This is a genomic window from Acinetobacter sp. YH12136 (assembly GCF_013418545.1).
Classification (GTDB): Bacteria; Pseudomonadota; Gammaproteobacteria; order Pseudomonadales; family Moraxellaceae; genus Acinetobacter; species Acinetobacter towneri.
The window spans coordinates 57,672-151,362 of sequence record NZ_VPBV01000003.1 but is presented as its reverse complement, the minus strand read 5'-3'; the positions used below and the strand labels follow the sequence as shown (position 1 = coordinate 151,362).

77 protein-coding genes, 4 tRNA genes and 1 pseudogene (1 of these 82 running past the window's edge) are annotated in these 93,691 nt (G+C 42.4%); 40 read left to right on the top strand and 42 right to left on the bottom strand.

What is annotated here, in order from left to right; translation table 11 throughout:
- The 6 genes from FTU71_RS02740 to htpG form a co-directional block, all read left to right on the top strand.
- On the top strand, positions 1-297 hold a 297-nt coding region (locus FTU71_RS02740; RefSeq protein WP_026438422.1), incomplete at its 5' end, for a transposase.
- 121 nt (positions 298-418) lie between these two features.
- Complete coding sequence (locus FTU71_RS02735) at positions 419-1,309, top strand: alpha/beta fold hydrolase (RefSeq protein ID WP_180111262.1); 891 nt, start codon at positions 419-421, stop codon at positions 1,307-1,309.
- Positions 1,310-1,400: 91 nt separating this feature from the next.
- Positions 1,401-2,777 (top strand): Na+/H+ antiporter family protein, encoded by a 1,377-nt coding sequence (locus FTU71_RS02730; RefSeq protein ID WP_180111260.1) that lies wholly within the window; start codon positions 1,401-1,403, stop codon positions 2,775-2,777.
- Between the two features lie 573 nt (positions 2,778-3,350).
- Positions 3,351-3,965: an OmpW family protein gene (locus FTU71_RS02725; protein WP_178865972.1), complete on the top strand. Its 615-nt coding sequence runs from the start codon at positions 3,351-3,353 to the stop codon at positions 3,963-3,965.
- A 172-nt stretch (positions 3,966-4,137) separates the two neighbouring features.
- Positions 4,138-4,482 carry a lysozyme inhibitor LprI family protein gene (locus FTU71_RS02720; RefSeq protein ID WP_178865975.1) on the top strand — a complete coding sequence of 115 codons (345 nt, stop codon included), beginning with the start codon at positions 4,138-4,140 and terminating at the stop codon, positions 4,480-4,482.
- A 94-nt stretch (positions 4,483-4,576) separates the two neighbouring features.
- The gene (gene htpG / locus FTU71_RS02715) at positions 4,577-6,493 is read left to right on the top strand and encodes a molecular chaperone HtpG (protein ID WP_180060567.1); all 1,917 of its coding nucleotides are present in this window, start codon (positions 4,577-4,579) and stop codon (positions 6,491-6,493) included.
- 140 nt (positions 6,494-6,633) lie between these two features.
- Here htpG and FTU71_RS02710 read toward each other — a convergent pair whose 3' ends face one another.
- The 4 genes from FTU71_RS02710 to FTU71_RS02695 all read right to left on the bottom strand — a co-directional run bounded on the left by FTU71_RS02710 (position 6,634) and on the right by FTU71_RS02695 (position 10,052).
- Positions 6,634-7,779, bottom strand: coding sequence for a hypothetical protein (locus FTU71_RS02710; RefSeq protein WP_096902322.1), 1,146 nt, complete (start codon positions 7,777-7,779; stop codon positions 6,634-6,636).
- 94 nt (positions 7,780-7,873) lie between these two features.
- Complete coding sequence (locus tag FTU71_RS02705) at positions 7,874-9,370, bottom strand: hypothetical protein (RefSeq protein ID WP_180111258.1); 1,497 nt, start codon at positions 9,368-9,370, stop codon at positions 7,874-7,876.
- Between the two features lie 10 nt (positions 9,371-9,380).
- Positions 9,381-9,560, bottom strand: coding sequence for a hypothetical protein (locus FTU71_RS02700; protein ID WP_180111256.1), 180 nt, complete (start codon positions 9,558-9,560; stop codon positions 9,381-9,383).
- Positions 9,561-9,887: 327 nt separating this feature from the next.
- On the bottom strand, positions 9,888-10,052 hold the full coding sequence (locus tag FTU71_RS02695; protein WP_019836107.1) for a hypothetical protein: 165 nt from the start codon (positions 10,050-10,052) through the stop codon (positions 9,888-9,890).
- 374 nt (positions 10,053-10,426) lie between these two features.
- On the opposite strand from FTU71_RS02695, the gene FTU71_RS02690 reads away from it, so the two are divergent.
- On the top strand, positions 10,427-10,627 hold the full coding sequence (locus FTU71_RS02690) for a dodecin family protein (protein WP_004975809.1): 201 nt from the start codon (positions 10,427-10,429) through the stop codon (positions 10,625-10,627).
- A 172-nt stretch (positions 10,628-10,799) separates the two neighbouring features.
- Here the strand turns inward: FTU71_RS02690 and FTU71_RS02685 are convergent, their stop codons facing one another.
- The gene (locus FTU71_RS02685; protein ID WP_004975810.1) at positions 10,800-11,501 is read right to left on the bottom strand and encodes a DsbA family protein; all 702 of its coding nucleotides are present in this window, start codon (positions 11,499-11,501) and stop codon (positions 10,800-10,802) included.
- Positions 11,502-11,754: 253 nt separating this feature from the next.
- Here FTU71_RS02685 and FTU71_RS02680 point away from each other — a divergent pair, with 253 nt between their 5' ends.
- A complete protein-coding gene (locus tag FTU71_RS02680) occupies positions 11,755-12,504 on the top strand; it encodes a hypothetical protein (protein ID WP_180111253.1) in 750 nt (249 codons plus the stop codon).
- Between the two features lie 108 nt (positions 12,505-12,612).
- On the top strand, positions 12,613-12,885 hold the full coding sequence (locus FTU71_RS02675) for a hypothetical protein (protein WP_070155466.1): 273 nt from the start codon (positions 12,613-12,615) through the stop codon (positions 12,883-12,885).
- A 145-nt stretch (positions 12,886-13,030) separates the two neighbouring features.
- On the opposite strand, the gene fadA is transcribed toward FTU71_RS02675, so the two are convergent.
- Positions 13,031-14,203 (bottom strand): acetyl-CoA C-acyltransferase FadA, encoded by a 1,173-nt coding sequence (gene fadA / locus FTU71_RS02670; RefSeq protein WP_004975824.1) that lies wholly within the window; start codon positions 14,201-14,203, stop codon positions 13,031-13,033.
- Positions 14,204-14,215: 12 nt separating this feature from the next.
- A complete protein-coding gene (gene fadB / locus FTU71_RS02665; protein WP_180111251.1) occupies positions 14,216-16,369 on the bottom strand; it encodes a fatty acid oxidation complex subunit alpha FadB in 2,154 nt (717 codons plus the stop codon).
- Positions 16,370-16,854: 485 nt separating this feature from the next.
- On the opposite strand from fadB, the pseudogene lpxO reads away from it, so the two are divergent.
- Positions 16,855-17,761, top strand: a pseudogene (gene lpxO, locus FTU71_RS02660) (lipid A hydroxylase LpxO).
- Positions 17,762-17,874: 113 nt separating this feature from the next.
- Positions 17,875-18,291: a PH domain-containing protein gene (locus FTU71_RS02655; protein ID WP_131260939.1), complete on the top strand. Its 417-nt coding sequence runs from the start codon at positions 17,875-17,877 to the stop codon at positions 18,289-18,291.
- A gap of 358 nt (positions 18,292-18,649) precedes the next feature.
- On the opposite strand, the gene FTU71_RS02650 is transcribed toward FTU71_RS02655, so the two are convergent.
- Entirely contained in the window at positions 18,650-19,714 is a 1,065-nt protein-coding gene (locus tag FTU71_RS02650; protein ID WP_004975830.1) for an AAA family ATPase, read from the bottom strand.
- Between the two features lie 185 nt (positions 19,715-19,899).
- Here FTU71_RS02650 and uvrC point away from each other — a divergent pair, with 185 nt between their 5' ends.
- The 3 genes from uvrC to pgsA all read left to right on the top strand — a co-directional run bounded on the left by uvrC (position 19,900) and on the right by pgsA (position 23,411).
- The gene (gene uvrC / locus FTU71_RS02645; RefSeq protein ID WP_180111244.1) at positions 19,900-21,699 is read left to right on the top strand and encodes an excinuclease ABC subunit UvrC; all 1,800 of its coding nucleotides are present in this window, start codon (positions 19,900-19,902) and stop codon (positions 21,697-21,699) included.
- A gap of 224 nt (positions 21,700-21,923) precedes the next feature.
- Positions 21,924-22,718 (top strand): thioesterase family protein, encoded by a 795-nt coding sequence (locus FTU71_RS02640; protein ID WP_096901351.1) that lies wholly within the window; start codon positions 21,924-21,926, stop codon positions 22,716-22,718.
- Positions 22,719-22,823: 105 nt separating this feature from the next.
- A complete protein-coding gene (gene pgsA / locus FTU71_RS02635) occupies positions 22,824-23,411 on the top strand; it encodes a CDP-diacylglycerol--glycerol-3-phosphate 3-phosphatidyltransferase (protein WP_004975835.1) in 588 nt (195 codons plus the stop codon).
- 49 nt (positions 23,412-23,460) lie between these two features.
- Here pgsA and FTU71_RS02630 read toward each other — a convergent pair whose 3' ends face one another.
- A complete protein-coding gene (locus FTU71_RS02630) occupies positions 23,461-25,263 on the bottom strand; it encodes an ABC transporter ATP-binding protein (RefSeq protein ID WP_180111242.1) in 1,803 nt (600 codons plus the stop codon).
- Between the two features lie 142 nt (positions 25,264-25,405).
- Between FTU71_RS02630 and FTU71_RS02625 the strand changes: the two genes are divergently transcribed.
- Entirely contained in the window at positions 25,406-26,023 is a 618-nt protein-coding gene (locus FTU71_RS02625) for an alpha-ketoglutarate-dependent dioxygenase AlkB (protein ID WP_004975838.1), read from the top strand.
- A gap of 89 nt (positions 26,024-26,112) precedes the next feature.
- Here the strand turns inward: FTU71_RS02625 and FTU71_RS02620 are convergent, their stop codons facing one another.
- The 4 genes from FTU71_RS02620 to recN all read right to left on the bottom strand — a co-directional run bounded on the left by FTU71_RS02620 (position 26,113) and on the right by recN (position 29,809).
- Positions 26,113-26,895, bottom strand: a complete 783-nt coding sequence (locus FTU71_RS02620) for an IclR family transcriptional regulator (protein WP_004975841.1) — start codon at positions 26,893-26,895, stop codon at positions 26,113-26,115.
- A gap of 150 nt (positions 26,896-27,045) precedes the next feature.
- A complete protein-coding gene (gene ruvX, locus FTU71_RS02615) occupies positions 27,046-27,489 on the bottom strand; it encodes a Holliday junction resolvase RuvX (protein WP_104852952.1) in 444 nt (147 codons plus the stop codon).
- Positions 27,482-28,036 (bottom strand): YqgE/AlgH family protein, encoded by a 555-nt coding sequence (locus FTU71_RS02610; protein WP_004975844.1) that lies wholly within the window; start codon positions 28,034-28,036, stop codon positions 27,482-27,484. The genes ruvX and FTU71_RS02610 overlap by 8 nt, the downstream gene beginning before the upstream one ends.
- Before the next feature lie 111 nt (positions 28,037-28,147).
- Positions 28,148-29,809, bottom strand: coding sequence for a DNA repair protein RecN (gene recN, locus FTU71_RS02605; protein ID WP_180111240.1), 1,662 nt, complete (start codon positions 29,807-29,809; stop codon positions 28,148-28,150).
- Positions 29,810-30,301: 492 nt separating this feature from the next.
- Here recN and FTU71_RS02600 point away from each other — a divergent pair, with 492 nt between their 5' ends.
- The 3 genes from FTU71_RS02600 (at position 30,302) to FTU71_RS02590 (ending at position 32,535) form a co-directional block, all read left to right on the top strand.
- Positions 30,302-30,625, top strand: a complete 324-nt coding sequence (locus FTU71_RS02600) for a pyrimidine/purine nucleoside phosphorylase (protein WP_004975854.1) — start codon at positions 30,302-30,304, stop codon at positions 30,623-30,625.
- A 187-nt stretch (positions 30,626-30,812) separates the two neighbouring features.
- Positions 30,813-31,562 carry a 23S rRNA (guanosine(2251)-2'-O)-methyltransferase RlmB gene (gene rlmB / locus FTU71_RS02595; protein WP_004975856.1) on the top strand — a complete coding sequence of 250 codons (750 nt, stop codon included), beginning with the start codon at positions 30,813-30,815 and terminating at the stop codon, positions 31,560-31,562.
- A gap of 43 nt (positions 31,563-31,605) precedes the next feature.
- Positions 31,606-32,535, top strand: a complete 930-nt coding sequence (locus FTU71_RS02590) for a DMT family transporter (RefSeq protein WP_004975858.1) — start codon at positions 31,606-31,608, stop codon at positions 32,533-32,535.
- Between the two features lie 5 nt (positions 32,536-32,540).
- On the opposite strand, the gene coaE is transcribed toward FTU71_RS02590, so the two are convergent.
- The 4 genes from coaE to pilB are packed head-to-tail and all read right to left on the bottom strand — an operon-like array spanning position 32,541 to position 36,979.
- Complete coding sequence (coaE, locus tag FTU71_RS02585) at positions 32,541-33,140, bottom strand: dephospho-CoA kinase (protein WP_180050042.1); 600 nt, start codon at positions 33,138-33,140, stop codon at positions 32,541-32,543.
- A gap of 9 nt (positions 33,141-33,149) precedes the next feature.
- Complete coding sequence (locus FTU71_RS02580) at positions 33,150-34,010, bottom strand: A24 family peptidase (RefSeq protein WP_180111239.1); 861 nt, start codon at positions 34,008-34,010, stop codon at positions 33,150-33,152.
- The gene (locus FTU71_RS02575; protein ID WP_180111237.1) at positions 34,010-35,236 is read right to left on the bottom strand and encodes a type II secretion system F family protein; all 1,227 of its coding nucleotides are present in this window, start codon (positions 35,234-35,236) and stop codon (positions 34,010-34,012) included. The genes FTU71_RS02580 and FTU71_RS02575 overlap by 1 nt, the downstream gene beginning before the upstream one ends.
- Positions 35,237-35,266: 30 nt before the next feature.
- On the bottom strand, positions 35,267-36,979 hold the full coding sequence (gene pilB, locus FTU71_RS02570) for a type IV-A pilus assembly ATPase PilB (protein ID WP_180111236.1): 1,713 nt from the start codon (positions 36,977-36,979) through the stop codon (positions 35,267-35,269).
- 277 nt (positions 36,980-37,256) lie between these two features.
- On the opposite strand from pilB, the gene tpiA reads away from it, so the two are divergent.
- From tpiA to FTU71_RS02520, 10 genes are all read left to right on the top strand, one after another.
- Entirely contained in the window at positions 37,257-38,048 is a 792-nt protein-coding gene (gene tpiA, locus FTU71_RS02565) for a triose-phosphate isomerase (RefSeq protein WP_019836081.1), read from the top strand.
- Positions 38,049-38,061: 13 nt separating this feature from the next.
- Positions 38,062-38,391, top strand: a complete 330-nt coding sequence (gene secG, locus FTU71_RS02560; protein WP_004975868.1) for a preprotein translocase subunit SecG — start codon at positions 38,062-38,064, stop codon at positions 38,389-38,391.
- 53 nt (positions 38,392-38,444) lie between these two features.
- Positions 38,445-38,529, top strand: a tRNA-Leu gene (locus FTU71_RS02555).
- Positions 38,530-38,578: 49 nt separating this feature from the next.
- A tRNA-Met gene (locus FTU71_RS02550) sits at positions 38,579-38,655 on the top strand.
- Between the two features lie 77 nt (positions 38,656-38,732).
- Positions 38,733-38,809 (top strand) — tRNA-Met (locus FTU71_RS02545).
- Between the two features lie 134 nt (positions 38,810-38,943).
- Positions 38,944-39,020: transfer RNA gene (locus FTU71_RS02540), tRNA-Met, on the top strand.
- 322 nt (positions 39,021-39,342) lie between these two features.
- Positions 39,343-39,867: a ribosome maturation factor RimP gene (gene rimP / locus FTU71_RS02535; RefSeq protein ID WP_004975871.1), complete on the top strand. Its 525-nt coding sequence runs from the start codon at positions 39,343-39,345 to the stop codon at positions 39,865-39,867.
- A gap of 35 nt (positions 39,868-39,902) precedes the next feature.
- Positions 39,903-41,387, top strand: coding sequence for a transcription termination factor NusA (gene nusA / locus FTU71_RS02530; protein WP_131261098.1), 1,485 nt, complete (start codon positions 39,903-39,905; stop codon positions 41,385-41,387).
- Between the two features lie 10 nt (positions 41,388-41,397).
- Entirely contained in the window at positions 41,398-44,124 is a 2,727-nt protein-coding gene (gene infB / locus FTU71_RS02525) for a translation initiation factor IF-2 (protein WP_004975874.1), read from the top strand.
- A complete protein-coding gene (locus tag FTU71_RS02520; RefSeq protein WP_004975876.1) occupies positions 44,124-44,528 on the top strand; it encodes a ribosome-binding factor A in 405 nt (134 codons plus the stop codon). Before infB ends, FTU71_RS02520 begins: the two co-directional genes overlap by 1 nt.
- Before the next feature lie 121 nt (positions 44,529-44,649).
- On the opposite strand, the gene FTU71_RS02515 is transcribed toward FTU71_RS02520, so the two are convergent.
- From FTU71_RS02515 to FTU71_RS02450, 14 genes are all read right to left on the bottom strand, one after another.
- Positions 44,650-45,048: a Na+/H+ antiporter subunit G gene (locus tag FTU71_RS02515; RefSeq protein ID WP_004975877.1), complete on the bottom strand. Its 399-nt coding sequence runs from the start codon at positions 45,046-45,048 to the stop codon at positions 44,650-44,652.
- An 11-nt stretch (positions 45,049-45,059) separates the two neighbouring features.
- On the bottom strand, positions 45,060-45,335 hold the full coding sequence (locus tag FTU71_RS02510; protein ID WP_004975880.1) for a monovalent cation/H+ antiporter subunit F: 276 nt from the start codon (positions 45,333-45,335) through the stop codon (positions 45,060-45,062).
- Positions 45,332-45,865, bottom strand: coding sequence for a Na+/H+ antiporter subunit E (locus FTU71_RS02505; protein WP_179997304.1), 534 nt, complete (start codon positions 45,863-45,865; stop codon positions 45,332-45,334). Before FTU71_RS02505 ends, FTU71_RS02510 begins: the two co-directional genes overlap by 4 nt.
- A 2-nt stretch (positions 45,866-45,867) precedes the next feature.
- Complete coding sequence (locus FTU71_RS02500) at positions 45,868-47,676, bottom strand: monovalent cation/H+ antiporter subunit D (protein ID WP_004975885.1); 1,809 nt, start codon at positions 47,674-47,676, stop codon at positions 45,868-45,870.
- Positions 47,676-48,041, bottom strand: coding sequence for a Na+/H+ antiporter subunit C (locus FTU71_RS02495; RefSeq protein WP_004975886.1), 366 nt, complete (start codon positions 48,039-48,041; stop codon positions 47,676-47,678). Before FTU71_RS02495 ends, FTU71_RS02500 begins: the two co-directional genes overlap by 1 nt.
- Before the next feature lie 4 nt (positions 48,042-48,045).
- A complete protein-coding gene (locus FTU71_RS02490; protein WP_180111234.1) occupies positions 48,046-50,883 on the bottom strand; it encodes a monovalent cation/H+ antiporter subunit A in 2,838 nt (945 codons plus the stop codon).
- A gap of 607 nt (positions 50,884-51,490) precedes the next feature.
- Positions 51,491-52,864: an AAA family ATPase gene (locus tag FTU71_RS02485; protein ID WP_179997305.1), complete on the bottom strand. Its 1,374-nt coding sequence runs from the start codon at positions 52,862-52,864 to the stop codon at positions 51,491-51,493.
- Between the two features lie 16 nt (positions 52,865-52,880).
- Positions 52,881-54,383, bottom strand: a complete 1,503-nt coding sequence (locus tag FTU71_RS02480) for a UvrD-helicase domain-containing protein (protein WP_004975892.1) — start codon at positions 54,381-54,383, stop codon at positions 52,881-52,883.
- A 22-nt stretch (positions 54,384-54,405) separates the two neighbouring features.
- Complete coding sequence (hisIE, locus tag FTU71_RS02475; RefSeq protein WP_004975893.1) at positions 54,406-55,188, bottom strand: bifunctional phosphoribosyl-AMP cyclohydrolase/phosphoribosyl-ATP diphosphatase HisIE; 783 nt, start codon at positions 55,186-55,188, stop codon at positions 54,406-54,408.
- 126 nt (positions 55,189-55,314) lie between these two features.
- Positions 55,315-56,394 (bottom strand): patatin-like phospholipase family protein, encoded by a 1,080-nt coding sequence (locus tag FTU71_RS02470; RefSeq protein ID WP_131261096.1) that lies wholly within the window; start codon positions 56,392-56,394, stop codon positions 55,315-55,317.
- 207 nt (positions 56,395-56,601) lie between these two features.
- Positions 56,602-58,221, bottom strand: coding sequence for an AarF/ABC1/UbiB kinase family protein (locus FTU71_RS02465; protein WP_180005818.1), 1,620 nt, complete (start codon positions 58,219-58,221; stop codon positions 56,602-56,604).
- 13 nt (positions 58,222-58,234) lie between these two features.
- Positions 58,235-58,948 (bottom strand): SCP2 domain-containing protein, encoded by a 714-nt coding sequence (locus FTU71_RS02460; protein ID WP_154321106.1) that lies wholly within the window; start codon positions 58,946-58,948, stop codon positions 58,235-58,237.
- An 11-nt stretch (positions 58,949-58,959) separates the two neighbouring features.
- On the bottom strand, positions 58,960-59,904 hold the full coding sequence (ubiE, locus tag FTU71_RS02455) for a bifunctional demethylmenaquinone methyltransferase/2-methoxy-6-polyprenyl-1,4-benzoquinol methylase UbiE (RefSeq protein WP_004975907.1): 945 nt from the start codon (positions 59,902-59,904) through the stop codon (positions 58,960-58,962).
- Positions 59,905-60,072: 168 nt separating this feature from the next.
- Positions 60,073-60,777, bottom strand: a complete 705-nt coding sequence (locus FTU71_RS02450) for a hypothetical protein (protein WP_004975910.1) — start codon at positions 60,775-60,777, stop codon at positions 60,073-60,075.
- Between the two features lie 246 nt (positions 60,778-61,023).
- Between FTU71_RS02450 and FTU71_RS02445 the strand changes: the two genes are divergently transcribed.
- Positions 61,024-62,442, top strand: coding sequence for a phosphate--AMP phosphotransferase (locus tag FTU71_RS02445; RefSeq protein WP_096901334.1), 1,419 nt, complete (start codon positions 61,024-61,026; stop codon positions 62,440-62,442).
- 50 nt (positions 62,443-62,492) lie between these two features.
- On the opposite strand, the gene FTU71_RS02440 is transcribed toward FTU71_RS02445, so the two are convergent.
- Positions 62,493-63,002: a hypothetical protein gene (locus tag FTU71_RS02440; protein WP_218945596.1), complete on the bottom strand. Its 510-nt coding sequence runs from the start codon at positions 63,000-63,002 to the stop codon at positions 62,493-62,495.
- 236 nt (positions 63,003-63,238) lie between these two features.
- Here FTU71_RS02440 and FTU71_RS02435 point away from each other — a divergent pair, with 236 nt between their 5' ends.
- From FTU71_RS02435 to FTU71_RS02410, 6 genes are all read left to right on the top strand, one after another.
- Positions 63,239-66,979 (top strand): exodeoxyribonuclease V subunit gamma, encoded by a 3,741-nt coding sequence (locus tag FTU71_RS02435; protein ID WP_167845734.1) that lies wholly within the window; start codon positions 63,239-63,241, stop codon positions 66,977-66,979.
- Between the two features lie 44 nt (positions 66,980-67,023).
- Entirely contained in the window at positions 67,024-70,743 is a 3,720-nt protein-coding gene (locus FTU71_RS02430) for a UvrD-helicase domain-containing protein (RefSeq protein WP_179993557.1), read from the top strand.
- Positions 70,744-70,852: 109 nt separating this feature from the next.
- Positions 70,853-72,595: an exodeoxyribonuclease V subunit alpha gene (recD, locus tag FTU71_RS02425; RefSeq protein ID WP_218945598.1), complete on the top strand. Its 1,743-nt coding sequence runs from the start codon at positions 70,853-70,855 to the stop codon at positions 72,593-72,595.
- 821 nt (positions 72,596-73,416) lie between these two features.
- On the top strand, positions 73,417-73,686 hold the full coding sequence (gene rpsO / locus FTU71_RS02420) for a 30S ribosomal protein S15 (protein WP_004975922.1): 270 nt from the start codon (positions 73,417-73,419) through the stop codon (positions 73,684-73,686).
- 260 nt (positions 73,687-73,946) lie between these two features.
- Positions 73,947-76,034, top strand: a complete 2,088-nt coding sequence (pnp, locus tag FTU71_RS02415) for a polyribonucleotide nucleotidyltransferase (protein ID WP_171525211.1) — start codon at positions 73,947-73,949, stop codon at positions 76,032-76,034.
- Between the two features lie 232 nt (positions 76,035-76,266).
- Positions 76,267-77,505, top strand: coding sequence for a magnesium transporter CorA family protein (locus FTU71_RS02410; RefSeq protein WP_179989710.1), 1,239 nt, complete (start codon positions 76,267-76,269; stop codon positions 77,503-77,505).
- A 290-nt stretch (positions 77,506-77,795) separates the two neighbouring features.
- Here FTU71_RS02410 and FTU71_RS02405 read toward each other — a convergent pair whose 3' ends face one another.
- From FTU71_RS02405 to FTU71_RS02375, 7 genes are all read right to left on the bottom strand, one after another.
- On the bottom strand, positions 77,796-78,059 hold the full coding sequence (locus FTU71_RS02405; protein WP_026438326.1) for a YdcH family protein: 264 nt from the start codon (positions 78,057-78,059) through the stop codon (positions 77,796-77,798).
- A gap of 90 nt (positions 78,060-78,149) precedes the next feature.
- Positions 78,150-78,485 carry a chaperone modulator CbpM gene (locus tag FTU71_RS02400; RefSeq protein WP_004975930.1) on the bottom strand — a complete coding sequence of 112 codons (336 nt, stop codon included), beginning with the start codon at positions 78,483-78,485 and terminating at the stop codon, positions 78,150-78,152.
- Between the two features lie 382 nt (positions 78,486-78,867).
- Complete coding sequence (locus FTU71_RS02395; RefSeq protein ID WP_004975935.1) at positions 78,868-79,329, bottom strand: DUF2147 domain-containing protein; 462 nt, start codon at positions 79,327-79,329, stop codon at positions 78,868-78,870.
- A 209-nt stretch (positions 79,330-79,538) separates the two neighbouring features.
- Positions 79,539-80,003 (bottom strand): DUF2147 domain-containing protein, encoded by a 465-nt coding sequence (locus FTU71_RS02390; protein ID WP_004975938.1) that lies wholly within the window; start codon positions 80,001-80,003, stop codon positions 79,539-79,541.
- Between the two features lie 258 nt (positions 80,004-80,261).
- A complete protein-coding gene (hslO, locus tag FTU71_RS02385; RefSeq protein WP_180005821.1) occupies positions 80,262-81,137 on the bottom strand; it encodes an Hsp33 family molecular chaperone HslO in 876 nt (291 codons plus the stop codon).
- Positions 81,138-81,187: 50 nt separating this feature from the next.
- Entirely contained in the window at positions 81,188-83,029 is a 1,842-nt protein-coding gene (locus FTU71_RS02380) for a monovalent cation:proton antiporter-2 (CPA2) family protein (RefSeq protein ID WP_154321101.1), read from the bottom strand.
- 72 nt (positions 83,030-83,101) lie between these two features.
- The gene (locus FTU71_RS02375; RefSeq protein WP_180111232.1) at positions 83,102-85,324 is read right to left on the bottom strand and encodes a primosomal protein N'; all 2,223 of its coding nucleotides are present in this window, start codon (positions 85,322-85,324) and stop codon (positions 83,102-83,104) included.
- Between the two features lie 152 nt (positions 85,325-85,476).
- Here FTU71_RS02375 and gspF point away from each other — a divergent pair, with 152 nt between their 5' ends.
- A complete protein-coding gene (gene gspF, locus FTU71_RS02370; protein WP_004975948.1) occupies positions 85,477-86,682 on the top strand; it encodes a type II secretion system inner membrane protein GspF in 1,206 nt (401 codons plus the stop codon).
- A 76-nt stretch (positions 86,683-86,758) separates the two neighbouring features.
- Positions 86,759-87,193 (top strand): type II secretion system major pseudopilin GspG, encoded by a 435-nt coding sequence (gspG, locus tag FTU71_RS02365; RefSeq protein WP_004975950.1) that lies wholly within the window; start codon positions 86,759-86,761, stop codon positions 87,191-87,193.
- A gap of 111 nt (positions 87,194-87,304) precedes the next feature.
- On the opposite strand, the gene lnt is transcribed toward gspG, so the two are convergent.
- Both lnt and FTU71_RS02355 read right to left on the bottom strand, forming a co-directional pair.
- Complete coding sequence (gene lnt, locus FTU71_RS02360) at positions 87,305-88,861, bottom strand: apolipoprotein N-acyltransferase (RefSeq protein ID WP_004975952.1); 1,557 nt, start codon at positions 88,859-88,861, stop codon at positions 87,305-87,307.
- Complete coding sequence (locus FTU71_RS02355) at positions 88,858-89,697, bottom strand: CBS domain-containing protein (RefSeq protein ID WP_004975954.1); 840 nt, start codon at positions 89,695-89,697, stop codon at positions 88,858-88,860. The genes lnt and FTU71_RS02355 overlap by 4 nt, the downstream gene beginning before the upstream one ends.
- 197 nt (positions 89,698-89,894) lie before the next feature.
- Here FTU71_RS02355 and tusA point away from each other — a divergent pair, with 197 nt between their 5' ends.
- The 3 genes from tusA to FTU71_RS02340 all read left to right on the top strand — a co-directional run bounded on the left by tusA (position 89,895) and on the right by FTU71_RS02340 (position 93,016).
- Positions 89,895-90,152: a sulfurtransferase TusA gene (gene tusA, locus FTU71_RS02350; protein ID WP_004975955.1), complete on the top strand. Its 258-nt coding sequence runs from the start codon at positions 89,895-89,897 to the stop codon at positions 90,150-90,152.
- 726 nt (positions 90,153-90,878) lie between these two features.
- Positions 90,879-91,535, top strand: a complete 657-nt coding sequence (locus FTU71_RS02345) for a hypothetical protein (protein ID WP_154321099.1) — start codon at positions 90,879-90,881, stop codon at positions 91,533-91,535.
- A 20-nt stretch (positions 91,536-91,555) separates the two neighbouring features.
- Positions 91,556-93,016 carry an autotransporter outer membrane beta-barrel domain-containing protein gene (locus tag FTU71_RS02340; protein ID WP_131261087.1) on the top strand — a complete coding sequence of 487 codons (1,461 nt, stop codon included), beginning with the start codon at positions 91,556-91,558 and terminating at the stop codon, positions 93,014-93,016.
- A gap of 137 nt (positions 93,017-93,153) precedes the next feature.
- Here the strand turns inward: FTU71_RS02340 and FTU71_RS02335 are convergent, their stop codons facing one another.
- A protein-coding gene (locus FTU71_RS02335; RefSeq protein ID WP_180005823.1) for a hypothetical protein crosses the window boundary here: on the bottom strand, positions 93,154-93,691 show its final stretch. The gene runs 596 nt beyond the window's last position; only the last 538 of its 1,134 coding nucleotides appear in the window; its start codon lies off the right edge, out of view — the gene reads right to left on this strand; its stop codon occupies positions 93,154-93,156.

The window sequence follows — 93,691 nt, the reverse complement described above, 5'->3', positions numbered from 1 at the left end:
TACATTAGCCAACCATTGAAAGAAACACTTAAAGAGCAAGGCATTGATTTAATTACTTATCCAAGAAAAAATATGAGAGTGACCTTATTGCCATTTTCTGATGAATTTCATCTACGACAACGTAAAAGAATTGAAACATTGATAGGATTATTGAAAGAAAAATATCACTTAGTTACGAGTAAACATCGTTCGATTGCTGGTTTTTTAGCAGGCGTATTTTCTTCACTATGTGCGTATCAACTTTGCCAAAAGAATAAGCCTAAAATTCATGTGATTAAATCTTTGGCTTATCCGTAACTGGGGTTAACTATATCTTTCAAGTCTGGATGCCTTATATTAGTCTAAAATTTAGGCATCAATATGGCATGTTTTGTTATGCTGAGTGCAACAAAGGTGAATAAAAATAAAAAAGATGTATATGCAAGCGCAAACGCAATGGGTTGAAACCTCTGATCGTCAACAGCTTTATGTCAAAACTTGGGGTGAAAAAACAGCACCTGCATTGATTTTGCTGCATGGCTATCCAGATAACCAAGTAGTCTGGAAACGCGTGATTGCCGTGTTGGTACAAGATTTTTATGTGGTGAGTTACGATGTACGTGGTGCGGGACAATCCTCCATTCCCAAATCCATTCGTGCCTATAGCTTGGCTCAATTGGCTGCAGATTTAATGGCTGTTGCTAATGCCGTTTTGGGGCAGCGTGCATTTCACTTGGCAGCTCATGACTGGGGTTCAATTCAGTCTTGGGAAGCTGTAACTGATCCAGATTTAAAAGGACGAATTTTATCTTACAGTACTATTTCAGGCCCATGTTTGGATCATGCAGCGTTTTGGATGCGTAAGCAGTTTTCTGAAAATAAAATTAAATTTTTCAAACAAATGCGTAAATCTTGGTATATTGCCGCCTTTCAACTTCCTGCACTTGCACCTACAGTTTGGCAGTTCTTTCAACCTGAACAATGGCGTCAGGTGGTGATACGTTTAGAACGTGATCAAGATATTCCGGTCAATCCTAATATCCGTAAAGATGGGCGATATGGCGTCAATTTATATCGCGCTAATTTTATGCCACGTTTATTGAAGCCGCGGCAGCGTTACGCAATTTGCCCTGTGCAGGCTATTGTCTTGAAATATGATCAATTTGTAGGTGCTGAATTGATTGATGAAATGTCGCATTGGGTAGATGATTTTCAACGTGTGGAGTTGGCTGCTAATCACTGGGCGATTCTTAGTCAGCCGCAAGCGGTTGCTACTGCCATCCGTGATTTTGCTTTAGGTCATGCAAATTCACATGCTGCAGCAATTTAAATCAGAAACGCTTGTCGGAGTTGAATGTTTGGTCAACTCCAATCTGCATAATCTCTGATAAAATAGCTTCTTTTTTGAATTTTCATCTCTTATGTTCGCAATTCTTGCTGCCATTGCAATCATGTTCGGATTGTCGTTGGCTCGTGTGCCTGTGGTTTTTGCCTTGGTTATTGGTGCAGTCTCAGGTGGTTTACTGGCTGGTTTAGGCTTACAAGGCACTTTAGATGCGTTTAATAATGGTTTAGGTGGTGGCGCTAAAATTGCTCTTGCTTACGGTATTTTAGGTGCATTTGCTTTGGCTTTGGCACGTTCAGGTTTGCCAGACTTATTGGCGTATAAGCTGATTCGCACTTTAACAGGTAGCAGTAATACTAAGGTACAAAACCGCGTTAAATATCTGATTTATTTTACTGTGGCTTTGGCAGCGGTCTTCTCACAAAACTTAATCCCTGTACATATTGCATTTATTCCTGTATTGATTCCACCTTTATTAAGTGTTTTCAATCATTTAAACCTAGACCGTCGTGCAGTGGCTTGTTTGCTGACTTTTGGTTTGGTTGCCACCTATATGTTTGTTCCTGTCGGTTTCGGTGCAATTTTCCTGAATGATATTTTGGCGCACAATATCAACACCTTTGGTGCTCCGTATGGTTTTTCCATTCAAAATGAAGATATTCCTGCTGCCATGTTTATTCCTGTGTTTGGGATGTTTATTGGGCTATTGATCGCGTTATTTGTAAGTTATCGAAAGCCACGACACTATCTAGATGTGCAGGTAGCACGTACTCAAAGCATTTCGAGTGAACTCAATGCAGACACAACAGGGTCAAGCTTACAAGCACCACAAATTGCTAAATTTACGCTGTGGATGGCAGTCTTTGCGATTATTGCAACCTTAGCAGTGCAATTGTATTCAGATTCGATGATTCTGGCAGGTTTGGTGGGTGTTGCCATTTTAAGTTGTGCAGGAATTTTCAAATGGAAAGAAGCGGATGATGTGATTATTACCGGTATGCGGATGATGGCACTCATCGGCTTTATTATGATTGCTGCACAAGGTTTCGCTTCAGTGATTGAAGCGACTAATCAAGTGCCTGCTTTGGTAGAAGCGTCGGTGGAATGGATTGGCAATAGCAAAGCTTTGGCTGCATTTTTAATGTTATTGATTGGTTTGTTAATCACCTTGGGGATTGGCTCATCTTTCTCTACCGTGCCTATTTTAGCGATTATTTATGTGCCTTTATGTTTGCAGTTCGGTTTTAGCCCTGCAGCAACCATTGCGATTATTGGTACAGCAGCAGCCTTAGGAGATGCGGGTTCTCCAGCATCGGATTCAACCTTGGGGCCAACTTCGGGTTTAAATATGGATGGGCAGCACGACCACATGAAAGACAGTGTGGTACCGACTTTTATTCACTTTAATATTCCACTGATTATTTTTGGCTGGATTGCAGCGATGGTGCTGTAAATCATCACCAAAATTTGTAAGCACACGTGTTCAGAATAGGTTGGGCACGTTGCAGCATCGTGCTAAAACGACAAGAAGAATCTTTCTCAAATTCATCCTTGCATCTGCCGATTGAATCTCAATACACGATTTAAAATCTTCAAACAGAATGATTCATTTTCGTTGTAATTAACTTCTAATATTAGAATGAAGATGATTTTAATTCTCTTTATTTAATTTAAATAATTTTTATTGGTTTTTTGTTTTTTGAAAATATAAAACCTGAGTGAATTAATCAATTTAAAATAAATTTGTTTTAATTTTTAAACAAATGTAAGATGTATTTTAAATAAATCTTTTGATGTATTTTTTAAATAAAATTGAGTAATATAGTCGGGAAATAATAATATAAACTTTATTAATTAACTCGGGTTTTAAAACCAAGTAATTTGGTCTATTTAAAATAAATTTATATAATAATGAATAGTTTATAAAGTATTTGAAATATTATGTTTAATATGTGTTGCATATTAATAGTGGTCGTGTTTAATATTAATTAAGCGTTAAGATTTTTATTCTAAAGGTGGTTTTGAAATGTTAAAGCAAGTTGCTCTAATTGCATTAATGGGAATGTCTGCTTCTGCTATGGCAGGTCAATGGCAAGTTAAAGTTGGTGGTTCTGTAATTTCTCCAACACAAGATGCAACAGTAATTCCTGGTGTTGTTGCTGAAGCTGATCATGAATATGCATTTACCCCATCAGTAGAATATTTCTTTAATGATAATATCTCTGCAGAATTATTGTTGGCTACGCCAATTAGTCATGATGTAGGCGTATTTGCTGGTGGTGCTGAAATTGCTAATGCTAAAGTTAAACACTTACCACCTACATTGACAGCAAAATATCACTTTAAAAATTCAACTCGTTTTACACCATACATCGGTGTCGGTGGTACCGCATTTATCGCATGGGATGAAGAAGGCGTTGCTAAAGATGTAAAAGAAGACTTTGGTTTTGCAGGTCAAATTGGTTTTAACTTCCAGCCAGCTGATGCGAAAAACTGGGGTGTGTTCTTTGATGCACGTTATGCACAATTGAGTCCTGAAGTTACGTTAACTGATGATACTGCTGCAGCATTAGGAATTAAAAAGTTTGATCTAGACATCGATCCAATGGTGTACACCATCGGTTATAGCTACAAATTTTAATTATAAAAAGTAGCTCTTTATAATAATAAAAATCAGCGCAACCCCATCTTTATGATGGGGTTTTTTATTGCAAAAAATAACAAATGTATCGAATGAAAAAATTGAGTGCATGTGCCATGTTCATTTACAGTCTGAAAGATAAAGTAAAGAACGATAAAGAAGGAATTAATTCATGTTGATAAAATACGGTTGGCCTATATGTGTTGGTTTAATGCTGAGTGTCGCGGGGCATGCGGCGAGTTTTTCTTGTGAGAAAGCCAGAACACCAACAGAACATGCCATTTGTGAACATCGTGCGGTCAATGATGCCGATGTGAAAATGGCCACCACCTATCGTATCGTCAGCCGTTTGGTCGCTATGGGGACGCGCTCACAAATTCGTGATGAACAATTTCGCTGGTTAGAGTTGCGTGATCGTTGTGGCGCTTCCGTCGATTGTTTAACCCAAGTGTATAATTTGCGTCAGCAGAAATTGGAGGATCATTTAAATCAGGTTTATCAACGTGCACCTTTTTAAATTTTTCTAGGTTTAGGCTTGAAAAATCAGGCAATCACTCCAATTCATTAACACATCCAACAATAACCATGTTTATGAATTTAAGGAGTGATGAATGAGCGAGCAAAGCCAAAAACACAGTTTCCAAGCCGAAGTGGCGCAGTTATTACATTTGGTGACCCATTCTCTTTATTCCAACCCTGAAATTTTCTTGCGTGAACTGATTTCTAACGCATCAGATGCCTGCGACAAATTACGTTTTGAGGGTATCAATCATCCTGAATATTATGAAAATGATCCTGATTTACGTGTGCGTATTCGTTTAGATCAAGATCAAAAAACCATAACCATTTCAGATAACGGCATTGGTTTAAGCCAACAGGAAGCGATTGAACATTTGGGTACCATTGCCAAATCGGGCACCAAAGATTTTATGTCGAAATTGACAGGCGATCAAAAAGCCGATGCGCAATTGATTGGTCAATTTGGTGTGGGTTTTTATTCAGGTTTTATCGTGGCGGATAAAATTACTGTGGAATCACGCCGTGCAGGATTGGCTGCAGATGAAGCCGTGCGTTGGAGCAGCACGGGTACTGGCGAGTTTGATGTTGAGCAAATTCACAAAGCAGAACGGGGTACCGATATTATTCTGCACTTGCGTGAAGATGCACTGGATTATTTAGAAAGCTACAAAGTTAAGCAGATCATCAATAAATACTCTGATCACATCAGTTTGCCAATTCAAATGCAGAAAGAAGTATGGCAGCAAGAAGAAGCAGCTGAAGGTGAAACGCCGAAAGCAGGTCAGTATGTGAAAACTGATGAATGGGAAGCAATTAACTCGGCCAGTGCTTTGTGGACGCGCAATAAAAACGAAATTAGTGAAGAACAGTACATCGAATTTTATAAAAACCTCAGTCATGATTTTGACGCACCATTGGCATGGGCGCATAACCGCGTTGAAGGCAGTACTGAATACACCCAGTTGTTGTATGTGCCAAGTAAAGCACCGCACAACATTTTTACTCGTGAAGCCAAAGCGGGGATTAAATTGTATGTGAAGCGCGTATTTATTATGGATGAGGCAGAGAACCTGATCCCGAACTATCTACGTTTTGTACAAGGTGTGGTGGACAGCGCCGATTTGCCATTGAACGTGAGCCGTGAGTTATTGCAAGAAAGCCGTGATGTGAAAACCATCCGCGAAGGCAATACCCGTCGTGTGTTGACCATGTTGGACAATTTAGCCAAGTCTGAAGATGAAAAAGACCAAGAAAAATTTAAGCAATTCTATCAAGAATTTGGTTCAGTTTTAAAAGAAGGCTTAGGCGAAGACTTTGGCAACCGTGAACGTATCCTGAAATTATTACGCTATGCCACTTCAAGCAATGATGACATCAGTACCTCATTGGCGGACTATAAAGCGCGAATGAAAGAAGGTCAGAAAGCGATTTACTACGTTACGGCAGACAACTTGAACGCAGCAAAGCATTCTCCACAGTTGGAGTTGTTTAAGAAAAAAGGCATTGAAGTGTTGTTGATGGCAGAACGCGTAGACGAGTGGGCGATGAACTTTGTGCAGGAGTTTGATGGCACGCCAATGCAAAACGTATCTAAAGGTGCGGTTGATTTAGGCGATCTACAAGATGCTGAAGAGAAGAAAGCTTTAGACGCGGCTGCAGAACAATTTAAACCTGTGGTTGAGCAATTGTCTGCATCTTTAAGCGGTAAAACCAAAGAAGTGCGTGTGACTACACGTTTGGTTGATTCCCCTGCTTGTTTGGTAACAGGTGAAGGTGAACTGTCACCACAATTGATTCGTATGTTGAAGGATGCAGGGCAAGCTGTACCTGATATGAAGCCAATTTTGGAAATCAACCCAGAGCATCCTTTGGTGAAAAAATTACAGGACTCCAATCAATTTGATGATTTGGCGCATGTGATTTTTGATCAGGCTGTGATTGCTGAAGGTGGCTTGCCTGAAGACCCAGCGGAATATGTGAAACGTATTAATAGCTTACTGTTAAAGTAAGTCTGCTTTCGCATGAACATGATCGATGATGCGTTGTACAAATAATGCATCGTCATCTTGCAAGATCATCTTGCAAAAAAACCAAGTCCTGTTCGCAAGACTTGGTTTTTTAATTTGGCTTGATTGTAGATGTTACCTGTTTAGAAAATGGCTTCTAAACGCACTAAAGCACCGAGATAATGATTACGATCTGCGCGATCATCATTTAAATAATTGACATCGCCCTGAATAAAGAACCATTCACGTAAAAATGGTTGACGCCAGGAGACAAATGGCCCCCAACGATTTAAACGTAAGTCATCATCGTGATAATAACCGCCTGTATAAATACCATAGTTAAAGCGGTTGCCTGCAAAGAATTGATGTTGTCTAAAGGTGTAGTTGTCCCAAACCAAATCATCATCTTGTTCATCGGCATAGGTCAGGCTAAATTGATTAGACAAGAAAGCCTGATTAGGTCGGGCGTGCGTGAGCTCCAAGTTAGTTCTGAGATAATTTTCACTGTCGATGCCATAACGGTAAATTTGTTCGGCATGAAAAGAGAAATCATTTTCCAAAGTCCAGTCTTTAGAGGCTTTTAAACGCAGATAAATATCATCGCCAGAACGTACCCCTAAATCGACATCTGTTTCAAAAGGCAGGCGATCGGCAAAGTTTGACCAACGTAATGCCAAAGAACTGTTGTCTTCACGGCTACGTTTGCTGTCTACGGTTTTGTCTGCGTCATGCGCTGGGTTTTCGTTGGTAATGGCAATGTTATTTTGCAATTCGTTATCGAGCGAGTCATCACCAAATACCACACTGAGTTTATTTTCAAGCGCAGGTAGTTTGATTTTGCCACGAATACGAGGTTTGACTTCATATTCATTATGCTTATCCCAACTGCTATCGACCAAAACCCGCAAAGTGGCTGAGGCAGGCTGTTCAGGACTTGGTTCACCAAACCAGTTATCCAGTTTATGTGCTGTTTTATCTGCCCAATTGCGAATATTTTTTTGACGTTGATCGAACCAAGTTAAATGTTCCGTTTCTGCGGTGGGAGGTACAATGGATTCATTGGATTGTTCGGGTAACACCGTCGGTGTGGCATCAATCCAACGTGGAATCGTGTAATAAAAACCGTTTTTATCTGCTGCACTTGGCGGAGCGACAGGCAATTCATAAGGTGGCAGTGGCGTATGGGCTTGATCCACTGCTTGAGTTGATTCTTGTGCAAAAGTGGTGCCTGCGACCCCACTTAAGAGACAGCTTAATATAAAAGGCGATGTGTGCTTTATTCTTGACATTATTTACTGATCTTTAAGCCATTTTTGTTAGTGTTGAAAATCTATGAGATAAAAGCAAGACTTGGCTACAAAATCATAATATAAACGGCAGTTTTTAGGCAGAAACCTCTTTTTCTTGATACATTTGAAGTGCTTGGCATAACTGCAAAGCATCAATCGGTTGCTGTAATTGGGAGATGACTTTTTGAATCATTTGCCAACTAATACCTTGTTGTCGATCTAATAAAATGTGCGGTACAGCTTGTTCAGTACGGGACAGTTGTAAGCGCTTTTGACCATGAATCACACGAATTTTTTGTCGTTCTTTCAGTAAAATCAAAGGGGTATGACTCTGTGCTTCACTTTCTTCAAACTGAATAAACTTAGTAGTTTGAATGTGCTGTATTGGAATGAAAGGAAAATAATGCTCTTGCTGCCACACGATTTGAGCATCATGACTATAGCATTGAAAAAGCTGATCGAAATCAAATAAATGTTCTTGTAATTTTTCCCAAGAAATTTCACGTATTGCTGCAATTTCATGTTCAAACTGTTGGCAAAAGTTTTGAGTCAAACGAATCGCTTGCATTTGATCTAATGCGCCAAGCAGTACCACATATTTAATAAAGCGTCCTTGCGTATTGGTTTGTTCTGCCAAATATACCGCACGCGCCAACACCTGTTGCTGATCTTCTTCGGGATCAGACAAATGCACCAATACATCGGCATATTGCGTGACTTCTGGCGCTTCAGGCAAAAAGACCCGATACAACTGTGCTGACTCATTTTGGCTAAGATTGAGCGCAGAAATGGGGCAACTATATTGGCTTAACAATAGATTATAAGCTGGGTTGACGCTTGGTTTTTGCGTGCCAGCCGTCATCTGGGCAGTATCTATTGTCGTTGCATCAGGCTGAGTTGTATTCAGTATTGCGTTGGAAATGATCGTTTGGTCTGCTGTCGGTTCAATTGTAAGTTCATCTTTAGCCACGTCCACAACTTGAGTATCAGACGAGGCAACTTCTTCTGTAGCGATGTGGTCTGTAATGAATTCAAATTGAATTGGCGAATCTACAGCTTTATTTTCTTCCAAGTCTGCAGTGACAAAGACTGGCTGAGTTTGCGCAGCTTCTAGAACTGCAGCTTGTTTCAGTTCTGCATCGGTTTGAAGGCAGTGATATTGTTGCTGCTGTTCCAACATCCAGCGATAGACCTGCTCTAAATCTTGAAATTCGCTTAGCAGAGCAGTGCGGTCTGCAGCAGGAATTAACCAAATTTGCCAACCTGCTCTCGGTTGATACAAAATCGCCCAACCTGCTTCAGGCTGTTGATAAAGTGCTGTTTCAAGTGCTTCAAGTTGTGTAAATACGCCACGAAAAGATTGTGCATATAAACTTTGTTCTGCAAAAGTTACCGCAGTTTGAATTGGATTTTGTGAGGCTTTAAATGTGAGCAACTGTTTTTGAAAAATCGGTTTATCGCACAGCATAAAAATTTCTTTAATGCGTGCTTTGGCTTTGGCTGTTTCATACAGACTGAGTCTTTTATGCGTTAAAGCATCAATTAAGTCGCGTAATTCTTTAATCAACAGTGATTTTTCTAGTGTATTCATTGATGCATACTTAAATATGTTGTTGTGCTTTTTCCAAATAATCTGCCAAGACAATATTCAGAGCCAAATCAATCAATTTATATTCTGCCGATTGTGGTTGAGGATAGCGTTTGGCTAATTCGATTAAATGGCTGACCTCAATCGCTTGAGGTGGAATTTTTCTTTGTATAAGTGCTTGAAGTTGTTGCATAGGCATCTGCTATAGCAATGAAAAAAAATCACTTTAATTATATGGATTTAATTAAAAAATACATGCTAAAAATTGTCAGCTTTTGTGCTTTTTTAGACATTGTTGACAAAAAATGCGCTTTTTATATGAAAAATAATCAAAAAAATTTAAATCGCAGTGCCAAAAAAGTATTAGCAATTGGGTAGAACACAGTTTTTAGATGTTGCATGGACGATTTAAAGCAAATTTAGCATTAGAAAAACAAACAGCAGTCTGCTTTAGACTGCTGTTTGGGGAGAGAAATGGGAGAGATTAATACAGCTAAAATTAGTGGATAAAACGCGTAACTTAAGCTGCCTTTTGCGAAGTTGGTTCATTTACAACAGCTTCAGATGCAGCCGATTCTGTATTCACTTTTTGAGTTGGAAAATCAGGTACATGCACAATTTGAGCAGATACATTTGCAGCAATTGCTAAAAGTGAAACCATCAAAACAGATTTAAACATATTCATGGGAATATCCATCCAAAGTGTTAATGTCTAGGCAGAAGAATAGACATCGTAGGGAGATCAAACGAAATAAAAAATTCACATGAATCATAACAAAGTTTAAAATTTACAAAATGATCATTTCGGCAATTATTTTAAAAATAGCAATATAAAACAATATATTAGAGTTTTAGCTCTAGTTTTTTGTGTAGGCTTAAATGGTTGAGATGTCTGCAAAATTTGTATTTAGATAAGTCTGAAATGCGGGTGAATGGTGACAGTTTTTGACAGTGTGAAATCATGTAATGTTTTGGCTGTGATTGGTTAAACAGTCTAAAAATGCGGTTTTTTTAATCTATGATGGAATTCCAATAACGATAAAGGACAGTGAGAAAATTATGGCAATTGCAAAAGTAGTTGAAGTTAATTCAAGCAGTACAAAAAGTTTTGAAGACGCGATTCAGACTGGAATCGCTAAAGTGACAGAAACAATTAAAAATGTCCAAGGGGCGTGGATTAACGAACAAAAAGTGGTGGTTAAAGACAATCAAATCACGGAGTATCGGGTCAATTTAAAAATCAGCTTCTTGGTTGAATAACACCTCGCTTCATTAACGAAGCATAGTAAGATGACAACTAACCGAAGCATGGTTGCGGGGCAAAGCTGGAACTTTGACCCATTTTAAAAGCACAAAAAAATCCCGTAATGGGATTTTTTTGTGCGTCTAATCAGCCGGAAGAACACTATTCAGCCTTGTCTGTATTTCAATCTTAAGCTTTAGGTTCAGATACATCGCATTGTTCTGCATCGCAGCTTGCTGCATCTTCAAGCTCTAGCTCGCTTGCTGTTTCAAGGGCTTTTTGCAGAACTTGCACAAAAACTTCGCGTGGCTGCGCACCTGCTAAAGCAATACGCTGATCAAATACGAAGAACGGTACGCCAGTGACGTTTAATTGTTCACGTGCAACTTCTTGGTCAAATTTTACAAAGTCGGCATATTCGTCAGAATCCAAAACATCATCCACTTCTACAGGGTTCAGCCCAATACGTGATGCAACATCTTCTAGTGTTTCACGCTCGCCAATTGCCAAACCTTGAGTCATATAGCTATAGAAAAAAGCTTCTTTGGCTTCGCTGCCCAAGCCTTTACTTTGCGCCAAATGCACCAAACGATGGGCATTAAAGGTATTGCCAGAGTTGGCATTTTCCCATTGAAAGTCAATGCCTTCAGCTTTTGCCATTTCGGCAATATTACGCTGCATGTCTTCTACTTCGGCAAGGCTGCGCCCATATTTTTGTGCCAAACGCTCTGAATTGGACACTTCCTGACGCGGTGGCGCATCTGGATCAAGTTCAAAACTGTGCCAATGCACTTCTAATTCTACACCTGCTTCTTCAGCAGCAGCCTCTAAACGTTTTTTGCCGATATAGCAAAACGGGCAAACAATATCTGACCAAATATCAACGCGCATGAACAATCTCAAATTCTGTTTTTTACTAAGATGGGGATGTTACATAAAATTTAAAGCATAAAGCGATGCTAAACTTATTTTTGAGCATCTGATCAAATAGCGTCATGGATACAGAATCATATAAAGGCATAAATGAATTGATTTATTTCACTATATTCTAATGGCTGCATTAGAAAATAAGCATAAAATGCTATACAAATGTGACAGGCTTCACGCTAAGATATTGCAAATACTAAAAAATAAGAGGGCACGCATGCGACGTATAGTGCTAATTATAGGATGTGCAACGCTGCTGATTTTTGGCGGGATGTTTTATCAATATCAACAGCAGCAAAAACAAGTCACTCAATTGCATGCTTATCAAAATGTGATTTATGAAAAAGCCGAACAAATTTTTGTACAGGCACAGGATTGGTCTAAGCCGATTCAAATTGACTTAAAAGATAATCGTTTAGATGGAGACTATCAAATTATGGCGAGTTTTGTCTTGAGTCACATGGTGCAAAGTGCCGAAGCGCGCAATAGCTATTTACGTGAATTAAAAGCCTTGAATTGGGATCAGTTTTTAGATCCTCAACGACTTGCTGCAGATAAAAAACAGGACTATGCCGACACCGAAGCCATGCTGGCACAAGTACGTGCTATGGTGGAGTTGTATCAGGAGCATTTAGAACAGCATGAAGCGATGGCTCTAGAGCAAATAGAGAATCTTGAAATCAATCATAATTTGCGCCGTCATTTAGCAGAATCTTTATTGGAAAGCCGCCATAATGACCAAGGTTACACATTATTTGAATTGGAAAAGAAAAATTTGGGTAAGGCGTATGTGTTGTTTGCAATTTTAAAAAACAACAAATGGGAGCTCAAAAACAATACCTTTATGTTTTATGAAGATGCAGCCTTGAAAGAATTTAATACCGTATATCAAGAGATGGTGCAACTCAATACGCAAATGCAAGAGATCAGTCAGCAGCATCAGCGTGCACTGGAAAGCAAGTTATAAGGCCTAGCAAATCCTTACATCAAATTGTCAAAAGAATGTCATCTATCGTTCAAATCTCTTGCCTAAACTGTAGCTGTTGATTTAATGGCTCAGCTAGGCAGGTCCGATATGAACAACATTCAAGTCTTTGATGATATTCAACAACTGTATTTGCAATTTCTAGAAAATAAGAACTACCCGAAACTCGAAAATTTAAATAATTGGGGCAAGAACCGTTACTTCTTTAATCAGCACTTTCGTTTGGTTGAAGATTGGCATCAGACTGAACAAATTGTGATTGAATTTAATCAGCAATATTACTGCTTGGATACAGGCAGCGCCCCAGATTTTATGGACAAAGAACGCTATATGACCTGGTTGATGGGAGAGTTGTTGGTTTAAGTTATATAGGTGAATCACAACCGATCAGTGATTTACATTTCAAGATAACAATGCAAAAGAATAAAATTTAAAAATCAGAACAGTTCAAAACAACAAAATAAAAAATCCCCGCATGATGCGAGGATTTTTTTCTTACGAAGACTTTTTACACACGCTCAATAATTGTCGCGATACCTTGACCAAGACCGATACACATGGTCGCAAGACCGATTTGGGTATCTTGTTGTTCCATCACGTTCAGCAATGTGGTTGTGATACGCGCACCTGAACAACCCAATGGGTGACCGAGTGCAATTGCACCACCGTTCAAGTTCACACGATCTTGCTGATCATAAATGCCTAAGCCTTTAAGAACAGACAAACCTTGTGCAGCAAACGCTTCGTTCAATTCAAAGGTTTGAATGTCTGCAATTGACAAGCCAGCACGTTTAAGCGCTTTTTGTGTTGCAGGTACAGGACCATAACCCATGATTGCTGCATCACAGCCTGCAACGGCCATAGAGCGAATCACCGCACGTGGTTTCAAACCTAATGCTTGTGCACGTTCAGCAGACATAAGCAACATAGCAGAAGCACCATCAGACAATGCTGAAGATGTCGCCGCAGTTACGGTACCGCCTTTCGGATCAAATACAGGACGTAAAGCTTGGAATGCTTCAAGGTTAGCATCTGGACGAATCACTTCGTCGATGTCGCATAGTTGTTTAAAGCCGTTTGCATCATGACCTTCAATGCCAATGATTTCGTTTTTAAAACGGCCTTCTTGCGTTGCAGCCCATGCACGACGGTGTGATTCCACACCAAAGGCATCTTGCTCTTCACGAGAAATACCGTTCATGCGACCCAACATTTCAGCAGTTAAGCCCATCATGTTTGAGGCTTTGGCATAGTGCTTCGATGCAGCAGGGTTGATGTCGATACCGTGCATCATGCCCACGTGGCCCATGTGCTCTACACCACCAATGATGAAAATATCACCCTGATTGGTTGCAATTTGTGCCGCAGCGGTGTGGATCGCTTGCATTGAAGAACCACACAGACGGTTTACAGTTTGACCCGCTACTGTTTTTGGAAGATCAGCCAATAAAGCAATATTACGACCAATGTTCATACCTTGTTCTAGGGTTTGGTTAACACAGCCCCAGATCACATCTTCAACTTCGTTGACATCAAACTGGTTACGAGCAACTAAAGCACGAACCAATTCAGCCGATAGACTGTCAGCACGTACATTGCGGAACATACCGTTTTTGGTTTTACCCATTGCAGAACGTACGCCATCAACGATGACAACGTCACGTGGATTTAAAGTAGCCATTCACGTTGCTCCTTAACCGTAGAATTTTTTGTTGTTAGCAGCCATGTCACGCAACATTTGTGGCGCTTCATAAGCTTTTCCTAAGTGTGCATACTTGTCGCAAAGCGCAACATATTCAGCAACACCTGTTTGGTCGATGTAACGGCATGGACCACCACGGAATGGAGGGAAACCTACGCCCATAATCATCGCCATATCTGCTTCAGATGGTGTCGCCACGATGTTGTCTTCTAAGCAACGTACAGTTTCGTTACAGAACGCAAGCATCATACGGTCAATGATTTCTTGTGCATCAAATTCGCGTTTTTCAGATGTTGCGACAGATGCTACAAGCTCATACGCAGTTGGGTCGACCACTTTGGCTTTTTTGCCTTTACGATCCAATTCATATTTGTAGAAACCAACGTCATTTTTTTGACCTAGACGTTTGTTTTCGTACATGACTTGGATTGAGCCTTTATAGTCTGGCTTCATACGGTCTGGGAAACCTTCTGCCATGACTTCTGCACCGTGAACGCCCGTGTCGATACCGACAACGTCCATCAGGTAAGCAGGGCCCATTGGCCAGCCGAATTTTTCCATGACTTTGTCAACTTGCTGGAAGTCTGCGCCATCTTTCAGTAATAAGTCGAATGCACCAAAGTAAGGGAACAATACGCGGTTCACCAAGAAGCCTGGGCAGTCGTTCACTACGATTGGCGTTTTACCCATTTTCTGAGCAAGCACTACAGTGGTTGCAATCGCTTCAGGTGAAGTTTTTTCACCACGAATCACTTCCACTAACGGCATCATGTGCACTGGGTTAAAGAAGTGCATGCCGACAAAGTTTTCTGGGCGTTGGAGGTTTTCTGCCAAACGTGTAATCGAAATGGTTGATGTGTTTGACGCGATAATGGTGTTTTCACGTACTGATTTTTCAGTTTCAGCCAACACAATACCTTTGACTTTCGGATTTTCAGTCACGGCTTCAATCACGATATCTACTTCTTTAAACTCGTCATAGCTTAAAGTTGGGCGGATACGTGCCAAAGTTTCACCCATTTTGGCAGGTGTCATTTTTTTACGTTCAACTTGCTTGGTCAGCAATTTGTTTGCTTCAGACATCCCCAATGCCAATTGTGGGTTGCCAATGTCTTTCATGATAATTGGTGTGCCTTTGCTTGCCGCTTGGTAAGCAATACCGCCACCCATGATACCCGCGCCGAGTACAGCCGCTTGGTTAACAGGATGCGCACCTTTTTCATATTTTTTCGAGGTTTTTTTCACCACTTGGTCGTTGATGAACAAGCCAATCAACGCGCCTGCTTGTGGCGTTACTGCAGCTTTGGCAAAGCCTTCAGCTTCTGCTTTGAGTGCATCGTTACGTGGCAAGCTTGCACCTGCTTGTAATGAGTCTAGAAGAAGTTTTGGCGCTGGGTATTGAGCAGGATTTGCTTTTGCAAGAACTGCACCTTTCGCTGTATTGAATGCCATCATTTGTTCAAGCATGTTCAATTTAACAGGATCTAATTTTTCTTGACGTTTTGCTTTCCAGTCTACACGGCCAGCAATCGCTTGTTTTACAAGGTCAATTGCAGCGTCTTGTAGTTTGTCTGCAGCAACAACTGCATCAACAGCACCGTCTTTGAGCGCAGCAGCTGGCTTTTTCGGCGCAGCCATTGCCATCCATTCAACCGCATTGTCGATACCAATCACACGGCTTAAACGAACCGTACCACCAAAGCCTGGGAAAATACCGAGTTTGATTTCTGGTAAGCCCACCTGTGCTTGGTCTGACATGACACGGTAGTCACATACCAAACACATTTCAAAGCCGCCGCCCAATGCCATACCATTGATTGCAGCAACTTTAGGAATTTCTAAATCTTCAAAAGCATTGAAGATGTCGTGAACAGGCAATGCCCAATCCACAATGGCTTGTTCGCCTTGAGCGAAGTTTGCGCCAAATTCGGTGATGTCTGCACCCACGATAAAGGTTGATTTCGCAGAAGTGACGATTAAACCTTTCACTTCATTGTTTGCTTTAACAGCCTCAATCGCAGCTTTAAAGTCTTCAATCGTTGCACGGTTAAATTTGTTGACCGACTCACCTTGTAAGTCAAAGCGGAATTCTGCAATTCCGTCCGAAAGCATTTGGACGGTAATGGCATTGCCAGCGTGGATCATGCCTGATCTCCTTTATTTTGGAGGACTTCTAAGTTGATGTTATGAAGCGTGTGCGATAGTCCTGCACACATATATGCCTCGCTAATCTTACGATAACTATATCGAAAAAAAATATAGCAAGTTGTATCAAGCCGTGACGCAAGGGTCATGATTTTTCTCATAGCTCGGAATTGCTTTTTGACCCGATTTTAAAATCCTATGTTTAAAGAAAGATGAAAGTGATTGTTTTCTCTTTTATTTTTAATCAGGTTGTATTGCATTTTCGATTTAGAAAAGCTTGATAAATAGATGTTATCAGTGGGTTGTTTGGGACAGAAAAGTCAATCCCTTGTTTTGATGATAAGTTTTAAAGCATGAAGTCGATAGGTTTGGACAGCGACTTGCAATGCTGTGTTCTATTTTCTGCTATGACCTCATGCGCTGAAATTGAGTAGAATATGCGCCATTTTTGAATTTCAGCTGTTTTCAGCAATTTGGGTTGTTCTATGTTGAAGTGGGTTATTTTGGCGATTTTTATCGCTTCAGCGTTGTATATTCAACAGCGCGGCAAGGTGCGTCATAGTTTTTATCGTCAGTTTTTTGACCATTCTCGCACCGATCAACTATTTAATGTACTTATTTTCTAAAGTGCCGAATCAACCTTATATCGACACCCAGCACTTTCAAGATTTAAAGGTTTTGGATGACAATTGGGAAATGATTCGTGATGAAGCCAAAGCTTTGTATGAACAGGGTGGTATTAAAGCTTCAAGTAGCTACGATGATTTGGGATTTAACTCATTCTTTAAAACAGGCTGGAAGCGTTTTTACTTAAAATGGTATGACTCCGCGCATCCATCTGCCGCAGAATTATGTCCAAAAACCACAGCATTATTAAAAACTTTGCCTAGCATTAAGGCGGCGATGTTTACTGAACTTGCGCCCGACAGTCGTTTAGTGCGTCATCGCGACCCGTACGCAGGTTCATTGCGTTACCACTTGGGATTGATGACACCAAATGATGACCGTTGTTTTATTGATGTCGATGGGGAGCGTTATTCATGGCGTGATGGTGAAAGTGTGGTGTTTGATGAAACCTATATTCACTATGCTGAAAATGGCACTTCTCAAAACCGTATTATTTTCTTTGCCGATGTCGAGCGTCCGTTAAAATCACTCTGGATGCAAAAGTTTAATCACTGGTTTGGCAAAAATGTGATGACCGCAGCAAGCTCTCCGAATGAAGCAGGCGATCAGACGGGTGGCTTAAATAAAGTCTTTGGCTATGTCTATCAAGTGCGTTTAAAAGCCAAGGCTTTAAAAGCTAAAAATAGTCGTGTGTACTATTTCTTAAAATGGTTTTTAATGCTCGGGATTTTCTTCTTAATTTTTATTCGCCCTTATGTGTTTTAAAGTATCGCAACGCCTTTCGGGGCGTTTTTTATGACATTTTTGAGCAATTTCAGCAACGCACTTTAATTCCCGCCTATTTTTATGTATAGAATGAAGCAAATAGGGGAATTTTTATGCAAACGTTTCGTTCTAAAAAAGATTGGTGGGTTTTGGCTTTTGTGATTTGTATGTCTGGTCTATTGATTCAGTTATTGCTGACCATGTACGCCAAAGGCACGATGCCAGCATTTCCTGTGCACACAGGGGTGTATTTCATTACCATTTTTGTGTTGTGGTGGCCTGTGTTCAATACGCGTTATCAGGTTGATGCAGAACGCTTGCAGATCCGTTGCATGTTTTTAAAATGGGATATTCCGCGCGACAGTATTCAAAAAATATCTAAAACCAATAATTCGGTAGCGTCACCTGCTTTGTCGCTGAAGCGTTTAAAAATTGATTATCTTCTAGCGGGGCAGCCAAAATTTGTATTGGTTTCACCTAAAGATCAGACCAAATTTAGTCAAGCCTTGGGAATGGAAATTACCGACTAATCCCTAGGGTCTGTTGACATTTCATAAATGGCTTGCGCTGTAGGCTAAAACTGAGCAGATCAGGCATGAAACGCAGGGAATAGCGAGACTATTGCCAAGTTTCATAACGCAATCTGAGAAAGTTTTAGCCACAGCCTTTCAGGACGAGCATATTTTTTGCTGCTATTGCGTTATGAGTCAGTCATTTAGAATGACTAAATTTCCTGCCTCATGCCTTATATCAGCTAAAAAATATGCATCGTCGCAAACATAGACGAATTGTCAACAGACCCTAGGCTTTTTAAGCAAAAATAAGCATCAAAACTTTGAGGATGAGCAGAGTGGCATTCTCAAGATTCACGCAGCATAAGTCGCGGGCTTATTCTATTTTGAGGTGCAATTGATTTGCACTGCAATCTACACATATTTCCGATTTTTCAGGATACTTTAAAAAATATAAAGCTAAAATGGGTTCAAGTTCAGTACGAATTTTACGCCCCAAATGCCGCGCGCCGTAACGAATATCATGCCCCTGATAAAAATAGGCTTTAGCTGCTGCAGTGAGTTCGACTTGGCGCTGTTGATGCTGCAGGCGATGGTTTAACTTTTCCAATTCAATTTCAACCAATTGCGGCAGGGCATCAGCAGATACCGCTTGATAATGCAAACTACGGTCAATCCGATTTAAAAATTCAGGGTCAAATTTACGCTGCATGACTTTTTCAATGATCCGTTGTGTGGGCATGCGTTTTAAGCACAGTTGTTGTACTTTTTGCGGCAACAGATTCAATTTATCTAAGTATTGTTGTGCGGCTTGAGTACCCACATTGCTGGTCATAAAAATCATGCAATTGCGAAAGTCGATGGTTTTGGTGCCTGCAGTCAGGGTCAGTTTGCCTGTATCTAGCACATTCATTAAGCCACGTATCACTTCGCTTGAGGCTTTTTCCAGTTCATCAAACAGCATAATGCCTGGGCGGGTGTGCGAACCTGCAATCGCAGTTTCATCAAATAAACTATGGCCTTCTTTAGAGCCGACATAGCCAGGAGGCGCGCCTGTGAGTGCAGCCGCATAGTGTTCCTGCGCCAAGGTATTCATATCAATGCGGCAGAAGGCATCGGGGCGACCATAAATGGCTTCGGCAATCAGGCGCACCGTTTCGGTCTTGCCAACACCTGTCGGGCCAAGCATTAAAGTCACTGAAAGTGGTCGCTCTGTGCTGGAGAAATCGGCCTTGACCACATACAGCATTTTTTCGATTTCATTCAGCGCTGCATCTTGTCCAATAATCCGTTGACGTAACAATTGCATGACTTGTGTAGGTTCAAAATGAAAGCGCGGCTTGCCAATCAAACGGTCTTTGGCGGATACATACTGATGTGTACTGATCGGCTGGGACGTTGCGGATTGAATGGTCGGTATGCCGTGTGGTGCGGTCGTCATCCTGCACTTTCCTTCTGCTGACAAGATGCCTGAGCATAGCAAATCTTGTGTTGCCGACTGATCGTTTTTAGCACTGAGCTGATCGTTTTAGTGGATAGATCATGCGATATGCCACAGGATAAAGCTTGAAAAAATCAGACAAAGCAGCACATCATGTAAAGAATGCAGCAACAATAGGATGACTCGTGAACCCAAACGCAAGTGAGCATATCGAGAAAATTTTGGCAAATATGACCCAATTGCCAGGGGTTTACCGTATGTTGGGTAAAGACGGGGAATTATTATATGTCGGCAAAGCAAAAAACTTAAAAAACCGAGTGTCGAGTTATTTTGTCAAAACCATCGAGCATCCTAAAACGCAGGCTTTAGTGGCGCGTATTTATGATATTGAAACTTTGGTGGTGCGTTCCGAAACTGAAGCGTTATTGCTTGAACAAAATCTGATTAAGCTGCATCGTCCACCGTACAATATTATGCTGCGCGATGATAAGTCCTATGTTTATATTTTTGTGTCGGCAGATCAGCCTTATCCGCGTATTGCCAGTGGACGCGGCAAAGGCAAGCATCAGATAGGCAAGTTTTTTGGGCCTTATCCGAGTGCGTACAATGCCCGCGATACTTTGGTGGTGTTACAAAAACTGTTTAATGTGCGGCAGTGTGAAAACAGTTATTTTGCTCAACGGCAGCGTCCGTGTTTGCAATATCAGATCAAACGCTGTTCGGCACCGTGTGTAGGATTGATTTCGCCCGAAGAATATAAAGAAGATGTTAATAATTCGATTCGATTTTTACAGGGCGATAGTAAAGAACTGAATCAGCAATTGATTGCCAAAATGGAAGCTGCAGCCGAAGCGTTGGAATTTGAAAAAGCAGTCTTTTACCGTGACCGTATGGCTTTGTTGCGTGATGTGCAGGCACAGCAAGCCATTTATAAACTCAAAGGCGAAGCCGATATTATCGCAATTGCTTATCAGGCAGGTGTGACCTGTGTGCAAATTATGCATGTGCGCAATGGCAAAATGCTGGGCGGTAAAAGCTATTTTCCTGATATGTTGGGCGATGATTTGGGGCAAATGTTGGCCGATTTTATTGCCAACTTTTACTTTCAGGTGGCCGATGAAATTCCAGCGGAATTGATTGTTAATGTGGAAGTGGTAGATTGCAAAGAGTTGGAACAAGCCTTACAGCAACACTTCGATAAAAAAATTCAAATTAAACATAAAGTGCGTGAAACCCGTGCCGAGTGGCAAGAATTGGCACAAATGAATGTGCAGCATGCCATTAAAGGTAAACTCGCCAATCACTTTGAATTAAATGAGCGTTTTCATCAGTTAGAGCAAGTGGTTGGACGCCCGATTGATCGGATTGAATGTTTTGATATTTCGCACACTATGGGCGAAGACACTGTGGCATCTTGCGTGGTATTTGACAGTGGTGGTATTCGCAAACGTGATTATCGACAATTTTCAATTCAGGATATTCAGGCTGGAGATGACTATGCTGCCATGCGCCAAGCTTTAACGCGCCGTTATAAAAAAGCCATGCTGCCCGATTTATTGCTGATTGATGGCGGTAAAGGGCAGTTGAATATGGCGATGGAGGTCATGCAGGAGTTAGGATTGGATGCCTTTATGATTGGGGTGTCCAAAGGCGAAGGACGCAAACCTGGTCTAGAAACGCTACATTTTACCGATGGCAGCAAAATTCAGCTGCCTGAAGATCATAAGGCGCTGCATTTGATTCAGCAGGTACGTGATGAAGCACACCGATTTGCAATTACCAAGCACCGTGCCAAGCGCGATAAAAAACGTGGCTCATCAATACTTGAAGTGATTCCGGGCTTAGGGCCAAAACGTCGTCGTGATTTACTCACCCATTTTGGTGGCATACAAGGTGTCCTGAAAGCTTCTGAAAAAGAGTTGACTTTAGTACCCGGACTGGGTGAAGTAATGGCGCGTACGATTTATAAAGTGCTGCATGAATGACTAAATTTCCTGCCTCATGCCTTATATTAGCTAAAAATCTTGCGAGATATATCTCTCACGTCGCAAACATAGACGAATTGTCAACAGACCCTATTTACTGCATAAAAAGCAGTATTTTCTACAAAGGTAAATAGCAAAAAAGTGCATTGACTCTGTCGTCATTGAACATTCACATCAGATCGAAACCCTGTAATATCAACCACAACATTGTTTAAGGAAAAGCTATGTCGTTGCTACAGACCTATCAAGCCATTGCCGAGCAAGAATGGATAGACATCCCGCTTGGGTGGTTACAGGGGCGCACTATTTATGGTGGATTGGTGGCAGGTTTGATGATGCAAAAAGCCCAGCTTTGTATTGCCGATCCGAAAAAGCGCTTGCTAAGCAGCAGTGTCACGTTTGTCGGACCTGTGCAACAAGGTCGGGCACGGCTCACGGCGGAAATTCTGCGTGAAGGCAAATCTGTGACCAGTGTCGAAGTTCGTTTATGGCAGGATGATGCAGTACAAAGCATTTTAATTGCCAGTTTTGGTGCGGCACGTGAATCCAGCATTGTGGTGCAACAAGAACGTACTGCGCCCAATTTTCCACCTGCAACGGAATTGCCTGTTACACAGCATCATCCTTTAGCACCTGAATGTTTTCAGCAGATGGATTTGGTTTGGTCTGAAGGACAATATCCGTTTACTGCTAGTCATAAACCTGATTTTGCAGGCTGGATGCGTTTTAACCCAAAACAGCATACGAATCGTGCCATGACCATTGCCGATTTGATGGTGGCTTTTGATATGTGGCCGCCTGGAGTACTGCCGATGTTTGAGCAGCTCGCTCCTGCCAGTTCACTGACTTGGCATGTGACCTATGTCAATCCTTTGCAAAATCAGCTGCAAGATTGGATGAAATATAAAGTTTTTACCGATCATGCTAGCGGTGGTTATGCCACAGAATATGCGCACTTATGGGATGATCAGGATCGGCTAATAGCGATTGCCCGACAGACCATCACCGTGTTTGCCTAGTGACACCTACTAGCATTTCGTATAAAGTGAAGCCTATTCACGATGACAAATCCTCAAAAAACTTGTGAATATGCAGCGTAAAGAGGGGAAACATTGGCGGTGTCTATGACAACAGGTCGTATCCTGAACATTCCAAATATATTAACTTTGGCTCGAATCGCCTTGATTCCTGTTTTTTTGTTGGTGGCGTATTGGCCGCCTGCAATGGGCGTAAATGGTTATGATGGTGGCATGACGCGTCATATTATTTTGACGTCTATTTTTGTGATTGCTGCTGTGACCGACTGGTTTGATGGCTATTTGGCACGTACTTTGAATCAGACCTCTGCATTTGGGCGCTTTTTAGACCCTGTGGCCGATAAACTTATGGTCGCTGCGGCATTGATTGTTTTAGTGCAATGGCAACCGACTATTTCTATGGCTTTTGCCGCGATTGTAATTATTTCCCGTGAAATTACCGTATCTGCCTTACGAGAGTGGATGGCTGAACTCGGCGCACGTACCAGTGTGGCGGTGTCTACAGTGGGGAAATATAAAACAGCATTCCAAATGATTGCGATTTCAGTGTTCTTATTGAACTGGCAACCATTGGAAATGGTGGCTTATTTGTTGCTCTATACTGCTGTAATTCTAACGCTTTGGTCGATGTTTATTTATTTAAAAGCGGCATGGCCATATTTGAAACAACCTTAAATATCGTGATTCTTCATTAAAAAGTGCTTCTGATTGAAGCACTTTTTGATTAACTATGGGTTTCTTCCTCGGCATCATCCTCATAAGTTTTGGCAATTTTTTCAATATTTAAACTTTTTGCCATCGCATCAAAAATTTCTTTATAAACCCCATTTTGATGATAAAGCGCATCATGTTCGCCATGTTCCGCAATCCTGCCATCTTTCATGACATAGGTGTAATCGGCATCAATAATTTGCGATAAGCTATGTGAAATGATGATGACCGTACGCCCTTGTTTAATTTCATCGAGGCTTTGTTTGATTTGTTCGGTTGCAATGGCATCCAGACTAGCAGTCGGTTCATCTAAAAAAATAATAGGTGGATTTTTCAGGAACATACGTGCAAGGGCAATCCGTTGTTGTTGACCGCCTGAAAGCATGAGGGCATCTGCGTCATAAGCCTGAGGCAATTGCAAAATTTGTTCGTGAATAGAGGCTTTTTGGGCTGCCAGAATCACATCTTCCAAGCTTGCATCAGTTTTGCCATAACGAATATTTTCAAAAATAGAGCCTTGGAAAATATGATTTTTTTGCAAAACCAAGCCGATATGGTCACGCAAATATTGAGTGTCGATGTGGTTAATATCAATCCCATCGAGCTGAATTGTTCCCTGTTGTGGTTCATAGAATTTATCTAATAAACTGATCAGGGTAGATTTTCCTGCTCCCGACAATCCCACCAATGCGGTAATTTTATTGGGCTGAATCTGCATTTGAATGTCTTTGAGTGCATGATGTCCATTCGGATAAAAAAAGTTTACCTGTTGCAGATCAAACTGCCCTCGAATAACTGGTTTAAGCGTACCACTTGGCTCAATTTCATGCTCGGCTTCCAAAATTTGAAAGAAGCTTTCTGAATAGATCATTGCATCATTGACTTCATCATAAATACGATGCAATGAGCGAATTGGGGCAGAAACATTGCCAAACAGCAACACGTGATACATGATCATGCCGATGCTCATTTGTCTATCTAACACAAAATAAGCAGTTAAAATAATAATCAGCACCACGCCAATTTGTTCAATAAAGCTTTTTAAACCATCAAATAAAAAACTGGTTTGGCGGGTCTGCATTTGATTGTGGGTCAGTTTTTTCTGCAGGGTGAGTTGTTTTTCTGCTTCGATGCTTTCTCTGTTAAATGATTTAATCACGGTAATTGAGTTGATGATGCTGAGAATCCCTTGGCTTTTTTTCTCACGTCCATCACGTAAATTACGTCGCCAGCTTCCTAGTTTTTGTGCCTGCTGATAGGTCAGCCAAAAATAAATAGGCACAATGAGTGTCGCGATCAAGCCCACATAAAAATTGGCATAATACATTAAGCCCAAAGCCACAATTGCACTGGTAAAGAGTGGCAAAATATCAATAAAGAAAATTTGCACTAAGCGGGTGAGCGAACCAATGCCACGATCTATACGTGTTTGTAATTTACCTGCTTGGTTGTTGTCCTGATTAAAAAAGGCCAGTCGATAACGCAAAAATTTCTCAATAATGCCCTGTGCCAAATCTTGTGACACAAAAATGCGTAGTTTTTCACCATAAAACTTCTGTCCAAACTGCACAAAGGCATTGATGATTTCTTTACCCAGCAAAATGGCTGAAATGGTGATTAAAATGTGCCAGCCTGCAGACAGACCTTGTCCTGCCTCAATTAAGGCGTTAATACGGTCAACAGCGTATTGTAAAGTTAGTGCATTGACTTGAGCTGTTAATGAGCCGATGAGCGTTAAAACTAAGGTAGCAATCACCAAGAGCTGATAAGGTCGAACGAAGGGACGCAATTTTTGAAATAAATGCCATAAATTCATAAGCTATTATTGTTATAAGAACGATGATTTTAAGTCTAAGGATGAACTTCACGACTCACAAGCCAAAAAGCTGTGTCATTTTGTGAGCAGTCCTGATCCTTGTTTTAGATTAAACAATAAGCTATTCAGCATAGGAATGACCATGAATCTAGAATTGTTTGCACCTGAGCGTTGTGACAACGTACTGCCTTATGACGGCATTGTGCAGGACTATGGTTTGGTGCTGAGTGCGGAGCATAGTGAGCGTTATTTGCAGTATTTTCTGCAACATTTGGCATGGCAGCCTGATGAAGGTCTGCTCTTTGGTCAGTATTATCGGACACAGCGCCAAGTGGTATGGTATGGCGATGAGCAGTATCAATATCGTTATTCGGGAGCAGTTAAGCAGGCACTGCTATGGCAGCCTGCTTTGTGGCGATTGAAACAGCAAATTGAACAATGGGTCGGGCATCCCTTTAATTCATGTTTGGCCAATTTATATCAAGATGGTACGCAGGGCTTGGGTTGGCACAGTGATGATGAGCCGAATTTAGGCAGACACGCTGTCATTGCATCTTTGAGTTTGGGGGCAACCCGTAAATTTTGTTTTCAGCATAAACACCGCGCCAACAAGGTTGAGCTACTGTTGCACAGCGGTCAGTTGTTGGTCATGCGTGGCACGACACAACACTATTGGAAACATGCCTTAATGAAGTCCAATAAAATTATACAACCCAGAATTAATCTGACCTTTCGCTATTTTCACACGGCTATTGAATAAAACTTGATTTAGCACTCTAAATCCTTATTCAGGAATAAATTTTAATTGTATTTAAATTCAGTGCTTTAAGGTATCAACAACCTAAATCTTTAAGTGAGTTCTATACTAAAACTGGTATTCAGTACTTCCACCTGTTTTTCAATTTGTTCTGCATTGTCCTGCAAAATTTCAATCAGTTTTTGCAAATTGACAAATTCAAAACGGTTTTTAGATGCCAGCAGCGTCAATGCATAAGGTGCATCTTTAGATGAAAAACGAATCGGTACAGATAAGCCTGCAATTTCTGCATCGAGTTCGCCGTTAGAAAAATAATAGCCTTGTTTTTTGATTTTGCGCATTTGCTGCAAAAAGTCATCTTCATCTTGTGCAAAATTGACTTGTGCCAATTCGTTAGAAAAACGTTGGTAATAGTCTAAAATTTTAGCTTTAGGCAGATGTGCCATAATAATTTTTGGCGATGAGCCGACATAAACAGGACGTGGGCAGCCGCGACCATAAGACAGCAAAGGCGTATCTTTAAAGATTTCGTGATGCACATCAATGCAGGAATCTTGATTGAGTTGGGTCAGCAAACAGCAAAATTCAGTACGTTCCGCAATTTTTTTCATAAACGGAATACTGATGGTGACCAATGGATCGGTCGTGCGAGAGATAAAATCCAATACCGCAATTTTTGGCCCAAGGGTGTAATCTCCCGATGTGCCACTCATGCGCTGCAACAACTCTGCTGAAACCAACTCTTTTAAATAGCGGTAACTGGTAGGCTTAGATAAACCAAGTTCCTCACTAATGGTATCTACATTAATGACAGGACGTGCGGTTGAAAATAAGTCTAAGACTGTGAGAATCTTGCCAAAGCTAGACAGTGCCATGCGGATTTACCCATTCACACCAAAAGGATGGTGTCACTTTATATCAAAAAATCGCCAGACCAATAGACTTTTTAAAGATGATCTTAGGCATTCTAACGATCAATATCCCAATTCTTTCGTTTGTCGTTGTTATCTATTCAGAAACAGGATTTAAGGCTGAATGCCGTGAGGCTCACGATACCAGCTTTCAATCAATAGTGCTGCGGCAAGACTGTCGGCTGCGAGCTTTTTGCCACGCCCTTGGGCTTGATAATGATCAAGCTCATCACGTGCTTCACGTGTGGTTAGGCGTTCATCGACCATTAGGGTGTTGATATTGCTTTGATGGCGTAAGCGTCTGGCAAACTTACGTGCACGGGTAGACAGTTCCGACTCGCTATCATCCATATTTAAAGGTAAGCCCACTAGAAATAATTGTGGCTGATGTTGCTTGATGATTTTCAGCAAGTTTTCCCATTGTGGAATGCCATCTTTCATGGGGAAGAGGGCGAGTGGGGTCGCACTTTCAATTAGTGCCTGCCCCACAGCCATGCCCATTTTTTGCGTACCGAAGTCAAATGCCATAATGGTTTGGGCTTGTGTTGTTTCAGGCATGACCAATCTCGGAAGATAACCATGTTGGATCTACGCCCATTTTACGATAAGCGGCATCCCAACGGTCGTCATAAGGTAAATTGAAAATCAAGTCCATGTCCGATTCACAAATGAGCCAATCGCCACGGGCAATTTCTTGTTCCAGTTGCTGTTTGCCCCAACTGGCATAGCCCAAGGCAATTTGGTAACGTCCAACGCCTTCGTTGTGGGCAATCGCATCTAAAATATCTTTAGAGGTGGTGATACAGACATTTTCACCAACAGCGATAGATGAATGCCAAGTTGGCTGCCCTGTGTGTAAAACAAAACCTGCCTCAGGTCGTAATGGACCACCTTGTAGAACTTCGTGAGGATGCACATTATCTGCGTCTATATCTAAATCATTGAGTAATTCTTTGATTTGGATACCCGATGGACGGTTGATAATAATGCCTTGCGCACCGTCTTCATCATGACGTGCCAAATAGATGACGGTGTTTGCAAAAAACTCATCATTCATATCGGGCGGGGCTATGAGACAGCGATGCGTCAGATATTGTTTAGTCACCTAAGCAATTCTCCTTAAAAACAGTTGCTTCTAGAAAAACCTATTCCTTTAGGATACACGTTACTTGAGCTTTGTGATTTCACCAAGCTCTTTTTGTGACAGCGTTGGTTTTTAAGCCTGTTGAAACTTCAATTGGCGTAATTGTTTGGCGTGTTGCAGGGTGGTGTCATTAATTTCAACGCCGCCTGTCATGCGTGCCAATTCTAAAATACGCGCATCTTCTTCTAATTCAACAATGGTGCTGCTGGCAGGGTCGGTCTGACGCTTTTTCACTAAAAGGTGTTGATCAGACTGTGCTGCCACTTGTGCTTGGTGGGTAATACATAAAATTTGAACGTGTTGCGCCAAACCTGCGAGTAAGCGCCCCACAATTTCTGCGGTACCACCACTAATCCCGACATCAATTTCATCAAAAACCAAGACTTCGGCTTCGGTTTTTTCGGCATTCATGACTTGCATAACCAAGGCAATCCGCGATAATTCACCACCAGAAGCCACGCGTGCCAATGGCTGTGCAGGAATACCTTTGTTGGCGGTAAACAATAATTGAATAAAACTTAACCCTTCCGCAGAAACTTGTTCTAAAGGTTCAAATTTAAATTCAAAATGTGCCTCAGGCAGTGCCAATTGTTTAACTTGCTCGGTTAGTTGTTTAGCGAGCGGTGCAGCTGCTTCACGACGGATATCATCTAAATGTTGTGCTTTGGCTAAGAAGTCCTGATGTGCCACTTCTACTTGTTCTGCCAAAGTTTCAGGATCTTCCAGTTCATGTAAAGCCGTGAGTTCGGCTTGCCAAGTATCGAACTCTTGTTTCAGTAATTCAGGCTGAGTGCGGTATTTACGTGCCAAACGATGAAAAACTTCCAGCTTCTGATTCAGTTCTTCCATGCGCTCTGGATCAAAGCTTTGACGATCAATAAACTGACGTAAATTGGCTGTCGCATCATCTAATTCACTTTGCGCATTTAACAATGAATTATAAATTTCCGATAATTGCTCACTGCGCCCCGCATGCGATTCCAAGCGGCGAATAATCGAAGCAATTTCCTGAGTGATGTTTTGCTCGGCTTCGTCTAAGGCATTTAAGCTATAACTGCAATCCTGCATGATATGTTCATGATGGCTTAGGCGATCAAACTCTTGTTCAATCTCCTTATAATCGATTTGTACCAGTTCTTCGAGTTCTTCGAGCTGTAAGTTTAGAGTTTCGATGCGCTGCTTGCGAGTTGCCTGTGCATCCAGCGCCGCCTGATGCTGTCGGATATTTTTTTGCCAGGTACTATAAGCATCACGTACTGCTTGGGCAGGGGTATAAAAATTATAATAACGATCAAGCCAGTGCTTTGGATAAGGCGGTTCCAACAATTGTTGTTGGCTGTGCTGGCTATATAGCTGTACTAGCAAGCGTCCAATTTCTTTCAGCTCTGACAAACTGCTTGGGCGTCCATTAATCCATGCTTTGCTGCGCCCTGTGGCAAAAATTACCCGACGTAAATGGATTTCACCAGACTCATCATCTAATTCATGTTCTTTTAGCCATTGTGCTTCAGGGCTATTGTTCTGATAACTGAAACTCGCAGTCACATCGGCTTTATCTGAGCCAAAACGTACATAATTGGTATCGGTACGTTCACCTAAACAGGCAGAGAGTGCATCTAATAGTAAGGATTTACCGGCACCTGTTTCCCCTGTTAGAACGTTAAAACCTGTTTCAATATCCAGTGCTAAGTGGTCGGCAAGGGCAAAGTTAATCAGTGTTAAATGAGTCAGCATAAACGCATCCAAGCTGCGAAAAGTGTCAGTGAAAGAGAGTCAAGTTTTGGAAATGCCATAACAAGGCTGTTATTTTCTTCTATTTAATTCTAGCTTAAATTGCAGCGCAAACAACAAAAAATGTACCCGATAAGCATCATATATAAAACACATGATCATTTGATCATTTCATTGGATGGTCATTAAATTGCAGTATATTCACTTGGGGAGTTTTCGGTGCTGCTTGATATGGTGGAACTTAAACGATATAGATACTATTCGTGATCTGTTTCACATTCAGATTTAGCACTTTAGTGGGGAAGAATCTAGAGCAGAGTACTTTGCATGCCTCTGGCATTGGCTTAGACTGTGCTGTCAGCGTGTTGCATGCTGCGTATTGAAACATTGTTCAATTTACGCAAAGCCCACTGTAAACACAGATTGATTAGTTCTGAGGACAGAATTAAACTACATCAGTCAAAAATATAAAAACGCGTTACCTGGAGAATACGCATGTCAGCTCAGTTTGATCATGTATCAGTTGTGAAAAAGTCGAATGTCTATTTTGGTGGGCAATGCATCAGTCACACGGTGCAATTTGAAGACGGTACCAAAAAAACCTTAGGGGTAATTTTACCGACTGAACAAGCCTTGACTTTCGAAACGCATGTACCTGAACGTATGGAAATTATTTCAGGTGAATGTCGTGTCAAAATTGCCGATAGCGAAGAAAGTGAATTATTCCGCGCGGGTCAATCGTTCTATGTGCCTGGCAATAGCCGTTTCAGCATCGAAACCGATGAAGTGCTCGATTACGTGTGCCACTTAGAAGGCTAATCAGCCGATCAATAGGGTATTAACTGAGTTATCAATTTTTCCTGCTTGAGCACTCAATCAAGCGGAATTGAATCAAGAAATTTTCACCCGAATCGGTTAAACTAGATCTTATTGAAATCCTGTAAAGTCAGCTTTGCAGGATTTTTCGTTTTCGCTGGTTTATTGGTGCATTAATTAGAGGTCGTTCATGGCAAAACCTGAATATTATTATGGCGTTCACTCGGTGGAGTCATTATTGGAGCTTGAGCCAGAGCGCGTCTTAACTCTTTTTACCTTAAAAGGGCGTGATGATCAGCGTTTACAAAAGATTTTAGAACTTGCCGAACCATTTGGCATTAGTGTGCAAAAAGCCAGCCGTGACAGCTTGGAAAAACTGGCAGGTTTGCCTTTTCACCAAGGAGTGGTGGCTGCAGTACGCCCACATCCAACTCTGAATGAAAAAGACTTGGATGCCTTGTTGCAGGCTGATAGCAAGCCTTTACTTTTGGCGCTCGACCAAGTCACCGACCCGCATAACTTGGGTGCGTGTATCCGTACTGCCGCTGCGATGGGGGTTACTGCCGTGATTGTGCCGCGTGATCGTTCAGCAAGTTTGACCCCAACTGCACGCAAAGTAGCTGCAGGTGGTGCAGAAAAAGTCAAATTTATCCAAGTGACCAATTTGGCACGTACTTTGGCGCATTTGAAACAAGAGTTTAATGTGCGCGTGGTGGGTACGATGCTGGATGAAAAAGCTTTGCCAATTCAGCAATTTGACTTTACAGGCACAGCAGTATGCGTGGTGATGGGCGCAGAAGATACAGGTTTACGCCCAATTACCCAGTCACAATGTGATCAAACCGTATTTATTCCAATGGCAGGAAATCTGCAAAGTCTGAATGTCAGTGTTGCAACAGGTATGGCCTTGTATGAAGCTTGTCGTCAGCGTCAGGCTTAATTGCTGATTTTGTATTTGCTATTTTATTGATGCTTTCAACACCGTGATTCGTCTATCTCCCCAAAAGCAAGGTTATGCTTTGGTGCTTGTTACCATGTGCATTTGGGGTGGTTTTACCCTAACTGCTCGGCTGAATGCACAATGGCAGATCAGTGCTTGGGATATTACCGCCTTACGCTTTGCTTTGGCTTTTTGTATTTTAATGCCGATTCTTATCTGGAAAAAAGATACGGCATTTTTATGGAAAAAAGAGCCTTTTATTTTGGCAATGATTGGTGGAGTGGGCTATTGCCTGACTGCGTATAGTGCTTTTCATTATGTACCTGCTGCGCACGCTGCCATTTTTTTGAATGGCTGTATTCCTGTTTGTACCGCCATTGCTGCTTGGATGTTATTTCGAGTGCCTTTTGACCGCCATACATGGATCAGTATTGTAATTATGCTGACCGCCATTGCGGGTATGAGTGCGCTGATGTATCAAGAAACAGGTGTTGCCTTTGGACTTGGGGATGGACTGTTTTTTATCAGCGCTATTTGGTGGGGTGTGTTTACGGTTTTATTAAGACAATGGAAGCTTTCCGCTTGGCATGCTATGGCGGGTGTCGCAATTTGGTCGGCAATCGTCTATGTCCCGATTTACGTACTGTTTTTCCCGAAACAACTCAGCACACCTGAACCGATTCATTTATTGCTGCAAACTATTTTTCATGGAGTATTTGTGGTGATCATCGCAACACTTAGCTATGTCGAGGCAATTAAGCGTTTGGGAGCATTCAAAACTGGCAGTATTGTGACCTTGGCGCCGTTTATCGCTGCGATTCTTGCTGTCCCTTTATTGGGTGAACCTTTGAGTTTAGCAATTTTATGTGGCTTGGTGGGTATGGGGATTGGTGCTTTGCAACCTTGGCGTTGGTGGGCCCGACCTGACAGCTTAAAAGCTCAACTTGAACAGCAAAAACAACAGTCAGATTAATTTGCTTACTGCATCGCTCGCTTTAAATACTGCTGATGCAATACTTCAAGTTTGCTATACAAATGATCTAAATGCCCATCATTTAGCACAATGTCATCGGCTAGGTGTTGTTTTTCAGCACGTGGCATTTGTGCTTGAATAATTTTATGAATTTGCTCAACCGTTTGACCATCACGTTGTGAGGCACGGTGAATTTGTAGTGCTTCAGTAGCATCAATCAATAATGTATGTTGGGTCAATTGATGTTGATTGGTTTCAAACAAGAGTGGTGAAACCAAAACCACGTAGGGGCTATTGGCAGCATTTAATTGTTGAATAATCGATTCACGAATTGCAGGGTGGGTGATTTTTTCAAGTGCTTGTCGTGCACTTGGTTCTTTGAAAATGTGTTCACGTAAGGCACGACGATCAAGCTCACCATTCTCAAGTAAAACCCAATCGCCAAAGTGTTGTCGAATTTGCTTTAAGGCAGGCTGTCCTTTTTCGACTACTTCACGTGCAACCACATCTGCATCGACCACAACAATGCCTTGGGTCTCAAACCACGCACTGGCTGCAGACTTGCCACTGCCAATTCCTCCTGTTAGACCCAAAACAAAACGCATGTGCTGTCCTTATTGTCCCAAATATACTTTCATGATTGGCTCGCCCCATAAAAAGGCAATCCAGCCCGCAATGGCGATATACGGACCAAACGCAAAGGGTTGGTTTTCTTTACGCACTTTTAACAGAATAATGCCAATAATAGCCCCAACTAAGGACGATAGCAGCACAATCAGGGGTAACATCATCGGCCCCATCCATGCACCTAAAGCGGCAAGGAGCTTGAAGTCACCATAGCCCATGCCTTCTTTGCCTGTGACGATTTTAAACAGGTAATACACCACCCATAGACATAGGAAGCCAATTACATAACCCCAAATTGCCGATGTCGGTGAGGTATAGATGGCATAGCTGTTGACTGCCAAACCCAGTGCAGCCAAAGGCAGGGTGTAACGGTCTGGCAAGAGTTGTGTATCAAAATCAATGAAGGTGAGTGCAATCAAGGTATAAGTGAGCAGCAAACCAAACAGCATTTGTACAGTTGGGCCAAATACTGCAAGCACAATCAGGGCGCAAACAGCGGTTAATACTTCAATCATTGGATAACGTACGCTGATCAGGTTTTGGCAGTTGCCACATTTACCGCGTAATACCAACCAACTCAGCACAGGAATATTTTGATACCAACGAATTGGGTTGTGACATTTGGGGCAGGTCGATGCAGGTTTGCTCAGGGTGATTTTACTTTCATCAATAATGGCTTGTTCAGGATGTAATAACATTTGGCAGTCATTACGCCACTCCTGTTCCATCATTTTTGGGGTGCGGTAAATCACCACATTCAAAAAACTGCCAATACATAAACTAAAAAGTCCAACTGCGATATAGAGCGCAGTTGGATTTTGGATAAAGTACGCGATTAATTCTTGCATTAAACCACAGAACCCATTTGGAAGATTGGAAGGTACATGGCGACAACTAAACCACCCACTAAAATACCCAAGACAGACATAATCAACGGCTCCATCATTGAGGTTAAGCCATCTACTGCGTTGTCGACTTCGTTTTCATAGTGGGTTGCGACTTTATCTAGCATGGCATCTAGCGCACCTGATTCTTCACCAATGGCTACCATTTGCACTGCCATAGACGGGAATTTATTGGTGACACGCATGGCGAATTGTAGCTGTTGACCTGTCGCAACATCATCACGAATTTTCATCACGGCTTCTTCATAGACCACATTATTGGTTGCCCCAGCGGTAGATTCCAAGGCATCAATTAAGGGTACACCAGCAGCAAAAGTAGTGGCTAAAGTACGGCTATAACGTGCAATAATCGCTTTATAGACCAAGTCACCAAAAATAGGCGCTTTCAGTGCTGCTTTGTCTAAGAAGTCACGGAATTTTTTACTGCGTTTTTTAGTTTCCAAGAAACCTGCAATGATGACCCCAATCACAATAATCAGAATAAACCAGTATTTCTGCATCCATTGTGACATGTTCACCACCATTTTAGTGAAGGCAGGCAAGTCCGCACCAAAAGAGCTAAACAACTCTTCAAACACAGGTACGACTTTCACCATCAAAATAATGGTCACAATCACGGCCACCACAATGACCGTTGCAGGGTATTTCATGGCTTTTTTAATTTTTTGTTTGAGTAACTCACTCTTTTCTTTATAGATCGCGACACGATCTAGCATGGTTTCTAGGGCACCCGATTGTTCACCAGATTCGACCAAAGAACAAAATAGGTTGTCAAAATACTGAGGATATTTACGCAATGCGCCAGCAAAGGTATTCCCGCCTTCCACTTCACCTTTAATGCCTAAAACCACTTCACGCATGGCGGGGTTTTCAAGACCTTCGGCAACAATCTCAAAGCTTTGTACCAAAGGCACACCTGCTTTCATCATAGTGGCAAGCTGACGCGTGAAAATAGTGATGTCTAAGGTCGACACCCGTTTTTTCATTAAGCCTTCAAGAATATTCTTTTTCTTTTGGCGAATCGTCTTGATGGTAATCCCTTGTTTACGCAATGTGACCTTTGCCAAGGCCATATTACGCGCTGGAATTTCCCCTTTTAACTTAACCCCTTTGCGGTCAATCCCTTCATAAACGAAGGTGGGCATCATCTGTGCTTTTTTGACAGCCATGCGTATTTATCCTTATTTTAAATTTTACAACTATTCACTGGTCACACGATTGACTTCTTGCAATGAAGTCACCCCCTGTATGACCTTAAGTAACCCCGAACGACGCAGATTGTTAAACCCCGATTTTGCTGACGCATCAGCAATTTGGATGGCATTACCATCCTCCATAATAATTCTAGAAATTTCTGGTGTGACTTTCATCACTTCATAAACACCAACACGTCCTTTATAACCTTCACGGCATTCAGAACAGCCTACAGGTTGATAGACCTGAAATTCTGGATTGCTCAAATCGGCTTCAGTAAAGCCCATTTCCAATAAGCTTTGTTTTGGAATATCGGAAGGAGCTTTGCAATGCGGGCATAGGCGTCGTGCCAAACGCTGTGCAATGACGAGGTTTACCGAAGTTGCGATGTTAAAGGAAGGAACGCCCATATTGCGTAAACGCGTTAAAGTTTCTGGCGCACTGTTGGTGTGGAGGGTAGATAAAACCATGTGACCTGTTTGGGCTGCTTTAATTGCAATTTCTGCAGTTTCAAGGTCACGAATCTCACCCACCATGACAATATCAGGGTCTTGACGTAAGAAAGATTTCAGAGCGGCAGCGAAGGTTAAGCCCACTTTATTGTTGACGTTAACCTGGTTGATGCCTTCTAAGTTAATTTCCACAGGGTCTTCGGCAGTGGAAATGTTGGTATCTTCTCTGTTTAAGATATTTAAGCCTGTATATAGCGATACCGTTTTACCCGAACCCGTTGGACCTGTAATCAGTAACATGCCTTGCGGTTTTTCTAAGGCTTCCATGAACAATTCTTTTTGTTCTGGTTCATAGCCCAAAGCGTCAATCCCAAGCATCGCGCTAGATGGGTCAAGAATACGCAGTACGATTTTTTCACCGAACAATGTTGGCAACGAGTTCACACGGAAGTCGATGGATTTATTTTTAGATAGTTTTAATTTAATACGACCATCTTGCGGGACACGCTTTTCAGAAATGTCCATTTGGGACATCACTTTTAAACGTGATGCCAAGCGGTTAGCTAACTGTAAGGGTGGGGTGGCAATTTGACGTAATACACCATCGACACGGTAACGCACTCGATAGGTTTTTTCATACGGTTCAAAGTGTAAGTCCGAAGCACCCATGCGAATTGCATCAATCAGTAATTTGTTGATGTATTTAACAATTGGGGATTCATCACCCTGCGGTTCATCTTCTGCAGCTTGTTCTGGTTCGCTGTTACCATCTTCAAAGTTGAGATCGAAGTCATCATCTTCAAATTCAAAAGCAGACTCACTCGCAAAGTTTTGTTCAATCAGTTTTACCAATTTATCGTGTTCGACCACAATGACTTCAATATTCATTTTACTGTTGAAACGAATGGCATCCATTGCTTCGATATTGGTCGGGTTACTGGTTGCAACATAAAGCAGATGATTGCGTTTAAAAATAGGCAATATGCAATATTTGCTGAACAGTTTTTCATCAATGCCTTCACGCACGATGAGCGCAGAGTCATACACGCTTAAATCAAAAATAGGTTCGCCAAACTCATTAGAAATTTTTTCAGCAATGATTAAAGGCGCGATATTTAGGTTTTGAATGAGATAGGGAACAATATCAACATTATCTTTTTGTGCGGCTTTAATGGCAGTTTGCATATTTTCAGCAGAAACGAGCCCATCTTCGACCAAACGTCGAATAAAACCTGTAAATCTAGGTGTAGCTTGTTGTACTGACATTCCCCAACGTCCTCAAAATCAAGATTGTTTATAATTGGTATCTTAAAATTATACTTTTGTTGCACAAAAATACCATATCTGAAAGTGCTGTCACCACCTAAGTATCGCCTAAAAGCATGAACCAGTTACATTAATCTGCTAAAAAAATTGTAAGTCCTGCCATGAAAAGATACTTCATGCAGCAGTTTGATGCAAAGCTTGTACAAAAAACTCAGCAGAAATGTGATTTGCGTGTAGAATGTGCGCGATTAAATGAATTGTTTTTGCAGGTTATTCTATGTCGGCTACGACGATTAAGCCTTGGGTGGTTGGCAATTGGAAGATGAATCCGATACATGCCGATGCTCAGCAACTTATTTCTGAATTTAAAACATTATTACAAGACAGCCCTGTAGAGGCTGAAAAGTGTCATTTGGGGATTGCACCTGTCACTTTGGCTTTAACTCAAATTCAAGCTGCATTGAGCGAAGCAGTACGTCCTGTCTATACCGTTGCACAAGACCTTTCCCGTATTGCGGGTTTGGGTGCATATACAGGCGAAGTCAGTGCAGAATTGCTAAAAGACAGTCAAATTGATTATGTATTGGTTGGGCATTCAGAACGTCGTGAACTTTTTGCAGACACACCAAGCATTTTGAATGAAAAAGTTAAAAATGCCTTGCAGGCAGGTTTGACAGTTATTTATTGTGTGGGTGAAAGTCTGCAACAACGTGAAAGCGGTCAGGCAGAGCAAGTTGTTTTGCAACAAATTTGTGATATTGCTGCTGTGGTTGACGCTGAGCAATGGCAACAGATAGTGATTGCGTATGAACCTATTTGGGCAATTGGTACAGGCAAGACCGCATCACCTGAAGATGCGCAAACCATGCATGCAAAAATCCGTGAAGGTTTAAGCCAAATCACCGCTTATGCGGTGACTCTACCGATTTTATATGGTGGTAGTGTAAAACCAGAAAATGCCGTAGAGTTAGCAGCCTGCCCAGACATTAATGGTGCTTTGGTCGGTGGTGCATCCTTAAATGCGGCATCGTTCCATCAAATTGCGCAAGCCTTTGCAAATACACAATAATGAGGAGTTCAGCATGCAAACATTTGTGCTGGTAGTACATATTATCTTAGCCATTTTAATGATTGGACTAATTTTGGTTCAGCATGGTAAAGGTGCAGATGCAGGCGCTTCTTTTGGTGGCGGTGGTGCGGCAACCGTATTTGGTGCGTCAGGCTCAGGTAACTTTTTAACCCGTTTAACGGCAATTTTAACAGCATTGTTTTTTGCAACCAGTTTAACTTTAGCGGTGTTTGCCAAGAAACAAACCACAGGTGCATATAGTTTGCAGACTGTACAAACGACTGCACCTGCACAGCCAGTATCGCCTGAAACTTCACCAACTGCGCCTAAAAGCGCTGAATAATTTTATTTAGCACTTTCTTTTTTCGCATGATGCGACTAGAATGCGTCACAGCTGCGGTGGTGGTGGAATTGGTAGACACGCTACCTTGAGGTGGTAGTGCTTTCGGGCGTGGGGGTTCAAGTCCCCCCTTCCGCACCAACTTATAATCCAGAAAACATAAGTTGGTGTTAAGCAGCAAATCTGTTGATGCGGGATGGAGCAGTCTGGTAGCTCGTCGGGCTCATAACCCGAAGGTCGTTGGTTCAAATCCAGCTCCCGCTACCAATCAATCCTAAGCTTATCGTGAATTAAGCGTAGGCAACTTAAATTATTTTAGGTTGAGATAAGTATTTACATGTTGTTGCGGGATGGAGCAGTCTGGTAGCTCGTCGGGCTCATAACCCGAAGGTCGTTGGTTCAAATCCAGCTCCCGCTACCAATATTTTAAAAGTGTGATTATGCTCTAATATGAGTTTTACGCTTTATACTGACTAAGGTGCAACTTAAGTCAGGCAAAAATGCTAAGTTTGATTGAAAACTTATTCATATTTGTATATAATTTTTGCACGTTGATGCGGGATGGAGCAGTCTGGTAGCTCGTCGGGCTCATAACCCGAAGGTCGTTGGTTCAAATCCAGCTCCCGCTACCAAGTTTCTAATGGTGTGGTACGTTAGTTTTAGTTGATTGAATTCAGCATAATAAACTAGCAAAGATGGTTAGATTTAGTCTAATCCCCGCAACCAAGTTTCTAAAGAGGCTCACAACTAGGTGGGCCTTTTTGCACAGTGGATATTGGTTTTACTGTGCAAGAATAGGGGCGATTACGCCCTTTTTTATTGGCTATCGTGTAGTGTCGATACAAGCCGTGCGCGGCCTAAAGTCAAAGTGTCATGTTTCACTACTACTATAGTTTGTATGAATGTGTAGTGGTCAAATAAGACCATTGAACCGCAGCAGAATGACGAGAGTAAATGAAGCTATCAAATAAAACTCAAGCACTTCAGGACTTAATTGCGCCAGCAGTGCAAGCATGTGATGTGGATCTTTGGGGAATCGAGTTTATTCCACAAGGTAAGCGTTCTTTGTTACGTATTTATATCGACAAAGCTGTCGATGAAAATGCAGAACCTGTCTTAAATGAAGATGGCGAATTAGAGCAAGGTCGTGGTATTGGTGTGCAAGATTGTGTACGTGTAACCCAGCAAGTTGGTGCAATGCTTGATGTGCATGATCCAATTTCAGGTGAATATGCACTTGAAGTATCCTCTCCGGGTTGGGATCGTCCATTTTTCCAATTAGAGCAATTGCCTGCATATATTGGGCAAACCATTGCGTTACGTTTAATCAGTGCTGTAGAAAACCGTCGTAAATTTCAAGCGAAATTGGTTGCTGTAGATCTGGAAAATGAAACCATTCAGGTCGAAGTGGAAAAACAGCAGGTATTGGAGATTGACAGTCACAATATTGATAAAGCAAACCTGATTTACCAAGATTAATCAAATTAATAAGAATCTGAACGAATAGGTGACTTATGGCACGTGAAATTCTTACCGTCGTTGAAACGGTTAGTAACGAAAAAGGTGTAAGTCGTGAGGCAATTTTTGAGGCGCTTGAACAGGCTCTTGTTGCTGCGACGAAAAAGAAATTCTACGAAGGCACAAACTCAGAAGAAGCACGTTTACGTGTGGAAATTGATCGTAAAACAGGTGACTACAGCACTTTCCGTCAGTGGGAAGTGGTGGCAGATGAAGATCATGAAATGCCTGCATGCCAAGATGCAATTTCTGATGTAGACCCTGCAAAGTGGTCAATTGGCGATATTCGCGAACTTGAAGTTGAGTCAATTGACTTCGGTCGTATTGCTGCGCAAATTGCCAAGCAAGTGATTGTGCAAAAAATTCGTGAAGCAGAACGCGCATTGGTTGCAGATGCTTATGAAGCCAAAGTAGGCGAGCTGATTTACGGTGAAGTGAAAAAGCAAACCAAAGATGGCTTTATTATTGATTTGGGCGACAATGCAGAAGCATATTTGGCGCGTGAAGAAATGATCGCCAAAGAAATTTTGCGTCCTAAGCAGCGTGTGAATGCAATTTTGTACAGCGTGAACCGTGAAGGTCGTGGTGCACAATTGTTGTTGTCACGTGCCAAGCCTGAAATGCTGATTGCATTGATGAAAAAAGAAATTCCAGAAATTTCTGAAGAAATCATCGAAATTAAAGCAGCAGCGCGTCAGCCGGGTGTACGTGCAAAAATTGCAGTAAAAACCAACGACCATCGTATTGACCCTGTAGGTGCATGTATTGGTATGCGTGGTACACGTATCCAAGCGGTACAGCAAGAGTTAAATGGTGAGCGTATTGATGTTGTGGTGTGGTCTGATGATCCAGCACAATATATCGCCAGTGCTTTAGAGCCAGCCGATGTATCGGGTATTGTGATTGATGAAGAAGAACGTACTGCCGACATTATTTTCGCAACCAGCGATCAGTTGGCACGTGCAATTGGTTCACAAGGTCAAAACGTACGTTTAGCCTCTGAACTCACAGGTTATAAGCTGAACATGATGCTTGAAGAAGAGTATCACGCACGTCAGCAAAATGAAGCGCAACAATACTTAGACTTGTTTGTTTCACGTCTAGACATTGCTGAAGATTTGGCGATGGCATTGGTAGAAATGGGCTTCACTTCATTAGAAGAAATTGCGTATGTTCCTGCGGAAACATTTGACGAAATTGATTTAGATGAAGAAATTGTTGAAATGTTACAAGGTCGTGCCAAAGAAGTGGCATTGGCAGACGCATTGCAACAGCAAGAAAATATCCAAGATCCGAGTGCAGAACTTCTAGCAATGGAAGGCATGACACAAGAGATCGCTTATGCGCTTGCCGCTCGTGGTGTCATCACAGTTGATGATTTAGCTGACCAAGCGACTGACGATATCGAAGATATTGAAGGTCTAGGTACAGATAAAGCGGGTCAATTGATTATGAAAGCGCGCGAATCATGGTTTAACTAGGAGGTAACATATGACGGACAAGTCGATTAAAGAGTTAGCGCTCAGTGTAGGTCGTCCAGTTGAGAAACTCCTGGAACAGGTTCGTGACGCAGGTTTACCACAGCGTAAGGCTGACGATATTATTTCCACTGAACAACAAAGTACCCTAGTGAACCATTTAAAAAAGGTTCACGGTCAAGAGGGTAATGCAGGACAAATCACGTTGAAACGTAAAACCACCAGTACCGCTAAAGTGGCAAGTACTTCGGGCAAAGCGAAAACGATTAATGTAGAAGTTCGTAAGAAGCATACATTTGTAAAGCCTGATCCTGAACAGATTAAAGCGGAAGCACTGGCAAAAGCACAGGCGGAAGCAGCTGAAAAAGCGCAAGCAGAACAGCAAGCACGTGACGTGGCAGAAAAGAGCAAAGCGAAAGCAGACGCGCCTCAAGCAGGTGCTGCAAAAGCGAAACAAGCTTTAGATGCAATGCGTGCAGCAGCGAAGCAAGAAACAGCCAAGCAAGAAGTTGCGAAAGCTGCGGTTGTGGTGAAACGTAAGTCAACCAACAAGCCAATTGTGAAGCAAGCAGTGAAGGTCACTGAAACGCCTGAGCAAAAGAAAGCACGTGAAGCGCAAGCAGCTCAGTTGAAAGCGACTGAAGAAGCAGCACGTCGTAAAGCGGCTGAAGAAGCGCAGCAACGTACGCTTGAGCAAATGCGTCAGATGGCATCTAAATACTCAAATGAAGATGCAACAGCTACTATTCGCGTGGTAGATGATTCTCCATTGGCGGCTGGTCTTGTGGGTCAGGCTTATGAAGATTCATTTGCCAAAGAAGACCGCGAAATCAAGCGTGGTACCAGCACCACCAATACACGTTCACCGAAAAAAGGTGGTCGTCGTGGTCAGGAAGAACAGTCTTTCAGCCAAAACTCACATAAACGCGGTTTGAAAACGAGCCAAGCCAACAAGCACGGCTTTGAAAAACCAGTTAAAAAACAAGTTTATGATGTTGAAATTGGTGCAACGATTGTGGTTGCGGACTTGGCTGCAAAAATGGCAGTTAAAGTACGCGAAGTTATTAAATCACTCATGAAAATGGGTGAGTTAGTTACGCAAAACCAAGCGATTGAGCAAGAAGTTGCAGCACTTGTAGTTGAGGAAATGGGCCACAACCCAGTTCTAGTATCTGATACGCAAGCTGAAGATAACTTACTTGAAGCTGCTGAAGAGGCACGTGGTGTTCAAACGACACGTCCACCAGTGGTGACCATCATGGGTCACGTTGACCATGGTAAGACATCATTACTTGACCGTATTCGTCGTGCCAAAGTGGCTGCAGGCGAAGCGGGTGGTATTACCCAGCACATTGGTGCATACCACGTACAAACCGATAAAGGCATTATCACCTTCTTAGATACACCGGGACACGCAGCGTTTACTGCAATGCGTTCACGTGGTGCGAAAGCGACAGATATCGTGGTATTGGTCGTTGCGGCAGATGATGGTGTGATGCCACAAACTGCAGAAGCCATTGACCATGCGCGTGCAGCGGGTACGCCAATTATTGTTGCCATTAACAAAATGGACAAAGAATCGGCTGATCCAGACCGCGTATTGAATGAATTGACCACCAAAGAAATCGTACCTGAACAATGGGGCGGTGACGTACCTGTTGCAATGGTTTCGGCGCATTCAGGTCAAGGTATTGATGAACTTCTTGACTTAATTTCAATTCAAGCAGAAATGATGGAATTGAAAGCATCTGAAGAAGGTGCAGCGCAAGGTGTGGTGATTGAAGCGCGTGTAGATAAAGGTCGCGGTGCAGTGACGTCAATTCTGGTACAAAACGGTACTTTGAATGTAGGTGACTTGGTACTTGCAGGTTCATCTTATGGTCGCGTACGTGCCATGACTGATGAAAACGGTAAGCGTATTAAATCTGCAGGTCCTTCAATTCCAGTTGAAATTTTAGGTTTACCTGAAGCGCCAATGGCAGGTGACGAAGTTCTTGTTGTAAATGACGAGAAGAAAGCACGTGAAGTTGCCGATGCGCGTATGGATCGTGAGCGTCAAAAACGTCTTGAGCGTCAAAGCGCAATGCGTCTTGAAAACATCATGGCATCAATGGGCAAAAAAGACGTTCCATTTGTCAATGTGGTATTGAAGACCGATGTACGAGGTACTTTGGAAGCCTTGATTGTTGCATTGGGCGAGTTGTCTACCGATGAAGTACGTGTACGTGTGATTGGTTCAGGCGTAGGTGCGATCACTGAGTCTGACGTTACGCTTGCAGAATCTTCAGAAGCTGTATTACTAGGCTTTAACGTACGTGCTGACAATACTGCGCGTCAAAAAGCCGATGCCGATGGTATTGACATTCGTTACTACAGCATCATCTATCAATTAATTGATGATGTGAAAGATGCGATGAGCGGTAAGCTTGCACCTGAACACCGTGAAACTATTTTGGGTGTTGCAGAAGTGCGTGAAGTGTTCCACTCAAGTAAGTTCGGTGCAGCTGCAGGTTGTATGGTACTTGAAGGCGTACTTCACCGTAACAAACCAATTCGCGTATTACGTGATGATGTGGTGGTATTCCAAGGTGAGCTTGAGTCACTTCGTCGTTATAAAGACGTGGTGGAAGAAGTTCGCGCAGGTATGGAATGTGGTCTTGCAGTAAAAGGCTATAAAGACATCAAACCACTTGATAAGATTGAAGTGTACGATGTTCAATTGATTAAACGGAGTCTTTAATGGCGGGTAGTCAACGTCTGAAGCGTATGGCGGATACAGTACAGCGTGAGCTGTCAGAACTGATTCGCCAAGAGCTGAAAGATCCACGCTTAGGTGGTCTTGTGACCATCTCTGCAGTGAAGGTGAGCCCAGACTTAGGATATGCGGAAGTGTACGTGACCGTCATGGGACGTGAATTAGGCGATGAGCAAAGCGAAACGGCAAATAAAGAAACCTTGGATGTGTTGAATAAAGCATCAGGCTTCTTGCGCCATGAGTTAAGCCGTCGTATTAAGACACGTATTACCCCGCGTTTGCGTTTTCACTACGATAAAACCAATGCCTATGGTAACTATATGTTTGGTTTGATTGCAGAAGCGGTAAAAGATTTACCTCCTGCAGCACCTAAGCAAGATGAAGAATAAATCAGTGATGATAAAAAATGCCACCTTCGGGTGGCATTTTTTTGTCTATCATGTTTGAGCTTTTGCAATGTAAGCAAGGTTATATCGGATACGATGCTTTTTTTAATGCCTGACTAATATTCTAGACCAAATCATCATGGGACTTTTTTTCATAACGACGTAAATTACGACGTTGGCGTTGCCACGGTAATGGACGGTCTAAGGTTTCAGGCACATTGCCACTCATCGAACGTAAACGTAAGTGCAGTGCTGCCTGTGCCATTAAATTGGCAGAAACAGGCGCGGTAATAAACGCAAATAGGGTGATTAATACTTCTGCAAAGCCAAATCGTCCTTCAAATGCCGCATAAATAATGGCTGCAATTAAGAAACTGCCTAGTCCTAAAGTGCTGGATTTTGTAGGGGCATGCAGTCGCATAAATAAGTCGGGTAGGCGAACCATGCCAATGCCGCCCACCAACATGAAAAATGCGCCAATAATTAAAAAGAATGACACTAAAATTTCCATGAGTAATTGCATGTTCATTCTCCTTAATCAATCACATGACCACTGGTGAAGTAACGCGCCAGTGCTGCAGTAGACACAAAGCCTAGCATCGCCACCAATAACGCACCTTCAAATAATGAGGTACTGGTCCAATAGATACCCAGAACCACCACCAAGCAGGTCGCATTTAAAAACAAGGTATCCAAGGCCAACAGGCGGTCTACAATTGAAGGGCCAATAATCAGGCGATATAGGCACATAAACATGGACAGCGTAATCGCAACCATGCAGATTCCAAGTGCATAAGGCAGAATCATCATTGCTTTTCTCCTGACTGCGCACCAAAAATTTCAATCAGTGGTTTTTCATAACGATTTTTGATGTCTTGAATATCTACACTTTCATCTGTAGTGTTTAAGGCATGTACCAAAATATCACCACGATCTTGGTCGATACCAGCCGTGACAGTACCAGGTGTGGTGGTAATGATCATCGCCAGAATACTGTTGACCTGTTCGTGCTGTGTTTCGAGAGGGACACGGAACCATTTTGGCTGCATGCGATCTGTTGGGCCAAGCACCAGTTTTGCGACACGAATATTACAAATCATAATATCCCAGACCACCACGAAGAATAAGCGAATGGCTGCAGTCCAGTTGATGTCTGGTGTACGCGCAATAAAGGGCTGGATCAGTTTGGGAATCAAGAGCGCCAAGACCAGTGCCATCAACAGATTCCCTGCAGAAACACTATGCGCCAACATCAGCCAACTCAGTGCCACCAAGACAGATACAAACGGGTGTGGCAGCAGGTTATCCCAAAACGAAGTTTTTGGTCTCGTTTTTTGCATGTTTAGGGCTCCGCAGGTTTGAGTTGAGTATCGCTAGGTTGCTGTGCTTCCTCACGATTTTGCTGTTGAATCTGACGTTGTTTATAGTCAGAAATATGCTCGCCTTCCAAGGTGTTTGGATCAATCACATAGGGAATTAAATGTGCATTGGTGTCAATTGCTTCGCCACCGTACTTGGTTTCAGGTAAGTACAATGGATCATAAGGTTGTACGCTAATCACATTTGCAGCACGGTCTTTTTTCAGAATCAGTGCTTCATAGGCCGCATTATGTTGAATCTGCTGTGCAGTCTTCAGCATATATTGTTGAATTGGATTGGCAAATACCACGTACAGCACTAAACCCGTTAGGAGAAAATAAATGACACGGTCATTACGGGGCGGTGCAATCGCAGGTAGTGCCTGATATTCATAATAGGCTTCAGTTTGCGCATCATCTTCAGGTTTGGTCGCGCGCCAAAATAAAATAAAGCCGACACGGGTGAATGCAATAATACTCAGCAAGCTGACCAAGAGAATAATGCCAATAATCCAGCCTTGATGTGCCATATTGGCGGTGGCTTGCAAAATAAAGACCTTGCCCAAAAAGCCACTAAACGGTGGCAAACCTGCCATCATTAAGGCAATCATGAAGTATGTGATTGCCAGTACTTTGTGTTGCTTCATTTGCGGGGCAATATTGAAGTGATCTTTAAATGCGCCACGTTGTGAGGTAATCCAGCCACACAGCAAATAGAAAGCCGCTGCAATTAAGGTACTGTGTACTAAGTAATACAGTGCGGCTGACCATGCCTGTGTGTTCAGCATCGAAATGGCGATCAGGATCGTACCAATCGAAGACAGCACCATAAAACCGACAAAACGACGTAAGCGCTCTGCACCAATTGCGCCAATGACCCCATACAGTGAGGTAATTAGACCAATCGGCAGCAACCAGTCTTGTAGGATTTTATGGCTCAGTGCATCATCAAATACGGTTCCATTGACCCGCAAAATGGCATACACACCCACTTTGGTCATGATGGTGAATAAGGCTGCCACAGGGGTTGTCGCCACGGCATAGGTTTTAGGAAGCCAGAAACCGACAGGAAGCATGGCGGCTTTAATACCAAACACCACAAATAACAGTAAGCCACCTGCCACCGCAATTTTATGTGCATCAGCATCGAGTAGCGGAATCAGACGCGCCACATCGGTCATATTTAAACTGCCGACACTGCCGTAAATCATCCCTAAACCAATTAGGAACAGGGCAGAGGCTAACAGGTTGATGGTGACGTAATGAATCCCGAGTTGAAAACGTGCTTTGCCCTGACCGTGCAATAACAACACATACGAGGCCAGCAACAAGATTTCAAAGAATACGAACAGGTTAAATAAGTCGCCTGTGAGGAATGCACCGCAAAGTCCCATGAGTAGGAAATGCACCATGGTATGAAAATAGCGACCACGTTCATCCCATTTTTTGCTGGAAAACCACAGTAATGGCAAGGCAAGTGAATAAGTCAGTACCAACATGAGGGCAGACAGTTGATCTAGCACTAAAATAATGCCAAACGGGGCGGCCCATTCGCTCAAATTATAAATAATAATTTGCCCACTGCTGACCTGAATTAAATAGCTGATCGCCGTGATTAAACCGAGCGTGGCAGAAAGATAACTAATGCCACGACGCCATGGCTGACGCCAGTCATGCGAGAGTGAACCAAAGCCTGGATTGCCTAATAGCACCAAAATAAATGCGGTAAAGGTGGGAATCAGGATGCTAAAAATAGGTGAATGCTGTAGCCAAAATTGGAGGAAATCAGTCATTATGGCTCATCCTCACGTGGGTCAAGCAGTGGATGTTCTTCTTTGGCATCGACGTGGTCTGTCCCTGTTTCATAACGGCTACGCAGCGCCAATTGCACAATAAATGCAGTGGTGGCAAAGCCAATCACAATTGCGGTTAACACCAAGGCTTGTGGTAATGGGTCGGTGACTTTTGAAGCTTCAGTCAAAATTGCAGGTGCATTGAGCTGAATACGCCCCATGCTGAATAAGAAAATATTGACGGCATAACCAATCATCGCCAAACCTAAAACCACAGGAAAGGTACGGGCACGTAAAATTAAATAAATCCCTGTCGCGACTAACATTCCAATGGCAGACGCAATTAAAAACTCAATACTAATCATTGCATTACTCCTTTGGAAGTGGGCCAGACATGCCTGAGTGACGTGAGTCGCCCAAGACAGAAATCATCAACATTACTGCGCCAACCACTGTGACATACACGCCTACATCAAATATGGCAGCCGAAGCGAGGTGCATTTCACCAATAATCGGAGGATTGACATAAATATGTGCACTGGTGAGGAATGGACGTCCCCAGAACCATGCGGCAAGTCCTGTCAGACCTGCAATACTTAAACCCACACCAATCCAAATTTCGTATAAACGTCCAGATTTGGCTTTGAGCATTTGTTCGGTCTGGTCTTGACCAAGCGCAATGTATTGGATAATCAGCGCCATTGCGGTAATTAAGCCTGCAATAAAGCCACCACCTGGTAAGTTATGACCGCGCAAGAAAATATACAGACTGACCACAAGGGCGATAGGTAAAATCCATGAGGCGGTAATCCGCAGCATCAACGGTGAAGGATTAAAGCGATAGGTTAAACCTTGGGTCATGATAGTGCCGTGCGCACGCATACCATCCATTAAACACAGCGTACCAATCGCAGCAATGCCCAAGACGGTAATTTCACCAAAGGTATCGAAACCACGGAAGTCCACCAAAATGACGTTGACCACGTTGGTTCCGCCACCGAGTGGAATGGATTGCTGATTAAAGAACCATGAAATTGAATTGTGGTCGCGAGTCATAACCAGCCACGCAATCCAGCCGATACCAATGCCGCCACCAATCGCAATGAAGGCATCTCGCCAACGACGTGAACGGCTAGATTCATACGGGGTCAATTGTGGGAGCAGCGATAGACTCATCAGCAATAAAACAGTGGTGACGACATCAACCGTGATTTGAGTTTGTGCCAAGTCGGGAGCAGACAGTCCGACAAACATCATGGTGACGACCAAGCCAACTGCACCGCTGATTAAGACAGCTTTGATGCGCTCATGGTGGAACCACAGCATCATCCAGCAGGCAGAGAACAGCAATAACCATAAAACAATGGCAATCATAGGCGCATGTGTGAGTTCACGTGTGCCAGTTGTTAATCCCTGATTGAATAATGGTAGCGCGACCATGAATACCGTAAAAGCAATGATCCACACCAAATAGCTTTGCAGTGAACCATTTTCGGTTTTACGTTTGATTTTGCGTGAAACTTGTAGCAAATGTTTTAAGAATAATTCAAACAGCAGTTTGCCTTGGAATTGACCTAAATGTGGGTCGAGGTCAATTTCACGGATTTTTCCACCTTTGGCGAGCGAAAAATAGAAAATGATCCCGCCAAGCAGTGCAATAACACTCATCAGCAGGGGAAGATTAAAGCCATGCCAAATTGCCAGATGTGTGCCTTCAAATTGCGACAGTTGGGTACTGGCACGAGTCGTGCTATTGACAATATGCTCGACCAATAAGGCAGGCATCAAGCCGACTAAAATACATAAAACAGCCAATAAAGTTGCGGGTGCACGCATGCCAAACGGAGGTTCGTGAGCTTCTTTGTTTGGGACATCTTTACCAATTGGACCATCAAAGAAAACGCCGTGTACCAAACGTATTGAATAGGCCACTGCAAAAATACCCGCCAGTGTCGCAACAATTGCAGAAACCAACAGTACAGGGCCAGATAAGTTTGCTACCAGTTCAGTGAAGAACATTTCTTTGGACAAAAAGCCGTTGGTCAACGGTACGCCAGCCATAGAGGCCGCGGTAATCATAGTGAGGGTGGCGGTAAAGGGTAATAGTTGCCATAAGCCACTAAGTTTGCGTAAATCACGTGTGCCTGATTCGTGGTCGATAATTCCTGCAATCATAAACAGGGCCGCTTTAAAGGTGGCGTGGTTGATGATGTGGAAAATTGCAGCAGCTACTGCTAACGGTGAACCAATGCCGAGTAAGCACATGATCAGACCTAAATGACTGATGGTGGAATACGCCAATAAGCCTTTTAAATCTTCTTTGAAAATGGCAAAGAATGCTGCCATACACAGGGTAAATAGACCAATAAAGGTGACTAGGTTGTGATATAACGCTGCGCCTGCAAAAATTGGCAATAAGCGCGCCAGCAAGAAAATCCCTGCTTTGACCATCGTTGCCGAATGTAGATAGGCAGAAACAGGCGTGGGTGCAGCCATGGCATTGGGTAGCCAGAAGTGAAACGGAAATTGCGCACTTTTGGTAAATGCACCCAATAAAATCAGCAATAAAGTTGGTACAAATAAATGATGACTTTGAATTTGTTCAGTCATCATTAAGATTTGGTCAATTTGATAGGTGCCTGTGATTTGCGCCAATAACACAAAACCACCGAGCATGGCGAGTCCGCCCATGCCTGTAATGGTCAGTGCCATACGTGAGCCGCGTTGTGCTGCCTCGTAATTGCTCCAATAACCCACCAATAAGAAAGAGGAAATACTGGTCAGTTCCCAAAAAGTCAGCAACAAAATCAGGTTATTGGAGAGCGAAATTCCCAACATGGCAGCCATAAACAGCATGAGGAGAACATAGAGTTTACTGAGCGAGTTTTGTGGACTTAAATAATAATAGGCATAAATAAAAATGAGTGTGCCGATCCCCGTGATCAGCAAGGAGAATAATAAACCAAGCGCATCTAGACGAAAGCTTAAATCAATCCCCAACTGTGGCAGCCAAGACCATGTTTGAATGATCGTTTCGCCATTAAAGACTGCTTTTGCTTGAGTCAGGAGCAGAATAAGACTGCTCAGACTGACGCCAATCGCCCCTAAAGCCGTTACCCCGCGTGAAAATTGTTTCAGCCACGAGACAAGGGTTGTGCCCAGTACTAACGGTAACAATATAATAATCGGTAGCACACTCATATCCATTGTCGTGAATAGGTTGAAAACCTAAAGGATGAATCTTATCTTCCAAGGATTACAGGACAGCAACACACCATCCAAAAGATTCAATCTTGAAAGCCAATCAGTCGTGTCAGTAAACACGTAGTCTATTGTTTTGATGAGCGTATTGTCGCAACTTAAACTCAAAACAAGATCATGCAAAAATAATTTTACATGGCTAGGCGGCTCAAGCAGCAAAAAATATGCTGATCTTTCGCTGACGATGCAGCGAATAAGGTTGTGCTTGGTTTGGTTAAAGCTGTGTTAAAAATATTTAGATGCGTCAATCTACAACCTAGTTGAACTATGGATGAAGTTGATCTGCATCTGCTGCATTTTTACAGCATTCACCGTGTTTGAAAGGTCAATAGACACTATTCAATGTATAAAAAAAGTTGTATTGCGCAACTTTAAAAACTACAGCAAAATCGGATTTTACTATAAAAGTTCAAAATTAATCTGATTTTATTACATGAATAAAACAACATCAATTTTTTTTGCATACAGCAAAGTCATTATATACCGTCTGTTATATGCGGGATAAAGTATTTCCTTGCTTTTTGCCCAAGTATGCGTTGAAAGACTTCGGCAATTAAGATTCAGGCAATTGATCAGGTGTTGGCTCACTATCCAATTGCTGTAAGCGTTGCAGCAATTCCTGTTTTTGTTCGGCAGTTAAATGGTTTTGAATCTGCTGCAAAATTTCAGCCGTGCCTAATTGTGTTGGGTTTTGTTCTTGTAGGCTGACGTCTTCTGTCGTGTGAGTGGTTTCTAGCACATCAGCATAAATTTCTGCAAACTGCGGTTGTAAACTTTGCCATGCGATGGGATGCAGCTGTTGATGTTCCAGTTTTAAACATTGAAAGCGTTCCGCTTGTTCCAAAAGTTCGCTGCGGTTGCCTGTGGCAATAATTTGTAAGCGCGGAAAAGCTTGATGTAAACGGGTCAGTATTTGTGCGGCCTGTTGTTGATCGAGCTGATGATCAATCTGGTCAATCAACAAAATACCATCTCCCTCGCGACACGGATACAAACTGTTTGGGTTTAGCAAACAGAGGCGACGTACAATATCGCCTACCAGAGCAATCCAGTTGCGCTGACTGTTCGACAATTGCTGATACAGCATATCTTTGCCCTGACAGCGCACCATGAGTTGTAATTTAGGCAGATGTTGTAGATATAGGTCTTCAATTTCAGGCAGCACGATTTGTAAGGCATCTTTCAGTGCTTGTAAACTCGGTGCATGCATTTGGGTATAGGCATGCAATAAGGACTGATTCAGGGTTTGTGCGAGTTCGCTTTGTTGTTGCTGATATAGCTTGTGTAAAAGCTGCGCACTTTGGGCATTTTCAATATCGGAAATTTCCCGCAACCATTCAAAAAAACGAGTAAATGTCGTGAATGGAATCGCAGCAATTTCGTAGGCATGTCCAGGTTGTAAAATCAGCGGATTATTTTTATTGAGTAAATTAACTTCATTCACGAAGCGTTCTGCAGGGTAGTAGGCAATCAGCGGTAGACCTTGCATCGGGTCATGTTTAATGGCGTGTTGATAGAGCTGCACCATTTTTTCAAGCTTGGCGGTTTCTGCTTTGCTTACTCCTACGCCGCTACTATTCAGGGTTTTATATAATTGCCAGTCACAATGTTGGGTGCTTTCAATTTGCGTGTTGCTTGATTCTGCCAAACTGCCTATTTCTGCTGGAATTTCCACACAAACATCAATTTTAGCTTGCAAGCGGTTGAACAAAATATCTTGATCTTGCATCACCAAACCCGCAGTGCGTAAGTCTTTATAGCGAGCGGCAAACCAAGTCAGTGCTTGATAACTAAATCGTAACAGCGAGGTTTTACCCGCGCTTTGGTCTCCTAAAATAAGGGTGATGGGAAGATCGTGATAATTGAGTTCGAGTTTTAGGTCTGCAAAATGGGTGATGTGTCTGAAATGAACCGATGTAATTTTCATAGCGCACCTGCTGCAATTACCCCACCGCTTTGCGTAACGATGTCGGCATTTTTATTTTCAGTTGTTGTACCAAATCGTAAATATGATGAATATTTAAACTGACTTTAGCACGTGTGCATGCCACATACAGTAATCTTAATTCTTCATCGCTAATTTTATGCTCTTTGTCGTTCAGTTTAAATTGGTAGTCGTCTTCAATATGTACCCGATTCCATTCTAAACCTTTGGCTTTATGCGCTGTCGAAATAATATAGTCGGCTTGGTCAATTGGGGTGATTTTTGCCAACGCCCGTTTGAGTGGATTAGTACCATGATCATCCACCAGTTTGACCAAAGGTTTAATGTCGCTGCCATCGTTGGTTTCACAATATTCATGTACATCATGCCAAGAGTTAAACCATGCCAGTTCTGGAACGTCGGTCACACGTTTGCCTTGTTTGAGCATCGCGGCAGCATCCACAAAACGGTTTAAGCGCACATGGTCGGCTTGCAGACTGACTTTATCGCCATGCACTAAACCTGCCAGTAGCAGTTCCATGGCACGGGCGTTGGTACGGCATAAAATCGCATCACGCATTTTGGTATGCGGTTTGTTGACCACTTTGGAATGTAATTCTGGATTGCCCAAGAGTGGCACGGTTTCATTCAGCCCACCTAAAATGGCATTGGCGGTCAGGGCAATTTCTTCACCAAAACGGAACGATGTGGTCAGTCGTGATTCAGGCAAAGGTAATTGCTGCATGGCATTGATTGCACCACGCCAAGCATAGATTTGCTGATGCGCATCGCCCACATAAATCACTTGAGTATTACGTTGCTTGAGTAAAATGCCCAGCATGAGCGGGTCGGCATCTTGAGCTTCGTCAAACAGCACATAATCGGCAGGAATGTTGGGTTCAGACAAGGCCCAAAGTTTCAGATAAATATCGTGTCCAATGCCTGCCTGATGATTCGGGTCAATTGACTCCAACCAGCGTCGTTCTACCGCAGGATAAAGATGCTTTTGTAAGGTGTCGATGTCATCTGGATGCAACCAACTGGGTGCTTGTAAATGTCGTGGGGCAGGGTATTGCGAACTGGTCGAGCAGAAATGACTCACAGCATTGGCCACCAAGCTGGCTAAACGACTTGGCATCAACACATATTTTTCATAGCGCCCGCCCATCATACGTCTAAGGGTAATCGGTTCTAAACGATACTCTTTGGCAATAAAACTTGGACTTAAACGGGGTAGGCGTAATTTGTCGGTGACTCCACGTGGAACGCTGCGATAAGCAAGCGAGTGAAAAGTACGACAATCGACCTGACGATGGAATTTACTTTGTGCTTCTGCGGCAATGGCTTTGTTAAATGCCAAGTACATGCCACGCCGTTCTGGCATGGCATCACTGATCATTTGTAAGGTCGTGGTTTTACCTGTACCTGCATAGGCAATCACTTTAAAAGATTTGCCCAGACGTGCATTATCTATAGCAGTGGCTTGCTCATAGGTCGGGCGAGGCTTGGTGATTACAGACACAGATCAGGGTTGGCTTTTCGCGTTAATGGCTACGGTTGGCTTTTTCAACCAAGCCTGATAAACCTTGACGACGAGCCAATTCATTCAGTACCACTTGCGGTTCAATATCGAAATAACCCAACATGACAATGCTGTGGAACCATAAATCGGCCACTTCATAAATCAGGTCATTTTTGTTGTTGGCATTGGCTTCGGTGTTGAAATCTTTGGCGGCAATAATTGCTTCCACGGTTTCTTCACCGACTTTTTCCAAAATTTTATTCAAGCCTTTATGGTATAGCTTGGCTACATAAGATGAGTCAGGATTAGCGGTTTTGCGCTCGCTCATCATTTGCCCTAAATAAGCCAAAACTTCAACCTGTTCAGCTTGTGCCTTTGATTGGCTCATGGCTAAGGTGTGAGCATTGGCGGCTTGTTCACCATAAATTTGATTCGGGTCTTTCAGCTGTGCATCTACAATTTCCCAACCATTGGCGGTGAGTTTGCGATAGAAACAAGATTCACGCCCTGTGTGGCAAGCAATTCCACCATGTTGTTCAATTTGCAGGATAATCACATCGGCATCGCAGTCCAGACGAATCTCGTGCACAGTTTGAAAGTGTCCAGATTCTTCACCCTTGTGCCACAATTTATTGCGTGAACGTGAAAAATACACCGCCTGATTTTTTTCGGCAGTCAGTGCCAAGGCTTCACGGTTCATCCACGCCACCATCAACACACGTCCTGTTTGATGATGCTGTGCAATGGCAGGCACTAATCCTTGTTCGTTAAATTTTACTTCATCGAGCCATTGCAAGTTATTCATGAGTTGTTCACCAAAATTAATTTAAATTGTATGGACGCTATTTTCTGAGCGCACGATTTTGCATCGTCCCTATAGTGTACGTGATTCAAGACAATTTACCTAAATTATCTTGCCAGATTTGTACTGTCAAAGCGTTTGCATAAATTGAGGGAAGTTTTGTTTTTCCACCATTTCCAGAAATTCATCGCCCAAACGCTGACTTTCTGCCACCGATTGTTTCCATAAGCGAATGCGCTGTGCCTGATCTAAACCTTTTAAGGTGAAGTCTTTACGATCGGGCAAACGGCCTAAAGGCAAGCTGCTTAAATATTCTGCCGAAGGTGATAGCAAGAGTGTCCGGGCCTGATTTTCAGGATTGGCTTTACGATGCTTCAACATTTTATCAAACCAGCCAGGGGTAATGCTGTCGGTAAAGTGTGGGTACAGCACAATGCCCTGACTTTGGTAAGGTAAATCTAGATGGTAGTCAATTAAGCCACCATCCCGATAACTGCCCACGGGCGCATCAGGAATGTCACGAATAGCAGACATCACCCCGGGAATAGACGCTGAGGCGAGCAGCCACGGTGCGACATTCTGCTCATTCAGGGCTTGGTAATGGGTGACAAAATCATCCTCTACCATAAACTGCTGACCTTGCGCAGGTTGGCTGATGACGCGTTGCATAAATAAGCGGTTATGTTTGCGCGCAATGGCATTGCTACCAATAATTCCAGCCACAGATGCTAGCAAAGGCAAGGCTTGGTCACTTTGGAAAATATGTTGAGCTTTGACGGAAATGACCGTGAGGTGATAGTCAGGATGCTGAATCAGTTGTTGTTGCTGTCCCTGAATCAGTTCAAACAGCATATTTTGACAAATCTCAGCGACTTCTTGGCGCGACATTTTTTTATGAAAATACAAGTTGGTATATAAATCGGACAGGCGTTCAGTGCCTTGTTTTGCGCCCCACGCCAAAATACTGGCAAAGCGCCAACTGCCAATTGAAGAACCGACCACAGTACGACGCTTTGGGGCTTGGGCAAAAAACTCGCCAAAAATAGCTTGGTCTAAGCCTTGAATGCCAATACCTTTGGGGCCGCCTGCTGCACCTGGAATAATATCGACGTGTTGGGCATGTAAGCCTTCTTGTTCAATCAGTTGGCGTGCCAGATGTCCTGCGCGAATACTGAGTGCAGGGGCACGTTTATGCAAAAGCTGAGTCATGCTTGATCTATAACGCTACAAATGTGCATTAATTGTAGGCGTGGTGATTTTTGCAACAATGGCGAGAGGCATCATTTGGTGACTGATGAGTCATGCGGTAGTTTTTAGGATGAGTTAGAGAAAATCAGCGTGATAAAAAAGCCTGCTTTAAAACAGGCTTTCTAATTTTTTTATCGTCTAATCAGTTTGTTATCAAACAATGTAACTTTATTTGACTACGCGCCAAACCGCCAAAAAGCTTGCTAAGGCAATCAACACAATAGACACATACCACGGTGCAATAATTGCAATGGATAGGAAAATGGCCATGATGCTGCCAAAAATCCAACTGCGTTTTTGCTGATGTTCCATTTGCAAGCGCATGCTTTGTAATTCATGCAATTGTTTGGAATGCCAAGCCGATTGGTTTTTTAAACCATTTAAACTGTCAATCATTAAACTTGGTAAGTCTTGCGCACCCAGTAACAGGTCGGGAATTTGCTGCCCAATTTCTTTGACATTTTTGACTGGATTCATATTGGCTTTAATCCAATCCGTTAAAATTGGTTTTGCCAGTTTCCAGATATCCAGTTCTGGATATAAGTCTGTGCCCAAGCCTTCAACATGCACCAATGTTTTCAGGAGTAGCATCAATTGCGGTGGAATTTCCAAATGGAAACGACGTGCAATATCCATGACCTGAATCAGAATGCCTGCAAAGTCCAATTCGTGCATCGGTTTAGACACCATTGGCCCGACAGTACGGCGCATTTCACGGGCGAGAGCATCTTGATCTGTGCCCGGTGGAATCCAGCCAGCTTGGTGTACCACTTGAATCAGCTGCATAAAGTTGCTGTTCATCACCGCCAGCAACATACGTGCTACGGTCATTTGGTCATGCTTGGACAGCTCGCCCATAATCGCACAATCTAGCGCAATAAAACGCGGATTATTCGGATTGATGGTTTCCACAAAGACGTTGCCAGGATGCATATCGGCATGGAAAAAGTTGTCACGGAACACTTGGGTAAAGAAAATCGTGAGGCCTTTTTCTGCCAAATCGGCACGATTCATCCCCAAACGATCAAAGGTTGCCGTGTCGGAAATTGGCACACCTGTAATGCGCTCTGCCACCATCACATCTTTACTGTCCATATAGACTTCAGGCACGTACATCATGCTTGAGCCTGTAAAGTAGTGACGCATGCGGCGGGTGTTATCCGCTTCTAAGGTCAAATCCAGTTCGTTGAGAATAATTTGACGATAGTCCTGAATAATTTCAGATAAATGTAGAGCGCGTGCCGCTTCCAGACGTTTTTCCAGTGCTGCACCGAGCCATTCCAGAATTTCAAAATCTTGTAGAATTTGCTGGCGAATATCGGGACGGGTGACTTTAACGACGACTTCACGACCATCATGCAAGGCAGCGGTATGGACTTGCGCAATGGAGGCTGCTGCTAAAGGTTGCTCATCAAAACGGGCAAACAGGGTGTTGATGTCTGCCTTGAGCGATTGCTGAATTCGCATTTGTGCCACGTCAGAACCGAATGGTTTGACACGGTCTTGTAGCAACACCAATTGCTGTAAAACTTCAGGCGGAATCAGGTCACGACGCGTAGACAGCAATTGCCCAAGTTTAATTGCCAATGGTCCCATTTCTTCTAAAGCTTCTTTGAGCTTCAGCGGGTTTTTACGTTCTTTACTTGACCAAGCCGCAGGGTGCATGCGAATAAAACTGAGCGCATGACGTGCCTTTTCTGGTAGTTCTTCCGCAGGAAACAACGTGTCGAGTCTATAGTGCGCGGCAATGCGCCAAAGTTCGAGTAAACGTGAAACGTGCGGAATCATAAAGACTTATTCCCTAGGGTTGAGTGGAGTTTAAGGTGTCAGAAGCGGTATCTGGCTGTGCATCAAGCTGCGCTTGTAGCTGTTGAATTTTGGCTTCGGCGCGGTCTAAATTTTGTTGAAAAATGCGCGTGTCTTGTTGTAAGTCATCCATTTGCCAGCGTGGGGCAAATAGACCACTGTCTTCTTTTAGGGCATCTTCAGCAAAGAACAAATGGCTGTGTAGACTGCGTTTTAAATGCTTGGGTGCAAGCTGAATTTTGCCAACTTCATGAGCCAAAGCAGGACCAATCCAAGGGCTTAAATGTGCGGCCAAGTCTAGTTCAGCCTGCTGCATAATGCGCTGAATATCTTGTAAAAGATGATAGTCACCTTGTAGGGGAATATTGCCCACTTCATCGGATAGCAACAGTTTGAGCAATTGCACCACATTTTTAACATGCAAAGTGGTCGTTGCGGGGCTGATATTTTGCGCTTGATCAAACCTTGCGAAGCTAGAGCGCTTCTCATGCTCAAAAATAGAAGGCTGCTCGCTGTGACCTGTTGCAGTAGGTTCTAAACGAACTTTGTTGTCATCAAAAAAGACATCTACAGAAAGCTGTGGCGAATCGAGCACCACACGCAACATTTTGCCGTGTAGTTGGTTGAGCTGGATGCGAGTAATCGCATCCAAATCAATAACATGATGAATCAGTTTCTCAACTGCACCAAGGGCGAGAATTGACCACATTGCGGTACGCCTTAGAGTTTAAAACCACGGTGAACGGCAACAATACCACCAGTCAGGTTGTGGTAATCACAGTTTTGGAAGCCTGCCTGTTCCATCATGCCTTTTAAAGTGCGTTGATCTGGGTGCATACGAATAGATTCAGCCAAGTATTTGTAGCTTTCTGAGTCGTTTGCGACAATTTTACCCATCAATGGCAATGCTGTGAATGAATATAAATCGTAGAGTTTTGAGAACGGTTCAAATACTGGTTTTGAAAATTCTAAAATCAATAAACGACCACCCGGCTTGAGTACGCGGTACATCGCTGCCAAAGCTGCATCTTTATCGGTCACGTTACGTAAACCAAATGAAATAGTCAGTAAGTCAAAGCTGTTGTCTTCAAATGGTTCTAAAGTTTCGGCATTCGCCAATACGAAATCGACATTGGTACAGCCTGCATCAATTAGACGGTCACGGCCAACATTCAGCATAGATTCGTTAATATCTGACAGTACCACATGACCTGTAGGGCCAACTTCACGGCTAAAGACTTTGGCTAAGTCACCCGTACCGCCTGCAATGTCCAGTACGCGCTGACCACGACGTACACCTGACATATTAATCGCAAAGCGTTTCCATAAGCGGTGAATACCAAATGACATTAAGTCGTTCATAATGTCGTATTTGCTTGCAACCGAGTGGAAGACTTCTGCGACTTTCTGGGCTTTATCTTCACTGCTGACGGTTTGGTAGCCGAAGTGTGTGGTTGCACCGACATTGCCTGTGTTGGCACCGCGCGGCAAATTATATTTTGGCACTGAACCCGTAACAGGTGTATCCGTTAATTTTTGTTCTAAAGATTGTTGCTGACCTTGTGGAGCGCCTTGCGGTAGAGGTTCGGTTAAGAATGGACTCACTTTGTCTGTTGGTTGTGCCGACTCGGGAGTAGCGGTAGGCGTTTGATTTTCATTCGACATTGGAGTCACTCCTCAGGATAAAAAGGCTTAAGGCTGCAGTGTATGCATGATGACAGATTCTAAGCACTTGTACAGTAATCATCATGCAATTGTTATGAATAATATACAGAAAAAACCAAAGATAGCGTAAGTGTGCTGAATAAGTGTTGGTTATTTCACACATTGGGATTATGAAAATGGATGTAAATCACCTGCATGTACTTTGGCAATAATTTCCCGTTCTGTGGTAGTAAATTGCTTCACAAATTTCTCTGCAGACTTTAATGGTTTCATGGCTAAAAAGCCATCTTGCATAAACTCATACATAATTTGAAAACTGTATTTTTGCGCCGCGCCTTTACACATTTTAAAAGCGGTATAGACCACAAAAGAGCGCATATATTTATCTAGGTTTTTACCCAGTTCATCCAACATATTTAATTGTTTTAAGCGTGCTTCGCCCTGATCGAGCTTTAAATAAGTCAGACGCATCATCTCATCATTTAAAGGCATATTTTCAGGATAGTCCTGTAGCAATTGTATCGCGACTTGTTCATCTAACTGCACTGCCAAAATCGCCAGACTTACCCCAGAAGTCCCTGTTTTTATTGCATTTTCAGGGATGATTTTTTCAGCTTTGTGTGCATATTTCAGTAGGCGAGCAATTTGACCTGCCAAAGCGTCAAAATCTGGACCGCCATATAAGCGGTTTAAAAAATATTCGGCCATCAAGACATTGTGCTTTTCGGCAAACTGTGTGGCATGGGTGCGTTGCATACGCTGTTTTTGCCATGCTTGAACATCTTGTAAGCGTTGAAAAAGCATAGGATTTTTATGATATTTAAATTGATAATACAGTTCTAACAGCTCATCTAAAGCAGCAAGTTTAGACATAGGGTGTCTCATTATTGAGTTGAATGGGCAAATCTTAATGTGAGTTTGATCTCGTCGCTATGACAAATTACACAGAATTCCAAACGGCAAAGGTCAGTGTGTGAGATTAATCTACAAAAATAAGCGAAAAGTTGTTAAAAAATGGGTCGATATTCGTATACTGATCAAAGTCTGTCGCTCATTCTAATATCGTAAATATAGACGAATGATCAGCAGAGCTTAAATAATACAACAATAGGGTAGATGATGTCACAAGCACATACTGAATTTAAACTCATGGAAGAAGAACAACTTTCAGTCGAGCTAATTGAAGCCCAATATGCTTTAAAAAACACCAAAGGTGAAAAAAATGCCAAAAGTTTGCTGATTTTAGTGAGCGGCATTGAATTGGCGGGTAAGGGTGAATCGGTTAAACAATTAAGAGAATGGGTCGATCCGCGTTATTTAAGGGTAAAAGCCGATGCGCCACACCCGTTTAATCCCAAACAGACACTTTGGCAGCCTTATGCACGTTTTATTCCTGCCGAAGGTCAAATAATGGTGATGTTTGGCAATTGGTATAGTGACTTATTAAGCACAGCCATGCATGTGTCTAAACAAATTGATGACACCATGTTTGATAACTATGTCGAAAAAATGCGTGCCTATGAAGAAGACTTAAAAAATAACCATGTGGATGTCATTAAAATCTGGTTCGATTTATCGTGGAAATCACTACAAAAACGACTAGATGATATGGAACCGAGCGAAGTGCATTGGCATAAATTGCACGGCTTGGATTGGCGCAATAAAAAGCAATATGACAGCTTGCAAAAGCTGCGCCAACGCTTTACCGATGACTGGATTATGATTGATTGCGAAGATGAAACCATCCGCGATCAACAATTTGCACAGCATATTTTGCGTGCTTTAGAGCATTGTCCTGTGCATCCGACCAGTTCGGGGGGTACTTGGCAAGCTGCAGAAATTCCTGAAGTTTTGCTCAACCCCGTATCTGAATCGGTCAGTGATGATGAGTATAAAACAGAGTTAAAGAAACTCACTAAAAAAGTGGCAGATGCACTGCGTTTTGATAACCGTAATGTCAGCCTGGTTTTTGAAGGGATGGACGCAGCAGGCAAAGGCGGCGCGATTAAGCGGATTGTAAAAAAACTGGATCCGCGTGAATACGAAATTTATACCATTAGCGCCCCTGAAGCCTTTGAAATCAGCCGTCCTTATTTGTGGCGTTTTTGGACGAAAATTCTGCCTGAAGAAAAAATCAATATTTTTGACCGTTCTTGGTATGGGCGGGTATTGGTGGAACGTGTAGAAAGTTTGATTAGTCCACTGGAATGGCAGCGTGCCTATGACGAAATCAACCGATTTGAACAAGACTTAAATGACCATCAAACTGTCGTGATTAAATTTTGGTTAGCCATTAGTAAAGATGAGCAAGAGCTGCGTTTTAAAGCACGTCAGGAAACCCCACATAAGCGTTTTAAAATTACAGATGAAGATTGGCGTAACCGTAGCCGATGGGATGATTATTTGGTGGCTGCGGCAGATATGCTGCAGCGTACCAGTACTGAATATGCACCGTGGCACATCATTCCAAGTAATGACAAAAATGCAGCACGTTTGGAAATTTTAAGAACTATCTTAAAACAACTCAAGGCAGAATAATCTGCCTTGAGGATGTAAAGTCTGTGTGTTGAGTCAGCTTGATTTAAGAATTAAGCATTCACAACTTTGGCTTGTTTAAGCTGAATGCTTTTTGCTAGTTTGTAGCTTTCTTCAACATGCGTTTCGGCAATTTTTTTCATAATAAAATAACCTAACCCTGCAGCCACCATTTGACCACCCAATGGAATAAACTTGGTGACTTGTTTGGCAATGTATTTGGCTGCAACATTATTCAGGGATTTTTTTACTGCAGTGCGCGCTACGACTAAACCTGAAAATTCTACACCGCGTTTACGCAATTCGCTCCAGTGGACTTTTCGGGTTTCAGGGTCGTACACACTGATTTGCTCAGGAGATAAGCCAAAACGTGCATTAATTTCTGGAACCAGTTGCGACAAGATGCCCACATCAATGACAACGTCTAAGAACGGCACAGGAATGACGGCTGCACCTGCAGAAAAATAGGCACGTTTTTTGACCAGTTCTAGGCATTCTGCACGAATCATTTCCAAGTCTAGGCTTGGATCAATACTGTCTGGAATTGTCTCTCTTTTTATCATAAGTACAACCTTAAAATGGCGGATAATCGTATGCTGTTTGGTAAATTAAACCACTTTATTCAAAGCACTTTTTGAATAAAGTAGGTAATAAAAGTATGCTTGTAAAGTGGCATACACCGTTGTAAGTGTATAGCCAATAATCTTTATTCTTTTGTTGTGCTTGAGGCAAATGATAGATCAACGGCCTTCTAGTACATTTAATACATTCTTATTCAAAATAAATTAAAGGATACCTTATGGCGATTCATGTCATACAAAGCCAACGTATAGAAGTTTTAGTCAATGAAATGCTGAAAACCATACGTCAACCGACATCGAATCCGCTTCAGGTGCTACAAACCCAGCATTTTATTGTGCCTTCAGTGGCAGTAGAAAAGTGGCTGACGGAAAAAATAGCCGAGCAAAAAGGCATTAGTGCCAATACTGAATTTCATCATCGTATTCGTGCCTTTCAATGGGCCGCTTATCAGGCAGTTTTAGACGATAAAGATCGGGTGCGTCAGGCAAATATTCCGCGTATTGTGATGCAATGGCGTGTGTTTTATGACTTACAACCGTGGATACAACACGAACAAAACCCACTTCCTGCCGAGCATGCTTTACATCGTTTGATTCAGCGAATTTATGACAGCGCAGAGCAATTGTCACAGGGTTTAGAAAAGCAGCTCAAAAAGCAAAACATGCTGTATTGGGTGGCAGATAAAGTTTCACGTTTATTTAGCAATTACATGGTTTATCGTGGTTTTTGCCAAAAAGGCTGCGAGGGTGTCTGCCAATGTCAAAGCAATTGGTTAGCGGTTTGGGGACAGCAGAAACGCCTGAACTTAAAGCAGCAAATTTATATCCCTAAAAACTTTGAGAGCGAAGAAGAAAAACAAGCGGCATTGGAAATAGCCGCATTTACTCAAGAGCAAGCCGAAGAATTAGAGCAATGGCAAAGTTGGTTGTGGTTGCATATTTTTCATGCAGATTTTGAAAAAATGCAGGAGATTGATCTGCAATTTTGGCAAGCTTTGGGCGAGCCTGAAAATCCAAATTCGTGTATTAACAAATTACCCAAACAGTTGGTGATTTTTACCTTATTGGATTTGCCGCCAAGTCAGTTGCTGTTTATCCGCCGTTTGGCGCAGTATATGGATATTTTTATTCTGCATTACAACCCATCGCAAGAATATTGGGCAGACATGGTCGATCCTAAGTGGAAATTAAACATGGATGCGCGAATCAAAAGTCGTTTTATTCGTGAGATGGAAAGTCAAAATAAAACCGTAAGTGATGATGATATTGCTGCATATATCAAAAAATATAATGGCGAATTTAATGCCGATATGCGCGAGTCACATCATCCTTTGCTGACACGCTTTGGTAAACAGGCACGTGATCACTTTTCTTTATTGGCGGCGTTGTCAAGTGGTGATGAAGGCGAGTGGTATGATCTTTTCCCTGAAGAAGAGCCGCAGCATTTACTGGGTAAAATTCAATCGGATGTATTGAATTTGGTTGAGCCAGTCGCGCAGGCGTATGACTTAGATCCTGCCGATGAGTCATTGCAAATTCATGTGTGTCATTCAAGTTTACGTCAGCTTGAGGTACTCAAAGATCGTTTAATTGCATGGCTAGGACAAGATGACAGCCGCCAAGCCAGTGATATTTTGGTATTGAGTCCGAAACTCAAAGAACAAGAGTCTTTAATTCGCAGCGTATTTGCTGCACCGCCAAGTGAGCGTGATCTCTATCAGAAAGGACAACAAAAAGCACAGCAGAATCAAGCTACTTTAGGGCATCAACTCAGTCAAGATAGTGTGTATTTGCCTATTCAAATTGCAGGCATCAGCTCTTTAGACATTCATAATGCTTGGCGTGCGGTGGTTGGGCGTATAGCGCTAGTACAAGGACGTTTTAGCTTTGAGGAGTTTGGCGACTGGTTGAGTTTGGCTGCCACACAACAGCGTTATGCCTTGAATTTAAACAACATTGAGCGCATGAATGAGTTGTTGGCCAATGCAGGTTTTAAACGTGGTTTAGATGCCGAGCATTTAAAACGCAGCCTGAGTGCAGATGATCAAGATTATCGGTTCAGCTTAAAGTTTGCTTTAGATCGTTTGGCTTTGGGCGTTGCAGTGCCAGAGCATTGCGTGGTTCAGCACACTTTAAGTTATGCCGATGTGCAAAGTAGCGATTTTGAATTGATTTTTAAACTGGTTCAAATTTATCAGGATTTTGCACAGCGCCGTGATTGGCTAATTCAGCATGAATTGGGGCAAGCCAAAACGGTGGAATATTGGCTTAAACAACTGATGCAAGACCTGAGTGAGTTTCAGGATGCAGGGGTAGATGTGTTGGCATCGGTGTTTAGTTTGGTGCAAAAACATGACCGTATGCTGACCTTAGCCAGTTATTTTGATGTGCAGTCGGGTCAAGATTTGCGTCATTTAAGCTTACCGCTGGATTATATTCTGCAAGAAATTTCAGCCCAGCTCGAAACCCAACTCGAACAAGCCAGTCCATCGGGCGCCATTACCTTTAGCCAAATTGGTGCAATTCGTCCGCTGCCATATAAGTTGATTGTGATGTTGAATTTGGACAATGGCGTGTTCCCAAGTCGTGATCAGCAATTGGCTTTTGATTTGATGCAACTATTAAAACCACAACTGGGAGATCGTTCACGCATTGAGGATGATCAGGGGGCGTTTTTAGACAGTTTATTGTTGGCGCAAGACAGTGTTTGGTTATTTTATAACGGTTTTGATGTCAGTGATGGCGAGGTGCGCGATCCATCCGTGCTGGTGCAGGAATTTGTGCAGCATTTGGAGTTGATTGTGAAACATCCCGATGAAGCTAGCGATTCACGCTTAAATTTGAATGGTGTCGAGATTCCCGCACAATTGAAATCTCTTTATCACTTACATAGTTTGCAACCTTTTGATCAACTGCGTTTTGCCGAAAGCCGTGAAGTTCGCTTTAAAGATCAATGGTATCGGGTTGCCAAACAAATGCAGCAAGAAACCACACCACGCGAAGCATGGTTTGGTGAATATCCATTATTGCCACAAGACGTGGTGGTACTCGACAGTATGCAATGGATTCGAGATGTATGTTTCCCTGCACGTGCCTATTTAAAAGCGATTGGAGTCGAAAATTTACAATCCGACACTGCTGCAATGAACCATGAGCCACTGATTTTAAATGGCTTGGAAAAATATAGTGTGCGTGATTTTTTACTGCAACATGGCACGCAAGATGCAGAAAGCTTGTTGCAAGATACTTTACCTGTGGGCAAAACTTTAAATGCCACGTTTAAAACGGGACTGCAAGAACAGCAATATTTACGTGACATACTGCAGCAGTTTGCAGATGAGGCAACCGCAACAACGCAACAGCTTTGGAAAATGAATCCGCATTTGCATATCCGTATTCAAGTGCCTGAACAGCCTACAAAGCTTTGGTGTAGCGTGGTGGCAGCGAGTGCCAGACCAAAAAAATATGCCGAAGTATGGTTGGAATATCTGTTCTGGGTGGCTTATCAGAACACAGAACAGCAAGATTTAGAGCGGATTGTGGTGTGTAAAGATGCGGTGATTCATTTTGCCAATATCCATGCACAGCAAGCACACGAGTATTTAGCCCAGTGGTTTGAGTTCTGGAAACACGCACAGCAATATCCTGTGTTATTGCCTGCGGCTTTGGTTTTAAAAATGAAAGATAAAAAAGAATTTGAAATTCAGTGGGATGAAGCTCAGTCCGATCAAGTTTTGAATATGGAAAGCTTCGTAAAACATTGGCATGACGGTGCTAGGAGGAGCTTTATTGATGAAAGTGAGAAAAATCACCCAGACTGGTCATTTATTTTTCAAGACAGTGAAACTGAACCGTTGTTGATTGAGGCATTTCAGCAATATAGCCATCGACTGTATCAGCCCATCATTGAAAATTATGAATCTGCGAAAAATCTTCAAAAACAAGGGGAATCTGCGTGAACTCATCTAGCCCATTCCCAATTTGTTATGACCCAATTCAAGAGATGCAATTTAAAGGCTTGCATTGGATTGAAGCATCGGCAGGTACAGGAAAAACCTATACTTTATCTAGTTTGATGGTGCGGATTTTCCTGAAAGATTATTTGCCTAATCAAGTGATTGCGACCACATTTACCCGTGCCGCCGCAGCCGAGCTAAAAAGTCGTATTCGTGCACGCTTGCTTGAAACCCAACAATATATCGACCAGTGTTTAAATCAGTCTTTAGATCAACGCGCCCTTGCAGAGAAAATTGCACAACTACAAGATCCTTTACTCAAACATATTTTGCAGAAATATCGTTTAAAACTGGACTATGCCAGTTCACGTTTGAAGTTGGTGAGTGCGCAACTGGATGAGCTATTTGTAGGAACATTAGATAGCTTTAGCCAAAAATTATTGCGTGAATTTTCCTTTGAAAGTGGCAAAATTGAGCGCGCCAATATTACTGACCAAGCATCGGTCTATACCGAACAATTGCTGCATGATGTGCTGCGTGAATGGATTCAGGCACAGCCTCAGCATGTTGTGGACTATATGCTGTTATGTGGGCGGTTGAAATCGGCAGCCGATTATGAGGGTTTGGTCAATACCAGTTTAAATTTTGCATCGGCAGAGATTCAAGGCATAGATCAGGCACAGTTGGAGGTTCAGGATTTAGCAGAGGCGTTGCAGAATTTAGCCAGTATCACCATGACGCAAATTGAAGAATTAAAAGAATATTATGATGGTGAATATAGCTTTAATTTTTCCCATTATGTCGCGGGCAGTGACAAGAAAAAATTACATCCACTATTTACTGTCACGTTGCCCAAACTGATTGAAATGCTGCAGCACAATCCGTTAGAGCAGTATTTTAATCTGCATTTAAGCGATGGGTTTAACGAAGTTCTTGGGTTGTATCTCACCGCTGAAGGTAAGCCAAGATCGGCAATTTTTAATAAAGCCAAAGCACCGTGTACCCAAGACGTGCAGGATGCTTTTTTTGATCATCCTGTGATCCGAAAAATCAAAGCGGTGGCGGATGCCAAACTGCAATTTGAAAGCCAGATAGATTTGGTGGATACCAACTTAAAAATTTATTTGGTGCAACGAGTCAAACAGCGCTTACCACAGTTGTTGCAGCAAAAAGGTGAAACCACCTTTGCGCAACAAATTCGCACCTTGGCAGAAGCTTTACATGGTGAGCGCGGACAGCGATTTGCACAATTTGTACATACACGTTATCCACTAATTTTGGTGGATGAATTTCAGGATACTAACCAAGACCAAGATGACATGCTCTCGCAAATTTGGCGTAATCCAAAGTGGTATGCGCGTGGTTGTATGATTATGGTGGGCGATCCTAAGCAGGCGATTTATGGTTTCCGCGGTGGTGATATGCTGACCTATAACAATGCCCGCGATGATGTGCTGAAAAAACAAGGTCGCATTTACTCGCTCAGACAAAATCATCGTTCAGTGAAAGAGCTGGTCAGTGTGGTGGATGAGTTATTTCAACGCCAACCCGCTTTTGGTGAAAAAGTGATTTATGATCCTGTCATTGCAGGTTCACGTCCTCATCCTGCCTTAATGGATCGGCAACAGGCCAATCCCGCACCGCTGCGTTGGGTAACGGTGGAACATGATCAGGATGAGTCCATTCAAATTGCACGAAAAATTCGCGAGTTATTAAATCAAGGCATTGCAGGCGATTTATATTTTGATCACTCTTCAGGCAAAGTCGCTTTACAAGCCGATGATATTGCCATTTTATCGACCAGTCATCAAAAGCTTGATCAAGCCCAATACGAGCTTGAACGGATTGGAATTCAGGTCAATAGAAGTAGTCAGCGCAGTGTTTTTACAGGCTTTTTAGCCAAAGATGTGGCGGCAATTTTAACTGCAATTTTACATCCTTATGATGAAGCCAAGGTCAAGCGTGCCTTACTGACACGTTTATTGGGTTATAACCTGCAACAGTTGATTGAACTTGAGCAACAGGGGTTAGGTCAGTTTATTTATGACTTCGACTGCATTCGGGAAATGTGGGTCAATAAAGGCTTTTTAACCGCATGGAATTACTGCCTGAACTTATTTAAAATTTGGGAAAATTTGGTGGCAAAACGCAGTTTTGACAATGAACGGCATGTGGTGAATTTACGCCATTTAACCGAATTGCTGAGTCGTCAAAGTGAACGCCATCAAGGGGCTTACATGCTGTATTACTGGTATTTACAGCAAGTTGAATCACCTGCCAAACGCGATTGGGAAATTGAACGAAAACTTTCTAATGCGGCAGGCGTGAAATTGATGACCATTCACCAGTCCAAAGGCTTGGAGTTTAAAGTGGTCTTTTTGATGTCGGCAGATCAGCCGCCCAAATCTGACAAGTCTGCTTTGGTGTTTGCAACGCAGGAAGAGCAAGGCATTGAGCAACGTATCATTGCCATTAAACATAAAGACATAGATGCCACAGCAATGCAGCAGCACAGTGAGCGCCGTTTGGCAGAGTTGAATCGGCTTTGGTATGTGGCACTCACCCGTGCCAGTTATCGGGTCTATGCGATGCTAAAACAGCCTACGCCTGCAAAAGAAGGTAAAAAAGAGGCTGCACCAAAATCTGCTGGTTTAAATGTCTGGCGTTTACAAGCGCCAAGTTCAGCAGAAATTGCAGCAGCATGGAGCTGTGATGAAGCACCTCTGACACAATTGGCGGCAGCATTACAACTTGAACAAGTGCAAGAAATTAAGATTGAAGCTGCAGATTTTCCGCAGCGTCGCTTTTATCCACGAACCAAAACCAGTTTTAGTGGCTTGGCACAACATTTACCTGCCGCCATGCGTAGCGATACTTTGGCATTGGCAAGCGAGGAGCAGGCTGCTGCTGCCGACGAAATCAATCAGGAACCTGTCGAAACGGAACAGGAAATCGTACAGGTGGCTCAACCGATTGCATGGATCAAAGCTAATTTTCAGCGTGGTACTCAAGCGGGGAGTTTTTTACATAAACTCTTTGAATATATCGACTTTCAAGCCAGTCATGATGACATTTTTGAAGAAGTCAAACGCCGTTTTCATAACGACAAAGAGTTTAATTCAGATGTGTTATTGGTAGATTTGATTGCAAAACTCGACACTGCCAAAGGCAGCGCGACTGTGCAGGAAGCAGATATTTTTGCGCACATGACCGAGTGGCTGAAGGATGTGTTGAATACTCCTTTGCACGATACTTTCCAGCTTTCCGCCTTATCTACTGCACATTATTTATCAGAGTTTCCATTCTATTTGGCGTTGGCAGATCAGCGCTTATTTATTCAAGCAATTCAGCAATTGTTTGAAGATGCGGGACATCCTATTCAAGATTTAAATGAAGCCGCTACTGCGCGTTATCTGACAGGCTCAATTGACTTGGTTTATTTTGATGGGCAGTGTTATCACATTGCCGACTATAAGAGTAATTATTTGGGTGCTGATCAGCGCGATTATGAAAAAACCAACCTTGAACACAAAATGACCCAATCGAGTTATTGGTTACAAGCGGCCTTGTATTTGGTGGCGTTGCACCGTTATTTGAGCAGTCGTTTGCAAAATTATGATATTCGGCAACATTTGGGTGGAGCCAGTTATTTGTATTTGCGTGGTATGCAGGGGCAAGCAGGGCAAGGGGTTTGTCATTGGCGGCCAGATGCGGAATTTATTCTGCAACTAGATCAAATATTGGGTTACTTTGAACTTAAAAAATAACGCTAAGTCAGCTTATCGACTTAATAAAACAATCGCTTATCCTGTGGATAACTTTGAGGATAACTGTGTGGAAAACAAGCATATTCACTTAAATTCAGCTCAAACGCCAATGCAGGCGTGGATGGATTACCTATGTCAGCCGCCATTTAGCAATGTCACTTTTGATGCTTCAGCGCAAATTTTGATGCAACAGGTACTCGATGCTATTCAGCAAGGGGATAGCTGTATTCCTGCAACCGCAGAACAAGTGGCGGCATTGCAACATTTGCACATGAACTTGCAGCGTAGCGCTTTAAATCCTGATCCACAAATTGCACCGTTTGTATTTGATGGGCAGCGTTTGTATTTGTATCGCTACTGGAAACTGGAACATCAGGTTGCTAGCGATATTTTACGGATTCAGGCGCAGCCGCCTTTGTCCTTTGAATTACAAGCCGAACAGCTTAATTTATTGCAAGATCCACAGCAGCAAAAAGCGTTACAGACTGCGGCAACTCAAAGTTTAAGTATTATCACTGGTGGGCCAGGTACAGGAAAAACCTATACTTTGGCGCATATTGTTGCGGTGTTTAATCAAGCTTTGCCAAATATTCGGATTGCGATGGCTGCACCAACAGGCAAAGCGGCACAGCGGATGGATGAAGCTTTGCAAAATGCCTTGAATAGTCAAGCTTTACAAATGTTTAATGTCGATGCTTTACGTCAATTACGACCCGTGACTTTGCATCGTTTATTGGGCTTAGGCAATACAGGCAAGCCACGTTTTCACGCTAAACAACCTTTACCTTACGATGTGATTGTAGTCGATGAAGCTTCGATGCTGGATTTAAGCCTGTCACAGATGTTATTGGCTGCCATTCCTGCGCAGGCACGTTTAATTCTGTTGGGCGATGCCAATCAATTGGCTTCAGTCGATGTCGGTACGGTATTGGCCGATTTACAGCAAGTGCCTGAACTCGCAAATAACCGTGTCAATTTAGTGACCACACGTCGTTTTGCTGAAGGTGCAAAAATTGGTGCAATAGCGAAGTTTATTCAGCAAGAACATTCTCCTGCAGAGGTTTTGGCTGATTTTGAACAGCAAGTCGTAGCAGCAGGTGAATTAAAGCCAATTCAATTTAAGCAAGTTGAAATAGATGCCTTACAACTGCAATATCTGCCTCAGCAAAATGGGCAAATTTCAGTGGAAGATTTAGCACATTATTATGATCAGCTGATGTATGGTTATCAGGCTTATGTAGCGGTATTAAAAGCACATACTTTGGGCTTGGAACAATCCAGTACAGCATTTCAAGCGCATGTTGAGAATGTGGTGAATGTATTTGATGATTACCGTATTTTAACTGCAATTCGTCATGGTCATTTGGGTTTACAACAACTGAATTTGCAGATTGAAAAACGCTTGTTGCAACAGTTAAAACAAACCAAACATGGCGATTGGTATGCAGGACGCCCCGTCATGATGACCTATAACGATTATCAACTGGGGTTGTCGAATGGTGATATTGGCATCTGTTTTATGCGAGAGCAGAATGATCAGCGCCAGTTTGAAGTATATTTTCCAAGTTTAAATAAGTGGGTGCCTGCAACACGCTTACCTAAAAATATTGAAACCGCATTTGTACTTACTATTCATAAATCGCAAGGTTCTGAATTTACTCATACAGCTGTGGTGTTGGATGCTGCGGCAAAAAACTTGCTGAGTAAGGAGCTGATCTACACTGCCATTACCCGTGCTAAAAAAGTCGTAAGTTTGTTGGTTGATGCGCAAGCTTTGCAGCAAGCTTTGATGATTCGTACCCGTCGCAGCAGTGGTTTATTAGCCAGAATTAATGACGCTTTGGATTGTTAAGTAAAACTGAATAAGAGATGGTTTTGTACGAAATGGCTTACATTGATTCGAGAAATTTGCGCATAGAGATTTCAAGATCTTTTTGAGAAGATGACTTCACATAAAAAGCTCAATAGGGATAGTTGAGCATAATCGCAGAATAATAACGATAAATGTCGAAAGACAGCGAACTGACAGGACGTGAGTGAGAAGAGGAAACTTACAGCCGCTAAGCCTTGTAGTTTTGGGAGAGACTACAGGGCTTTTTTATGCCTGTAAGTTTGGGTGATTTGCAAAATGCTGACAATGCTTACCTGTTGTAAGAAAAAGCTTACAAACAGATACGAGAAATACGACTTCTTTCACTTTAGTATTGTGGCAAAATCTACCACACAAGGACGTGAAAGCAAGAACAGGAATGTTCAGAGAATAAGACGCGAAAACGCGCAAATAACCACAATAAACAAGACAATAAGAATAATAAGACAAGAAACTACAGCGCAAAAAACAGCCCGAGCTATGCTCGGGCTGTTTTATTTTAACGGCAAAATATTCCAGTGGATGAAAAGCAGTTGGCAAAATATTACATATTATCAATCATATACAATTGTATATTTATTTTCCTTAGACACTTTATACCTAACATGATGTGTATACCCTTAGCATAAATCATACTTTTATTGGTACATCTCAAAATTAAAAGTGCTTGTTTGTCGTTCTGTTTTGCAATCGGCACGTTTTTGCCTTAAAATAATGCCCTTGCTGTAGTGATGCACGGCAGTCAATTGAGCAATCAATTGATCGGTATCAAATCTTTTTATTAAGCATCTCGGAGAAATCGAATGGCTTTAACAAACGCAGATCGCGCAGAGATCATCGCTAAATTTGCTCGTGCTGAAAACGACACTGGTTCACCAGAAGTTCAAGTAGCACTTTTAACTGCTCAAATCAATGACTTACAAGGTCACTTCAAAGAGCACAAACACGACCACCATAGCCGTCGCGGTCTAATCCGTATGGTTAACCAACGTCGTAAGTTACTTGACTACCTTAAAGGCAAAGATGTGACTCGTTACAGCGCATTGATTGCTGCTTTAGGTTTACGTCGTTAATTCGATTTAAGCTTTTATTTTCGGACTATTGCATGTTGAATGCTGTATTACTGAAAACTAAAGTATATCTAGCTTTGGCTAGATCAGTGGAAGGGGCGAATGTTTCGCTCCTTCTTTGTGTTTAAAAATCGTGTTTCATTCGAGTGAGGTCGGCTTCTAAGCTTTGTCATTTACCAAAATATTGTGTTGTGAATGCCAAACCTTAGGGGTCTCCACGAGAATAATTGTTCACAAGAACTAGGAAAAAATAAAATATGTCGATGTTTAATATTATTCGTAAAGAATTCCAATTTGGTCAGCACCAAGTTGTTCTAGAAACTGGTCGCGTTGCGCGTCAAGCCAACACGGTTATGATCACTATGGGTGGTGTAACTGTATTGGTTGCTGTGGTTGCTCAACCTACAGCGAAAGCGGGTCAAGACTTCTTCCCGTTGACTGTTAACTACCAAGAAAAACAATATGCTGCGGGTCGTATCCCAGGTGGTTATGGTAAGCGTGAAGGCCGTGCGTCTGAAGCGGAAACTTTAATTTCACGTTTGATTGACCGTCCAATTCGTCCGTTGTTCCCAGAAGGTTACTATAACGAAATTCAAGTGACTGCGACTGTTGTGTCTTCTGACAAAACCATGGACGCTGACATTGCAGCCATGTTAGGTACTTCGGCTGCACTTGCAATTGCAGGTACGCCTTTCCGTGGCCCAATTGGTGCTGCACGTGTCGGTTTAATCAACGGCGAATACGTACTTAACCCGAACTTTGAACAAATGGCGCAATCTGACCTTGACCTTGTGGTTGCAGGTACAGAGTCTGCGGTATTAATGGTTGAATCTGAAGCGAAAGAACTTTCAGAAGACCAAATGTTAGGCGCAGTACTTTTCGGTCATGACGAAATGCAAATTGCAATTCAAGCGATCAAAGAATTTGCTGCGGCTGCTGGCGCAACAGAATCGACTTGGACTGCACCAGAGAAAAATGAAGACCTTCGCGCGAAGTTAAAAGAAGCTTTTGAAGCGAAAATTTCTGAAGCGTATACGATTGCAATTAAACAAGACCGTTATGCTGCATTAGACGCACTTCAAGCTGAAGCTGTGGCTCAGTTTGTTCCAGAAGAAGACGTTGATGGCATCGCAGATGACTTAAATGAACTCTTTGAAGACCTGAAATACCGCACTGTACGTGACAACATCTTGTCTGGTAAGCCACGTATTGATGGTCGTGACACCAAAACTGTACGTGCATTAGATGTACAGGTGGGTGTGCTTGATCGCGCGCACGGTTCAGCATTGTTCACCCGTGGTGAAACTCAGGCGTTAGTTACCACGACTTTGGGTAATACACGTGATGCCTTGATGGTAGATACACTATCAGGTACTAAAACTGACAACTTCATGTTGCACTACAACTTCCCTGCATACTCTGTAGGTGAAACAGGTCGTGAATCTGGCCCTAAACGTCGTGAAATTGGTCACGGTCGTTTGGCACGTCGTGGTGTGCAAGCTGTTCTTCCTGCTGCAGACCGCTTCCCGTATGTGATTCGTATTGTATCTGACATTACTGAATCAAACGGTTCATCATCTATGGCGTCTGTATGTGGTGCTTCTTTATCACTTATGGATGCAGGTGTTCCGCTTAAAGCACCAGTTGCAGGTATCGCAATGGGCTTGGTAAAAGAAGGTGAGCGTTTTGCAGTGCTTTCTGACATCTTGGGTGATGAAGACCATCTTGGTGATATGGACTTTAAAGTTGCAGGTTCTGCCAATGGTATTACTGCACTTCAAATGGACATCAAAATTGAAGGCATCACTGAAGAAATCATGGAAGTTGCATTGAACCAAGCTTATGCAGGTCGTATGCACATCTTGAATGCAATGAACCAAGTGATTTCACGTGCACGTCCAGAAATTTCTATGCACGCGCCGACCTTCCAAGTCATCAACATCAACCCAGACAAGATTCGTGATGTAATTGGTAAAGGTGGTGCAACCATCCGTCAAATTACTGAAGAAACTAAAGCCGCAATTGATATTGAAGACAACGGTACAGTACGTGTATTTGGTGAAACCAAAGCTGCTGCACAAGCTGCTGTTGCAAAAATTCAGGCATTAACTGCTGAAATTGAACCAGGTACAATTTACACAGGTAAAGTCATCCGTATTGTTGAATTCGGTGCTTTCGTAAATATCCTTCCGGGTACTGACGGTCTACTTCACATTTCACAAATCTCGAACGAGCGTATTGCTAACGTAGCAGACGTTCTGAAAGAAGGTCAGGAAGTGAAAGTACAGGTTGCCGATGTAGACAACCGTGGTCGTATCAAATTAACTATGAAAGACATCGAACAAGCATAATGCTGTGTTGATGATCTGAAATGGTCAATGAAAAGCCCGTATTCAAACTGAATGCGGGCTTTTTTTTATGTGCAAAATTTTGTTGATTTTAATAGGCGATACAATCATTACATGAACACTAGAATAAATAGCAACGCATATTTGAAAACGATCGCATTTCATGCTTAAACTGAGTACGTCTTAAAATCTCAAAAAACCGTACAAGAAAACTGAAAATAGAGTAGCCTGTTCTATGCAAAGTTATTATTTCTATCTGCATACCAATCACAAAACCAATATTTATGTGCAAAAACAGCCAATTGAAGGGCTTGAGCCTGAATTTATCTGGATTGATTGTACCCGTGATGATGTACTTAACCGTGCAGAACAGTGGCAACAAGAGATTTTTCAGTACAGTCAATTATCGCTCAATGAATATCATGTGCGCGATATTTTAAATATAGAGCATCCTTGTGCGTTTGATACTTTAGATGATTATGACTTATTGATTTTCCGTAAACTGATCACACCCGAAGACCGTATTGCAACAGGGCAACAAGTCGGGGAGAAACATGAACGGATTTTTGGACTGGCCACTACGCCGATGAGCTTTATTATGACACCGCAGATTTTGATTAGTGTGCGGGAACAGGGCAATAAAGTCATGGAAAGCTATTTGTCACGTGTGGAAGCAGCGGTACAACGCCCGATTGAAGAACAGAATAAAGCACGCAAACTGGCAGCAACACCATTAGATTTAACGTTGCGTTTACTGAATTTGGTAGCGGATGATTACTTGGATATTCGCATGCCGCTAACCCGCCGTGTGGAATATTGGCAACAAGAGTTGTTGCAGGGACATCGTCGTTTTACCCGTTGGCATCAATTGCTGCAAGAAAATATGGCGTTTCAGCAAGTTGAAAATTTATGTGAAGAGCAAATAGAAGCCTTGCAGGAATTGCGTGATGAAATTGTCGATAACTACCCACATTTACGTGGCAAAAAACGTAGTGAACGGCAGGATATTATTTTGGTACGTTTGGATGATTTGACCAGTCACATTGAACGAATTCAAAAGCATACCATTCGCTTACGCTCTGCAGTGCAAACCGCAATTGATCTGCATTTTTCTGCTATTGCCAACCAGACCAATGAAAACATGCGGATTTTAGCCATCATTACCGCAGTTTTTGCACCTTTGACTTTATTTACAGGGGTGTATGGTATGAACTTTGAGTTTATGCCGGGGCTGAAACACGCACAGGCCTTTTGGATCATGCTTGGGGTAATGGTGATGACTACTTTGTTGTTGCTGTATTATTTTTATCGTAGGCACCTTGTCGGTCTGGGTGAAAAAAGTGTGATTGATATGTTGGCACAGCAACATAATGACCAACCCATGAATTTATTTTGGTTTTTAGACTATGAACCCATTAAGCAAACCGTGAAAGGCACCATTAAAGAAGTTGAAAAACTGACTAAACTTAAATGATCTAGAAGATAAACTTACGGATGTGGTGATGGATTGAGTCCTGCATCCAATACGGATTCACAAGATAATGTATTGATTTAAAAGTTGTCCACAGACCTCAAAAGTTATCCATAGGACTGATAAGCTTATCCACAGATTGAGCAGGATAGTCAGACATTTAGCTCAAGATGGCAGATTTTTGAATGCTGTTTTCAGACTTGAATACGCCATCTTGTTTTGCTTTTTGTCTTTTCTTGCTGTGTCCTGCATTTGATCGTATGAGGATTTGCAGTTCAGACTTGTATGTATTTTTAAGCCAATTGATCATTTTGTGCATTACGCAGCAAGTGATACATTTCATCTTTTAGTCTTAATTTTTTGCGTTTCAGCGCTTCAATGTCATCATTAATTTGATGCACAGGATCAAGCTCTAACTGGCTGATTTCACGGTCTAGCTGTTCGTGATCTTCAAAAATTTTTGAAAAATGTGGATTGCTGTCGCGTAATCCCTGAATTAAATCACGAAACTCAGGAAACATATTTTTAATCTTCTTGTTGCAGTCTTTAGTTTTCATTGTGTAGATCATTCTCATCAAAAAAATTTACGGGCATAGAAAGAAAAACGCTCTAGCAAGGTGATGAATCACACAGCTAGAGCGTGAGGATTAACTATGTTGAAAATTCAGATGTTTAACTTCTTTACGTAATTTTTGTACTTCATCAATCAGGTCAAGCATCATGGCGACAGCTGAAAAACTGGCATCAAAATCACGTTGCAACCGATAGGCTTGGCGTGCACGGCTGACATCTTCACCAAAAAATTGGTGGATACGTTCGGCAGGGCGGGAAGGCAGGATGTCATATTCTAAAAGTTGTAAGACCCATTCAGGGCTTTGCCCACACGCTTCGGCAAATTTTTTTAAATCTAACTGGGTAAATTCTTCAATAATTTCTGTGTGCTGTCCGTCTGAAGTGATTTCACGATATAAAATGGTGGTCATGGCATACTCATTCTGATTGAATTCAAACGAGTTGGCTCGCCTGAAATGAGGGATTGCTTTACATCAATAATTGGTGGATATCCAATAAGTGATTCTCTTTAATTTAGCCTGTGTACGCTGTAATAGAATCTTTTATTTGTATTCCTTTGGTGAAATTCAGCCAACCCTTTGCTGTGCTCACGCCTGTTATATTGATGTGTCAATTTGGCTTGTGCGTATAGATGTCTTATAGATATTAGTCTATTTTTTATTCAATGCCATCCTTTATTTCAATATTTTGGATTGAACGGTCGTACGGTGTTTAAAAGGATTGTTTCAAAATTTGGTAATAAAAAGGGCTCTTTAAAAAGAACCCTGTAAATCAATATCTTAGTTTTTGGAATTAGTATTTTACCCAAGTCACGCTGCGACCAATCACTGAAACACCTACATAGCCACGTAAGGTGAGGCGCTTACCGTTAGCGCTTAAACGAGCTTTGCCTTTATAAACTTTACCGCCAATTGGGTCTAAAACATGACCTTGGTTAAATTCACGTGGGTTTTTAGCATCTTGTTTAAAGCCCCAAATAAATGGCAAGCCAATAAAAGGCTTGTTCTTTAAGTTACCTGGACAATTGCTACAAATCACCATTTTTTCTGCACCCGGAATATTACGGGTTTCCACGATAATGCCTTCATAAGTGCCATCTGGCTTTTTGCGAATTTCGACATCGGCACGTGAATAACCTGTGCGATCATCAATGGTTTTCCATTTACCGACCAGTAGATCGCTTTCTGCAAAGCCAACACTTGAGAGGGTTGTTAAAACGAAACCCGCAAAAATCCCTCTGAAATTTATTTTCATGAACAGCATCCCCAAAATTGTTATTTTAAAAAATAGAGTAAAAATTCTATTTCGGGTTTTATAGCAAGAATGTAATAAACAAGCAAATTGAGCAGTGTGAGATGTCAGGCAGGAAAAGATATAAGTGTTATGGAGTTGGTAATTTAAATCTAATCATTCCGATAAAAGTGTGCAGAACACAGCTTTTATCGCATTGGTGAGGAATAAAATCAGTATTTCACCCACGTCATTTTGCGGCTGGCATTGGTGGCAAGGTCTACATTATAAAGGGTTAAATGTTTGCCATTGCTGCTTAAACGTGCACGAGTTTTATATTGTTTACCTGTGCGTGGGTCTAAATAGTCACCTTCATAAAATTCAATTTGATTGCTTGGCGTAGCTTTTAAGTGACTTAATGGCACAAAACCTAACAGTGGCTTATCTTTATTTTTACCCGTACAGAGTGTGCAATTTTCCAAACGCGGTGCGCCAGGAACCGCACGTAGTTCTATAATCGTAGCGGCATACGCACCTTGTTTATCTTTACTCATGACTACGTCAGACAATGAAAAACCTGTGCGGTAGTCTAATGTTTTCCATTTGCCCAAAAGTGGGTCTGCATTGGCTGCATAAGCTAAACTTGAACAGCAAATCGCGCTGATGAATGCTAAACGAGAAAAGAACAGGGTGTTCATAAAATCAATATCCCAGAGAAGAAGCAGCCTAAAATATATAAAGGCATAAAAAAAATATGGGATTATTTATACCCAATTTACGCGGTATTTTCTAGTAATTGCATGAAAGTTTTGTGAAATTAATCACATGAAAAGTAATAAAATAATAGGTTTTGACGATGGTCATCACGTAAATAAAAAATGAGCAGAATGTACTGCTCATTTTTGATGAATTTTCAGCATTGCATCACATATTAATCATGGTATTCACCATGCCATTTAACTGAGATGTTCTCCAAATAAACCTAAGGCTTCTTCGGCACTAAAGCTATATTGTGTGCTGCAGAATTGACAATCCATAGTAATAGGGTTCTGATGTTCCAAAGTTTCACGTACCGCAGCAACACCAATTTGCATTAAGGCATTGGCACAGCGCTCTTTGGAGCAAGTGCAACCAAAACGTAAGGCTTCCACTTCAGGCAAACGCACTTGTTCTTCATTGTATAAACGGTACAAAATTTCATTGACGTCTAAATCAGTCAATTCTTCCGCTTTTAAGGTTTCAGTCAGCATGGTCACACGCGGCCATAAATCTTCATCGACCCGTTGTTGTTCTTCTTCACTGTTACGCGGCAACAATTGAATCAGCAAACCGCCCGCACGTTCGGCATTGCTTGCCAACACAATACGAGTTGGAATTTGTGCCGATAAGTCGTAATACTGCATTAAACATTCAGCTAAATTGGCTTTGTCCAAAGGCACAATACCTTGATAACGCTCACCAAATTCAGGCTCGATATTAATAAACAGTACAGGACTGACCAAACTTTTCAGGACGGTACTGCTGTCTTCAGCGCTTAAAAAGCGCGGGTTTTGTTCGTAGTCTGCCAACGCACGCACTTCACCCAAGTGGTTACATTCCGCCATGGCCCATTTAAATGTGCCAGATGCCTGAATTTGTAAGCTAATACGCCCTTTAATTTTTAGGGTACTGGCCAGTAGGGCAGTGGCGCAAAGCATTTCTCCCAACAACACTTGTACCGCAGGCACATAATCACGTTGTTTCAAAATGGTTTGCAAAGCTTCTTCGAGATGAACTACTTCACCACGAACAGGGCTATCTTCAATAAAAAAGCGTTGGCGTAAATCAGACATAAAATTCTCCATAACCCTGTTTTAATGGTGGCAATATTGTAAAACACAAGTCAGTTTGCTGCATCACGTGTTACATCAATATGACTGCTATGCAAGCCGCGTTTTAAATCGACACCCAAGGGCATTTCACGGTTTTGTGCATCACTTTCAAACAGGTGTTCCAGTTCTGCCAAAGCGTTACGATGGGTTTCATATACTTTTTGTTCATCGGTATAAATGTGCTGCTGTTGTGCCAAGAGTTGTTCATCATAATCACGGAACAACTCAATGCTTTTATAGGCATCTTTTTCATTAATGCCCAAATCGCGCAAAGCCTGATAGGCCATGCCTAAAGAGGATAAATACGTTTCACGCCAAATATAGGTAACGCCTAAATCGCGCAATAAGTGCACATGATGACGATCACGAGCGCGTACCAGTAATTTTAGCGCTGGATAATTCAAGCGAATATGCCGTGCCACGTTCATTGAGTCTTCAATATCATCAATGGCTAGAATAAAGATTTTGGCATGCTCGATGCCTGCGGCACGTAAAATTTCAGGTTGAGTGGCATCGCCATAATAGACTTTACCGCCGTAATTCCGCACAAAATCAATTTTATCCATATTGCTGTCGATGGCAGTAAAGTGCAGATGCTGCAAGTACGCCACACGGGCAATAATTTGTCCAAAACGACCAAAACCCGCAATAATCATGGGGTGATGTGTATCGGGAATTTCGTCATATTCAGGCGATTTTTCACGTTCTAAGCGAGGAATAATTTGACTGCTCATCAACCAATATAAAATTGGGGTCAACACCATCGACAAAGTCACAATTAAGGTCAGTGGTTGCAGCATGGCCTGGCTGAGCACACTTTCACTTTGTGCGACACTGAGCACCACAAAGGCAAACTCACCGCCTTGTGCCAAGCAAGTCGCCAACAACAAACTATTGCGCCAAGAATATTGGAAATAACGGGCAATGGCCGTGAGGCTAATCAGTTTGATGAGCAGGAGCAGCAATGCACCGCCTACAATCAGCCAAGGGGTATTCATTAAGATTGCCAGTTCGGTGCTCATCCCGACGGTCATAAAAAATAAGCCTAGTAATAAGCCTTTGAATGGGGCAATACTGGCTTCTAACTCATGTCTAAATTCGGAATCTGCCAACAATACGCCTGTTAAAAATGCACCTAAGGTGGTGCTAATGCCCAGCACATCCATAATGCTGACCACGCCAAGTACAATGAATAAACCGACAGCAGTGATCAGTTCATGTGCGCCACTTTTAGCCACAAAACGAAAAAATGGACGCATGAGATAACGGCTAAATAAGAACAAACCGCTAAAGGTCGCCATGATTGCAGCAAAATAAGCAATGCCATGATGAGTCGATTCTGCACCTGCTAACATGGGAATGATGGCAATTAAAGGAATGGCGGCAATATCTTGAAACAGCAGAATGGAAAAGGATTGTTGTCCATAACTGCTGTTGAGTTGCTGCTTTTCTTGCAACATTTGTAGCACAAAGGCTGTAGAGGAAAGTGCCAGTGCAAAACCTATCACCACACTTGAGGCAATGCCTTGCTGTAAGGCAAAAAAAGCCAAGATTGCAAGTAGAATACCCGTGATGCCGACCTGTAAACTACCCAAAACAAAAATGGGCTTGCGCATTTCCCACAGCCGTTGTGGACGCAGTTCTAAGCCAATAATAAACATCAGGAACACCACACCATATTCTGCCAGTTCCTGAATATCATCGGGGTCGCTGGCAATATTGAATACGCTAGGCCCTAGCAAAATGCCTGTAAACAAATAGCCCAATACGGTCGCAATACCAAAGCGTTTTAGTAAGGGAACCAAAACCAATGAAGCGCCTAGAAAAATGGTTATTTGTAACAATAAGGACATGTGGTCATCCAAAGTTTAAAGCGGTGGATTATTGAAATAAGTGCTGATACAGCTAAGTTTCAATTTACAGTATTAGCTAAATTCTTGCGGATCTATATCTAAACTTAGTTTCATGCTGGATGGCTTTTCATGCAACATATTTTGCCACCAGTTCCTGATATAAAAATGTAAGCGTGCCCGATCTTTAGACAACAACACCATGTGTGCATGGAAACGTCCTGCTTTACGTTCCATTGGCGCAGGAATCGGCCCCCAAATTTCAATTAATTGTTCTGAATGTTCTCTAAGCCATTGTGCATGTTGTTGTAAAAATTGCTGGTTTAATTCCTGACTTTTAGATTCACAGCGAATCAAAGCACTGTAACGATAAGGCGGTAATTGTGCAGCTTTGCGTTCTTTTAAACTTTGTTTGGCGAACTTGCGGTAATCTCCCTCGACCAATGTGGTGAGAAGTGGATGATCAGGACGCACACTTTGCAAATAAACATCACCTTTATGCTCACCACGCCCTGCACGTCCCGCCACTTGCACAATCAGTTGAGCCGTGCGTTCAGGTGCGCGAATATCCACACTAAGTAAGCCTGAATCAATATCTAAAATTGCCACCAATGTCACATACGGAAAATGATGCCCTTTGGCCAGCATTTGCGTGCCCAATAAAATCAGTGGTTCGCTGCGTTGAATACGGTCATAAATTTTTTGCCAACTGCCAACACGACTGGTTGAGTCACGATCTACCCGAATCACATCTACATTGGGAAACAGCTCGTTTAAACTGTCTTCGACTTTGGCAGTGCCCATGCCAATTGGTTTGAGTTCTGCATGGTTGCAGGCAGGGCATTGCTCAGGTTTACGATGAATCGTACCGCAGTGGTGGCAATGCAAATGTGTATAAGGTTGATGATGCAAGGTAAAGTTGGCATCACAATTCGGGCATTTGGCTTGCCATGCACAGCTCTCACAAATCAATACGGGTGCATAGCCGCGTCGGTTTAAAAACACCAAAACTTGTTCTTTTTTAGCCAAGCGTTTTTTGATTTCATCAATCAATTGTTGGCTAATACCGTGCTGTTTTTTGGCAATTTTTAAATCAATTAGGTGGATTTTGGGCATGAGTGCCGTGCCCGCGCGTTGATTTAATTCCAGACATTGCATTTTGCCTTGATCGACTAGTGCATAGCTGTCAATGCTTGGAGTTGCCGAACCTAAAATAACAGGGCAATTTTCCACATGGGCACGATAGAGCGCAACATCACGGGCATGGTAGCGAAAACCTTCCTGCTGTTTAAAAGACAGGTCGTGTTCTTCATCTAAAATAATCAAGCCTAAATTTGGCAATGGGGTATAAATCGCAGAACGTGTACCTAAAATAATCGAGGCTTTGCCCGTTTGTGCGGCTTGCCACGCCTGCAAACGCTTGGAATCATTTAAACCTGAATGTAAGAGGGCGATGTGGCAGTGAAAACGCGATTGGAAACGGCTAATGGTTTGTGGCGTTAGACCAATTTCAGGTACTAACACCAACACTTGTTTGCCCTGTTTTAGTACCTCATGCATGATGTGTAAGTACACTTCAGTTTTACCGCTACCCGTTAAACCATCCAGTAAAAATGCCTTATATTGCTGCCGTACTTTAAGTACGCTGTCGATGGCTTTTTTCTGATCTGGATTAGGGGTTAAAGGCATTTGCGCCAAAGTCACTGGCATTGGGCTAAAATCTTGGGCTTCCAAAACACATGCGCAAATTTCTTTATTCGCCAAGGCTTTTAGGGTTGCTGTTTCAATGCCTGCCAAATTTAAAATATTTTCAGAAGTTCCCGAAGGATGCAGCTTTAAAATTTTATAGGCTTCTTGTTGTTTTTCTGAGCGTGTAATTTTAGCTTCGGCATGTGCATCCAACAATTTCCAAGTACGTGCCAATAAATTATAGGGTTTGGCTTGGCGCAATAAGCTAGGTAAGGCACTTTGCATCACTTCACCAATCGGGAATTGATAATATTGTGCCGACCATGTCAACAAAGTTAAAACTTTAGGGTCTAAAATCGCTTGCTCATCTAACAGTTCGCTAATGGCTTTGAGTTTAAAACGTGGATCAATTGGGGTGTCGAGTGCCAGTTTTTCGACAATAATTCCGACCAAGTTTTGCCGACCAAAAGAAACCAAGACCCGCGCGCCCACTTCTGCTTGCTGATATTGTGCTGCACTGAGCATATAATCGAAGCAGTCGTAAAGATATACGGGTACAGCCACTCGAATACGATAAACAGGCTGTGGGTCTAAAGTGGAATCTGGCATAGAAAAAGTCGTATCGTCCTGTGAAAAATGGCTTCGTGCTCGACTTTGGCATGTGTTAGAGTGAGCACAGAATTTATATCTAAGAATATGAATGATTTTAGTGGTCAGACGCAACTGCGTTGCAAGAAATTTTGGAAAATTAGAGCATTACAATGCCAGCATATCAATTTACTGCCATTGACGCTTCAGGGAAGCAGCAAAAAGGTGTTTTAGAGGGTGATTCTGCACGACAAATCCGTCAGCAATTACGTGACAAAGAATGGATTCCTGTCAGTGTCGATACCGTTGAACAAAAAGATAAACACAGTGGCAAACAATGGTTTCAGAAAAAAATCACCGCCTATGATTTGGCTTTGCTGACCCGTCAGTTATCGGTTTTGGTGGCTGCTGCGATTCCTTTGGAAGAAGCCGTTCGCGCTGTGGGTAAACAAAGTGAAAAAGCCCATGTGCAAAATTTGCTGATGTCGGTGCGTTCCAAAGTTTTGGAAGGTTATTCACTGGCCAATGCTTTACAACAATCGGGGCGTTTTCCAGACTTATATATTGCCACCATTGCCGCAGGCGAGCGTTCGGGGCATTTGGATTTAATTCTGGAACAATTGGCAGATTACACCGAAAACCGCTTTGCCATGCAGAAAAAAATTCAAGGGGCGATGATTTATCCCATCATTTTAATGCTGATGTCTTTTGCGATTGTGATGGGTTTAATGACTTATGTCGTACCCGATATTGTTAAAACCTTTGATCAGAGCAAAGATGCCTTGCCGTGGATCACCGTGGCATTAATGAAAGCCAGTGATTTTATTCGTGTTGCATGGCCGTTTTTACTGGTGGCTTCTGTGGTGGGGGTATTGTTGTTGGTGCGTTTTTTACGCACCACCGCAGGGCATTATGCCTTTGACCGTTTAACCTTAAAGTTGCCGTTATTTGCAAAATTATCACGTGGGATTAATGCCGCGCGTTTTGCCAGTACCTTGTCTATTTTGACTCAGTCGGGTGTGCCTTTGGTGGATGCGCTAAATATTGGTGCTGCGGTCAGTAACAACTGGGTCATTCGTGATGCGGTCAATTTGGCGGCAGAAAAAGTCACTGAAGGTGGTAACTTGGCGACGCAATTAGAGCGCAGTGGTTATTTCCCACCGATGATGGTACAAATGATCAAAAGTGGTGAAGCCTCGGGCGAGTTAGACCGTATGCTGTCACGTGCTTCAGACATGCAAGACCGTGAAGTGACCACACTGATTTCTACCCTGTTGGCATTATTAGAACCGTTGATGTTGGTACTGATGGCGAGTATTGTACTGGTGATTGTGATTGCGGTAATGCTGCCAATTGTGAATATGAACAATATGATTTAAATCGTTTTGAAGCATCGTTCTTCAAACAGAATCTAAAATAAATGTCGAATTGATATAAATAAATGAGAGAGATTGAATGAAACAGAAGCAACCGAGTAAACAGTCTGGTTTTACCCTGATTGAAGTCATGGTGGTGATTGTAATTTTAGGTGTGTTGGCGGCTTTAATCGTACCGAACGTAATGGGACGTGGTGAAAAAGCCAAAGTAGATACTACGGTTATTACTTTAAAAGGTGTGGCTGGCGCACTCGATCAATACAAACTCGATAATCAAAAATATCCTTCAATGCAAGACGGTGGTTTAGATGCCTTGGTGAATCAGCCTGCTTCGGCTAAAAACTGGTTGCCAGGCGGTTATGTGAAAGGGGGCTATCCGAAAGACAGTTGGGATAATGACATCCAATATGTGATTCCGGGTTCAGAAGGTCGCCCATTTGATTTATATTCTTTTGGTGCAGATGGTCAGCAGGGTGGTGAAGGTACCGATGCCGACATTTATTATCAGCCTTAATAGAAGATGAGTTGAGTCTATATATTGATTCAGTGAACTCCAAAAAAACCGAGCGCTTAATGCTCGGTTTTTTTATGAATGGTTATTTCTAGCCGCTATTGAACAGTACTATTAACGACGTGATTTAAACGACACATCCACCTGACGTGGTCGATAAATCCACCCCATAATTAACAACAGCAATGAGAAAATCAGCACAGGCCAATCGCTGAGTTGGGTATACAGTGTTTGACCTTGCATGGCAGGCAGATCACCACGCAGCACAAATTCCTGATCCATTGGCGCTTGTTTGACAATATGCCCATGATGGTCAATAAATGCGGTCACACCTGTATTGGTGGCACGAACAAACCAGCGTCCATTTTCTTTGGCGCGCATTTGTACCATTTGTAAATGTTGCAATGGCCCTGCAGTACCCGTAAACCAAGCATCATTGGATACTGTTACCAAAAAGTCACTTTGGCTAGCATTGCGGCGGGTCAGGTTCGGATAAGCCACCTCATAACAAATGGCTGCCCCCAAATGATGCTGTTTAATTGCAAGCGGTTTTTGCTCAGACGCTCCACGTGAAAAACCACTCATGGATGGGTCATTTTGCATCGCAGGTAGTACCCAACTCAGTAAGCCTGAAAGCGGAATATATTCACCAAAAGGCACCAGACGCTGCTTTTTATACAAGCCTTCAGCCGCATCTCCCGTTGCCATAATGCTGTTGTAATACATTGGATGTTGCTGCACTTGTGATTCAGGCAAGTCCCAATACGGAATACCTGTCACCCACGAACTGCCCGTTTTTTCAGCCTGTGTTTTCATGGCATCCAAAAACGGTTCAATATCGGTCTGGAACATTGGAATGGATGATTCAGGCCAAACAATAATGTCGCGTCCCCATTCAGTTCGGGTCAAGCGGGTATAAATTTCCAAGGTCTTAATTTGGTATTCGGTTAGCCACTTTAAGTCTTGAGGAATGTTGCCTTGAATCAGAGAAACCGAGAGTGGCTTTTCAGATTTTGCAGTTACAAAACTGAGTTGTGCTGCACCCCATGCACCCAAAAGTAAAATTGCCGATGGAATCAGCCAGAAGATACGCTTTTTAAGGACTTCAACCAACGCACAGGCCAGCAAGATGACCACAAAAGACACCCCGAAAATACCAAACAACGGTGCATAGCTATCCAAAAAGCGTTCGGTGAAGGCATAACCTGCAAACAGCCATGGAAAACCTGTAAAGACCCAAGTTTTCGCCCATTCAAAAAATACCCATAGCGGTGCAAAAGTCAGTGGTGTTTCAGGGAAAAACCGACGATATAACCACGTTTGTACGGCAGTAAACAAACCCATCAACAGCGCCATAATGACAATCATCAGCACGCTTAAAAAGGCATTGGTGTCGCCATAGACGTGAATGGATGTATAGAGCCAAAATGCTCCGACAAACCACAACCCAATCCCGTAAGACCAACCAATCAAAAAGGCCTGTTTCGGGGTGCGTTTGCTTAAAGTCGCATACAGCAAAGCAGGTGAAAGTAAGGCAATCCACCAGTAATGATAGGGAGCAAGTGCCAAACTAAACACTGCACCTGCCAATAGGGCAATGATTAATGGATAAATTAAGGGCAGTTGTTGATGTTCTGCAGGATTAGACAGCTTGGAAAAAAAAGTCCTCATTGACGTACGGCTCGAATCAGATGAATAGTGCGGGCATCTGCTTCAAGAATGGTAAATTCCCAGTTGCCAATCACAATCACTTGTCCTTGCAAATCACTCACCAAACCAATTTCCTGAAGCAATAAACCGCCCACAGTTTCTACTTCATCGTCAGAAAAATCTGCATCTAAAACATTATTAAAATGTTCGATTGGTGTAAGTGCTTGTACTAACCAAGTATTTGCCGTTTTTGGGTCGTGATCGGGGATGATGTATTCTGCTTCTTCGTCAATATTGTCGTGTTCATCTTCAATTTCACCGACAATTTCTTCTAAAATATCTTCTAAAGTAACCAAGCCCGAAGTGGTGCCATACTCATCAATCACCACTGCAATATGGGTTTGGGTGTTTTTGAGCATACGCAATACTTGGTCTGAACGAGCACTTTCAGGCACAAATAACGGCTGACGCATTAAGGCGCGAATATCGACTTTGGTTCTTTGTTCGGTCAGTAAAGGCAATAAATCTTTTGCTAATAAAATCCCCACCACGTTGTCGGGTTGGTCAGAGGAGAACACAGGAAAACGTGAATGTGCCGATTCGACCAGTACATGCAAAATGTCGAGTAGCTCATCATCTTCTTGTAAGCTAATCATGGCGGTACGTGGGGTCATGACTTCACGGATTTTGGTGGCAGGTAAATCCAGAACACCTTCGAGCATTGCCACCGTATCGGGTTCTAAAAAACGACGTGAATCTTGTACTAATTTTAGCAATTCATCGCGGGTTTCTGGTGCAGTGCCTAACCATTTTCTTAGGCCACGCATACCCCACGATGGGCCTGATTCCTCGTGCATGATCTTTCCTAAAGACTCTTTATATCTAAAAAACTTAGCTTAATCATACCTTAGAAAATACAGTTGTCTATTGCTAATCTTGGGAGAAAATGACGGCAATTACGTCACGAGATGTGTTGCTGTGCGTAGCGGGAACACATAAAACAAGGCTGCGCTTTATGCTAAACTAGCCCGATGTTTTAATATCGAGTCTGTGCATGTCTGAACTTCCTGTCACACCTAGTATTCAACTGAATACCCGCGGTTTGCGTTGCCCTGAACCTGTGATGATGCTGCATCAAGCCATTCGCAAATCTAAGTCTGGCGATGTGGTTGAAGTGTTTGCAACTGACAATTCGACGTCTTGGGATATTCCAAAATTTTGCATGCATTTGGGGCATGAGTTGTTATTGCAAGAAGAACGCTTAGATGAGCAAGGCAATAAAGAATTTCATTATTTGGTGAAAAAAGGCTAATAGGCAAAAATTAGCCTCAGCACTTTTAGAACACTATAATTTAAACACGATAAAATAGTCATGTGATCCATATAGGCATATTTCATTTGCAATTCATGCAAGTTGAAATATGCCTTTTGTGTTTTTAGCCATGACGTTCAACTTTATTTTTAATTTTTCATCAATTTTGCATCAATCCCACCTGCTTCACAGTTTGAGTTAAAAAATGGCGAAACGATCCACGAGTTGCGTTATCTGCTACACATTTTTTAAGGGACTTTTCAACTTTTCTGCATTTATAGGGCAAGTTGTGTGCTTGTGCAAAATCTAACAAAGCTCTGTGTGTTGTATAAGAAATAATTTTTAGAGTGTGAGTTTAGTCTATTGTTTAATTATTGATTTTTAACAAAATTATTTTAAATATTTTTTAATATATGGAAAAATTAGCCTATAATGCGATCAGTTTATTGAGTTCGATTGCAGAACATTTGGGGATAAAATTAAGCAGATTTGGGGTTTTGCTTGGTTTGAATGTTATATGGCAGTGTTTATGTTTTATAAGGCTGAAAAAGCTGATTAAGCTGTCGCATTAAAGTAGTCAAGTTAAGAAAAATAATTTTGGGGGGCTTAACTGATTGTCTTTATCTTAAAAAAATATGCCATTTAGACTGAGCAAAATCTGCTTAATTTTTTACGTGATCAATCATCAATAAATCTTGCGTTATCATCATTTTGATTGAGTACGGTATGATTTTAGATAAAAAGCAAAACTTTTCTTTAAAGCCACTGAGTGTGGCGTGTTTATTGGCCATGAGTATCTCAGGCTGTTCATCGGGTTCAGGCTCTCAGTCAAGCACGGTTCAAGTCACTGATGTGTTGGGGGCAGAAAATGTCAGCCAAGAAGATCAACCGACTACAAATGAAGGCATTGGCAGCGGAGTAGAGCAACCTGTCGCACCATCTGCCCCCATTACCGATCAACCTCCTGTGAATTTAGAGCTAGATCATGGCGATGTATCATCCAATGGTGGTGGTTTGAGTGGTGGCAGTACAGATCATGGCAATACATCACCAACTGAAGATTCACTTTTAGACAGCAATGATGCTGTACCTAGCGATGATGCTACCGTTTTAGAAAATAATGATGTCAATCAGCCTGATACGATACCTACACTTGAATCACCTCCGTCAGAAGCAGAGCAACCTGTCGATGTGGTAGCTCCACCTGCAGTAGAGCCTGCTTTAACCGACACCGTTTTGGTCGATAGTGCAATTCAAGATATTGAAGTACCACAAGATACATCTGAAGTTGAGATGGGTAGTACGATTCAAGAACTTGAACCCTCACAAAACACTTTAGAAGTCGAAACAGGCAGTGCATTTCTTGAAAGGAAGGCAATTTAACCATCACAGGCAACTATTCGATGCAGATTGCTGCAGATCAGCAGCAACATGCGGGTTTTAAAGCACGTTTTGGCAATTTGCTGACGGTAACGGGAACCGCCAATTTGGCAGGGACTTTGAACCTGTTTGATGAAGTGCCACTTGATCAGCCACTTATTACTGCACAAGGTTCACAAACTACCGTATTACGTGCGCAACAAGGCGTACAGCGTGAGTTCGATGCTTATCGCTCAAGCAATCCATTATTTGAGTTGACACAAGTTAGTTATCGTCCTGAACTGAATGCAACGGGCGAGCCTGTACGTGCGGCAGATACAATCAATACCGATGTGGTGATTACGGCAAAGCGTAAATCGACTGAAACGGTGGCGGCTCTTGCTGCTGAACTTGAAGGACGTACTCAGGTTGCCCGTAATTTAGATGTAGTTTTAGCAAGTCTTGATCAGAAACAACAGTTAGAAACGCTGGAAGATGCTGAAAAAGTTTTTGCCAATCGCTTATTTAACAATTTTGCTCAAACTATACGTTATAGCAATGCTGCTGAAAGTACAGTTTCTACGCAGGCATTGAATCAACTGTTTCATCAACTTGATCCAAGTTTTTATGCCAATACCGTTTTAAATGTCGCAGAAGAAAGCAGCAAGCAAGAACGTCAGTTTGCACAGCGTTTGGCAACCGCACAACCCAAACAGCTTTGGTTTTCGGGTGATTACCAAAGTTATGATATGGATTATGTCGGCTTAAATAGTGAGCGCCGTAGTCATCATCAAGGTGTTGGTGTGGCAACAAAACTGGCAGGGATGACCTTGGCAGCGCAGGCCGATTTCAGTCAACTGAACTTAGATGATGCCGTACAAACAGGCTCAAAAAATAGCAGTCAGAGCAAAGCCTATGCACTAACTATGGGGACAGCACAGCAGCTTAATCGTGATTTAAGTGTCGCGGCATGGTTAAAAGGCATGCAGGTGGATGTTGACGCGCAGCGTGGTCATGCTCAAGCACAAAAAATACAGTTTGATGGACAAATGTATGCCGCAGGTTTGCGTCTAGATTATAGCTATCCACTCAGTCAAAAAATGCAGATTCAACCGTATTTAGACGCTTCGTTCCAACATTATGTTCATGCCGAACAAACTCAGCAGGATGGTGTCAACAGCTTAGATGATTTGGTGATGCAGCGCTGGAATTTTGGTGCAGGTTTGCAAGCCAATTACCAGTTGAATCCAGCATGGCAATTGCAAGGCAGCTTGTATTACAGCCAACCGATTCAGGAAAAAGCATATTTAGATACCCATTATGTAGGCACAGCGGAGAAACTGAAGTTTGATGCATGGCATGCCGATCAAGGTCAATATCATGCTGCCTTAGGTTCACAACTTCACTTTGGACAACATAGTTTTCTCAATTTGAATTATGAATATAGCGGGCGATCACATAGCGACAGTCATCGGGTACAGTTGGCGGTAACGACTCGATTCTAATTGATCGTTTTATTCATGAGAAAGTCATGAAAAAGCGTAGATTTGCGTATGAATGAGAAGTTTGAATCTTGATTGAAACAGCCATGTAGATAAATCTGCATGGCTGTTTTTTAGATCACAGTCAAATGGACTGAGTTTTAGACCGCATAGCGACTCATTAAAGTCAGTGGTGCTTTGGACTGTAAATAATCGGCAGGAATAAATACGATATTGGCAGCGTGTTGCTGTGCTGCATCAATAATATGGTTGATCACATCGTCTGTGGCTTGTGCGCTGTCAGGTGCGTGCGCTTGATCTAGATAAATTCGTTGCTGGTCGGTATCGACCCAACCCGTCTGCATGTAGCCTTGTTGAACATATAAAGTATCGACATTATTTTGCAACACTGCCTGATAAATTTGCTGCAGATCGGTCACAACACGGTCACTGGCATAGAGTTCATCCAGTTGCTGCGCATGTTGCTGATGCAATTGTTGTTGATGGCTTTTTAGCTCGGTCTGAATACTGTCAATAATGTGTTGTGCGCTGCCTTGTTCTAGCTGAGTGACGTTATCTACACTGAAAATAATGGCATTGGGTTGGTCGCAAATAGATTCATAAAAACTGATATTGCGTCGATCACCCACAATGACCAAGCCCAATGGCTCACTGGCACGTACAGTTTGCACATTTTTA

Excerpts from the sequence above, each read along its gene's own strand:
- FTU71_RS02515 (WP_004975877.1), bottom strand. The coding sequence starts at position 45,048 with ATGCAATTACTCATGGAAATTTTAGTGTCATTCTTTTTAATTATTGGC.
- FTU71_RS02505 (WP_179997304.1), bottom strand. The coding sequence starts at position 45,865 with ATGCAAAAAACGAGACCAAAAACTTCGTTTTGGGATAACCTGCTGCCA.
- FTU71_RS02395 (WP_004975935.1), bottom strand. The coding sequence starts at position 79,329 with ATGAAAATAAATTTCAGAGGGATTTTTGCGGGTTTCGTTTTAACAACC.
- FTU71_RS02685 (WP_004975810.1), bottom strand. The coding sequence starts at position 11,501 with ATGCGCGTTGATATTTGGTCAGATATTGTTTGCCCGTTTTGCTATATC.
- FTU71_RS02405 (WP_026438326.1), bottom strand. The coding sequence starts at position 78,059 with ATGAAAACTAAAGACTGCAACAAGAAGATTAAAAATATGTTTCCTGAG.
- pnp (WP_171525211.1), top strand. The coding sequence starts at position 73,947 with ATGTTTAATATTATTCGTAAAGAATTCCAATTTGGTCAGCACCAAGTT.
- hisIE (WP_004975893.1), bottom strand. The coding sequence starts at position 55,188 with ATGAATAACTTGCAATGGCTCGATGAAGTAAAATTTAACGAACAAGGA.
- FTU71_RS02735 (WP_180111262.1), top strand. The coding sequence starts at position 419 with ATGCAAGCGCAAACGCAATGGGTTGAAACCTCTGATCGTCAACAGCTT.
- FTU71_RS02445 (WP_096901334.1), top strand. The coding sequence starts at position 61,024 with ATGTCACAAGCACATACTGAATTTAAACTCATGGAAGAAGAACAACTT.
- FTU71_RS02625 (WP_004975838.1), top strand. The coding sequence starts at position 25,406 with ATGAATCTAGAATTGTTTGCACCTGAGCGTTGTGACAACGTACTGCCT.
- secG (WP_004975868.1), top strand. The coding sequence starts at position 38,062 with ATGCAAACATTTGTGCTGGTAGTACATATTATCTTAGCCATTTTAATG.
- hslO (WP_180005821.1), bottom strand. The coding sequence starts at position 81,137 with ATGTCTGATTTACGCCAACGCTTTTTTATTGAAGATAGCCCTGTTCGT.
- FTU71_RS02495 (WP_004975886.1), bottom strand. The coding sequence starts at position 48,041 with ATGATTAGTATTGAGTTTTTAATTGCGTCTGCCATTGGAATGTTAGTC.
- FTU71_RS02510 (WP_004975880.1), bottom strand. The coding sequence starts at position 45,335 with ATGATGATTCTGCCTTATGCACTTGGAATCTGCATGGTTGCGATTACG.
- FTU71_RS02650 (WP_004975830.1), bottom strand. The coding sequence starts at position 19,714 with ATGACGACCGCACCACACGGCATACCGACCATTCAATCCGCAACGTCC.
- coaE (WP_180050042.1), bottom strand. The coding sequence starts at position 33,140 with ATGCGTTTTGTTTTGGGTCTAACAGGAGGAATTGGCAGTGGCAAGTCT.
- FTU71_RS02485 (WP_179997305.1), bottom strand. The coding sequence starts at position 52,864 with ATGAAAATTACATCGGTTCATTTCAGACACATCACCCATTTTGCAGAC.
- FTU71_RS02655 (WP_131260939.1), top strand. The coding sequence starts at position 17,875 with ATGCAAACGTTTCGTTCTAAAAAAGATTGGTGGGTTTTGGCTTTTGTG.
- recD (WP_218945598.1), top strand. The coding sequence starts at position 70,853 with ATGCAGGCGTGGATGGATTACCTATGTCAGCCGCCATTTAGCAATGTC.
- FTU71_RS02705 (WP_180111258.1), bottom strand. The coding sequence starts at position 9,370 with ATGAATACACTAGAAAAATCACTGTTGATTAAAGAATTACGCGACTTA.
- fadA (WP_004975824.1), bottom strand. The coding sequence starts at position 14,203 with ATGGCTACTTTAAATCCACGTGACGTTGTCATCGTTGATGGCGTACGT.
- ubiE (WP_004975907.1), bottom strand. The coding sequence starts at position 59,904 with ATGTCGAATGAAAATCAAACGCCTACCGCTACTCCCGAGTCGGCACAA.
- gspG (WP_004975950.1), top strand. The coding sequence starts at position 86,759 with ATGAAACAGAAGCAACCGAGTAAACAGTCTGGTTTTACCCTGATTGAA.
- rimP (WP_004975871.1), top strand. The coding sequence starts at position 39,343 with ATGAAGCTATCAAATAAAACTCAAGCACTTCAGGACTTAATTGCGCCA.
- htpG (WP_180060567.1), top strand. The coding sequence starts at position 4,577 with ATGAGCGAGCAAAGCCAAAAACACAGTTTCCAAGCCGAAGTGGCGCAG.
- FTU71_RS02380 (WP_154321101.1), bottom strand. The coding sequence starts at position 83,029 with ATGTCCTTATTGTTACAAATAACCATTTTTCTAGGCGCTTCATTGGTT.
- tpiA (WP_019836081.1), top strand. The coding sequence starts at position 37,257 with ATGTCGGCTACGACGATTAAGCCTTGGGTGGTTGGCAATTGGAAGATG.
- pgsA (WP_004975835.1), top strand. The coding sequence starts at position 22,824 with ATGACAACAGGTCGTATCCTGAACATTCCAAATATATTAACTTTGGCT.
- pilB (WP_180111236.1), bottom strand. The coding sequence starts at position 36,979 with ATGTCAGTACAACAAGCTACACCTAGATTTACAGGTTTTATTCGACGT.
- FTU71_RS02730 (WP_180111260.1), top strand. The coding sequence starts at position 1,401 with ATGTTCGCAATTCTTGCTGCCATTGCAATCATGTTCGGATTGTCGTTG.
- FTU71_RS02460 (WP_154321106.1), bottom strand. The coding sequence starts at position 58,948 with ATGTGGTCAATTCTCGCCCTTGGTGCAGTTGAGAAACTGATTCATCAT.
- lnt (WP_004975952.1), bottom strand. The coding sequence starts at position 88,861 with ATGAGGACTTTTTTTTCCAAGCTGTCTAATCCTGCAGAACATCAACAA.
- recN (WP_180111240.1), bottom strand. The coding sequence starts at position 29,809 with ATGCTGACTCATTTAACACTGATTAACTTTGCCCTTGCCGACCACTTA.
- FTU71_RS02430 (WP_179993557.1), top strand. The coding sequence starts at position 67,024 with ATGCAATTTAAAGGCTTGCATTGGATTGAAGCATCGGCAGGTACAGGA.
- FTU71_RS02465 (WP_180005818.1), bottom strand. The coding sequence starts at position 58,221 with ATGATTCCGCACGTTTCACGTTTACTCGAACTTTGGCGCATTGCCGCG.
- FTU71_RS02435 (WP_167845734.1), top strand. The coding sequence starts at position 63,239 with ATGGCGATTCATGTCATACAAAGCCAACGTATAGAAGTTTTAGTCAAT.
- FTU71_RS02700 (WP_180111256.1), bottom strand. The coding sequence starts at position 9,560 with ATGCAACAACTTCAAGCACTTATACAAAGAAAAATTCCACCTCAAGCG.
- FTU71_RS02345 (WP_154321099.1), top strand. The coding sequence starts at position 90,879 with ATGATTTTAGATAAAAAGCAAAACTTTTCTTTAAAGCCACTGAGTGTG.
- nusA (WP_131261098.1), top strand. The coding sequence starts at position 39,903 with ATGGCACGTGAAATTCTTACCGTCGTTGAAACGGTTAGTAACGAAAAA.
- FTU71_RS02390 (WP_004975938.1), bottom strand. The coding sequence starts at position 80,003 with ATGAACACCCTGTTCTTTTCTCGTTTAGCATTCATCAGCGCGATTTGC.
- FTU71_RS02410 (WP_179989710.1), top strand. The coding sequence starts at position 76,267 with ATGCAAAGTTATTATTTCTATCTGCATACCAATCACAAAACCAATATT.
- FTU71_RS02695 (WP_019836107.1), bottom strand. The coding sequence starts at position 10,052 with ATGAATATGTTTAAATCTGTTTTGATGGTTTCACTTTTAGCAATTGCT.
- fadB (WP_180111251.1), bottom strand. The coding sequence starts at position 16,369 with ATGATCCACGCTGGCAATGCCATTACCGTCCAAATGCTTTCGGACGGA.
- FTU71_RS02450 (WP_004975910.1), bottom strand. The coding sequence starts at position 60,777 with ATGTCTAAACTTGCTGCTTTAGATGAGCTGTTAGAACTGTATTATCAA.
- FTU71_RS02440 (WP_218945596.1), bottom strand. The coding sequence starts at position 63,002 with ATGATAAAAAGAGAGACAATTCCAGACAGTATTGATCCAAGCCTAGAC.
- FTU71_RS02500 (WP_004975885.1), bottom strand. The coding sequence starts at position 47,676 with ATGACTGATTTCCTCCAATTTTGGCTACAGCATTCACCTATTTTTAGC.
- FTU71_RS02600 (WP_004975854.1), top strand. The coding sequence starts at position 30,302 with ATGTCAGCTCAGTTTGATCATGTATCAGTTGTGAAAAAGTCGAATGTC.
- rpsO (WP_004975922.1), top strand. The coding sequence starts at position 73,417 with ATGGCTTTAACAAACGCAGATCGCGCAGAGATCATCGCTAAATTTGCT.
- infB (WP_004975874.1), top strand. The coding sequence starts at position 41,398 with ATGACGGACAAGTCGATTAAAGAGTTAGCGCTCAGTGTAGGTCGTCCA.
- FTU71_RS02630 (WP_180111242.1), bottom strand. The coding sequence starts at position 25,263 with ATGAATTTATGGCATTTATTTCAAAAATTGCGTCCCTTCGTTCGACCT.
- FTU71_RS02680 (WP_180111253.1), top strand. The coding sequence starts at position 11,755 with ATGCGACGTATAGTGCTAATTATAGGATGTGCAACGCTGCTGATTTTT.
- ruvX (WP_104852952.1), bottom strand. The coding sequence starts at position 27,489 with ATGCCTGAAACAACACAAGCCCAAACCATTATGGCATTTGACTTCGGT.
- FTU71_RS02575 (WP_180111237.1), bottom strand. The coding sequence starts at position 35,236 with ATGGCTGTCAAAAAAGCACAGATGATGCCCACCTTCGTTTATGAAGGG.
- FTU71_RS02355 (WP_004975954.1), bottom strand. The coding sequence starts at position 89,697 with ATGCACGAGGAATCAGGCCCATCGTGGGGTATGCGTGGCCTAAGAAAA.
- tusA (WP_004975955.1), top strand. The coding sequence starts at position 89,895 with ATGTCTGAACTTCCTGTCACACCTAGTATTCAACTGAATACCCGCGGT.
- FTU71_RS02490 (WP_180111234.1), bottom strand. The coding sequence starts at position 50,883 with ATGGATATGAGTGTGCTACCGATTATTATATTGTTACCGTTAGTACTG.
- FTU71_RS02520 (WP_004975876.1), top strand. The coding sequence starts at position 44,124 with ATGGCGGGTAGTCAACGTCTGAAGCGTATGGCGGATACAGTACAGCGT.
- FTU71_RS02690 (WP_004975809.1), top strand. The coding sequence starts at position 10,427 with ATGGCAATTGCAAAAGTAGTTGAAGTTAATTCAAGCAGTACAAAAAGT.
- FTU71_RS02470 (WP_131261096.1), bottom strand. The coding sequence starts at position 56,394 with ATGACTCAGCTTTTGCATAAACGTGCCCCTGCACTCAGTATTCGCGCA.
- rlmB (WP_004975856.1), top strand. The coding sequence starts at position 30,813 with ATGGCAAAACCTGAATATTATTATGGCGTTCACTCGGTGGAGTCATTA.
- FTU71_RS02580 (WP_180111239.1), bottom strand. The coding sequence starts at position 34,010 with ATGCAAGAATTAATCGCGTACTTTATCCAAAATCCAACTGCGCTCTAT.
- FTU71_RS02675 (WP_070155466.1), top strand. The coding sequence starts at position 12,613 with ATGAACAACATTCAAGTCTTTGATGATATTCAACAACTGTATTTGCAA.
- gspF (WP_004975948.1), top strand. The coding sequence starts at position 85,477 with ATGCCAGCATATCAATTTACTGCCATTGACGCTTCAGGGAAGCAGCAA.
- FTU71_RS02640 (WP_096901351.1), top strand. The coding sequence starts at position 21,924 with ATGTCGTTGCTACAGACCTATCAAGCCATTGCCGAGCAAGAATGGATA.
- FTU71_RS02620 (WP_004975841.1), bottom strand. The coding sequence starts at position 26,895 with ATGGCACTGTCTAGCTTTGGCAAGATTCTCACAGTCTTAGACTTATTT.
- FTU71_RS02340 (WP_131261087.1), top strand. The coding sequence starts at position 91,556 with ATGCAGATTGCTGCAGATCAGCAGCAACATGCGGGTTTTAAAGCACGT.
- FTU71_RS02710 (WP_096902322.1), bottom strand. The coding sequence starts at position 7,779 with ATGTCAAGAATAAAGCACACATCGCCTTTTATATTAAGCTGTCTCTTA.
- FTU71_RS02400 (WP_004975930.1), bottom strand. The coding sequence starts at position 78,485 with ATGACCACCATTTTATATCGTGAAATCACTTCAGACGGACAGCACACA.
- FTU71_RS02720 (WP_178865975.1), top strand. The coding sequence starts at position 4,138 with ATGTTGATAAAATACGGTTGGCCTATATGTGTTGGTTTAATGCTGAGT.
- FTU71_RS02725 (WP_178865972.1), top strand. The coding sequence starts at position 3,351 with ATGTTAAAGCAAGTTGCTCTAATTGCATTAATGGGAATGTCTGCTTCT.
- FTU71_RS02375 (WP_180111232.1), bottom strand. The coding sequence starts at position 85,324 with ATGCCAGATTCCACTTTAGACCCACAGCCTGTTTATCGTATTCGAGTG.